The sequence below is a fragment of the Scopulibacillus cellulosilyticus genome, from assembly GCF_042665295.1.
Taxonomy (GTDB): domain Bacteria; phylum Bacillota; class Bacilli; order Bacillales; family Sporolactobacillaceae; genus Scopulibacillus_A; species Scopulibacillus_A cellulosilyticus.
In genome coordinates this window covers 1-115,343 of record NZ_JBHTCO010000019.1, presented here as the reverse complement: position 1 = coordinate 115,343, position 115,343 = coordinate 1, and the positions used below count along the sequence as shown (strand labels likewise).

Genomic DNA, 115,343 nt, shown 5'->3' with positions numbered 1-115,343 from the left:
AGACTTGTTGATATCCACGGTCAACATGAACATCAAGAACTCATGCATCCTGAAAAACATATCGGCTTACTTGACCGTTTTGGCGGAGAACAATTAGAAGAACTCAAAACACAATACCAGGAATGCTACATAGAAACGCAAAATACCTATAAGCAAATTCAGAAATTCAGCAAAAATGAACAGCAGATTGCCCAGCGCATCGACCTTTTAAAATATCAAATTAAAGAAATTACTGATGCTGACCTTAAAGAAAATGAAGAAGATATCCTTTTAGAAGAAAGAAAACAATTGGTCAATTTTGAAAAATTATATCAATCATTGCAAATCAGTTATGAGTCATTATACGGCGAAAATAAAGGACTCGATTTTTTAAGACAAGCTGTTAATCATCTTGAGGCTATTCAGGATTTAGATGCTAATATTAAATCGATTTCAAATGCCGTTTCTAACAGCTTTTATATACTTGAAGAAAACGCCTTTGCGCTAAGGGAACATTTAGAGCAGATGGAATACCAGCCTGAACGGTTAAATATGATTGAAACCAGATTAAATGAGATAAGTTTATTAAAGAAAAAATATGGCCAAACTGTTAAAGATATTCTTGAGTATTTGAATGGTATCCAAAAAGAATATCAAGATTTAGCTAATCATGATCAAACAATTGACGAGCTTGAAAATAAACTTGTTAAACAACTTGCAATTCTTAAGGATAAGGGAACAAAGTTATCGAGTAAACGGCAAAAAATTGCAAGGGATCTTTCAAAAGCGATCAATCGTGAATTAAAAGATTTACATATGGCAAAAGCTCAATTTGATGTAAGAATAAAGACGCCGGAGCTGTTAGATCATTTTAAATCTTATCAATTTCAAGGGATTGATGAGGTCGAATTTTTAATTTCAACGAATCCGGGCGAGCCCTTAAAACCATTGGCTAAAATTGCTTCAGGCGGCGAAATGTCCAGGATTATGCTGGCGATTAAATCAAATTTTAAATCATTTATCGGCCTTACTTCAATCATATTTGATGAAGTGGATACCGGTGTCAGCGGAAGAGTCGCACAAGCTATGGCTGAAAAAATTTATCAATTATCAAATGCCTCACAAGTTTTTTGCATTACCCATTTGCCGCAAGTTGCCGCAATGGCTGATCAGCATCTTTATATATCTAAAAAAGTTGCTAATAACAGGACAGCGACTAAGGTGCAATCTTTAAATGACACTGATAAAATAGCGGAAATTGGCAGAATGATTTCAGGTGTTGAAATGACAGACCTTACAAAAAAGCATGCTGAAGAACTTTTGAAGTTGGCTCAGGAAATAAAATCATAACGATGAATCGCTATCCAACTATGGATAGCATTTTATTTACAACGCGTTATAAATATCTTCGGCAGAGGCAAACTTATAAATGCAACAAAAAAATTAAAAGGTTAATCAAAAAAAGGGTGTGGGTTAGGAGCGAGGAGAGTGACTCATGAAAAAGTCGGACTGGCTAAGGCGAATAACTGGTTTAGTCCTTCTTGGCTTTATTATAAGCCTGGGATTTCTTCAGCCTGTTAAAGAGTATTTAACGATACCTGATCATATTACGTTATTTCAAAATGAATCATCTGCACTTGCTGCAAAAATACCGCAGGCGTCTCACCTTAAAATACGGAATAAGACAGTCGCCGCAGGTTCTTCAGAAAATCATCAACTTTCTTTAAAGGGGAAATTAGCAGGAAAGACGGATATGCTTGTAACAGCGGGAAAAATGCCCGTCAAAAAGGTGGATGTGAAAGTGTTGCCCGATCTTCGCTTAATACCAGGCGGTGAATCCATTGGTGTTAAACTCAACACTTTAGGAGTACTCGTTGTTGGCTATCATTTAGTTGATACAGTTAATGGCCAAAAATCTCCTGGTGAAACAGCAGGGGTCGAAGTTGGGGATGTTATTACAGAGATTAACGGTAAAAAGATCAAAAGTATGTCAGATGTGAAACAATTGGTTAGTGACGCTAAGGATAACGAACCTTTAAAATTAAATATAATAAGACATAATCAAAAGCTTACAAAAGAATTAACACCATTAAAAGATAAAAACGATCATAAAGCGCAAATTGGCTTATATATCCGCGACTCTGCAGCCGGAATTGGAACATTAACTTTTTATGACCCTAAATCTGAAAAATACGGTGCATTAGGACATGTCATTTCAGATGTTGATACTAAGCAGCCGATTGTGGTCAGTGACGGACAAATTGTTAAATCAACCGTAACAGCTATTGATCGAGGGGAAAATGGCCAGCCTGGTGAAAAAATTGCTTCTTTTCCAGCCGATGAGAAACCGATAGGCAAAATTAATAAAAATACACCATTTGGCATATACGGCAGTTTAAATCAGAAGGTTAATAACGGTATAATAAATAAGCCGATGCCTATCGCATTATCTAATGAGGTGAAGGAAGGTCCTGCAAAAATTTTAACTGTTTTAGATGGAAGCAAGGTTCAGGCATTTAATATTAAAATATTGAGTTCTGTTCCGCAAAAATTCCCGGCAACAAAAGGATTGGTCATTAAAGTCACTGACAAGCGCCTGTTAAAGGCTACAGGCGGCATTGTTCAGGGGATGAGCGGCAGTCCAATTATACAGGATGGTAAAATTATTGGCGCTGTGACACATGTTTTTGTAAATGATCCAACATCGGGATACGGTGTTCATATCGAATGGATGCTTCAAGAAGCCGGTATTAATATTTACCAAAATAACCATGAAAGGAAGGCAGTGAGCTAAGGGAAAACTATGCTCCTCCCTTCTTTACATATTATTCGACAAAATAACAACTAAATAAATGTCAAATGACTAAAATGATCGAATTGGGGAGTATTTGAGTGAAAAAGCAAGAAAGTCATAATAAATAGTATTATATTCACAAAAAAATAAAAAAGGGAAAATATTATCTGTGTCGAAATCATATGATGTAGAACTATGATTTAGAGGAGGAACCTTTGTGGAGAAAATAAAAGTATGTTTGACAGATGATAATCAGGAACTTATAAAGCTCATTCAAGAATATTTAGAGAATCAAGAGGATATTGAAGTCGTAGGCACTGCATATAATGGACAGGAATGTCTTTCACTTATAAAAGAGGTACGACCTGATGTTCTTGTGTTAGATATTATCATGCCGCATCTTGACGGATTAGGTGTTCTCGAGCAAATAAGACAGGATGCCGATCTTCCGGAACCAAATGTCATTATGTTGACAGCATTCGGGCAGGAGGATGTCACAAAGAAAGCTGTAGATTTAGGCGCGTCATATTTTATATTAAAACCGTTTGATATGGAGAATTTAGTCAATAATATTCGTCAAGTAGCAGGAAAGCAAAGGACCCCTATACCTCAAGCAAAGCGAAATTCAGTCATTAATACCGCAAACAATAAGCCGCATAATCTTGATGCAAGCATAACAAGCATCATTCATGAAATTGGCGTTCCAGCTCATATTAAGGGATACATGTACCTACGTGAAGCGATTTCCATGGTTTATAATGACATTGAACTGCTCGGTTCGATTACGAAAGTGTTGTACCCTGATATAGCGAAAAAGTATAAAACAACCTCAAGCCGTGTAGAACGTGCGATCAGGCATGCTATTGAGGTGGCTTGGAGCCGCGGCAATATTGAATCAATATCTTCCCTTTTTGGATATACCGTATCCATGTCTAAAGCCAAGCCGACTAACAGTGAATTCATTGCAATGGTTGCCGACAAGCTAAGGATTGAGCATAAGGCAGGATGAAACAACGAAAAATTTAGCACTTATAAAACCTACTAATTATTTAAATTTATACTCAATATTCATTTCAAAACCTGGAAATTTTTATTTAATGACCAATGAAATTTTATGATTCGTTGGTCTTTTTATTTTGTATTAAAATTTTGTCATATTCCTCTAATAAAAAAGCCTTTGCCAAAAGTCCAAGCAATATAGTGAAAATATTTATAATATATGGTAACTGCCATTATAAAGGGAGGATATGAGTATGCCGTCAATTTTATTAAGCGGGGTAAAAATCAATACGCTTCAATCAGGGGGCGTTATTAATTCTGGAGATAGTTTGGCTTTGGTTCCTAAAACAGCCGTAAAAACGTTTAAAGGTTCAGGAGGAAACAGTACCGGCGATTTTCATCTTAGCAATAATTATTTTAGTGAAACAAATTCAATTGATTCAGACATAAATGACACAAACATTGCAGACATTTAAATGATATGCAGCCCATCGAATAGTCAAAATTAAAAATAAGAAGGGAAGATAAATGAATGCCGTCAATCATTTTAGGTCCTATAAAGATTACTGCCCAAGAATCGGGTGCTGTTTTTAACAATGGAGACGCTTTTTATATTTCGCCAAAAACGGCTGAAAAAGTTTTGTCCGGTTCGGGATCTTTTCCAACAGGTGATTTTCATTTGATTAATAATTTTAACAGTTCGACAAATACTTTTGACCCTGATGCAAATGACACAGATTTAGCTGCCACTTAGGCAATTCATTGACACCCATATATTATGCATTTTTATATAAAAGGTTACGGAACCTTTCTTTATATGTTAAGTGTTTTACCTGGCAACAAAGCCCGATTCCCTTTAAAGAATGAGAATCGGGTTCTCTGTTTTTATTTTGACAATTTAGGGGCAAAGCGTTTTTTTACAGCAATATAAAAAGATAAAACGAGAGAAAGCCAAGAAGTTCCGATAAAAAAGCCTCCAATAATATCAGTAGGATAATGGACGCCAAGGTAAATACGCGACCATCCAATTAAAATCACCATTAATAAAGCTGGGATCATACCAAGCCAAGTTTTTGATAATTGCCCGTTTTTAATAAGAATATAGATGACAAAAAATAATATCGCGCCATAAAAAAATACCGAATAAATCATATGCCCGCTTGGAAATGACCCGTCACTGGCGGGAACTAAGTGAATGTGATTCGGGCGCGGCCGATATAGCATATATTTTAAAAGGCTGCGGCAACAACGGGCACCAATGAATCCCAATAAAAAAGTTATTGCCGTAAAGTATTGCCTAAGAAAAAATAGAACAATGCTGATAATAATAGTCATAGTGAGGCAAAAATGGTAATCTCCAAGGTGGGTGATAACTAAAGCAAAGGATGTTTTAATATCGGTAATATGTCCTCTGGATAATTTTATGATTATTTGATCAATGTATTGAACATATTTACGATGGGTTTTTACCGACCATGCTGTAAAAAAAAACAAAATGATGTTAATGACAAATAGCCCTATCCATATTCTTGGCCTGTACACCACATCCTTCATAAGAATCCCCCTCGAGAATTTATAGAATTAATGATTTTATATGTTTTATTTAATTTCATAGCTTGTTTCATTCATATGACAACTTATAGGTAATCATTACAAAATGTTGGACATTAGGCAGGGGTGAATGAAGCAGCCTTTCTAAGCTTTAAATTCATAACAATGTCAAGAAAATGATTATTTTTTAAAGGAGATAACATGCTTAATCCTTGAATTGTCTGAATAAATGTAATAATATAATAAACATACCAACTAGTTAGTATAGTCAAACAAAAATGATCTTAAGCAGCAATCATAGTTTAAATGAAAACAGGAATTGGAAGCGCTAACAAAAATGCTTTTTTAAATTATAAAGTTTGGAGGGATAAGCATGCATGTAAAGCAATTATTTAATATAAGCGGAAAAACGGCAATTGTAACCGGAGGAGGCAGAGGGCTTGGCGAACAAATTGCGACCTCGCTTGCTGAAGCAGGTGCTAATGTCGTTGTTTGTTCACGTAAACTCGAGGCATGTGAAGAAGTTTGTCATAAATTAAAAGATATTGGTGTTGACTCACTTGCTTTTAAATGTGACGTTACAAATCCGGATGATATTAATCATGTTGTCCGACAAACGTCCGGCCATTTTGGAAAGATTGATATTCTGTTTAACAATAGCGGTGCTACGTGGGGAACACCAGCTGTTGATATGCCGCTTGATAAATGGCAAAAGGTTATGAATGTCAATGCAACCGGGACGTTTCTCATGTCGCAAACGGTTGGTAAAGTAATGATCGAGCATGGCGGGGGTAAAATTGTTAACATTGCTTCAACTGCAGGTCTTAACGGGGCAATGCCGGAATCCCTTGATGCAATTGGTTATAATACGAGCAAAGGAGCGGTTGTGACTTTTACTAAGGATCTTGCAGCCAAATGGGCAAGATATAACATTAATGTGAATGCTATTGCGCCAGGCTTTTTCCCTACCAAAATGACAAAGGGTGTACTGGAAAAGGCGGGTAAGGATATCTTGAAGCATGTTCCTTTAGGGAGATTTGGCTCGGATCACGATTTGAAGGGGGCGGCTTTATTTTTAGCTTCTCCGGCATCAGATTATGTAACTGGACATATATTAGTAGTCGATGGCGGCGGGAATGCAACATAGTTTAATGGTATGAATGTACATTCATTCACTTTTTTTATTGTAATAGCATCGTCTTAAAAGTAGGGGGGGTGAATTGGATATGGCCGATTTAAATACAATCCCGGTCCGTAAAGGTGAGGAGTTAGATATTGATCGATTAGAAGCTTTCTTACGGATTCATATTAGCGGCCTGCCGGATGGTTCACTTGAAATCAAGCAATTTTCAGCAGGTTTGTCTAATTTAACTTATGCACTTTCCATAGGCAATTGGGAAGCGGTTCTAAGACGGCCTCCCCTTGGTCCTGTTGCACCGAAAGCACACGATATGAAGCGTGAAAGCAATATTTTAAAAATGGTACACCCTGTTTTTCCGCTTGCCCCTAAGCCGCTGTTATTTTATAAAGAATGGGACATTGTCGGCAGTCCGTTCTTTATTATGGAAAGGCGGCACGGATTTGTATTAGATAAGGAAATACCTGCGGGATTAAATTTAACAAAGGAAGATTTCAGGAATATATCAGAAACAATGGTTGATACACTCGTCAAATTACATAATATTGATTTGAAAGAAGCGGGATTAGACGGTCTTGGGCACCCTGAAGGCTTCATGGATCGGCAGGTTAATGGCTGGATCAAAAGATATGAACGATCAAAGACCGATCAAATCGGCGGGGTTGACCAACTGACAAAATGGCTCGCTGATAATATTCCTGCTTCACCCTCTCCAACATTCATTCATTATGATTTCAAGCTGAATAATGCATTATTTTCGAAAGAGGAGCCGGGTAAATTAACGGGCATCTTTGATTGGGAAATGTCAACCATTGGTGATCCGCTTGCTGATCTGGGTGTCGCAATGAGTTATTGGACTGAGAAAGATGATCCCGATTTATTGAAATATGGACAAGGAACGCCATCTGTTACGGTACACCCCGGTTTTTACACCAGAAAAGCATTCATTGAATCTTATGCACGAAAAAGCGGGCGTGACGTTTCAAAGATTCATTTTTATTTAACATTTGCTTATTTTAAGCTTGCGGTTATTTGCCAGCAAATTTATTTTCGATGGAAAAAAGGCCAAACAGAGGACGAACGTTTCGCCAAGCTGGGGGAAACGGTTAACAGCTTGATCCAATATGCCCGAAGCCAAATAAGATAATCCCTGGTATCGATGTTTCAGGCTGGTTGGCCAACTGAATTTTAAATGATCAAAATGGGGGATAAATGTTATGAATTTTGAATACTCGGATCGTGTGCAAACATTGCAAACGAAACTAAATAAATTTATGGAAGATATTATTTATCCAAATGAGAAGGTTTATAAACAACAACTTCATTCGGGTGCCAGTCGTTGGAAAATTCCGCCCGTTATGGAGGAGATGAAAGCAGAGGCAAAGGAACATGGCCTATGGAATTTGTTTTTGCCCGAAAGTGAATACGGTGCCGGTCTGTCAAATCTTGAGTACGCACCGCTCTGCGAAATTATGGGACGTTCGCCCATTGCTCCCGAGGTATTTAATTGCTCAGCTCCGGATACAGGGAATATGGAAGTGCTGGTACGATACGGAACAGAAGTTCAAAAAGAAAAATGGCTGAAACCATTGCTTAATGGAGAAATCCGTTCTTGCTTTAGTATGACCGAGCCTCAGATCGCTTCATCTGATGCAACTAATATTGAAGGAAGGATTGAACGTGACGGTGACTTTTATGTGATTAATGCCCGGAAATGGTGGTCTTCCGGTGCAGGTGACCCGCGGTGCAAAATTTCAATTTTTATGGGGAAAACCGATCCTTCTGCGCCCAGGCATGAACAGCAGTCAATGATCCTTGTCCCTATGGATACACCAGGAGTAAAAGTCTTACGGACATTGCCGGTGTTTGGCTATGACGATGCGCCGCATGGACATGCCGAAATTGAGTTTGAAAATGTTCGTGTTCCTGCTTCAAATATGATCTGGGAAGAAGGAAAGGGATTTGCTATTTCACAAGGGCGGTTAGGTCCGGGAAGGATTCACCATTGCATGAGATTGATTGGTGCGGCGGAACGGGCACTTGAGTTGATGTGCAAACGTGTCAAAGAACGTGTTGCGTTCGGTAAACCGCTTGCAGATCAAGGGGTTATTCGTGAACATATTGCTGAGTCAAGGATCGATATTGAACAGGCACGTCTGTTAACTTTAAAAGCGGCCTATATGATGGATACTGTCGGAAACAAAGAAGCAAAAGGTGAAATTGCAATGATCAAGGTTGTCGCACCAAACATGGCGCTTCGTGTCATTGACCGGGCCATCCAAGCTCACGGGGGCGGCGGGGTAAGTGATGATTTTCCGCTTGCATCAAGCTGGGCGAATGCAAGAACATTACGATTAGCGGATGGTCCTGACGAAGTGCACCGAAATGCTATTGCAAAACTTGAATTAAAGAAATATCAAAGTGAAGTTGTTCCAAACTAGTCATAATCGAGGGGCGGGATTTATAATGGGTAATGAACACTTATTAATAAACATTGAAAACAATATCATGTCACTAACGTTAAATCGGCCCGACAGCTTAAACGCATTCAGTCCAGAAATGGTAAACGGGCTAAAGGAAGCAATTAAGAAAGCAAAATACGATGATGAAATACGCGTAGTGACCATTTCAGGGAGCGGCCGTTCATTCTGTGCCGGCGGTGATGTCAAAGGCATGGGAGAAGCTTCACCAATGGAGACTTACGAGCATCTTGGACAACTTAACGAACTGATCATTCAAATGACAGATCTTGAAAAACCGATTGTTGCTGTCATTCATGGCTATGCGGCAGGAGTCGGGGTATGTTTGGCAATGGCGTGCGACCAAATCGTTGCGGCTGAAAACAGCAAGTTCGTGTTAAGTTTTTCTAATGTCGGTTTAATATCCGATGGCGGCGGCTTATTCTTTTTACCGCGAACATTGGGGCTGCTCAGGGCAAAAGAATTATTATTTAATGCGGAACCAATCGATGCGGCCAAAGCTGAACAGTGGGGGATGGTCAATCGGATTTATCCGGCTGATCAATTACAAGAACAGGCTTTTGCCTACGCCCAAAAGCTGGCGAAAGGTCCAAGCCGGGCTTACGGTTTTATCAAGAAAATCGCTAACCGTTCCTTAACAGCTGACTTAAAAGAAATTCTCGAGGTCGAACAGACGACACAAGGAATCGTAACATCATCTGCTGATCATAAAGAAGGAGTCGCAGCTTTCAGAGAAAAACGCCGGCCAAACTTTATACGTTAAGAAAGTATCAATTGGCAACGGCAGATGACAATTCGACGCAGTGGCCAATTTAGGTTTTAAGTATAAGCGCAACTAAGCCTCTGTCAGCGCCTTCGGCTTGCCAGTCGGCAAGTTTTCTTTACAGGAAAATAAGCTTAAATCAATTAGGAGTGAGGATATGGAATTTATAACAGAAATCAAAGTAAGATTTGGAGAAACAGATTTGCTCGGCCACGTTAACAATGTGAGCTATTTTTCTTATCTTGAACAGGCAAGGATTGAATTTTTTAAAGAACTTACACCATATTCAAAAACAAAAGATTGGTCATATATATTGGCCTCTGTTAAGTGTGATTTTCTGGCACAGGCTTATTTTGATCAACATCTTAAAGTTATCACCGAGGTTTCCCGCATAGGCAACAAAAGTTTTGATCTGTATCAGCCTATTTACGATACCGAAACGGGGAAGAAGATTGCAGAAGGAAATTCAACAATTGTTTACTTTGACTTTACAGAGCAAAAAAGCAAACAGATTCCAGATAATGTCAGGTTAAAACTAGAAAACTATGAAGTGAGTCTTAATCGATAGGATTGATAAAATCGTTGGTAAAAAAACAGATAACAAGGAGGAATTGCATAATGAAACGTTTTGAGGGAAGAGTCGCATTTATTACTGGGGCAAGCAAAGGCATTGGCAAAGGCGTTGCAACGAAATTTGCGGAAGAAGGCGCCAAGCTTTGTATGATCGATGTTGATGAACTAGCTTTGGCAAAGACCGCTTCTGAACTTAAAGAAAAAGGATTTGATGTTTTGCATCAGGTTGCAGACGTATCTAACCGGGAGCAAGTAGAAGATTTTGTTGAAGCCGCGGCAAAAGAGTATGGAAAGATCGATATTCTTGTCAATAATGCGGGGGTTATCCGTGATAACCTATTGTTTAAAATGGAGGACTCCGATTGGGATATGGTGATGAACGTCCACTTGAAAGGCTCATTCAACTGTGCAAGGGCTGTGCAAAAATATATGGTAGAAAACAAGTACGGAAGAATTATAAATACATCTTCAACGTCAGCGCTTGGAAACCGAGGTCAAGCAAATTATTCTACAGCCAAAGCCGGTCTTCAAGGCTTTACAAAAACGCTGGCCATTGAACTCGGTAAATACGGCATTACAACAAATGCTGTTGCTCCCGGGTTTATTGAAACCGATATGACAAAAGCAACAGCTGAACGAATTGGTATTCCTTTTGAAGATATGGTCAAGCACAGTGTCAGCCAAATTCCAGTCGGCCGCAGCGGAAAACCGGAGGACATTGCCAATGCTGTTCTGTTTTTTGCAATGGAAGAGTCATCTTTTGTCAACGGTCAAGTGCTGTATGTAGCAGGCGGACCGAAAGCTTAAGCTTTTCCTGAAATGAAAATGATAGATGGAGAGGTGAAGAGAATGTTTGAACAATTGATCGGTAAGCGTTCAAAAAAAGTTTCTAACGTTGTAGAAAGAGGCGCTGTCAAGAAATTTGCGGAGGCTATAGGCGATCCCCATCCGATTTATATAGACGAGTATTACGCCGGGAAAACGAGATATAAAAGAAACATTGCGCCTCCAACTTTCCCAAGAGTGTTGGAGTACGGTACGATTCCAGGTTTGGAGTTGCCAAAAGCCGGTTTAATTCACGGCGAACAGTATTATGAATATCGCCGCCCTCTCTTTGTTGGCGAAACACTGTACTGTTATTCAGAAATAGAAAGCTATTACGAAAAACAGGGCAGCAATGGGAAATTAGGTTTTTTAGTCGTTAAAAACGTTGGCGAGGATGAGCTGGAAAGCGAAGTGTTTGCGTCTAAGCAAGTCGTTGTCATTACTGAAGCCGTAAGAAAGGAGATAGTACTATGACAAATCTTGCGAAACTTCAGCCTGGCGATACATTGGCAGAAGTACAGCTTGCCCCGGTGTCAAGGCTTGACTTAATCAAATATGCCGGCGCTTCCGGTGACTTTAATCCCATTCATACGATCGACGCTGAAGCAGAAAAAGCCGGGCTTCCCGGTATTATTGCTCATGGGATGTGGACAATGGGCAACTTAAGCAAACTCTTTACACCATACCATGAGGAAGGCTTTATTCAAGAATTTACTACCCGCTTTGCCGGCATGGTATTCTTGGACGATGTCATCACGTTAAAAGCTGAACTGACTGAAAAGAGGGAAGATTGTTCATTGTTTGATGCCTTTGCCGAAAAACAAGACGGTACACGTGTTATCAAAGGCAAGGTCAAATTTTACTTATATAATGATGAAGAATATGGTTTTTCATAAAAATGCGGGGGTCTTTTATATGCTTGACGATCTAGGGATTATACCGGTTAAAATTGATCTTCCTTTTCGCCTTAATCATGTTAACTGTTTTCTTGCTGAAGGAAGCGGCGGCTGGACAGTTATTGATACCGGATTGCATAATAAAAAAACAGCAGAATTGTGGGATGAACAACTCAAAGGAAAACGAGTGACTGATATTATAATTACCCATTATCATCCTGACCACTACGGTTATGCCGGCGGCTTACAAAGGAAGACGGGAGCACAAGTTTCAATGTCGGAAATCGATGCCAGAGACGGCAGTGCCTCGTGGGAGAAAGGCTCGATTAGAAATATCCAAGAAAACTATGCTTTATGCGGTATACCGTATGAAACAGCACAACAAATGATTGGAAATACTCAAGGTTTTTATAAAAGTATCACACCTTATCCTGAAGTTAATCATTACTTGCAGGAAGGAGAAAAGATTCCTTTTGGTTTATTTGAGTATGAAGTGATTTTTACGCCGGGTCATTCTGACGGGCTCGTCACTTTTTATAATAAAGACAAAAATGTCTTGCTTTCAACGGACCATATCCTTCCGAAAATCACGCCAAACATTGCTTACTGGTTTCATGGAGACGAGAATCCGCTCGCTTCCTATTTAAATTCCTTAAAAAAAGTAAGGAAACTTAACGCAGACTTTGTCATTCCATCGCATGGTCAGCCGTTTTACGGTGCAAACGATCGAATTGATAAGATTATACAGCACCATGATGCCCGGCTTGAAAAAACGCTTGATTGTATTAAAAATGGAGCAACAATTTTTGAAGCTTGCCAAGGGTTGTTTAGAAGAGATCTCAACATACATGAAACCCGATTTGCATTAGGAGAAACATTAGCGCATTTGGAATATTTACGCTATGACAAGCAATGCCAACGGGAAATACTTAGTGGCAAATGGTGGTATTTTTTATAACTTTTTAAAGGGAAATTGCGGCTTTTCAAAACTGCAGTTGGGTCTTTCATAGAATTACTGCCTTTGATACCGATGTAAATATCCCAAACTTGCAAAAAAATCCTTGCTTTTACAGCGAGGGTTTTTTATTATATTAATATATTAGCGAACTAAAGTAATAGACTTAACTTCGATAAAACAACATATATTGAAAGGAGCATTGTCATGAATATAGAAAAACGCAGTATCGATTTTATACCGGAGGAAGAAAGACATGGCCGCGCCGGCAGCCTGTTTACAATTTGGTTCGGCGGTAATATGCAAGTCACGACGCTTGTTGCCGGGGCATTGTCAGTTGTTTCTGGTTTGAATCTTTTTTGGAGCATTATAGCTATTGTTTTAGGCAATCTGGTCGGAGCGGTTTTTATGGCTTCACACTCTGCGCAAGGACCAAAATTAGGGATTCCGCAGATGATTCAAAGCCGTGCCCAATTTGGCATAATAGGTGCGGTCATCCCGCTTATTGTCGCCATCTTTATGTATATCGGCTTTTTTGCCAGCAGTAATGTCCTTGGCGCACAGGCGATCAGCAGTTCATTTTCAATTCCGCTTTCTTTATCAATCGTTATTATGGGTATTTTAGCTTTTATTGTCGCTGTTTTTGGTTACGATTTAATCCATGCTATGGAGCGGTATTTTTCAATCTTATTTGCGATTGTGTTTCTGATAGTTACAATAATAGCCTTCAAGTTTTCTTTACCGGCAGGCAGCTGGTCTTTGTCTCAATTTAATTTTAAGGCTTTCATGTTAACTGTTACTGTTACAGCCACCTGGCAAATCGCTTATGCTCCTTATGTGGCCGATTACTCAAGGTATCTTCCAAGCAAAACATCTTTGAAAAAAACGTTCTGGTATACTTATGCGGGTACGACGATAGGAACGATATGGATGATGATTTTGGGATGTGTTTTAACGCTTGCTATCCCGAAATTCTTAGATAACTCAAGTGCAGGGCTGGCAAAACTCTTTGGTCCGAATTTTGCTTTTATTATCTATATTGTGGTCATTCTTGGGATTCTTGCTGCTTGTGTGTTTAATCTATATGGTGCTTTTATGTCGATTACGACGACTTTGGAACCTTTTATTAAATTAAAGGTAACCGCAAAGAATAGATTTTGGCTCGTGTTTGTCAGTGCAGTCATTGGTGTTGCCTTGGCTCTATGGGGATATGGCGGATTTCTTAATCACTTTGAAGACTTAATCTCCTTTTTATCGTATTTCTTGGTTCCTTGGACAGCAATCAATCTTATCGATTATTATTTTTTACGGAAAGGCGATTATGATATACAAGATATCTTTAATATTAATGGCCGGTATGGTGCCCTTAATTGGGTCACGATTATTTCTTATTTAATCGCTGTACTTATTGAAATACCTTTTATGAAAACGTCAGTTTATACCGGGCCAATAGCAACCTTTTTCGGCGGCGTAGATGTATCTTGGGTCGTCGGATTAATAATACCTGTGATTCTTTATTATTACCCTTCAAAGAAGAAAATGAGTTTATCAACATATAATGAGAGGCTTGAAAGTAATAAATCACTGTAATTATATGAGCACCCTGCTGAATGGCAGGGTGTTGTTTTGTGTTTTGAAGGTTATATTATATAGGTAAACTTCATTTATTATTTGCCCATCGTAAAATTTTAAAGTTTCCCACAAGAATCAATAGGCAAACGGGGTAACAAAGCGCGGAATACCAAAGGTGCCAGCCATTGTAATAGTAGGTTGATGTATGTAATACAGTCCATTCGTAGATTATCGAAAATATTGTCCACCAAAATATATAAATCAATTTAGTTAAGAGCGTTTGATAAAAGGGGAAAAAGTTTAGAAACAGGGTGCTTATTGCGGGATAAATCCCAAAAGTAAACAGTAATGATTTATAATCAACACCGTGACTAAAATATCCATAAAAATCGTATTTAACATCAAGAAACATATCTGCAATAAAATGAAAAAAGGCGGCAAACCAGCTGGTGGCATATATTTCACCTAACGTTATTCGTTTAGGCATTAGGATAACCGCTAAATTGAAAACAACGATGGATACAATTAAAAAAGCCAATCAGATTACTCCCCTTTCTTACCATTTGTTATCCCCTTTTACATGACTTTTATTAAACAACTCCCACCTAGCGGCGTTTGAGGAGGGGATTCTAGTTAAAGAAACCTAGAACCCCCTCCGTTCAACAAGAGGGTACAACCATACCTATTTTCCGACGTATTCATATTCCTTGCGAATGACCTACTTTTGTCTCCTGTCAATGTAAAAGTATATAAAGGCCTTCAAGAAGCAGCAACAAGTAAAAGAAGTTTTCCTAGGGTGTGCGGAAAATAGGGATAACTGGCAACTGGCCAAGTTCTAAATTATTTGGGTTTTAACTGGCCGCTGCTTATGGACAGTATGAGCATAATCTCTTTTCTAAACCTTCTAAGACTTCTTCGGGCACTTCCTTGAGCTTGATATCCCCACCTAGGAAAAGCAGCCAATTTGTCATTTCGGTCATTTCTTCGGGATTGTTAACATTGATAAAAGTCCTTAGAATGGCTGTGGTTTGGTAAGGATTCGTATAGGAAATTGAAACTTTTAAAGGATGGTATTTTTTGAACTGAGCAATCGCTTTTGGACCAAGTTCAAGGACAAGGTTGATTACTTCTTCCTGCTTACTTATTTTTTCTAAAATCTTTTTCTTACTTAATCTTTTTTTCGTCGGGTAGGGTTTGATATCGGTGAGATGATCGACAGGAAAAACTTGCTTCTTTTCTTCCTTTAAGTCAAATCCTTCAATCAGCCAAACGCTTTTTTCTTGATATAGGTGCAAGAGAAAAATTGGATAAGTCTTGATGACTTTCTCTTCTTTGATGGTAATCAATAAATAGCTATCCAAAAGAAGGATTTGAATAAGTTTTTCTAACATCGGATGGGGGAGGTCTGAAAGCTCAAGCAGGTCGGGATTATTGGGATTGGTCCCTTCAAAAAGCAAGATTTGATTTAAAAGAACAAGGTCATCTTGCTGGTTTGCTGAGATGAGGCCTAGTAATTTTTCAGCTAAAGAATGACGACTCTTTAGATAGGGGAGTTGTTGATTTCTTGTAGCCATAAAGGCAATAAAAAGGGCTTTGACCTCATTATCAGTAAAGCGAACAACAGGCAGGACAGAGTTGTTCATGACAAAATAACCCCCATCCCTTCCAACTTCAGCAACAAGCGGCATTCCCATGGCTTCAATTTCTCTGATATCTCTAATAGCTGTTGAACGAGAGATGTTAAATTCTCGCATGATTTCAGAAATTGTAAAATGGGAGCGGTTGTTGATATACCGCATGATGGTATTAATCCGTTCAACTTTTTTCATCGGAACCCCCCCTAAACAGTATCATTTTTTGACATGATTTAAAGTTATCATATACCTATCAAGTGATGAAGACAAATCATTTGAAAAATTTTAAAAAAGGAAGGTTTTGAATATGGCAAATTATACTTTAGAAGAAAAAGACAGCTTTACTGTTTTAGGGCTTGGAACTGAGCTTAAGAGCGATTACACAGACTATGCTGGCATAAACAAGGAAAAGTCAGACTTTTGGGAGTCCGTCAAAGAAGATGGAAGGCTTGACACTTTAAAAGCCATGGCAGCAAATGACTACGTCTTTGCCGTGAATGAAGCGGTGAATAACAAGATGATGCATTATGCTGGCGTCATGATAGAGGCATCAGCACCAGCACCGGAAGAAGCCAGAGTTATCCAATTTCCTAAGGGGGAATACCTCGTTGTTAAAGGTGAAGGGAGGACGGCTGATGAATTGAATAATAAGCTTTCTGGACTTGCCTTTGGTCAATTCTTGCCAGAGGTAAAGGATTATGCCTATGTTGGCGGGCCAAATGCAACGGTAGAAATAGAGCAGAAAAACGGCTTAGTTTTTGGTGAAATGTGGATCCCTGTTGTTAGGAAATAAAGAGATGAATGGAGGGATGGAAATGTCATATATCGTCGACTTTAAAAATGTGTCTGCGGTTGGTTTAGAGTCTTCACCTGTAGCAGAAGCGCTTGCTGGTTTACGAGCTAATGAAGCCCGTTACTTTATGAACAAATACAAGCATGAATTTACGGTTGTACCGGCTGGCGAAAGCCAGGAGACCCTTGATTATGTGAACGGAATTTTGAAAGAAGAACGTGATATTGAGTTTGCGGCCAAACCTTTAGAAACGTCGCGTTTTCAAGTGGAAAATATCAAAATGGCCTATGTCTTTTATGAGGATGGTCTTTCGGTCAACGTTATGTATACAGTTGATAACCCTAAGAAGCGGGCCGTTGGTTTTAAGCTTTCTGAGGGGATGGAAGTACCAAAGGAGTTAGAAGGGAAATTTAAGTTTGCTAGGCAGAAGTCCAAACTAGCTGGAACAATTAGAGGTTCGTTTTTTGTAATTAAAAGAGAATATTAGAAGTTAAAAGCACAAGTGGAGGAGTCCAGCCATTTTTTGTATTTGCTCATCCATAAACGGGCGTTATTAGAACAATCATTTTTTATCAACGGTCCAGCTATATGATTCTATAATTTAGTTAAATGATTTTCTAACTTTCTAGATAATATATTTTTCCACATCGTTATAAGAACAAAGAACCGATTCACCTTATTGAGAATTCGAAATAAAGACACAAAGCTTTGAAAAAGGGGCACAGCAGGAAAATATGCTAAACGTTGTAAATCCGCATTTTCCTGACGCTGCCCCTATATATTTTTGGCTCCTTAGTGCAAAAAAAAACAACCGGGAAAAGTTTCCCGGTATAAAAAAATCGGGACGAATCCGGATTAAATGAAAATGTTGTCCTTTTTTATTACCGTTCCCAAAACGCTGGCGGATCAATCCCAAGTAACCGTAAGTAAATAAAACCTTGGCCCCGATGATGGATTTCATTTTCCAACGCATAATGCAGACGTTCGAAATGACTCATTTCGCCGCCAAAAAAGGGATCTTTTTCTACGGTTTGCAACCGCTCCTCAGTGATTTTCGGCCACCATTTTTGCACATCATCCTTTGTTTTATGACAACCGTGTGAACTACATCGCCATTAAAATGGCGAGCTTCTCGTTTCATCGAGACAGCAACCCGTCTCTCCACGAAGGCATATCCCATGCCAAAAGAATTTTTTCAAGAAGCGGTTTCCAATTGGTCTTTTGCCCTTTGTAGAATATTTCTTGCAGCGTTAACATCCCGATGTTCGGTGTATCTGCAATTCAAGCAACGATGCGTACGCTCATTTAGAGATTTGGGAACGATCTGATGACAATTGGAACATTCTTGACTTGTATTTTGAGGATTTACTTGAATGACACGCTTACCAGCTTCCTCCGCTTTGTAAGTTGTGTATTGAATAAGTAAACGCCATGCCGCGTCCAAAATGTGTTTAGACAATTGACGGTTTTTCACCATACCTTGAATGTCTAAGGCTTCAAAGGCAATGAGATCGTATTGATCGACAAGTTGACGACTGACTTTATGTGCTCGGTCGTTTCTGCGGTTTGTCAATTGTTCATAAACCTTCGACAATTGCAGCCTGGCTTTATGCCACCGATAGGAACCTTTCTTACGACGGGAAAGTCCCTTGTTCCAATAACGGATTTTCCGTTCCGATTGTTTAAGGTAACGATGATTATCGAAAAACTTTCCGTCGGAGGTTATCGCAAGATGAGCAACACCAAGATCGACACCAACTTCTTTACCTGTTGATCGCATCTCTGCTTCGACCTCGCATGAGAAACAGGCATACCATTTATTGTTTTTACGGCGAATGGTACAAGTTTTGATTCTTCCTTTGATTTGACGGTGGCACTTGATTCGCACATCACCAATCTTAGAGAGCTTGAGAAACTTCCCATTCAAGGAGAAACCGCTTTGGGGATAAGTGAAACTATCATAACGGTTTCTCCCTTGAAACCTTGGAAAACCAGCTTTTTGATTCGTCTCTAACCGTCTGAAAAAGGCTTGGAATGCATGATTTAGTCGCTTGACAACGTCTTGCAATACTTGAGACTGAACCTGCTTGTATTCAGGGATTTCCAGCTTCAACAAAGGCAATTCCTTTTTCTGCTCATAATAATTAACAGAAACATGACGCTTTTTGTAGGCAAAAATTCGTTGTTCAAGCAAGACGTTATATAATTGGCGGCACATCGTTAATGTCCAATCCATTTTATCCGCTTGTTGTTTGCTCGGTTCCAACTTAAACTTATAAGTTTTTTTCATTATTGCCTCAACCCTTTTTTGATTGATTAGCAATATATTTTCGGATGGTTTCTTCTGAAATAGAGCCAATCGTTTCGATGTAATAACTACTATTCCAGAGCCTTCCATTCCATAGATATTGCTTGATATGAGGAAATTCCAAGATTAACTTACGAGCAGAAATGCCTTTTAACATTTTTACTATGTACGATGGTGCCACCTTTGGGTGAGCGGAAGCAAACACATGAACATGGTCAAGTTCCCCAACTTCCATCATATGAACAATAAAACCTTTTTCTTTAGCTATGTCTTGAAACAGAGCTTCAAGCTTTTTTCAATGGTTTCATTCAACACCTTACGACGATACTTTACCGACCAAACGATATGATAATTGACATTGTAAACACATGTTCTTGCATGGATGAGGTTATTTTTCTTCATACATATAGTATAACGTTTTATAGATATGAATTCTATTTTATAAGGATTAAATAAACTACATGTGGTCTGGTTTTATTTAAAGATGGCGGTGATTCATCTCTCCATATAAAATGAGGAGGATTCTCACCGCTTGTCCTAAAATCATTTTTGAGAATGGTCGCAGCGGATCGACCGGTGAAAAGGTGAATAACTATCTTCAGGGAAAGCCTCAATTGTTCGAATGGTTAATCGACGATTACCATCCAAAATTCGCGGAATTGTTCCAATGTCATGACCATTATTCTAGGGCTGCGGGAAAGATTCCTCTTTCTGGTCTCATAAGACATTGTTAGGAAATTGGGTGAAAAATTTAACGATGCTAATTTAAGTCTTCTATAAGTCTTCTTAGAAGTAAAAAAATAATCACCTGAAAATGGAGATTGGTTTCTTTATTTAACATTTGCCATCCATTATTTTTAATTAAAATCAATTTCTTTTAAAGACAATAACAAACTATTATGAATATGTAATAATGATTCGATATCTTCTTTCGAAAATTTTTCTAATACAGTTGCTATAGTTTTATATGATGATGCATTTTTAATAGATTTTTGTGATATATCTTTTCCTTTAGCAGTTACTTTTAAATTTACTTCTCTTCGATTTTCTGTTGATTGCTCTCTTTCAACTAGTCCCAAACCAACTAATCCATCTACATTAACGCTTACAGTGCTTTTAGGAATATCAAGTTGTTCCGATACAGCTTTAAGGGTGCTTTTAGAATGGAAGCAAATCCAATTTAAAATATCCATTTGTTGGACGGTCAATCCTAAACTAGAAGCATTATTTTGCGTGAATTTTAAAATTGCTTTATTAAGCGATACAAAGGATTGAACAACTTCACCTGCTTGTTTTAAATCCTGATTGCTAAATTCCATAATAGATTCCTCTTTCTTTATTGGAATGTTCAATAATGAACAGTTCAATAATAAACAGTTCAATAATAAACAATAAACATAGAAAGTTCAATAGATATCAGTGTATTCTCCATAGATTCTTAGTTAACATAATGGCTTTTATAAGGGGTAGTACCAGCGAAGTTGTTACTACCCGCTACTTCTAGTAAATCGTTTTCAAAAGGTTCTATGGTTATAATTTAAGGAATAGTCTTACTCAAAGATTAGCTACTCGGATATTCACTAATAGGCATAAAATAAAAAGAAGATTATAATTGTTTTATAAGCGGCACAATCTTATAATTGTATGAAAAAAAGGAGCGTATTATGCCGATTAATTCTTTTGAAAACTATCCGATGAGCTGGAAGCCATCGATTGATAAAACTAAAAAGCCAATTTATCAAGTACTCGCAGGGCAATTGGAACAGGATATACTAGACGGAGTTTTATTACCTGGAACAAAACTTCCTCCACAAAGAGAACTGGCTGATTATTTAGATTTAAATCTGAGTACCATTTCAAAAGCTTTTAAAACGTGTGAGTTAAAGGGCTTGTTAAGTGCATCAGTTGGAAGCGGGACATTTGTATCGTATGATGCGTTATCGAATGCGTATTTACTTGAAGATACAAAGCCGAAGCTAATTGAAATGGGAGCGACACTTCCAGATAATGCTTCATACGAGCCGCTGCTGCTCCAACTAAAAAGTATGCTGCAAGAGACAGGTTATGAAAAATGGTTTGGTTATGGTCGGGCAGGTGAAAGCCTCTGGCAAAAGGATGCAGCTATAAAGCTAATCCGAAGAGGCGGATTTGAAACAACAGTAGATCACATTTTATTTGCAAATGGGGGTCAAAATGCGATTGCTGCTGCACTGGCGAGTCTTTGTAAGCCTGGAGATCGCATTGGTGCTGACCATCATACGTACCCTGGCTTAAAAACTATTGCAGCGATGCTTAGTGTGCAAATAGTACCGATAAAATCAGAAAACTATGAAATGAGTCCAACGTCTTTTGAATATGCGTGTAAAAATGAGAATATTAAAGGCATTTACTTGATCCCGGATTATCATAATCCGACAGCAAGCTGTATGTCTGTCGAGAATCGAAAAGCGATTGCAACAATTGCCAAAAAATATAATCAGTTCATTATTGAAGATGCAACATATCATCTACACAAAGAAAAACCACTTCCAGCAATCGCATCATTTGCACCAGAACAGGTCATCTATATTGCGAGTTTATCGAAATCAATAGCACCGGGGTTACGGCTTGCCTATATAGCAGTGCCTAGTCAATTCAAGGAGCCAATTTCAAAGGCACTTTATAATTTAAATATATCAGTGTCCCCGTTATTAGCGGAACTTGCGGCACGTACTATTGTATCGAATCAATTTGAAGTCTTAACCCGGGGTCATCGGGAACAAACAATTCGCAGAAATCAGGTCGTAAATCGATATTTGGCAGACTATACGTGTCTAGGTGTTGAAACAGGCATCTTTCGTTGGCTGCTATTACCAGGAAAGATGACAGGCGCTGAATTTGAAACGTTAGCTGCACAAAAGGGTGTACAAGTGTATGCGGCTGAACGTTTTGTAGTTGGAAATAGTTGTCCAGAAAGGGCTGTAAGGCTTTCTGTCTGTGCAACGGAAACGCTTGAAGAGCTTGAGCGAGGATTGATGATCCTTAAACGTTTACTAAACGATTTTACCTGATATTATTCCCATACAATTATAATATTGTACGCCATACAATTATGATATTGTATGGCATTTTTGTGCGTGTTATGATGACTACAGAAAGTTTGTTCTGAAAAGTGCGTATTTACTGAAAATAATGGTTTTATCCGGATGCTGGAATATTTACCGGTTATTTAAACTTAATACAGTCGTACAAAATACAGAAGGTGGGATAAGATGATGTATAATTTTGACGAAATTATTGACAGAAGAAATACAAATGCAATGAGTACAGATGGTTTCCGTGACTATATATTTGGTGCCAATGATTCGATGACGTTTCCTTACAAAGATGATGATTTTATCAGAATGTGGGTTGCTGATATGGATTTTGCAACACCGAAGGTAATTATCGATGCGATCAAAGAACGTTTGGATAAAAGGATATTTGGTTATACCCAGTATAAGATGAAAATGATGAAAGCTATACAAATTCCGTCTAAGGGAAAAAAGATGAAACTAGTAGAGATTCCGGTGCCCAGGGCGTCGCACTGTTCTGAATATTTCTGTGTGAATTTTTAAATTCAACTTCATTAATAAATGTGAAAATCAATTTGTTGGCGTTCTATAGCAATCATCTCTATATAAAAATTGTTTGCCATACAACTATAATATTGTATGGTTTTTTTGTGCATGTTAAAATATTTGAAATCTAGTTGGAGGATTATAGAAATTATATTATGTTACAAAAGGAAAGCTTATTTAGAAGAGACCAATATAAAAAGGAATACCCCCTTTCAAAAGTACATTTATACAACATAGACACAGTCAGAAGGAGGATAAAATATGAACAATCCTGTAATCATTGTTGGCGCGGGTTTAAGTGGCCTTCGTGCTGCGTCTTTACTTACCGCACAGGGCGTCAAATGTAGGGTTCTAGAGGCTAGAGATAGGATTGGCGGCAGGGTTTTGAGTACTTTTGATCCAAACCGACCTGACCTAGGCAAATTTGATCTTGGTCCGACGTGGTTTTGGCCACAGTATGAGAGCCATATTGCTAATCTTGTTAAAGAACTAAAATTAGAAACCTTCGAACAATATAAGAAAGGCGAAATACTTTTAGAACGATTCCAAATCAAGCCGCCAGAGCGCTGTGTGCTGAAAGAAAATTCTGATGAAAAATGGGTCCGATTGACTGGAGGTGTGCAGTCTCTTATCGATGCTCTAGCAGAGACTATTCCCTCGGAAATAGTTGAGCTAGAAACACGAGTTAAGAAAATTCATCTGAATGAAGCTGGTGATATCACGGTTGAAGCAGAGCTTTCTGATGGAAAGATGAAAAAATTCCCTGCAGATGCTGTTGTTTTGGCATTGCCACCTCGTCTTGTGGCGCATTACATTGAATTTTCGCCTTCCCTCCCTCCAAGTCTTATTACTGATATTGTAAAAAAACCTACGTGGATGGCGGGACAGGCCAAGGCAGTTGCAGTCTATGATCGTCCCTTCTGGAGAGAATTAGGACTTTCTGGATATGTATTGAGTGCCGTTGGTCCCTTGGAAGAAATATATGATGCCTCTCCTAATAAAGGCTCTGGTGCATTATTTGGTTTCTTCGGAATGCCTCCAGAAGCACGTAAAAAAATGGGTCAAGATAAAATTTTACAATTGGTTCTTAACCAGTTAGTTAAGCTCTTTGGAAGTGAAGCTAAAAATGTAAAGGCTATTTTTTATAAAGATTGGTCCAGCGATTCTGAAACAGCTGTTGAGGAAGATTTCAGTCCTCTTAAAAATTACCAGAGCTATGGGCAACCACCAGTAGAGGGTGTATGGGAAAAGAAAATTATTTTTGCTGGTACAGAGACGAATTCACAATATAGTGGACATCTTGAAGGTGCACTTCAGTCAGCTGAACAGGCAGTTTTTGAAATCATTAATTTAATTAACATTCCTTTATGACACGATATTTTCAATCGTATTTGAAAGCGAACAGAATTAGCAGCGACTCGATTTCGTGCTGTTCTGAATATTTCTGTGTGAATTTTTAACTCCAACTTCATTAATAAATGTGATAACCAATTTGTTGGCGTTCTATAGCAATCATCCTTATTTAAAAATTGTTTGCCATACAACTATAATATTGTATGGTTTTTTTACACATGTTAAAATATTTAAAATTTAACAAACAGAGTATGGCCTAATAAAAAGTCAACTGGAAAATCGGGTCATTTTAAAGTAAAATTAGTTATTTAGTTTTCGGAATAATCATTAAATGTAATCAATTACTAAAAATAAAAAAGGAATGATTATAAATGGAAAATAAATTTGCTGAGAGAGCTCATTTAGTAAAATCTTCTGAGACACGTGAAATATTAAAAGTAACAGAAAGACCAGAAGTCATCTCTTTTGCGGGAGGCCTGCCTGCTCCAGAGTTGTTTCCTGTAGAAGCTCTTAAGAATGTATGCAATGCTGTATTGAATGAAGAAGGTGAGGCTTCTCTTCAATATAGTACGACTGAAGGATATATTCCTTTAAGAGAAGCTATTTGTCAAAGGATGAAATTTATTGGGATCAACTCTACTATTGAAAATGTTCTCATTACATCAGGGTCCCAGCAAGCAATCGACCTTACTGGAAGGTTATTTATCAATGAGGGAGATGCTATTATTTGTGAAAGCCCAACCTATCTTGCGGCAATTAACGTATTCAAGTCATACAATGCCAAATTTGTTGAAGTAGCTATGGATAATGATGGAATGGTTATGGAAGAGCTTGAGAAAAAGCTGCAAGAGCATCCCAACGCAAAATTCATCTATACTATTCCAGATTTCCAAAACCCTACAGGCCGCACATTAAAGCTCGAAAGACGGAAGAGAATGATTGAGCTCGCCAATCAATATGATGTACTGATTGTAGAGGATAATCCCTATGGCGCTATTAGATTTTCCGGAGAGGCACTCCCGCCTGTGAAACATTTTGACACAGAGAGCAGGGTCATTTATATAAGTACCTTCTCTAAGATTTTTTCTCCCGGTCTTCGACTTGGATGGATTTGTGCAGGTGAATCTTTTATTAATAAGTATGTTTCTTTAAAGCAAACCGCAGACTTGCATACTGACAGCTTTGCTCAAAGAATTACAGCTAAGTATTTGGAACTTTACAATATCGAAGAGCACATTAATAAAATCAAAGCTGTTTACAAAGAAAGATGCACAGTTATGTTATCTAGTATCAAAGAATTTTTTCCCAAAAGTTTAAACTATAGTGTGCCAGAAGGCGGATTATTTATTTGGATTGAGCTACCTGAATCTGTTGATTCGGGGGAATTATTCACCAAATGTTTGGAAAGTAATGTTGCGTTTGTTCCAGGTACCCCATTCTTTCCGAATGGAACAAAGAAAAATACATGTCGTTTAAATTACTCAAATATGTCTAAGGATAAAATCATTGAAGGTATGAAGCGTATGGGAGAAGTTTTACATCGTGAATTGGAAAAAGAAACAGCGCTTTTATGATTCAGAGCCGACAGTCTGACCGAGGAAGACATCCAAAGAAACAAGGTCTTGGGCACCAATTTTATATGTTTTAAACATTTTCTTAAGTTGATGGCTATAGGGCCTCGCAAACATTTTGTCGAAATACCCACGCTAATACAATTTTTCATGAAAAACGTGATTTTTCAAAGCTAAGGAATAGCAATCTAAAGCCAATTGATTAAGGTTTTTCAAGGATATAAAGGAAGCAACGATTTCTTCCGTAAGAGATGAAAGGAGACATTAAATTGGGGCATCGGGAGAAAATTTATTTTGGTTGGTATATCGTTATAACTGCTTCGATCATTACCCTTCTCACCAACGGGTTGCGATTGGGAATCGGCCCCTTGGAAAAGCCGATTATTTCGGACTTATCCATGTCACGGATAGAGTTTTCATCGATCATCGCGATTAGCATGATCGTTTACGGGTTTGGGATGCCTATTGCGGGAATGTTGTTAAAAAGATTCAGTATCCGTTCTATCTTATTAGCCGGAATGGTGTTGGCTTGCGGCGCGATCTTATGGACTGTTGTTTCAAATAATACGGTTTCTTTTTTGTTTTCGTTTGGAATCCTATTGTCTCTGGGGCTTTCGTTCATGAGCCCAGTTGCATTGACACCGATTATCAGTCATTGGTTTATCCGCAAAAGAGGTCAAGCCCTTTTTTATATGACAACAGGAGCCATGGCGGGCATAGCGGTTGTTACCCCGCTGGAAACGGCCCTTATTCATGCGGTTGGTTGGAAATATACCTTGCTGTTTTTTGGCGCTCTTTTCATTTTCCTGGTGATTCCGGCAGTCCTGTTTATCATTCGTGAAGCACCGGAGGAGATCAAAACCGCAACAGGCAACCGAAACATAAACCTATCGAAAAAGGGATCACAGATTCAACCGAAAATCACATTGAAAAATGCATTGAAAACGAAAGCCTACTGGCAGATTGTGATTGGGCTGTTTGCCTGCGGATTCAGTATGAATCTCCTCGGATCCCATGGAGTGCCAATGCTGACGGATCATCATTTCTCGGCGACCACCGCCTCCTTTAGCGTGGGGCTGATCGGTTTTACAGCGATCTTCAGCACATTGGCCATGGGTACCATCGCGGATCGCTTTCCGCGAAAAAACATTTTATGTCTAATCTATGTCGTCCGCGGGTTGGGATTTCTCGGTTTGGTGTTTGCGGCCACTTCCTTGCAACTGTATATCGTCGCCATTATTGGTGGACTGGTATGGGCCGGTTCGACCGCGACGGCTTCCGCTATCCTTAGTGATTTGTACGGCGTGCAACTGGTCGGAATCTTGTATGGATGGGCGTATTTCGGCCATCAAATCGGCGGTGCTGTCGGCACTTTTTTGGGCGGATGGGGTTACGAGACGTTCGGAACCCATGTTGTTTCATTCGGTGCGACTGCCATCTTACTAATGTTTGCGGGGCTCGTTTCTTTTCGATTGCCTTCAAGACTGTCTATGCCAAACCTTCCGATGAATAACAAAGAGGTACAAACAAAAGGATAATTATCCTTTTTACACAACTAATAAAGATTGAAGTTTGGTCAAATATTCACATTATGTTTCTCACGGATAGTCATCACCCTCCTAGGAAAGCTTGAGAAAGTGGTCTTCTCGGTTAAATGATAAAGTAAACCAAAAAAGTTTTTTCAAATTAAGTCTGATAAGCATAACTTTCCTTTATAAGTCCTGTCACTATATTTTTTAGTATTTAAATCATAGGTTCGTTTAAAAAATATCAAACTAAAAATAGAGTATAATGGTTATTGATGTATTGACAGAGGATGTGAACAAACTATGCCGGCAATTTTAATAGCTGACCGAGATCAGACAGAGCGAACCGGGATTCGCTGGTTCATACAATCCAGCCGTTTGAATTTTGAAACTGTCGCGGAAGCCGTTCATTTAGATGAAATGATTGAATATATCAATAACCATAAACCTGAAGTCGTTTGTTTGGAGTTAGAAATGGTTCCTTCATATAGAATGACCGAAATAACAATACTTTTACGTCAATACGTACAAACCGTTATTTGTTTAACCGCTGAGGCCGTTTTTGAGCGGGCTGTCCAAGCGATTGAATTTCACAGTATTTCTTTATTAATTAAGCCATTATCGCACGAACAATTAAAAAAGAGTTTGTTTCAAGCATCGCAAAGTTCCCTGGACAAGCACCGTCAAAACGAAGCTCTGGAATCGGCTTCGACGCAAATTTCCTATCCAGCCTTATTTAAGGCGCAGCCTTTAGAGCAAAATGAGTACAGCATGGTTATATTGCGTCCTGAGAAGAAAGAACATATGCCAATTTTGTCCCATTGGCTGGAGCAATATAATATCCCGTATCCTGTTCAATATTTTCCTTTAAGCAAAGATGTTGTATGTGTATTGCAAATTCCAAAGCAAAACGAATGCATCATTTTGCAGCAGGAGGGTCAAAGGATTTTGCAAAGGTGGGCAAGCGAATATTCTAACCGCCGATTGAATATTGCGATTCATCCTGCTTCAATTTCAGCAACAAGTTTAAATGAAATGTATTTAAAAACAATTAACATGTTTAAATTAAGCTTTTTCAAAGGCATGCAGCAGCTGTTTTGGGTGGACAATGATGCAAGCTTTTATTCTATTGATCCTTTTCTGACTCCGGAAGAGCAAAGGGAATGGATGACTTTGCTGGAAGAAGGGAACAAACAGGGGATAAAAAATTGGCTCTACGAAAATTTCACAAGCTTTGAAACGCCTTATCCCGAACCTGAACTGCTTCGTGTTCGTTTTACGAGTATCCTTGCGCAGCTGCGCCGTTTTATGAAGACCTATTATTTAGACCAGAACCATGAAACAGAGGCATACTATCATAATATTTTCGATACTGTTTTGTTTGATCCAGTCTTATTCAAGATCGTTCAGGAAGTTATTTTGTTTGTATTTATTTTAATTGATGGTGCAGAACGACAAAAAGAGAAGGCGGCCACAGACGTTATTGAACGGGGACTGCGATTTATGGAACAAAATTACCATATGCATCATTTAGGTTTAAAGGATATTGCTGAACATGTCGGGATGAGTCCGAGTTATTACAGCCATTTAATCACACAGTCAAAAGGGAGATCGTTTCGCAGTATTTTGACAGATATACGGCTTAGAAAGGCCAGGAAACTGCTGGTTGAGACAACGATGACAATACAAGAAATTACAGATCAAATCGGTTTTACGGACGCAAATTATTTTAGCCGTATTTTTAAAAAAGCAACAGGTTTGTCTCCAAGAGCATACCGCCAACAAGAAAAAAGTAAGAAATCTAAAGAAAAGTAAGGTTAAATTTTAAGGCTGTCGGAAAGAGTCAGTGTGTACTATTTAGATAAATAACAAGATAACTTATAAATAGTGAATAAAATAAATTAGAAGAATAAATAACCATTTTAGATATTGAATGTGAATAACTTATGTTGCATTATTTGCGTAATTGGGTTAGCAGCAGTATATTTAACCATTTTATAAGAGCTGACAACATCAATGTCCATTATACTGCGGTCATTGAAGTTGTCGGCTCTTTTATCACATAACCATGACATGATAAACAACTAAATTCTGGCCCATAGCGTATAAGAAGACTAAACCCCCTCCTTATTGAATTCGTTTCAAAAAAAAGGAATTATTTATTTATCAAAATACTATTGACGGTTTTCTAAATATTATTTAATATGAAATTGAAAATCATTATCAAATACAGAAGCCTTTAGTTACTTTTTCTTCTGGAGGGATATTAATGGCCCGTAGTTTTTTAAATATTAAATCCGTATTAATAGCTGTGGCTATTTTTTTAGTTGCTGGTATATTTGTTTGGCAAGGTATTTCATCTAATGGAGTACCGGAACCGAACAATCACAATATGAGTTCAGTATCTTCTATCGTCAACGCTGGAATACTTGTTTTTCGTGAAGGTTTGGAAGCTATTTTAGTTTTATCTGCAATGACTGCCGGCCTGATTCGAACTAAGAATTTTTATTGGAAACCTATTTTTACAGGTTCGGGAATTGGCTTTTTGGCTACTATCATTAGTTGGTTTATAATTGTAGCCATTATTTCATCAATAAAGGCACCAGAATATGACATTCAAGCTGGAACAGGACTTTTAGCTATTGTTGTTCTTCTTATTGTTATGAACTGGTTCTTCCATAAGATTTATTGGACTGGTTGGATTGGTCATCATAATAAAAAGAAAAAGGAATTAATGAAAAACGATAATAGCAGTTCAGCAACATACATAGGGTTAGCTCTGCTTGGTTTTTCAGCTATTTATCGTGAGGGGTTTGAAGTCGATCTTTTCCTTCAGGACTTACGATTAAAGGCCGGATCAGAGGTAGTCCTTGAAGGGACAGTAATTGGTTTGTTTTTAACTGCAATTGTTGCTGTCCTTACATTTATCGCTCAAAAGAAACTACCATATAAGAAAATGCTTGTTTTCACAGGTGTCTTATTAGGGATTGTTTTAATCGTTATGGTAGGTGAGAGTGCTCAAGAGTTGCAACAGGCCGGGTGGATTCCAACAACAAAAATAAATATTCCTATACCTGGATGGATGGGGATGTGGTTCGCGGTATTTCCGACAGTTGAAGGACTTGCAGCACAGGCTTTGGCTGCCATACTTGTCCTAGGATCATATGTAGGGGCTGAATATGTACGTCGATGGAAACCTCATAAAGAAATTGCTGCTAAGAATGCTAAATAAAAAAATTGACACGAAATAAAACACGCTTTTCTTTTCAATAAAGAAGTAAGCGTGTTTTTTATTCCGTTTTTTAATACATCATGCGTAGACATGTTAGTTTCTTCCTTCTCTATTTTGTTAATATTGTTAAACATACTGCAAGATAGAAAGAATTTCATAAAAATTGAAATTGGATTAAGCATAACATAACTAATGACAGCTCGATTTAAAATATGTAGAAACGGTGTACAATGTATTTATCCTTTTTGCTTTTTGTTAATTAAGCATATTATATTTTAAATCATTTATTTATCCAGCTACTTGACTTTTTAAGTTTTCTAATCCAAAACGATTAATAAATTTATAGAAAGGTTCTCTCTTTTTACCATGTTCAGCGTAGAGATCAATAATTTTTTCCACAACCTCGTAAAGTTGTTCAGGAATTAGCTGCTCCATAAATAAAGTTCCTGTTTCGGCATCCAACCCTTTAGCTTTTCCGCCAATATATAAGTTATATCCGTTTCTTACTTTCATTACGCCGATATCATTGACCATAGGTTCACCGCATCCAATCGGGCATCCAGTATAGGCAGGGCGAAGCGTAAAGGGAACTGGTTTTCCTGCTATTCGTTTATTTAGTTCAATAGCAACTGGCATACCTTCTTTTTCTGATCCCTTACAAAAGTTACAGGTTCTTAGATTTTTTACGAAATTTCCTACTGGATAGCAAAACAAGCCTACTTCCTTAAATTTTTCTTTGACTAAGTCTGCTTTCTTTTCGGGTACTTCGATGTAAAGTTGTTGGAAAGTTGTCAGTTCCAGTTCATCACCATCGTTCATGTACTCAGCAATGACGGATAACTGTTTAGCATTTAATTTTGAACCAAATGATATACCGCCATTAACAGCTAATTTCACCATTTCTTCTTTTTGATTCATTCATTTTCACACCCTTGACACCTTTTCATTTGTTTAGAAGGTTCCCTAAATTAAAAATATGCCGTGATAATTTAAAGTTAAATAGATGGAGAGGAAGCCAATTTGGCCTCCTTTATTTTCTATGCTTTTAATTTAATTCGTTGCAAGCGCAGTGCATTTAAGACAACAGATACGGAGCTAAAGGCCATTGCCGCTCCGGCCAGCCAAGGAGCTAATAAGCCGATCGCTGCAATTGGAACGCCTACACTGTTGTAAGCGAATGCCCAGAACAGGTTTTGTTTAATGTTTCGTATTGTTTTCTTACTCATCATAATCGCATCCGCAATACTGTTCAGATCCCCCCGGATCAATGTGATATCCGCAGCTTCCATTGCAACGTCTGTTCCTGTCCCAATTGCCATACCAATATCCGCTGTTGCAAGTGCCGGGGCGTCATTTATTCCATCACCAACCATCGCTACTTTGTACCCTTTGTTTTGCAGTTTTTTAACTTCTTCAGCTTTTCCTTCAGGCAGAACTTCTGCAATGGTATGTTTGATGCCGACTTGTTTGGCGATAGCTTCTGCGGTCTGTTTATTATCCCCGGTAATCATGACTACTTCTAATCCCATGTCATGCAGACGGGAAATCGCTTCTTTTGAGGTATCTTTAACCGTATCGGCCACAGCAACAATTCCGGCAAACTGATGATCAACTGCAACAAGCATGGCTGTTTTACCGGTTTTTTCAAACGAAACCATATCGTCAAAGCAATCCTTAGGGACATCAATCTTTTCTTTTTTCATCAGACGACGGGTCCCAATGTGCAACAATCGACCTTCAACTTTTGCTTGAATGCCATGGCCAGGAATAGCTTCAAAGGATTCAGCGTTCTTTAGTTCAATGCCTAAATCTTGAATCCCTTCTACAATAGCCTGGGCCAATGGGTGCTCAGACTGTTTTTCGGCAGATCCGACAAGTTTTAGAAGATCAGCTTCGTTCCAATTCGTTGAAACGTCTGTCAGTTTTGGTGTGCCGTTTGTCACGGTCCCGGTTTTATCTAAAATGATGGTATCAATCAGGTGTGTTTGTTCAAGATGTTCGCCGCCTTTAAACAAGATACCAAATTCGGCTGAACGTCCTGATCCTGCCATAATTGAAGTTGGCGTAGCCAATCCAAGTGCACAAGGACATGCAATGACAAGTACGGCAATGAATTTTTCAAGTGCTGCTGCAAAATCCCCCGGTGCAACGAGCGTATACCAAATAACAAAAGACAGAAGCGCTAATCCAACAACAATTGGTACAAATACACCGGAAATGCGGTCAGCCAGTCGTTGAATCGGTGCTTTTGATCCTTGCGCTTCTTCAACCACTTTAATAATTTGGGACAGTGCCGTATCTTTACCAACCTTCGTAGCTTTTACCTTTAAAAAACCATTTTTATTAATCGTCGCTCCGATGACATTGTCACCGATGGTTTTATCAACCGGAATACTTTCACCTGTTAACATTGATTCATCCAGAGCCGATTGGCCCTCGACAATTACGCCGTCTACTGGAACTTTTTCACCCGGTTTCACATAAACAATATCGCCCTCAAGAACTTCTGCCACCGGAATGACCATTTCTCGGCCATCACGAACAACTGTTGCATTTTTAGCCTGAAGACCCATCAATTTTTTGATGGCTTCAGATGATCTTCCTTTGGCTTTTACTTCAAACAGTTTGCCAAGTAAAATAAGCGTAATTAGAACAGCACTAGTCTCAAAGTAAAGCACAGGATGCCCGTGTCCGCCAATAGATTTGATGCTTAAATACAAACTGTAGAAGTAGGCGGCTGATGTACCCATAGCAACCAGGACATCCATGTTAGCACTTTTATTTCTAAGCGCTTTATAAGCTCCTGCATAAAACTGTCTACCAATGATGAATTGGATTGGTGTGGCTAATGCAAATTGGAACCACGGATTCATGAACAGTTTCGGCAGCCATATGAATGACAAAAATTCAAAGTGACTAACCATCGACCATAACAGTGGTAACGCTAGTATGACAGAAGCAATAAATTTGATCGTTTGTTTTTTAATTTCCTTTTGACGAATGTCGGACGCACTTGAACCTTGATCCGATTTTTTCTTTAATTGATACCCTAGCTTGTTAATTGCTTCTTTCATATCGGGAATCGAAATCTCTTTCGGATCGTATTCAACGGCAGCCGATTCCAGTGCAAAGTTCACATTGGCCTGGGAAACACCCTCCAGTCGATTCAGCTTTTTCTCAATCCTGTTGGCGCAAGCTGCACAAGTCATGCCGATCACGTTAAATTCTGTTTTATCTCTAACGACTTTATATCCAAGCGATTGGATTTTTTCTTCGAAATTCTTTACATCTGTTACGCTCGGGTCGTATAAAACCTTTGATTTTTCGAGGGCAAAGTTGACATTGGCGTCGTCTACACCTTCGATTTTTTTCAAACCTTTCTCAATCCTGTTGGCACAGGCTGCACAGGTCATCCCTTGAATTTGCAGGTTTACTTCTTTTTGTGTACTCATTATGATTTCTCTCCTCTCAATATACCATATAGGGGTATATAATTTAGTGAAAAGGAGATCGTGCTAAAGATAGCACGACCTTCGTTTTTAGGCTACATCATAGCCTTGATCTTCAATGGTATCCGTAATTTCTCTTAAGCTTACCGTTTCCGGATCAAATGTAACATCTACTTCACCTTTATCTAAATGAACTTCAACCGATTTAACGCCATTGAGTTTTCCTACACTTCCCTCAATGGCATTAACACAATGTCCGCAAGACATGCCTTGTACTTTTAATGTTTTATCACTCATTTGAATGACCTCCTTATTAATCCATTTGATATTACTCTACCCGGAATGAATAACTGATTCGATTTATTTCTTTTCAATATTTGTTTTTCAAAAACGCATTTTATCAACAAAATCTCAACTATCCTTCCGGTTCGGCTTCATTATACCATACCCCCATAGGGTAATGTCAACTTAAAATTTTTTGGATATCAAAATAACAGTCATGGTTTTTACTATGATAAACGGTTAAGGAAAAGGGAAGAGGGGCTTTTTATAACCTAATCACATTGCGTGCTTAACGCCCTTTTTGACAAGATACCAGTTAACAGGGTAACTCGTGCAAAAGCCAATCATCATAGCAATTTGCATCATAAACCAAAAAACTACAGAGGTAGGCTCAGGCATTGACGTAAAAAGGACGTAATTAGTGATTGCCATCCAGCCAAACATTCCGATTTCGAAAGCAATGAGTGAAAGAGTATCAGCTTTTACTGCATCTTTTAAAGCTTCACCCGGGTGGTCGTGTTTTTCAAATCCCATTCCATAATATTGAAAGAGAAGTCCAAAGATATACGCCAATATAAATTCAATGACATAATCAGCAAGCATCATACTGCCAGCGATCGTCCATCCTAATGCAAACACAATTGGTGCACCTATTAAATCCCCAATTGAGCAGCCGCTGCTGCAATGTGTAGTAGACACAAAAACGCTTTGCCAAAAAGGCTTATTTCCATGATGATGGTGCATATGGCTATGGTCGTGTTGCATATGTTCATGATGATGTTCCATATGGTGGCTGCCATGGTCCATGTTCATATCCATTTCCATTTCCATGCTGGCTTCCATATTCATGTCTCCCATATCCATTTGCATAGGATCCTTATTTCGTCCAAGCTTGTAATAAGCGCAAAATCCGACGATAGGGAAATATAGGCCAGTCAGCGGCCAAACAATATTCATGATTGGCATCATTTTTTGTGGGTACCGAATGATATCAACCGTAATAATGATGCCTTGTAAAATCCCGATGATAATACTTAAATAAGAAATTACTACAATCCAAGTCATATTATCACTCCTTTTTATTTATATTATACCCCTGTAAGGTATGTGATACCCGATTTCGTTTTGTATAAAACATTTTCTAATCCTATTTTTTCAACGACCATTAATTTTTATAAAAAAAAGTATTGGGATCTCCCAACACTCACTTGTTATTTAGAATATTGTTTGATGATTTCAAGGAGCTCTTCAATCATACCCTCGCCATCACCATTTTTTATAGAATGGGCTACACATTTTTTCGTATGCCGCTCCATCACAGTATAACCCACTTTTTTTATGGCTGCCTGAATCGCTGAAAGCTGAATCAGAATATCCATGCAATACCGGTCATTTTCAACCATATTTTGAATGCCCCGAACTTGTCCTTCTATTCTTTTTAACCGGTTAATAATCTGTTCCTTCTCCTTATTGCTTCTTGGCTCAACGGGTTTTTTATCCGTATTTTTCTCTTCCATTAACATAACCCCTTTAATTAAAAAATTTATAAGTAAAACTAATTTAGGGTATATTGCTCTTTATGAAATATAAGCATTATTAGCGTACCAAATATATTGACTTTTTTCACCTTTCCTAAAAGGTATTTTAATACTTACCAATATCTTATTTAAGAAAGATAAAAGATTCCACATAAAACTTGGAATTAAAAAACAGTTTGTATATACTACCCAGGGATAGTATAATGGATAAAAGCTTACATAAATCTTACCAACATTTAAAAATAAAATTTAAACCAAAAGGAGGAATAAAGATTGAACAATTTATTTCCTCATATTTATGATAAGCTAATGGCTCCCCTTGAAAAAGGTAAATTGAAATCTATTAGAAAAGATTTACTTGAACATGCAAGGGGAAAAGTTTTAGAAATTGGCGCGGGTACCGGTGTTAATTTTCCTTTATACAGGCACGCTGAAAAAGTGATCGCCTTGGAACCGAATCCAAAGATGATAAAACTGGCTGCATCAAACATGCAGAATGCTAAAGTGCCTATCGAAACGTGTCAACAAAAAGCGGAAATGTTGCCTTTTCAAGACTGTGCATTTGATACTGTCACTGCAACACTTGTGTTTTGTACAATACCCCCGGAGAAGGCTTTTCAAGAAATTTATAGGGTATTAAAACCCGGCGGCCGGTTATTAATGCTTGAACATATTAGAATGCAGCAGCCAATGCTTGCAAGACTTCAAGACTTTTTAACACCTGCATGGAAGAAAGTTTGTGATGGCTGTTGCTTGAACCGACAGACTCTTAATCTATTAAAGGGACAAAATTTGTTCCATTTATTATTAACAAAATACTATTTTAAAGGATTATTTGCAGTAACCATTGCGGAAAAGAGGGGATTATAAGAAAAATGGAATTTGAAGTATATGTATAAAGATTTATTCACTATTTTGGCTGCACTGTTCAGACCCATGCGGTAATATCCATAATGACAATAATTCTCGGATTCGGTGTTGCTTTACATCAAAAATACGGTTGAAAGGATGGTATGAAATGAAAAAGATTTTAACCATTGGCATTTTATTATTAACTGCATTATTCTTGGTCGCTTGTGGTAATAAGGAAGATATGAAAGACATGGATCACTCGAAAATGAGTAAAGAAGCCATGAAAAACATGGATCACTCGAAAATGAGTAAAGATGATATCAAAAATATGGGACACGACAATATCGTACCATTAAATTCTTCAAAAGGGAAAAATGAAATAACCTTCCCGGAAATATTAAAACCGGCTTCTGTTAATGGAAATAATGTCAGTTATACGATAACCGCACAACAAGGTAAGACGGAATTTTATCCGGGCCATAAGTCAAATACTTTCGGTTACAATGGTAATTTATTGGGTCCTGTTGTGAAATTAAAAAATGGTCAACATGTGACAATTAATTTAGTCAATCATTTAAATGAAGATACAACTTTCCATTTTCATGGGTTAGAGATCCCAGGAGATGTTGACGGCGGTCCTGAGCAAGTGCTAAAACCAGGCGAAGAAAAAACCATTTCATTTAAAGTCAATCAAGAAGCAGCTACGTTATGGTTCCATCCTCATCCATCGCCTCATACAGCGGAACAAGTCTATAAGGGTTTGGCAGGGTTAATTTATATTGAAGACAATAATAATAATGCCAAAAAACTGCCGCATGAATATGGTGTGAACGATTTTCCTTTAATTATCCAAGATAAATCCTTTGATTCTAATAAACAATTAGATTATAAGAAAGTAAAGAATGATGATGGTACAACAGGTCATACAGTTTTAGTTAATGGGAAAGTCGATCCAAAGTTTACTTTTAAAAAAGAATTGGTTCGATTACGAATCTTAGATGCTTCGAATGCGAGGGTCTATAAATTAAAATTTGATAACGGGATGAAGTTCGAACATATTGCATCAGATGGCGGGTATTTAAATAAACCGGATAAAGTTTCAGAGATTCAAACAGCGCCGTCTGAAAGAAATGAAATACTTGTTGACTTTTCAAAAGTTAAAGGGAATAAAGTCAATCTTATTAATGAAGATGGAAAAGTGATATTGCCGATTCATTTAATTAATAGTAATAAGGGAACTAAGAAATCTGATGACAAAATAAGTAATCTAAGTTTAAATAATATCCATGTTTCTCCAAAAGAAAAAGAAATGAAGATAACAAAAAAAGTTGTATTAGCTGGCATGGGTAAAGATGTAACGATTAATGGCAAGAAATTTGATAAAAATAGAATAGATTTTAATCAAAAAGTAAATAAAACCGAAATTTGGGAAATTGAAAATAAAAAAGATGCTATGGGAGGAATGGAACATACTTTTCATATTCACGGCACGCAATTTAAAGTGATTTCTGTAGACGGCAAAACGCCTCTGGAAGAGATGCAAGGCTATAAAGATACAATCTCATTAGAACCCGGACAAAAAGTAAAAATTGCTGTTAAATTTAATCACAAGGGTATTTATATGTATCATTGCCATACCCTGGAGCATGAAGATAATGGAATGATGGGTCAAATCAAAGTTTCATAGTTAAATAGAGGGTGCCCGAAAGTCCAGCTTTTGAAGGCACCCCTTATTTTAGATCTCCTCTGTTAGATTGTTAGATGAAATACATTTATGAATTCTTATAGTAAAAAATGTTAGGATGTGCTTTTTCTTTGGGTTATCTTATGATGGTTATAGTTAACAGACCACCCCATAATTTTGGTTTGTATATAATCATATGCCCCATAGAGCAATTTCTCCTTACCTTTAACTAATAAAAACAGCTTGTTTATTCGTATGCCTTCTGATGACTTATTATTATAGGGTGTTGTTCGATATAAAAGGGAGAATCAGCTTTTATGTTCTTGTAAGATGGTTTATGCTAGTACAAAACTATTAAAATCTTAAACTAAGTGAAATAGAACCATAAATGCAGAAGTGATTTTTCACGGGAAATATACGCAAAGCCATTTTTTACTAGATTATTGTTTTTTATTTAAGACTTTTGAAACGATTGAACACGGCAGTTATGAAATGCTGTAATGAACCATTTTCCTCCTTCTTTGACAACGACATTCGTATTGATTGACAATCGATCACCGGGATCTTGGCTTTCTGGCAATGATACTTCACCCTTACCATGAATAATGGCCACATCGGGTGTGATATAACGGGGGCTAAAATCATGCATTCCGTCGTATGACATTTTACTACCATTTAAAGGACCATTAAAAAGCCATTGATGAACTTTAGCTATCTCTTTCCGACCTTTTAAATGCGTCCCGTTAAAGGTCACATAATCTGCATCGTTTGTAAAGCATTGGCCATAAGCTTCCCCATCGGCGTTATTCCAGGCTTCTGCTAAATTTTTAAAAAGGGCTTTCAAAGCAACCGTATCTTTTTCTTTAACCATCTTATCAATTCCTTTCTGAACAATATTTTGATATGTGATCGCATTTACATCTTTGTAAAAAGTATATTTATTAAGTAAATGCATATTATTGTTTACTTATACCGGCTATTTTTGTATCTAGATCGCTTAAGCGTTGTAAATCCGACCCCAGACTGAAGTTATTTTTAAGCGATTGTTGTAGTCAAAAGTACTCTTCTTACAAAGTTTGGCTTTGATTGCTAGGTATAAAATCTTGATCATTTATAGGATCGTCAACGATATCATTATCTATTATATTGCTTATGTTATTTGTAATACAGTTTATACCTACAATTAACCCGTTACCAAAATTATTTTTACCGTGGTTTGACCACCCTGATTGATTATTTTCCCCTACAGAAACAGCGCCATCACGAGTCTGTGCATTTACATTGATTGTCCCAAAACCTATATTAATAGTCATTTTAGATTACCTCTGTTTTTGAGTTAAATAGCCCCTGTCCTTTATCCACATCTTACATAAGGTTAACTTCATAATTTATAATAAAGGAGGGGAGAAAATGAGTGATGCAAAAACCAACGGTGGATTTGGATTTGCTCTGATCGTAGTATTGTTTATCCTGCTAATTATCGTAGGAGCAGTTAGCTATACTAGAAATGGAAATATAGATGGAGATCCTATATTCTTTCCGTTCTTTTTTCCATTTTTCCCATTTTTCTTTTGGTAATAATTTTGAAGGAAAACAGGAAAACAACCATTGTTATCTTGAACTAAACCTTTAAAGCTCTGCTATTTATTAGCAGAGCTTTAAACAGTAAAAGGAGAATGAATTTTAGAGCAGCAACCCTAAAAAGCAATAATGTTCTATAGAAAATGAACAACCGATAAATGATAAAGGTGTGAAATCATCTCATAACCTTCTTTTCTAAAGGCTTTTTATGTTTTTGAGAATTGCTCATCTTAGCGGATTTGCCTTGGGAAGCTAAAAATTTATGGCTACACTATTTTTTTTACCAAACCCAAGCAGCACCAACAATAATTAACAAAATAAATAAAACAACGATTAACGCAAATCCTGCGCCCATTCCGTATCCACCATAGCCGTAACCACCCATAGTACTACCCCCTTTTTTTGAAGATATAGTATATAACTATGAAATTTTACTAAACACCGATATGGACATTCTTCTAGTGTCGAACCCAAAATATACAATATAGAAACAAACGAAACGCCATGCACAAATAGCACAGCGCAAAGCAATAGTAGAACTGTCCCTTAGAGTGCTTGTAAGGAGAAAGCCTTATCGACCACCATTGATCCGAAAATAGTGAGTCATATTTATGTTGTGTAGTTAAAAAGAGGACGGCTTCTCTTAGTGGTTACTGGTGTTATAGGTTTAACTAAGGGTGCTTTGGAACTGCTGCATTCATGGGACAGGGAAGCAATGAATCTTTGCCACAATCACAAAAAAGCCCACTCCTAACCAACCATTAAAACGCTTTAAAAATAAACTTATTTGAATTCGCATACCACGTTTACCACTAGGTCGTAATAGCTGGAAAATATATGGAAGAGGGAGCGTTCAACATAGGCAAATACCTCCTCTAATTCAACATATACTTGTAGAAGGAAGGGGTTATTTTTAATTTCACAGTTAGTAATTTAAACAAGCAACAAGAAAAAAGTAAGAAATCTAAAGAAAAGTAAGGTTTTGAACCTTGCCTTTTTATTTTTGTGATTTTTTCATTTGTTTTTGTATTCATATTCAAATATAAATCATCTATTTATTTAGAATTTAAACAACTACAATATAGTTAAGATCAAAACAAGATGATCTTAAGGAATCAGTAAGGAAAGGGGTTAAACACATATACAGTAAAAAATAAAATACCAAATTTGAAACCGCTCACATTTACGATTGTCAAGAAGGAGGGGAATTCATGCAAATTGAGAAGCGCACCATCGACTATATTCCCGATTCCGAGCGGCACGGCAGCGTCCGTAACCTGTTTTCCATTTGGTTCTCGGCAAATGCCCAAATTACAACTGTTGTAACCGGAGCATTGGCCATTACACTAGGCTTAAATATATGGTATGCCATTTTAGCCATTGTTTTAGGGAATGCCATTGGCGGTTTCTTTATGGCATCACATTCCGCGCAAGGGCCGAAATTAGGAATACCGCAAATGATTCAAAGCCGGGCGCAGTTTGGTGTTATTGGAGCGATCCTTCCGCTTGTTTTAGTAGTTGTCATGTATCTTGGCTTTTTTTCAACAAGTACCGTTCTTGGAGCGCAGGCGCTTTCCGCTGCATTTCATATGCCGCAAACCATATGTATCGTTATTGTGAACGTATTAGCGGTCATTCTTGTTACCTGCGGCTATGACTTTATTCATAAGTTTGAAAAAGTTGTCGGATGGCTGTTCTTTATATTATTTATCTATCTATCGATTCGATTATTTCAGCAGCCGATGCCGGAACATCTCAATTCTCAGGGATTTTCATTAGGACCATTCCTGCTCGTTATGTCCGTTATGGTGACATGGCAAATGACATTTGCGCCTTATACGGCTGACTATTCCAGGTATTTACCGAAGGATACCTCAAAGAATCAGGCTTTTTGGTACACCTACCTAGGTTCAGTCATCGGCGCGAGTTGGATGATGATATTGGGAGCGCTGGCGACCATTATAGCACCTAAACAATCTGGAGAAATGGTTGCATACTTTGGACATCTGACAGGTCATGGGCTGTCTGCCGTCACCTTTGTCATTATCGTTCTTGGTGTTTTGGCGATTAATACTTTGAATCTATATGGCGGTTATATGTCAGTCATCACGACCGTAGACGCCTTTGCGAAATTAAAGGTTACTAAAAGAGCCCGTTTTACATTTATTATGATCGTAGCCATCGTTGGAACGATGATTAGTATTTGGGGGCAAGGCAATTTTTTGAATAACTATTCGACCTTTTTAACCTTCTTATTGTATTTTATGGTTCCTTGGACAGCAATTAATCTCATAGACTTTTATATGCTGCGGAAAGGAAATTATAATATTGAAGCTATTTTCGACCTGAATGGGGAGTATGGAAAATTTAATTGGATTGCGATAGGCTCTTACGTTTTAGGTATCGTTTTACAATTCCCTTTTATGAATACTGAAATTTATGAAGGAATAGTTGCCAAATGGTTAAATGGGGCTGATATTGCCTGGTTTATAGGATTGTTTATACCTGCAGTTTTATATTATGTCCTTATGAAAAATCGTTTAGTTTATAAAAAGGGTAATAAAAAGACCCATTCAGCTTAATATAATTCAAAATTCAAATAAAAAGTGAAATGTTTAGGAGGAAAAATATTATGTCAAATGTAAAAGAAGTTATTCGTGCACCTCATGGTACAAAACTTAATACTAAAGGTTGGGTTCAAGAAGCCGTTTTACGGATGCTTATGAACAACCTCGATCCGGAAGTTGCTGAAAGACCAGAAGATCTTGTCGTTTACGGCGGCATAGGTAAAGCAGCGAGAAACTGGGAATCTTATCATAAAATCGTTGAAACATTAAAAAACCTTGAAAATGATGAAACAATGTTAGTTCAATCTGGAAAACCTGTCGCCGTATTTAAGTCTCATCCAAATGCACCGCGCGTTTTAATTGCTAATTCAAACCTGGTACCGGCTTGGGCTAATTGGGAAAACTTCCGTGAACTTGATAAAAAAGGATTAATCATGTACGGTCAAATGACAGCTGGAAGCTGGATTTACATCGGAAGCCAAGGCATTCTTCAAGGAACCTATGAAACATTTGCTGAAGCAGCAAGACAGCATTTTAACGGCAGCTTAAAAGGTACGTTGACAGTAACGGCTGGTCTTGGCGGCATGGGCGGCGCACAGCCGTTGGCAGTAACATTGAACGACGGTGTTGTCATTGCGATTGAGTGTGACCGCTCACGAATCGAACGCCGGATTGAAACGAGATATTGTGATAAGTTAGCAGAGTCGCTTGATGAAGCGCTTAGCATGGCAAAACAAGCGATGGCAAAAGGCGAACCTCTATCTATCGGGTTGCTTGGCAATGCTGCTGAAATTTTACCTGAACTTGTACGCCGCGGTGAAATTCCTGATCTTGTCACTGACCAAACATCAGCACATGATCCGCTTAACGGTTATTTGCCGGAAGGTTTAACAGTTGAAGAAGGCAAGAAGTTGCGTGAATCTAATCCAGACGAATATATAAAACAAGCTAGAGCAAGCATTGTTAAGCACGTTCAAGCAATGGTAGATTTACAAAAAGCGGGTGCGGTTACATTTGACTATGGGAATAACATCCGCCAGGAAGCTTACAACGAAGGCGTTAAAGACGCATTTGCTTTCCCTGGTTTTGTACCGGCATTTATTCGTCCGCAGTTTTGCGAAGGTAAAGGACCGTTCCGTTGGGCGGCGCTCTCAGGTAATCCTGAAGACATTTATAAAACGGATGAAGTGATTTTAAGAGAGTTTGCAGATAACAAACATCTTTGCAAATGGATTAAAATGGCTCGTGAAAAAGTAGCCTTCCAAGGACTTCCTTCCCGGATTTGCTGGCTTGGCTACGGTGAAAGAGCAAAATTCGGACGCATTATTAATGAAATGGTTGCTTCCGGCGAACTTTCTGCACCAATTGTTATCGGCCGTGACCACCTTGATTGCGGTTCAGTTGCTTCACCAAACCGTGAAACAGAAGCGATGAAAGACGGCAGTGATGCGATTGCCGACTGGCCGCTCTTAAATGCCATGATTAACGCAGTGAACGGTGCAAGCTGGGTATCGCTTCATCATGGCGGCGGTGTTGGCATGGGCTATTCGATGCATGCCGGTATGGTTATCGTAGCTGACGGTACAAAAGAAGCGGGAGAAAGACTGGAACGTGTATTAACATCTGACCCTGGCATGGGCGTTGTCCGCCATGCAGATGCAGGATACGATCTTGCTATCAAAACAGCGAAAGAAAAAGGCGTACACATTCCATTTCTAAAATAAAATATTTCGGCGCAGTAAATTTGCTGCGCCGAAAATACTGTATTGTGAAATACGACAGAGGAGTGAGAGAGAATGGCACAAGCGGATCTTTTATTTTATAACATAGGGCAATTATTAACGATGGACAACGGCAGTGACGGGCCTGTTAAAGGCAACGATATGCAAAAGCTTCCTGTCATTGAAAATGCCGCTGTTGCAGTTAAAGACGGCAAAGTTTTAAAGGTCGGAAAACAAGAAGAATTAGCTGATATAGATGCTGATGAAAAAATTGACTGCGGTGGGAAATTAGTGTCTCCAGGCCTTGTAGAGCCCCATACTCATCTAGTGTTTGGCGGGTCCCGCGAACATGAAATGGCGCTTAAGCAGCAAGGTGTCCCATATCTTGAAATTTTGGAAAAAGGCGGCGGCATTCTTTCGACTGTCAGGGCAACCCGTGAGACGCCATTTAAAGACTTAGTCGAAAAAGCCATGTTTCATCTTGACCGGATGATGTCTTACGGCATTACAACAATGGAAGCTAAAAGCGGATATGGGCTTGATTATGATACAGAAATGAAACAAATGCAGGTTGTTAAGCATGTCAAAAATCTAACATCAATGGACATTGTCTCAACATTTTTGGGGGCACATGCTATTCCGGAAGAACTTAAAGACAATCCTGAAAGATTTTTAGACGAAATGATAGATATGCTTCCCGAAATAAAAGAGAAAGAGCTGGCTGAGTTTGTCGATATCTTTTGTGAGACGGGTGTCTTTTCCGTTGAACAATCGCGTGCATATTTAGAGAAAGCGAAAGAAGCCGGCTTTCAAGTGAAAATCCATGCCGATGAAATTGATCCGCTGGGCGGAGCAGAATTGGCTGCTGATGTCGGAGCGATTACAGGTGACCATCTTGTCGGTGCATCTGATAAAGGGATTAGACGTTTAGCTGAAGAAGGTGTTATAGCTGTGCTGCTTCCGGGAACATCATTCTATTTATGTAAGGGAAAACACGCACGCGCCAGAAAAATGATTGAATCAGGTGTTGCTGTTGCCTTGTCAACTGACTTTAACCCAGGCAGCTCAGTAACGGAAAATCTGCAAATGATCATGAGCTTAGCAGCGCTAAACTTAAAAATGACGCCAGAAGAAATTTGGAATGCAGTTACTGTCAATTCCGCATATGCGATCAATCGCGGGGATTCAGCAGGGAAAATTGCTGCGGGAAGAAAAGCGGACATTGTCATTTGGGATGCGCCAAACTATCTCTATATCCCTTACCATTACGGCGTTAATCACGTTCAAAAGGTATTTAAAGCCGGAGAAAAAGTGTATGAGAGAGCTGAAATTAAAGGCAAACATCATACATCAATATCAATTGGAGAATAGCTTTTTAAAGCAGCATGTTATTTATGCTGCTTTTTCCTATCATATCGTAATAAAGTGAAACTTCCCTCAGTGGGGGGTTGGTTCATCCCCGCTGAGAGTTAGTTGAACTTATCGGGGTGTTAGGGTCCGTTATCTCCCGCCTAAACTTCAGCGCTTAAGCTCAAGTTTTGAGGCGGGAGTCTTACGGACGGTTACACCGGGACAAATGAAACTTGGATTGACAGAATAAATGTAATATAATAATAACTAAATACCAACTGGTTAGTACATCGAAGAATTAGAGGTAAATGAGAGATGAAAATGAAAGATAAGATTACAGAAAAAAGTATCGAATTATTTGGTGAAAAGGGTTTTAACGAAACATCAATCCAGGATATTGTCGACAGCCTCGGCGTTACAAAGGGGACGTTTTACTATTATTTCGAGTCTAAGCAGCAGTTGTTAATGGACATTCATTTAACTTTTATCAATTATTTATTATCCCGGCAAGAAGAAATTTTGTCCGATCAAAGTAAAAGCTGCAAAACAAAAGTTTTCGATATTGTTAGAATGTTAATAAAAAATATTGAAAAGCACGGTTGGGATGCACTCATCTTTTTTAGAGAAATCCGTCATTTAAATGAAGAGCAAATGGATAAGATTGTAAAAAAACGATCGCTGTTTCAACATCATTTAGAAGATCTCATTAAATCGGGGATTAGTCAAAGAGAATTTAGAAGTGACCTTCCGGCAGATATTGTGACACTTGGCATACTGGGTATGTGTAATTGGAGTTATTTTTGGTTCGATCCTGAAGGACGTGTTCCCGATGAAAAGGTTGCTATGATTTACGTAGAAATGATCTTAAACGGTATCACTGTTCAAAAGGAAAACGGGCCAAAATAAAATGAGTTGTTGACTGCTTTGTACTAAAAAGGGGAGAGTATTTTGATGCAAGCTAAAAAGCCGATTGACTTAGGGTACGGTATACATTTGATAGATGGATTTGACTTGGGTCTTCCGTTTCGGACAGGTACTTATATTTTTGATGAAGAAGAGCTTACGTTGATTGAAACGGGTCCCGGCCCATCGGTACCCTATATCAAACAAGGATTAAAAGATTTAGATTTTTCACTTGAACAAGTAAAATATATTATTTTAACCCACATCCATTTGGATCATGCCGGGGGAGCGGGTCTGCTTTTAAAAGAATGTCCAAATGCAAAGGTTGTTGTTCACCCAAGAGGAGCCCGGCATCTTACGGATCCAGGCAAGTTAATTGCCGGAGCGAGAGCTGTATACGGTGAGAAGTTTGATGAGTTATTTGGCTCGATTGTTCCAATTCCCGAGGAACGTTTGCTTATTAAAGGCGAGGGTGACACGCTTGTTATCAGCAGTCACCGTACGCTGGAATTTATTGATACACCCGGACACGCGAAGCATCATTTTAGCATTTTTGATCCGGTTTCTAACGGCATGTTTACTGGTGATACGGCGGGAATTCATTACAAGTGGCTTGAGGAGGATGGCGTTGACTTTTTCTTGCCGACAACATCTCCTAACCATTTTGATCCTGAGGCGATGGTTAATTCGATCAGCAGGTTCCGTAAATACGAGTTAGACAGGCTGTACTTTGGTCATTTCGGTATGACTGAGAAGATTGATGAAGTTTTTCGCCAAGTGACCGAATGGATTCCTATATTTGTAAAAGAGGGAGAAAAAGCTTTGGAATCAGGTAAAGATATTCGTGACTTGGCTAATAGTCTTCGGAATCGTGTCAGCCAACATTTAAAGCAATTTAAAATATCGGATAACCACAAAGTATTTAAAGTGATAGAGCTTGATTTGCAAGTTTCTGCAATGGGAGTTATAGACTATCTTCAGAAAAAACAGTCTTTAAAAAAATAAAAGCGTAAGACGTTATTTAGAAGGCACTATAATTTTCAGGATATGGTTGTTTTATGAGCCAATGCTCAGCTTTTTTCAACTAATGTTGAATGCGCTTGCAACCTAGAGATAACAATAGTGGATCATACTTTCAAGATATATTCCAAAATGAAGCGGCATATTGCCGCGAAAGGGGAAAAATTGAAAATGATGAACACACAGTTAACGTTAGTGCAAATGATTGAACGTGCTGAAAAATACTTTCCTAAAAAAGAAATTGTCTCTAGAACTTCGCCTTCAACGATACACAGATTAACTTATAAAGAGGTTGGAAAAAGGACGAGGGCTTTATCAAATGCCCTGGAAAAGTTAGGTATTAAGCATGGGGATCGCGTTGGTACATTAGCCTGGAACCATCATCGTCACTTGGAAGCTTACTTTGCGGTCCCTTGCATGGGCGCCGTGTTACATACGATTAATATGCGTTTATCAGATGATCATTTAATCTATATTATTAATCATGCTGAAGATCAAATTCTTTTAATCGATGAGGATATTGTACCGATTATCGAAAAAATTAAGGATCAATTATTATCTGTTAAAGCATTTATCATTATGACAGATAGAGATACGCTTCCAGAAACGGTGCTTGATCCGGTTTATTCTTATGAACAATTACTGGCAAAAAGTGATCCGAACTATCAGTTTTCGAAGAATATTAATGAAAATGAGCCGGCCGGAATGTGCTATACTTCTGCAACAACCGGAAAGCCAAAAGGTGTCATTTATACTCATCGCGGCATCGTTCTGCATAGCTTTGCCCTTGGCCTTGCCGATACGAAGGGGTTGTCTGAATCTGACGTTAACATGCCGATGGTTCCAATGTTCCATGTTAACGCATGGGGAATACCATTCGCTTCTACATGGTTTGGCTCAAAACAAGTTCTCCCCGGGCCGAATTTTACACCTCAATTGATCTGTGAGTTCATTGAGTCGGAAAAGGTTACAACGACAGCCGGTGTACCGACGATATGGCTGGGCGTTTTGAAAGAATTGGAAACAAAAAATTATGATATGAGCAGCTTGCGGCTAATGGTATGCGGCGGTGCAGCAGCTCCTAAAGGATTAATTAAAAAATATAGAGAAACATTCGGCATTCCTTTTGTTCATGCCTATGGCTTAACAGAGACGACCCCGCTTTTAACCGTGTCAAATCTAAAAAGTGATCAATTAGATTTGTCTGAAGAAGAAAAACTGGAGATCCGCTCAAAGCAAGGGATGGTGGTGCCGGGCCTGGAGGTTAAGATTATTAATCAACAGGGGGAGGTTGCTCATGACGGCAAAGAAATGGGTGAACTTCTTGTGCGAGGACCATGGATTGCAGATTCTCATTATAAAGACGATCGAAGCAAGGAATCTTTTCGCGACGGCTGGTTTTACACCGGCGATATCGCGACGGTCGATGAAGACGGATATATTAAACTCGTTGATCGTACTAAGGATCTTGTTAAGAGCGGCGGTGAATGGATTTCCTCTGTCGACTTGGAAAATGCGCTAATGGCCCATGAAGCAGTATTGGAAGCCGCTGTTGTTGCGGTTCCTCATCCGAAATGGCAAGAACGCCCTATAGCATGTGTAGTTTTAAAGGACAGCTATCGGGATACGGTGACAAAGGATGATCTAATAAGTTATTTAAAACCGCAATTTGCTAAGTGGTGGCTCCCAGATGATATCATTTTCCTAAGTGAAATACCGAAAACTTCCGTTGGGAAATTTTTAAAAAGACAGCTCCGTGAACAGCTGAAAGATCATCTCGCCGGGGTCTGAACAGTCTGTGACAGTAAAAGGACACACTGATCATGAGTGTGTCCTTTCTTGCGCCATTGTATAATCATCTTCTGCTGAATGTTTTTTAAAAGACGGTATGCCTTCTACGTTGTATGTCTTTTGAATTGGAACGGCAAGATCCACTTGATGTTTTTCCAGAATGGCTAATATCTCGGTATTCACTTGTTCATTGACTTCAAGCCATTCATCATAAGTTGTCGTTTTAGTAAAGAAATAGAGTTGAATATCAAGACTTGAAGGTGAAAATTGATAAAAATGGACGAGTATTGTTTCCTGGTCAATATCATTTCTGGACTTTAACATTTCCCTGATACTCGCCGCACAATTGACCATTTTGTCTTTAGGTGTATGAATATCTAATTGCAAGTTAAATAAAATCCTTCTTTTTCCCATTCTGGACCAGTTTGTAATGGCTTCGTTCACAAGCGTTGAATTAGGAACGGTAACGACAGCCTGGGTAAACGTTCGAATTTTAGTTGACCGGAAGCTTATATCTTCAACCGTGCCTTCAACGCTGGGCGTTTGAATCCAGTCGTCAATTGTAAATGGAGATTCAGTAATAATAACCAGGCCGCCAAATAGATTACTAACCGTATCTTTGGCAGCTAAGGCAACAGCCAATCCGCCAAGGCCAAGCCCTGCAACAATACCATCAATGTTATAGCCCCATTCATTGGCTAATGCTGCTATTGTTAAGGCAATAACGATAAATTTAATGATCTTTGTCAAAAAAGGAATAATAATTTTATTGAATTGCAGATTTAGCCGCGTACTGACATGGTTAAATAAAATTTTGGTCGCGTTTGAAAATCTAAATAGTCCGCCGCCGATAAGAATAATAATAATAGAACGATAGATTTTTGTAATAAAATGAATCGCATTGGCTGAAAGCGGCAAATAGTGGAGCCCGAGATAAAGCCCCGTTGCGATCAAAAATAAACTGACCGGCTGCTTAAAAGATTTGATAATGTATTCATCAATGCGTTTTGATGTTTTTGTTACAATTCGTGTAATTAATTCAAGAATATATTTTGTGAAAATCTTACTGATAAGAAAAAAGACTAAGAATATCAGAAAGGCAATACCGATATCTTTGTAAGGAATGTGTTCAAATAAATTAATCATATGTTCTTCCATTTACCGCTCACTCCGAAAATTAATCATGGTAATTATCATATCATGAAATATTAATAATCACGAATGAATAATAATAACAATTTGTGTCTTTTGAACCAATAGTTCATTCTGCTCAGTGATATTTATAACTTAAAATCTTATTCGGCAACACTGAAATATTCGCTGTATACCGGCATAAATTGCGGGTAGAAGGAGCCGGTGAAATAATGTCAATTCAATAAAAATTTTAAAAAAGTTATTTTTAGTCCTTTACTTTTATCTGTTACACTGCTACAATGAGTTTCAAATATTCTAATAGTTGTGATGAAGACAGATGTTAGATGGATTCTTAAGAGAGTCAGTGGTTGGTGTAAACTGGCGTTTCCCCTAACATTGAGCACTTCTGAACTGATAGGCTGAAATTTTAGTAGGTTTATCCGGTCTCCCGTTATCCGACAAGGTTATTAACCTTATGAGGTTACAGCTATGCAGCTGTAATAAAAAGAGGGTGGCACCGCGTTTTAACGCCCCTCACTACAAATCGTAGTGGGGGGCGTTTTTATATATATAGAAAAAGGTAGGAGGAGAGAGGAAACATGTACAAAACCATTCTAAGAAATCCGGGGCCAACTCCGGTACCCAAGCAAGTCCTGCAAGCGATGAATTACGATATGATCAGCCACAGGGGCGGGGAATTTAAAGAATTATTTGCCGATACAACTAACCGGATCAAGCCCTTCTTTGGAACAGAACAAGATGTATTTATCGTGACAGGCAGCGGAACCTCTGCATTAGAAACCGCAGTTGTTAACACAATCTCACCTGGTGATGAAGTTGTCGTTGTGACAGTCGGTGATTTTGGCAATCGGTTTGCAGCCATATGCGAAGCCTATGGTGCCGTTGTTCACAGACTTGAAATTGAGTGGGGGAAAGCGTGCACTGAAGAAGAATTATCCGAATTTCTCAAACAGTTCAACCATATTAAAGCAGTGGTTGCAACATATAATGAAACATCTACAGGGGTTTTAAATCCTGTTGCGCAGCTGGCTAATGTTGTTCATACACACAGTGATGCATTATTCATTGTTGACGGAGTCAGCTGTATAGGCGGGGTTAAAGCGAAAATGGATGAATGGGGCATAGATATTCTTGTCACAGGTTCACAAAAGGCCTTAATGCTGCCGCCGGGCTTAGCTTTTGTCAGTGTCAGCGACAGGGCGTGGAAAGTCATTGAAGATAATAAAGCGCCGGCTTATTATCTTGATCTATTAACCTATCGAAAGTCATACGAGAAACATATGACACCTAATACACCGGCTGTTTCTCTTATTTATGGACTTCAGGCAGTTTGCGGGATGATAGAGGAAGAAGGATTTGATGAAACTGTCAAAAGACATGAAATCATGAAAAAGATGACCCGGGAAGCTATCAGCGCACTGGATCTGCCTCTGTTAACAAATGATGAGGATGCATCCCCGACAGTGACAGCAATTAGTGAACCTGCTGATTTGGAAATAGAAAAACTTCGCGGTCACCTTAAAAAGAAATATCATATTGATTTCGCGGGCGGCCAAGGAAAATTGAAAGGTAAAATTATGAGATTTGGTCATATGGGCTATTGTTTCCCTGGTGATGTACTGGAAGCTGTTTCAATAATTGAACGCGGTTTGAAAGATTTTAACCATCATTTTGAATATGGTGCAGGTGTTAAAGCTGCACAGGAGGTGTATTTGGATTATGTATAATATTTTAATTAGTGATCCGTTAAATCAAGAGGGCATCGAACCCCTATTAAAGGCAAAAGACGTAAAGGTTGATATAGAAACAGGGCTTAAGCCTGAAAAACTTCAACAAGTCATTTCAGATTACCATGCTTTACTGGTCAGAAGCCAAACGCAAGTGTCGGCCGATATTATTAACGCCGGCAATAATTTAAAAGTCATCGGCCGTGCCGGCGTTGGCGTGGATAACATTGATCTAAAAGCAGCGACGCAAAAAGGGATTATGGTACTTAATGCGCCGGAAGGCAATACGATTTCCGCGGCTGAGCATACATTTGCGATGATGATGGCCGTTGCCCGCAATATTCCTCAAGCCTATAAATCTCTGGTCGGCGGTGAATGGAACCGGAAGGCCTTCCAAGGCGCCGAGCTTAATCGTAAAGTTATCGGTATTATAGGTCTTGGAAGGATCGGGGCAGAAGTTGCCAAACGGGCGAAAGTCTTCAACATGAAAGTTATTGCCTATGATCCATTCTTAACGAAGGAAAGGGCGGCAAAACTGGGTATTGAAAAAGGAGAGCTTGATGAGGTCATTGCAGCAGCTGACTTTATCACGGTTCATACGCCGTTGACCCAAGAGACAAAACATTTACTCAACAGCGAAAAATTAAATAAAATGAAAGACGGCGTACGGATTATTAACTGTGCCAGAGGCGGAATTATTAATGAGGATGATTTGTATGACGCAATAAAAGATGGAAAAGTAGCCGGGGCAGCCATTGATGTTTTTGAAAATGAACCGGCGGTTGGACATCCATTATTAACATTGCCGCAAGTGATTGCGACACCGCATCTCGGGGCGTCAACAGCAGAGGCGCAAAAAAATGTCGCTGTAGATGTCAGCGAAGGAATATTAAAAGTATTGCATGATCAACCATTTAGAAATATCGTTAACTATCCGCCGATCCCAAGCGATATGATGAAAAAGTTAACCCCTTACTTCGGGCTTTGTGAAAAAATGGGTGAGATGGCGATACAATTAGTTAAAGAAAAACCTGATGAAATAACCATTTCTTATTCAGGCGAATTAATGGATTTAGAAACAACACCGTTAACCCGCGGCATTCTAAAAGGGGTTCTGTCTTATTATTTAAGCACGAAGGTGAATTTCATCAATGCGGCGTTTATGGCAAAGCAGCATGATATTGCTTACACGGTAGAAAAGAAACCTTATCACCAAAGTTTCACAAGTTTAATTACATTGCACGTTAAAACAGGCAATCATGAAAGGGTCATTGCGGGTACCTTAATTGAGGGTTACGGTCCGCGGATCATCAGAGTCGGCGATTATAATATTGATATTTCTCCAGAAGGGCATTTGTTATTTGTTCATCATCACGATCGCCCAGGTTTGATTGGCCGGGTTGGATCTATTCTAGGTGAGCATGATGTTAATATTGCAACTATGCAAGTTGGCAGAAAAAGCGCCGGCGGCCAAGCGATTATGATGCTGTCGGTTGACAAAAAAATAGAAAAAGATGTTATCTCCCATTTAGAGAAAATTGACGACATTATCAGCGTACAAGAGATTGATCTGTAATTAATACAAAGAGCCAAGCGGTCGATGAAGGCGCGCTTGGCTCTTTATATATTGTTATCCGGTCCTATTTCATCCGGTTTTTTTCACTAAATTGACGCATATCGTTATAAACAAACATTAGCAAATGATTTAATTCCGGTTTAATATGCCAAAAAGGCGCGTCGCCGAGCCTGGCTGCGACTGACGATTGTTTTTTGGCTAAATATTGGAGACTTTCCAAAGAATAATCTTCGTGATATGTTTGACGTTGCCGCCTTATTTGAAGAGTCTGGTGTTCATTACTATTAAATAGGCCCGGAACACTTTCCTTTGGTTTGCTGACTCCTGAAATTTCCTTATCGTATTCTGAAATCCAGCGAATAACGGCTGCGACAATATGTTTACATGGATAACCCTTGTCGGGACACGAGCATTGAAAAGATATATCTTCAGGAAAAGGGATGTCTAAGTCTTCGAATCGATTGTCAGAAGACCAATCGGCTTCAATTTTATAAATTGTTCCATTAGAGCCTACAACTTCTGCGGAGAAGCCTTCATCTGGATAATCGTCTAATCCGATCACAGCGCCTTCCCTATATAAGGCCTTACCCCGGCGGAGGCGTCCTGAATCAGCTTCATGATAAAATTCATCTAGCCAGCTGTCTAACAAGGGATCTTTAATTGAAATTCGGCGGCTCACGATGACAGCACCTCTTTTCGCAGACGGATTAAGTCATATATTTCGTTATCATTAAGTTCAGTCACCCAGCTCTCACCTTGGCTGAGGATTTGTTTGCTTAATGATTTTTTTTGTTCTATAAGTTCATCAATACGTTCTTCAATTGTACCTTCACAGACCATTTTGTGGACATTGACGTTTTGCCTTTGTCCGATCCGATAGACACGGTCTGTTGCCTGTTCTTCAACAGCCGGGTTCCACCAGCGGTCAAAATGGACAACATGCCGTGCTTCAGTCAAGTTTAAACCCAGTCCGCCTGCTTTTAATGAAAGGATAAAAATGCAGCTTGTGTCCGTTTCCCGGAAATGGCGTATTAACTTTTCACGGGCTTCCGCTGTTAAACCGCCATGAAGAAAATAAACCGGGCAGTTTGGAAAGTGTTTTTCGAGTGTTTGGATTAACAGTTTTCCCATTTTTACATACTGGGTAAAAATGAGCAATTTCTCTTTTTCTTCAACCAGCGGGCCGATAAGTTCAAATAAGCGGTTAAGTTTACCTGAAGATTGTGTATCCCCTTTATCCGTTAAAAGGTTTGGGTGATCGCAAATTTGCTTCAGCTTCGTTAAGGTAGACAGGATCAATCCTTTACGTTTCATGCCTTCTGTACTGCTGACATTTTGCATGAGTTCATTAACAACCGATTGGTATAAGGAAGCCTGCACTTTGCTTAAATGGCAATATTCTTTGATCTCCAGTTTTTCAGGTAAATCTTTAATAATTCGTTTGTCGGTTTTTTCCCGGCGTAAGATAAATGGCGAAATCATCTTTTGCAGCGTTCTGGTTTTAGAGGCATTATTTTCTTTTACGATCGGACGGACAAATTGCTCACGAAACCTTTTCAGCGAACCGAGATAGCCCGGGTTAAGAAATTCCATGATAGACCATAATTCGTCAAGCCGGTTTTCGATAGGAGTACCAGTAAGAGCGATCCGATGGCGTGCTTTTAACGCTCTGACAGCCCGGCTTTTTTTGGCATGCGGATTTTTTATCGTTTGTGCTTCATCAATGATGACACTTGACCATTCGAATTTTGAGAAAAACTCAATGTCTTTCAATAATAAGGAATAGCTCGTTAAGATACAATCAAATTCATCGAGCTGCTTTTCCAGACTTTCAGTACTCATACGGTCCGGACCATGGTAAGTATAGAGGCGCAAGCGGGGCGCGAATTGTTTAAATTCATGCCGCCAGTTTGCGAGTAAGGAGGTTGGACAGATAATGAGTACCTGGTCGTCAACACGGCTGTCTAACCGCTTTGTAATATAAGTGATCGTTTGAATCGTTTTTCCAAGCCCCATATCATCGGCCAAACAACAACCGGCCCGTTTTTCCGCTAAGGTTGTCAGCCATGTATAGCCTTTTTTCTGATAAGGACGAAGCTGACCGGAAAAATGCTCAGGAACCTCAATATTATGTGCCGGCTTCTTTAATAAACCTTTTAGATAGTTATCAAGTTTTTGATCGATATTTAAATTAAAAGGCTTTTTTTGTTTTCCTTTATATAAAGCCTTCAACTGAAGTGTATCACCGACACTGGCGTTTTTCCCAGTCACTGTTTCAGCTTCCTGCATGGCTTCATAAGCTTCTACCATTTTGTCAAGCGGCAGTTCAATCCATTGTCCGCCTCTCTGTACAAAGGCCTTTTGCTGATCCACCATTTTTTTGAATTCATCCGCTGAAAGGTTCATATCACCGACAGCAATACGCCAATCGTAATGGGTAAGGCTTGAAAGATCAAAGAAAGAAGATCCTACACTGATATCTAAATCCATATCGACTTGGTCATTTGCCTTTTTAATTTTCAGCCATGAAGGAAAAAGCAAATGAATATTTTGTTCAATAAGCTCATCTTGCTTTCGATATAGTTTAAGTACAGTATCAAGATTCAAATCGTAGGCGCCGTCGATAAGCAATTGCTGAAAATTCAACTCTGGAATATGCTGATTTAACGCAAATTCTATTTGGTCGAGAAGCTGCTTATTTGCAGGATGATTATAAGCAGCTTCTTCCCAAACAAAAAGGCGTTCTTCGTTATTTTGAATGCCCTTGACATCCAGATGAATCGTCCATATAGTGTCAGCTTCAAAAGGTTCTTCATTATTATCAGGCTCAATATAAACGTTAACTGACTGAACATTAATAAAAGAACCCCAATGACTTTGATAAAAAATTGAAAGAGCATTTAATGGTTCTTCAATATTGGATATGCCAGCTTCGGACACCCAATTGAGAATTTCCTTTTTAAGATGCCGTACCTGGTTTATATTTTCTTGGTTTCGTGCTGTAAGGAAAAAGGCGGGTGTCTCTATCGTTAAAAAATTAAACCAATCAACTGTATGATTTTTATTTATTAAATCTTTTTCCGACCATTCATTCACCACTTGACCAAATACAGGGTTTGATGTTTGCCGTATCAAAGCGTCCAGCCACATATTAATCAACAAATAGAGCCATTGTTTTGTTGTCACATTTTCTAATTCTTCAGGTGCCAAGGAGATGGGCGGAATATGACTGAGCCATTTTTTAAAAAGCCCCGCCTCTTCGAGCAAACCATTGTCGCCAAACCAATGTGCGGATGCATAATATTCACCGTCTTTTTCATAATCGAATAAAGCAGGATAAAAATGGCCGTTTTCTAAAAGTATGTTAATGCCGCTGGCAACTTCTTTAAAATAGTAAAAACTCTCCGCGTAATCAAAATAACGGTTGTATCCTAAAATAAACTTAGGGTGCTTAAATAAGTATAAAAGCTCGTTATATCCAAATAACAGTCCTGTTACTGTTACAATATCATCATCTAATTGAAATTCAGTTTCATACGGGGTAATCAGGTTGTCGCCGATAACGTCAACCCATTCTTTTGATTTATTTAATAAAGTGTATAAATATTCATTTTCCCTGTTAGGACGGCCTTGAGAGTCACCAATCCATACAAAAAACTTGCATTCATCCCTAATAGTTGGAATAAAGGATATATGCAATTGTCTGCTCATAGCACATCCCTCAATCGTGAAGTATCGTAAAGCTCATTATATAACTATAACAGCGTTGAAAAGGTGAATCAATTTTCGAATTAAACGATTTAATAATTTCACTGCAAACTTTTGGTTAATATTAATGCTTTTTGATAATATTTAACTTGAGGCAACTAGTTTGAGTCGATAACTAAAATGATTATTGAAGGAGCCTAAAAAATGTCAGTAAATCGAAAATTAATCGGATATGTTGGAACGTACACCAAAGGGGACAGTGAAGGGATTTATTCGTTTGTTCTCGATACAGAATCGGCAAAACTTGGCGAGGTAAAGGCAGTTGCTGAGCTGGACAATCCGACATACGTCACAGTGAGTCAGGATAATCAATATCTATATTCTGTTATAAAAGATGGCGAAAAAGGCGGTGCTGCGGCATATGCTATTCGCGGTGAAAATGGTGAACTCGAATTGTTAAATAAACAATTATCAGAAGGTGCCTCGCCTTGTCATGTCAGTGTTGACAGCAATAATCATTATGTTGTGACAGCGAATTATCATAAAGGAACAGTTGAGGCATACGCAACAAAAGAGGACGGCAGCCTAAACCCTGTATCATCAACAGTCCAGCACCACGGTTCAGGTCCGAACAAAGAAAGACAAGAGAAACCGCACGTGCACTATGCCGGATTTACGCCGGATGAAAAATATGTAGCCGTCGTCGATTTAGGCATTGATAAATTGATGACATACTCTGTCAATAATGGTGAGTTGGCCGAAGTAAGCAGCCTGTCAGTCAAACCGGGAAGCGGCCCGAGACATCTTGCCTTCCATCCAAATGGAAAATACGCCTATTTGATGACTGAGATTAGCTCAGAAGTGATTGTTTTATCCTACAAAAGCGAGGATGGCAGCTTTACAGAGCTGCAAACGATCCCGACAATTCCTGAAGATTTTCACGAGAATAATCAAGGCAGCGCAATACATATTTCTTCAGACGGCCGCTTTGTATATGCAGCGAACCGCGGGCATGACAGTATTGCTTTATTCAGTGTCAATCAAGATTCAGGAAAACTTACTTTTGTTGGACGTACATCAACAGAGGGCAATTGGCCGCGTGATTTTGTACTTGACCCAACAGAGAAGTTCCTCGTTGCATCTAATCAAAATTCGAGCAACCTTGTGTTATTTCAAAGGGACGAGGCAACAGGTAAACTGACACTTGTGCAGTCTGATGTAGCTGTTCCCGATCCTGTTTGTGTGAAGTTTTTGCACGTTTAATTAATACAACTTAACACAATAAATAAAAGAAACCCTATTGGTTAATTTCCAATAGGGTTTTGAACATTTTTTCTGCTGTTAAAAATATTTTAAGGTTATCCATAATGACCCGGCTCGGTTAAAGATTATAAGAGCCTTTGGCTGTTTCTGTCAGACCTTTTTTCTTACGTAACAACAAAACGAAATATGCTGCATAATAGGCAAACATAATCAAGATTAATCCGGCGGTCCAAGGGTTGCTCATTTGAGTCATATTTTGTAAACTATTTGATTGTTGAAAAGCATTTTGCCCTCCGGCATGTGTCATACTATACATCATGTAAAATCTATAGATAAGGCGTCCGAAGAAAAGGGCGGTGACAATGCCTCCGATCCATGGGTTATTACGGTAATACCAGTGTTCGCCGCGTTTTTCAAATGTAGTTGTAGTTATGCCGTAGTAAGCAAGAATAAGTCCGATAGCGATGCCAACAATGTCTGAAATTAAGGCAATAGGATGAATAAGGCTTTCAAATAAGAAAATCGCGCCGATAATAGTAAAAATTACCGTTCTTACAATCATTCTGGATGATTCGAATTTTTGCCAGCCAATATTTCGGCGGACCCGCTTGAAGATACCGAGACAAATCACCGCTACGATCACAATAATATAATAATGCTGATTCATCTTTTTCACCCCTTTCAATATCTTCTTAATAAAGGTTTGTATCTTAAGTGTATTATAACACTTAATACACTTATTGCAAATCCTATTTACACCTATTTGCCAATAAATTAAATGATTGTTAAAATACTTTTTCATAAATAACCGTTTCTTGATTATTTAAAATGCATCAGATTAAAAATAGGATGGGGAAAAATGAATATACTCATTGTCGATGATGAAAAGGATATGTTGAAGATTCTTAAGGCCTATTTTGAACGTGAAGGCTACGATACTTTTCTAGCTGAAGATGGAGAAGAAGCCTTGGATATTTTTTACAGTAATAAAATTGATCTAGCCATTTTGGACTGGATGATGCCTCATTTGAATGGTATCAGTGTTTGTAAAGAAATAAAGAAAAACAGTCAAGCAAAAGTAATCATGTTAACAGCCAAAAGCGAAAACGAAGACGAACTAATGGCTTTAAATACCGGTGCCGACGATTATGTGAAAAAGCCGTTTCATCCGGATATATTACTGACAAGAGCGAAAAAGCTGCTAAAAGAAGATGCAATCGTCAAATTCGGAGATATAAAAATTGACTTCAAAGGTAAAAAAATTTATAAAAATGACCATGATATTCAAGCAACAAAAACCGAGTTTGAACTGATGAGATGTTTCCTTAAAAATCAAGGGCACATATTATCCCGAAAAGATTTACTTGATATTGTATGGGGGTTGGATTATATAGGTGAAGAAAGAACAGTGGATACACATATCAGAAGGTTAAGAGAAAAAGTTGGGACAGGCTTGATAAAAACGCATAGAGGTTTAGGCTACAGCTTGGAGAAAATCATTGATGAATAAGCTTGGAAAAAAACTTTCTCTCAGTATATCTATTGCTATTATATGTATTATTACGTTCTCTATCTTACTTAATAAATACTTTTTGCCAAAGTATTATTTGCATGAGATGAAAGGCAACCTTGAGTCTGTCACAGAAACAATTGGGAGTATAAATAAAAAGGATTTTATTAATGCAGTACCTGAGCTTGAGAAAAAATATAATGTCACGATTGTTTACGAACAAACAAATGAAGATATTAATAGCTTTAATGATTCATTACGAGATAATTTGGATAGAAAGCAAGTCACCCTGAATAAGTTCTGGGTAACGCCAGATACATTAAGAAAAGTTGAAAACGGAAAGAAAGTCAATAAGCTTTACGATCAAGGGAAATTAAAATCAAGTTTCTTAAGCAGTTTTATGAATAAAGGCAACCTATTTGTTTTGGTCGGCTTATCCATTGCTCATTTTAATGATGCAGCAAAAGTTATTAATATGCTTTATATTTACGTGCTTGGCATAGCAGTTGTCATCATTCTTTTGTTAGTCTGGCTGTTGACTAAAAAAATGACCGATCCTTTAAAGGAGCTTAAAGAGGTATCTGAAGAAATTGCGGAGTTAAAATTTAAAAAGGCNTTAAAATTTAAAAAGGCCCATGTTCAAACCAATGATGAAATTGAAGAGCTTGCTTACAGCATTAATATTATGAGTGATAAATTAAAAAAGGCTCATGAGGATTTGCTTAAAAAAAATGAGAACCTGAAAACATTTATGGCGGATATTAATCATGAATTAAAAACACCTTTGTCTGTCATTCAAATTTATGCACAAGGATTAAAAGATGGATTGGATGACGGGACTTATACAGATACGATTTTAAAACAAACAAAAAATATTTCGTCATTAATTGAAGATTTGCTGAATTATTCAAGAATTGAAAGGGCCGTTTTTACGAAAGAGAAGTTTAATTTATTTCAACTTTTTCAAGAATGCCTGAGTAAATATGATTTAGAATGCCGGACAAAGAATATCAATGTGTCGGTTTCAAATAAAGTCAAAGGCGAGATGCGGGTAGACGCAGATAAGAAAAAAATCGAAATGGTTTTCAACAATTTGATCAGCAATGCGATCAAGTACACACAAAATCAAAAGATTGATATAGCATTTGCAGAATCTGGCGGCCAAGTATTATTTACGATTCAAAATGGCGCAAATATTGATGATAAAAAGATAGAAAAGGTTTGGGAACCATTTTACGTCATTGAATCCTCACGTAATAAAAATGTTTCTGGAACAGGGCTGGGCTTAGCCATTGTGAAATCGATTCTCGAACGCCACCAGCTTGATTTCGGTGTGCTTCATCAAGAAGGTTATATACAATTTTATATTTATTTTAAAAGGATCCCTTAAATAAAATTGGGATTCTTTTTTTTATACAGCGGCTCGTGTCAAACTAATGTAACAAAGCGGGGTTATTCTACTATTGTCAAAGGTTAATGAAAAAACAGATATAAAAAAGGTTCTATATTGGAGGAAAGACAATGTTTAATAATCATACAATTCTAGTTACTGGCGGAACAGGTTCTTGGGGACAAGAAACAGTCAAACAACTGCTATTTCAAAACCCGAAAGAAATTCGTATTTTTTCCCGGAATGAAACATTACAGGTTGAAATGGAACAGCAGTTTGGAAATCATCATCAATTAAAGTTTATTATCGGGGACATCCGTAATCAGGAGGAATTGATCGAGGCATGTAAAGGGGTAGATATTGTCTATCATTTAGCTGCTTTAAAGCATGTACCGATTTGCGAGAATCACCCTAGTGAAGCTTTTAAAACAAACGTGCACGGCACCCAGAATGTGATTGAAGCAGCTATTAAAAACAATGTAAGAAAAGTTGTTTATCTATCTACAGATAAAGCAGCCGACCCATCAAATATTTACGGCATGACTAAGGCCATAGGTGAAAAGCTGATGATTTATGCTAATACAAAAAGCGTCATGACAAAGTTTATTTGTGTAAGAAGCGGAAATGTTCTTGGGACAAGCGGCAGTGTCGTTCAAGTGTTTAAAAACCAAATAAACAATTCGCGGCAAATAGGCATTACTGATCGACGGATGACACGCTTTTTCTTAACAATGGAGCAAGCTGTTAAGTTCTTGTTTAAAGCAACAAAAATAGGCAAGGGCGGGGAAATATTCGTCATGAAGATGCCGTCTATCAAAATTGATGACTTAGCACAAGTATTGATTGATGAATCAGGTTACAAAAATATAAAAATAAAAGAAGTCGGTATCCGTCCGGGTGAAAAGCTGAATGAAAATCTATTTTCGGAATCAGAAAGCACAAGAACAAAGTATTTTAACCATCATTACTTTGTGATATTGCCGACTATTCGCATAGAGGGGCTTAAAGATTATAGCGCTTATGAAAATGTAAATCTTCACGGCTACAGTTCTGAAATGGCGCCGATGACAAAGAAAGAAATCAAGGAAATGTTAAGGTCAGGAGATTTGTTGTAAGACAGGCCCTTCTCAGACTCTTTAATACTATCAGCGATTTACTTGGAGGCAGAAAAAGATATGGATAAAAGAATTGTATTTACCGGAGGAGGGTCCGCCGGCCACGTCATGGCTAATCTGGTATTAATTCCTAAACTTATTCAACAAGGTTGGCAAGTTCAATATATTGGTTCAAGTCATGGCATCGAAAAGCAGCTTATTTCCGGTTTGGATGATGTAGCCTATTACAGTGTATCAACCGGCAAACTCAGGCGGTATTTTGATTGGGATAATGTTAAAGACCTGTTCAAAGTTGTAAAGGGTATAGCCCAGTCATATAAACTAATGAGAAAACTTAAACCTGATGTTGTGTTTTCAGGCGGAGGGTTTGTGGAAGTTCCTGTAGTGATAGGAGCGGCATTGAATAGAATTCCGATTATTATAAGAGAAACGGATGTCACGCTGGGTCTTGCCAACAAACTTTCACTGCCTTTTGCTAAGAAAATATGCACGACTTTCCCCGAAACCGAAAAAGAAATCGGATCAAAAAAATCAATTTACATTGGTTCTATTGTAAGGGAAAGTTTAAAAGATGGAGATCCTGCACGGGGATTAGCCTTGTGTCAATTTACAAAAGAAAAGCCGGTGCTTCTCATTATGGGCGGAAGTCAAGGCGCCGAGAGGATTAATGAAATTGTAAGAACGTGCTTGAATAAATTATTAAAAGACTTTTTTATCGTACACATTTGCGGAAAAGGTAAAGTAGATTCCTCAATTCAGTTAAAAGGATATCAGCAATTTGAATATGTGAATGAAGAATTGGCTGATTTAATGGCGATGGCGGATATGGTTGTCTCAAGAGCCGGTTCTAATTCGATATTTGAATGTCTTGCCTTGCAAAAACCGATGCTGCTTATCCCATTATCTAATGGCGCAAGCCGCGGCGATCAAATTTTAAATGCCCAGTCATTTATGAATTCAGGGTATGCTGAAATTCTTTTTCAAGAAGATCTTAACCGGGATACATTCATCAATGCTGCTTACCATTTGTTTAAATACCGGGAAAAGTATATTAACAATATGGCATCTTATGAAGATGAAAAAGGAACACAAATGGCGATGAATTTAATTGAGGAGATGGTGATTTAAGCTCACAAATTTGAATCCCTATATTATATAACCCCCTGAGCGCAGGGGGTTCAATTTATTTTATTTTTTAAATGGGGATTCAAAGTATCATAGAAGTAATTTGCATCCGTGCCGGTGCCATTATAACATTTGACCTGTAATTTGCTGCTATTTTGCTATAATAGATTCAATTATAAATCCAAACCGAATAACAAATTCAAAATAAAAAGAGGCTGGACATGAGAATTGGAAAAAAGGTTTAAGCCTGCAGACAATGATTACTTTGTTTGTTATTTCAGTGGTGATTTTATCATTGGTTGCGACAGGCATTTTGATTGGCAAAAAAGTAGCTGATAATACCAAGGAACGATTGTCAGATAAGGCAATGATCATTGCACGAATGGTTGCAAACACACCTTTAATTATTGAGGGGTTGGAAAATAAAACTAAGGCACAGGACATTCAGCCGTTTGTCAGCAGAATCCGCCATAAGACTAATGTCCGCTACATCGTTGTCATGGACATGAATGGGATTCGAAAGTCCCATCCTAATAAAGAAAAAATCGGAAAGCATTTCGTCGGCGGTGATGAAAAGCCGGCATTACACGGCAAGGAATATATATCGGTTGCTGCGGGAACCCTTGGCACCTCACTGCGGGCTTTTGAACCGATCCGCGATCCTTCTGGAAAACAAGTTGGTGTTGTTGCGGTTGGTATTATGTCAAATATTGAACAGGAAGCGGTTCTTAAAAGCATTCAGATCATTTATATCGGTACCGGATTGGGCATTCTATTCGGTGCCATAGGCGCTGTAGTATTGGCAAGGAAAATTAAAAAAGTGCTATTTGGTTTAGAACCGGCTCAAATAGCAAGTTTATGGCAGGAAAGAAACGCCATGCTTGAATCTGTTCACGAAGGTATCATTGCCGTTAATAAAGAAAATAAGATTATTTTGGCAAATCCAGAGGCCGCCCGCATTTTTCAAAAAGCCGGGATTTACGAGCCTTTGATCGGAGTAGATGTGGAAACTTTCCTCCCTGATTCGAGAATGCAAAGGGTCGTTCAAAATAAAAGAGCGGAATATGATCAGGAAATAGAATTAAATGGGGTAACCCTTTTTGCCAACCGTGTGCCTATTATTGTAGAAAATCAGGTTGTTGGTGCCATCGCCACCTTTCGTGATAAGACAGAATTAAAGCAGCTTGCCGAGCAAGTAACCGGTGTAAAACTATATGCGGAGGCACTGCGGGCAAAGACACATGAATTCATGAACAAACTGCATGTTATATTAGGTATGATCCACATTGGCGAATATAAGAAAGTCGCTTCGTATATACAGCAAATATCTCATCACTACCAAATGGAAATTGGGTCTGTCTCGCGGCTCGTCGATGATCCGGTTCTGGCAGGATTTTTGCTCAGCAAACTCAGCTTTGCCCGGGAGCAGGGGGTCCATCTAACCATCTCCGGTGATCAAACGCTGCACCTCTCAGATGACCCGGAAACGGTCAATGAATTAATTACGATATTGGGCAACTTGATTGATAATGCCATCGAAGCGGTTAATGAAAGCCGCCATAAAGACATTGAGGTATTATTGGATGTTGAACCCGCTATGTTTTCTTTTTCCGTTAAGGACAGCGGCGGCGGGATTTCTGATGAGTTGCTTGATAAAGTGTTTGATAAAGGCTTTTCAACAAAGGGAGATGATCGCGGCTATGGCCTTTTTCTTGTGAATAAGGCTGTAGAAGCACTAAATGGCGAACTAACGGTAAAGACAGATTGTAAAGGAACTGTCTTTACGGTTAACATTCCATACAAAAGACAGGATGAAAAAAATAATGATACGGGTTTTAATTGTTGAAGATGATCCGATGGTTGCAGAAATCAATAAAAGTTATTTAAAGTCCATTAAAGGTTTTACTTGTGCAGGAGTTGCCGCTAATGTATCAGACGGATTGGCTCTTTTGGAGGAAAATCCAGTCGATCTGGTTCTTCTGGATATTTTTATGCCGAGGACAAATGGACTCGAGTTTCTTGCTGATATTAGAAAAAAGAGAAAAGGGATTGACGTTATTATCATTTCCGCTGCAAGTGACATTGAACATATTAAAGCTTCCCTGCGGCTTGGGGCAGTTGATTATCTTATAAAACCTTTCGAGTTCCAACGCTTTAATTCAGCTTTGCTTAAGTATCAAAAAGAACAGGAATTTTTAAAAGCTCAAGCAATGGTCAATCAGGATGAGCTAGATAGGCTATTGCTCAAAAAGGATATTCGTACTGCAGCACCGCCTCCTGAACTGCCGAAAGGACTGACTTTACCTACATTACGGCTGACAATTGAGCAGATTCACAAAATGGAGAAAGACGGATTCTCTACAGAAGAGCTTGCTAATAAGGTCGGAATATCCCGAATCTCAATGAGAAAATATTTACAGTTTTTAACTGACATAGAATTTGTATTTATTAAAATGGCTTATGGAAATGTTGGCCGCCCAGTATATAAATATCATTTAAATAAAGGAAATGAAGACAAGGTAAAGCCCTATATGAAGGCGGATGATGATTCTTAGTCACATCCGCCTTGCTTACTTTAGTAACAAAATAGATTCTTTATTTACATTTTCTTTATTAAATATTCAAAAAACATTAACATAATAAACACAACATATGACACCGCTTACAGTTGATTTGGAGTTATGAAAAAAGGAGTGAAAAAATTGAAAAGGATCTTTACAAACTTAACATTTCAAGTTTTGACCGCTGTAGTCATCGGTATTCTTCTTGGGATTATTTTTCCCAATGCAGCCAAAGACATGAAGCCGCTTGGCGATATTTTCATTAATATGGTTAAAATGATTATCGCACCTCTGATTTTCTTTACGATTGTTCTGGGTATTGCCGGGATGGGCGATATGAAGAAGGTTGGCCGTGTCGGCGGGAAGGCGCTTTTATATTTTGAAATCGTTTCCACCGTTGCCTTGGCTCTAGGGCTTATTATTGCTAATATCTTTAAACCCGGCAGCGGCGTTACTCTTGATCCGACCCAAGGGCAAGAGCAGATTGCTGAATACACAAAACAAGGCGCGGAAATGGGCTTCTTTGACTTTCTTATCAATATTGTTCCATCAAACGTTTTCGATGCTTTTGCAAAAGGTGACATTCTCCAAGTTGTCTTTTTTGCAGTTTTGTTTGGTTTTGCTTTGGCCTCTCTTGGGAAGACCGGCAAACCGGTTCTTGATTTATTTGATCGGATCACAAAGGTTTTTTATAAGATTGTGAATATGATCATGAGAGTCGCTCCAATCGGAGCCTTCGGAGCCATTGCTTTTACGATTGGCAACTATGGTCTATCTTCCCTGCTTCCGCTTGGGAAATTGATGCTTTGTGTTTATGTAACAATGATAATATTCGTTTTTGTCATTCTTAATATCATCTGTAAAATCTTTGGATTCAGCCTTTGGAAATACCTTAAGCATATTAAAGAAGAATTGCTAATTGTCTTGGGGACTTCTTCATCGGAATCTGTTTTGCCAAGGATGATGACGAAGATGGAGGAGTTCGGATGTTCTAAATCCGTCACGTCCCTAGTGATTCCAACCGGGTATTCGTTTAACTTAGATGGCACATCGGTCTATTTATCGATGGCTGTAGTCTTTCTTGCTCAGGTAAGCGGCGTTCATTTGACCCTGACACAAGAGATTACCATTCTAGCAATATTGATGCTGACATCAAAAGGTGCCGCAACCGTGACCGGCGGAGGGTTTATCGTTCTTGCTTCAACATTAAGCGCCATGCACGTCATTCCGATGGCGGGCTTGGCATTGCTTCTTGGGGTTGACCGCTTTATGTCCGAAGCTCGAGCTATCATTAACATGATCGGTAACGGGATCGCAACAATCGTCGTTGCGAAAAGCGAAAAGGAATTCGGCATTGAAGCCGATAAACCGGCAGAATTAGGGAAAAGTTCATCTACTACGGCAAGTTAGAACCCCGAAGATCATGTAGTGGAGAACTATTCTGCATTCAGCTACATTGATTGCCTTGGCGGAAATCTTTATTACCATAATAGCTGTGATGCGGGTTTAGTTTATCATATATCGGCTCGTTTCATTTAATCGGGAAAGCCCCCTAAGATTGATATGGGGGCTTTTTAGTATGATAATCGTCCCTACTATCTTATGTGTTATTTTTCTCATTACCTATTAGGTGCAAACAAAAGTCTAAATCAGCCTGGAGATGATTTTTCATTAGAATTTCAGCCTCTTTACCATCTCTTGACTTTATAGCTTCGTAAATTTTTTCGTGTTCATCAATTAATGATGGGCGGTTATAATTAACAACTGTCCGTCGGAAAAGGTAAATAATAGATTGCATCCGGTCAATAATATCAATCATCACAGGATTATGACTTGCTTGGACAATAACTTCATGAAAACGCTCATTGGCCTTCATGATTTCTTCTACTTCTCCTTTTTTACCTATTTCAACACATTTATGTAGTGAATCTAGTTCTTCCTCTTTAAGATAGGAGGCTGCACATAAAGCTGAATAGCCTTCCAAAAGAATACGTACTTGAAACAAATTTCGTAAGTCAGTCTCTGTAGGTTTTACAACCCTTTTATTGGCAATAAGCCCCTCGAGTTCCAATTTTCGAATGGATTCTCTTATGGGTGTTCTGCTCACGCCTAATTCTTTGGCTACTTTTTCTTCAACAATCTTGGTTCCGCTGGGAAGTTCACCATTTAAAATCTTGTCACGGATAATTTCATAAGACTGATGGTAAGCAGGACGGGAATCATCACTTCCAAACACAACGTTCACCTCGGTATCCTTTAATAAACTAAATTTATATTACCAAACTTCTTTATAAAAACATAGAAGAGACAAGTGATGAATCATATTAGCTAAAATATTGTATACAAAAATTATAAAAATGTATACAAAATAATAAAAATAGTATACAATATCGATATAACCTATTATGTAAGCGCTATTCAAAATAGATTGAATGGGTGCTGATTAATTTTACTTAGTAACTATAGTTAAAAAATCAAATAGTATTATTCATCGAAAAAAGTCAGGGAGGAAAAATAATGAAACGAAAAATAGGCTTTATAGGGTTAGGTATAATGGGAAAACCGATGTCGTTAAACCTTATCATGGCTGGTCATCAAGTAACTGTTTTTGATATTAACCAACAGGTTGTAAAGAGTTTAGAAGAAGCTGGAGCGGTCTCTGCAAAATCTCCAAAAGAAGTCGCGGAAAAAAATGACGTGATTATTACAATGTTGCCTGCTTCTAAGCATGTTAAAGAAGTTGTTTTAGGTGAAAACGGGATATTAGAGGGAGCAAAAGAAGGGACGCTGATCATAGATATGAGTTCTATCACTCCGACAGTTTCCAAAGAACTTGCAAACATAGCATCGAAAAAAGGTGTAGAAATGCTTGATGCACCCGTCAGCGGCGGCGAACCAAAAGCAATCGATGGGACCCTGGCTATTATGGTTGGCGGTAAAGAAGATGTTTTTGAAAGCGCTAAATCCATTTTAAATGATATGGGAAAAGATGTTACATTAGTTGGCGGTAATGGGTGCGGCGTAACAGCAAAATTGGCGAACCAGATTATTGTAAACCTTAATATTGCCGCTATGTCTGAAGCACTTGTATTAGCCGCAAAGGCGGGCATTGACATTGAAAAAATGTATCAAGCGATTAGGGGAGGGCTTGCAGGAAGTGCGGTTCTTGATGCTAAAGTCCCCATGATTCTAGATCGGAATTTTACAGCGGGCGGTGCCATTGCTATCAATCTTAAGGATATTACGAATGTAATGGAAACAGCTCATGAAATTGGGGTCCCGCTTCCGCTTTCCAGCCAGCTGTTAGAAATATTCCATGCCTTAAAGGTTGATGGAAAAGAAAAAGATGATCATGGAAGTATTGTAAAGTATTACGAAAAACTTGCTAATGTCGAAGTAAAGAAGGGTTAAATGATGAATGAAAGCAGAAGATTATCCGTAGACATACTTGATACCTTTCCCGGAGTAGAGCATCGTATGGTGAATGAATTATTAGAGAAAGCGCTAAAAGATTTAAATAAGAAGATTATCGTTCTTGATGATGATCCTACAGGTGTACAAACCGTTCATGATATATCTGTTTTCACTGATTGGTCTATAGAAAGTATTGAACAAGGATTTAATGAAAAACAATCCATGTTTTTTATCTTAACTAATTCAAGGGGTTTTACAGCAGAAGAAACGGAAAATGCACATCGGGAGATCGCATACAATATTTTAACGGTTGCCGCTAAATTAAATCGTGAATTTATAATTATCAGCCGAGGAGATTCTACCCTAAGGGGCCATTATCCGCTGGAAACAAATGTATTAAAAGAGACGATTGAAGCATCCTCTGAAATTAAGTTTGACGGGGAAGTTTTGCTTCCGTTTTTTAAAGAGGGCGGCCGTTTAACTATTAATAATATCCATTATGTTCAGCATGATCTGGAACTTATTCCTGCAGGTGATACTGAGTTTGCGAAAGATCGAACATTTGGTTACACAAAATCGCATTTGGGTGAATGGATAGAGGAAAAAACAAATGGTGCATATCAGGCTGAAGATACATTATATATTTCTCTTAATCTATTGCGATCACTTGATATAGAGGAAATAACAAACCAACTTCTTAACGTTAATGATTTTAATAAAGTGGTCGTTAATGCCATAGATGAAGCTGATGTGAAAATCTTCACGGTTGCTTTGGTACAAGCTGTTAAAGGGGGAAAGAATTTTCTGTTTAGAAGCGCCGCTGCTCTTCCAAAAGTCATAGGCGGGGTAAGCGACAAAGGCTTACTGACAAGAGATGAATTGGTTAAAGAAGAAACAGAAAACGGCGGATTGATCATTATTGGATCCCATGTTAAAAAAACCACAGAGCAGCTGAAAGAATTAAAGGAATTAAATGATATTGAATTTATTGAGTTTAACACCCATTTAGTTTTACAACCAGATCAATTCAAGGCTGAATGTCATCGTGTGGTTGAAACAACCGAATCACTTATTCGATCTGGAAAAACGGTTGCTGTTTATACAAGGAGAGAACGGCTTGACCTTGGACAAAACAAAAAAGAAGAGGAATTGAAACTTTCCGTGAAAATTTCTGACGCAGTTACGAGCATCGTGAAAGGACTGCAAATCAGACCAAAATTTCTTGTAGCAAAAGGCGGGATTACGTCAAGTGATGTTGGAACAAAAGGTCTAAAGGTAAAAAGGGCAACAGTAGCTGGACAAATTAGACCTGGAATCCCTGTTTGGATTACAGACGAAGAAAGTAAATATCCGGGGATGGCTTATGTGATCTTTCCGGGAAACGTTGGGACTAAAAGTGATTTAAAAGCGGTTGTTGAAATTTTAAGCGGAAAATAAAGAAAACTAAATCAATAGGAGTGCCATTTGAAAGTTAATTGGCATTCCGTACCTTTTAAATAGAAATGAGGGAAAATAATGCCTATCGTTTATATTTGTATAGGAGTCGCTCTACTACTTCTGCTTATGATTGTCTTTAAGTTAAACGCTTTCATATCTTTGGTGATTGTTAGTTTAATAGTAGGCATTATGGAAGGGATGACGCCTGCCGCTGCAATGACTTCAATTACAAATGGGTTGGGCGGAACATTAGGCAGTCTCGCTTTAGTCATCGGGTTTGGCGGAATGCTCGGCAAATTGATGTCCGATTCTGGAGGGGCTCAACGAATCGCTACAACACTTATTAAAGCTTTCGGGAAAAAAAGAGTTCAGCTTGCGGCAGTACTTACAGCCTTCATCGTCGGAATTGCTCTATTCTTTGAAACAGGCGTCGTTGTATTGATTCCGTTAGTATTTACCATTGCAGCTGTAGCAGAGGTGCCTATTCTTTACATCGGTATGCCTGTGATTGCTGCTCTGATTACGATGCATGGTTTTGTTCCGCCGCACCCGGGACCAACAGCTGTAGCAAATATATATCATGCTAATTTAGGAAAGACATTATTATTTGGGATTATCATTGCTATTCCAGCCGTGATTATTGGCGGGCCATTGTATACAAAGTTGTTTAAAAAAGAAAGCTTAGAAGTTGATATTCCAAAGGGACTCTTTAATCCGAAACAGTTTAAAGAAGAAGAAATGCCTGGGTTTGGTATCAGTATTTTTACAGCGCTTGTTCCGGTTATTCTTATTGCCATTCAAGCCTTTGCAGAAATATTTATGCCTAAATCACCTATCCTGCCAGCAGCGCAATTTATTGGTAATCCTGGTGTCGCTCTATTAATTGCCGTCATTATTGCTATCTTTACCTTTGGTCTTAATCGTGGCAGGAAAATGCCGGATGTAATGAAATCTGTTACTGATTCAGTCAGTGCTATCGGGATGATTTTATTAATTATAGGCGGCGGGGGTGCATTCAAACAAGTATTGGTTGACAGCCATGTTGATAAATATATCGCTCACCTCATGGAAGGATCAACTATTTCCCCGCTAATCCTGGCTTGGTTAATAGCGGCTATTTTAAGGGTAGTGTTAGGTTCTGCTACTGTAGCGGGATTGACTGCCGCCGGTATTGCGGCACCGCTCATTGGGGCGACCCATGTTAGTCCGGAACTGATGGTTTTAGCCACCGGTGCAGGAAGCATGACCTTCTCCCACGTAAATGACGCAGGATTTTGGATTTACAAGGAATTTTTTAACCTTTCAATAGGGAAAACCTTCAAAACATGGTCCGTAATGGTTACGATTATTTCATTAGTAGGACTAGCTGGTGTATTAATTATCAACATGTTTTTGCAATAAAGAGGTTTGTAACATTATTTAATATAAAATGTAAAACTACTGGGTTCAAGGTCTTTGACTTGGAACCCTTTTTTAATCCCATATAAATTAGCAAATTATCTTTGCAATCTTGCTCTTATATTCATAATTACTTACATATGTCATTCTTTCAGGGTATACTGACACCGAGGTGATTCAGAATGGATGCAAAGCAGCAAGCAGAAGTGAACATTCAGATAGAAAAGCCTAAAGTCCAAGATATAACTACAGACAGCATGATGACAGAAGAAAGATGGCAAGCAATCATAAACAACGATTGTGCTTATGATAACCAATTTTTTTACGGGGTTAAGACCACGGGTATTTTTTGCCGCCCATCCTGTAAATCTAAAATCCCCAATATAGAAAATGTTCGAATCTTTTTAGATGTTCAACAAGCATTAGCGGAACAATTCCGTCCATGCAAACGGTGTAAACCGGGAGAACATCGGCTCCCTGATGAAGATTGGGTAGCGCAAATGACAGAATACATCGAAAAGCATTATAGTAAAACGTTAACGCTGGAAACATTAGCTGATATATGCCATGGCAGTCCTTATCACATGCAGCGTACGTTCAAACGGATTAAGGGTATAACTCCAATAGAATATATACAAGAAACAAGGATCTCTAAAGCCAAACAGATTCTTGCCAGTTCAGATAAAACGGTTAAGGAGATTGGCTTTTTAACAGGTATTCCAAATACAGCACATTTTGCTACTCTGTTTAAAAAGAAAACGGGTTATACGCCTACCGAGTATCGCAAACTCAATCGGAAGAAAAAATAGAGGATAGGGGGTTTTTTAAGCTTTGGAATCAATCATTAATAACAAAGTCATTTACTGGAGTATATTCATTCATAATCAATGGAAAATGCATCTCGCGGCAACATCAGAAGGACTGTGTTATGTTGGTTCAAACAATAAAGGATTTAAAGAGTTATTAATTTGGGCTAAATCCAAACTGCCGGATTATGTCATGAAACAAGATGACGAAAAATGTCGGCCTTATGCGGATGAACTTGCAGAATATTTTAATCGGAAGCGTATGGCATTCAACTTTCCTGTTGATTGCCATGGTACCGAGTTTCAATTATCAGTTTGGAAGGCATTACGCAATATTCCATATGGGGATACCTTTTCTTATTCGGACATTGCGGACATCATCCAAAAACCTAATTCGGTACGTGCCGTTGGAGCGGCTATTGGCGCCAACCCTATCTTAATTGCGATTCCTTGTCATAGGGTTATCGGTAAAAACAGAAAATTAACCGGTTATCGGGGCGGTTTAGAAATGAAAAAGCAGCTGCTGATATTGGAAAAAGAAAGCTTAAACATAGAAAAAATAACAGAGAAATAAGGGGAGCTTTGATGTGAAAAAAGAACTTTTTTACAAATACCCAAAAACATTGCTGAATAAAGGAACAGGCTTTCTTTCCGGTTATAGCCATTCCCTTAACCCTTATGCAGGTTGTGCATTTGGCTGTTCATATTGTTATGTTCGCCAGATGCCTGTTGCAACATTCCGTAAAGAAGAATGGGGAACATGGATAGATATCAAGAAGGGGGCGGCAGATCTGCTCCATAAAGAGCTTAATAAAGCCAAAAGTAAAGGGAAGGTGACAATTTTTATGTCATCAAGTACCGATCCCTATCAGCCTGTTGAATATAGAGAAAAAGTAACAAGATCTTTACTCGAAGTCATGGTGGAAAATCAGCCGGACTTTTTATTTGTACAGACCAGGAGCCCCCTTGTCAGCAGAGATGTCGATTTATTCCTTCGTTTAAAGGACAGAGTGCGGGTCAGCATGACGATAGAAACAGATAGAGAGGATATCCACAAACATTTTACCCCTCATGCGCCGCCGGTTAATGCCCGGTTCAAGGCATTGAAAGAATTGGCAGATGCAGGTGTACCGGTTCAGGCAACAATAGCCCCGGTACTGCCGAGCAGCGAATCATTTCCAGAAAAGTTAGTTAACCTTGTTGATCGCGTTTGTGTGGACGATTACTTTATGGGAGACGGCAGCGGCGGAAAACGGACGAAACGTTTAGGTATTTTAGCTAAGTACAAGGAACTCGGTTTGGAAGAATGGTATCATCCATCAGCATATCTTATCGTTTATGACAGACTTAAAAAAGTATTTAAAGATGATCAAGTTTATTTAAGTCAGGACGGTTTTTTACCTTAATATTGATTAATTAAACTATTCCTTAAATAATAGATTGTGGCAGGAAGGAAATAAATTGAATTGATCATTGAACAGCAGAAGAGTACAAATTATGGCCAAGTAGGCTTAATAATTTATTCTTAACATACAGGGCATCTTTTCCTTCAATAATTGTCAATAGCTTATCGTCGTGTAAAGTTAACAAAAATGAAATCAATCTCGGCAAGCTGTTAACTTTGCATGTTCTTCCGCCTTTCCCGTAAAGGTAAATATCGCATTCAGCTGTTTGATTAAGTTTATAAAAATGTAAGACAGTTGGGAGTGTCAAACAATTGGGCCGGATGTTAAAGGACATGATATTTTTCACTATGATCCCTCCATGCATTTAATGTTTATATATTTTAACATAATAAAGCGGAAATTGAAAGCGCTTTCGATAATTTTGATGCAATACTTTTTAAACATACTTTTCTGTCAAACTAATGTAACAAACCATCTATATAGTAAGGGCAAGGAGGATTAGCGATATGAGAAAAAGATACCTTATGTTGGCTCTTATACTGGCCGTTATTACGACGTATTTCGCTGCTAATTCAAATCATACAAGTGACAAGAAAAATATTTATGAGATATTAAAAACTTTAATCTACAAGTAAAAAATAAGTTTGGTGATAAGTAATAAGGTAAAAGGGGAATTATAGTGAAAAAGGTAATCATAGCTTTTAGTATATTGATAGGATGTATTCTGATTGGATCGGGAACTTATGTCTATGCTTTGTATCATTCAATAAAGGAAACGGCAAGCCAAATGTATAAACCGGTTGGTGCAAATGGAAACTCAAGTGCTGAAAATGGCGGTGATTCCAGGCCGATGTCCATTTTATTATTAGGCGTTGACGAGAGGCCCAATGATCCAGGAAGATCGGATACAATGATTGTGATGACAATAAACCCCAAGACTAAAAAAATGCAAATGATAAGTATTCCGAGGGATACCCGAACTGAAATCGTCGGAAAAGGAACGGTTGATAAAATCAACAGTGCTTATGCTTACGGAGGACCAAAAATGGCTATGGACACGGTTGATCATTTTTTAAATATTCATCTCGATCACTACATTAAAATTAATATGCAAGGATTAAAAGATTTAGTTGACAGTGTCGGCGGTATAACCGTTCATAATGATATCAGCTGGCATGATGAAGGGATTTATAAAAAAGGATATTTTTATCATAAAGGAACGTTGCATTTAAATGGCGCGCAAGCACTTGGGTATGCGAGAATGCGCCACTTGGATCCTAGAGGGGATTTTGGCCGTAATAAACGGCAGCGTGAAGTTATTATGGCTGTAATCAATAAAGCCTCGAAGGCGCCTTTTACGAAATACAACGACATTCTTAAAGCACTCGGGAACAATGTTCAAACAGATTTAACATTTGATCAGATGAAGGATATTGCTCTGCATGACCAGAAAGCAAGGGAAAATTGTGTTTCTTATGAAATGAAAGGCGACAATGGCTATATTAACGGTATCTATTATTTGCTTGTAAGCCACTCAGAGCGCCAAAAGGTAACACAAATGATCGAATCCGGGCTTCAGATAAATTAAAAATATGATTTTATACAGCTGTTGAGACATTCGACAGCTGTACTTTTGTACAGTTATTTTCCTTCTTTTAATTAAGTGGTCAATTGTCACATTCATGTAACAAATCACATTTATAGTTTAAGTGAATAAGAGAGGGAGGTTGAAAATGAAGAAAAAGATTTATTTGTCAGCACTTGGTTTGATTGTTGTTATTGCTTCTGTTTGTTCGTTTTATTTTGCGAAAAATAATGACAACAAAGCGATATCCAAGGAGTCTAAGGAATCTTCAAATTTTAAGTACAGCGATTTCAGTTTTGATGTTAACCCGGCAACATTCGAGATTTTTGTAAAAAAAGACGGGGTTAAAGAGGCGGCTTCCGAGCCTCTGCCAAAAATGAAAGTGTCACATCTTAAGAAATCAAATGATCTTATATCTTGGCGTTATCCGGATGAGAATATTAATGTCACGATAAAGAAGAAAGATCATTATTTAGATGTTGATATTAAATCAACAGGGGCCAAACAATTTGAGTGGCCGAGGGTGAGTGCGGACAGCTACATGCTGCCATTATGGGAAGGCAAGTATATTCCTGGTGACGATAAAAATTGGAAAAAGTTTTTGGATAATCAAGATTTTGTGTTCTCTCAAGACTTTTCAATGAGGTTTTTTGCGTTAAATAAACCGAAATATTCGATTGTATATATAGCCAACAATATGTTTAATGACAACATTCACTTTAATACCGGCTCAAATATTACATTTAATTTTACCCATGAGTTCCCATCGATCAATAAAAATAAAGATTATGGATTTAGGATATATGTGTCTAAAAATGATCCTGTGGATATTGCGCAAATATATAAAAACTACATCAAAGAAAAAGGACAATTTAAGACTTTAGAAGAAAAAGCAAAAGAAAATCCTAATATTAAGAAATTATTCGGTGCACCGTATTTTTACCTTTGGGACAACAACGTTCTGACAAAAGATAATATTCATTGGAGAAGCTTAAAGGAGCAACTGAACGGTAAGTTCTTTGATTGGGTTGAACAATTATTAGATAAATATACCGACGATGGATCAAATGAACTGAAAACTTGTATCCAGCAGATCAAACATCAAAATTATATCGATGATTATCAGAAGAATGTGATTGTTAATTCGCTTAATAAAGTACTTAAGTTAAAGCAATTTTACAACAAAAAGGTATTTACCGACGTCGATCCTCATTCTAATAAATTGATTAAAAAAGGCATTGATCATCTCAGTGAAGAAGAGTTATATGATTTAAATAAAGGGTTGCTTAAAGATGAGCTAAAAGGCTCCACAGATAAAATCAGTCAATGGGGTCAAAAAGAATCAACAGATATTCTTGATGATATGTATCATTCAGGAATTAAAAAGGCTTGGATTGGCTTGCCAAACTGGGCAAATGGATTAATGAATCCGCAAATGGTCAAGGAAGCCAATCAGTCAGGTTATTTAATTGCACCTTATGATTCATATCATTCCATTCAAAAGAACGCAAGCCCAGATTGGAACACAGCATCTTTTGACGACCCAACATTATATGAAAATGCGACGATTACGGGTAAAAACGGCAAAAAGATTGCTGGATTCTTAGGAAAAGGAAGAAAACTGAATCCAACGCTATCCTTGCCAAGTGTTAAAAATCGTGTCAACGGTATTTTGCATGATGGCATACCATTTAATTCTTGGTTTGTCGATTGTGATGCTACTGGGGAATTTTATGACGATTATTCACCGAAACATATCACGACACAAGAACAAGATATGATGGCCAGACTCAATCGAATGAATTATATCGCCAAACAAAAAGGCATGGTTGTCGGATCAGAGGGCGGCAATGACTATGCAAGCCAAGTAATTGCTTTTGCACACGGCATAGAAACCCCGGTGATTAATTGGGGAGACCCGGATATGAGAAAAAACAAAACAAGTCCTTACTATGTCGGCGGATATTATTCAAAAGACGGCACAACGCCAGACAGGTACGGCAAACAAGTGCCAATAAAACCGTTATACAAGCATATTTACATTGATCCAAAATATTCTTTACCTCTATATAAATTAGTTTATAACGATTCTGTTATTACAACGAACCATTGGGAATGGGGGAACTTAAAAATAAAAGATGAGGTTGGAAACAGAATGCTGCTGGGCCTATTATACGATGTTCCTCCTTTATACCACATTGATAAAACAAGATGGGAGCAAAATAAAGATCTCATTCTTTCGTATTATAACGCAGCCTCTGACTTTGAGAAGAAGGCAGTAACAAAGCCGATGACAAGTTTTAAAATCCTTACAAAGAACCGTTTAGTACAATCATCGACATTTGGAAAAGACATGAAAGTCGTCGTTAACTTTTCAAATAAAGATTTTCATCAAAACGGACAAGTGATAAAAGCTAAGTCAGCCGTCCTTTATGATGGACATTCAAAAAAGGTGTTTGATGCATCAAAATATTAATAGTGTTTAAGTAAAATGGCGATTCCTTTTTGTTAAGGGATCGCCTTTTAAGTTTTTCCTGTAAGAACCATTACATTTTTTTAGTTCGTTTGGCTAACTCTTTTCTCCTTTTTTCCCGATACGAATAATTCCTTTTTTTGTCTCGATAATATATCCATCCGCCAATAAAGGTAATGCCAACTAATGCAAAGATTAGCCCGGATACAAATTGCAGCCATATCCATGGAAAGGGTGCGTTCAAATAATCAAACAATGTATCGCGCATAAGTTTGATGCCGATCGCTGCAACAGCACCTGGGATAACAATAATAAGAAGTGCAATAAAACGGGACATAAGAACACTTCCTCTATCAGCCTTTTCACTATATTTTAACTAATTTGAATAAAGGTGTCCATCTATAATTTACTGTTTTTATTAGGTAGAATAGATATGAAAAACTTTGCAGAGGTTGGTGAGTGAAAAATGAAGTCGGTGCTCATCATTGGAGGTATGAAGCAAGGCGTTGATATTTTAAAGACGCTGTCAGCCTCTAAAGCGTTTAAGATTGTCGCCGTTATTGATAAGGAAGAGAAGTCACCAGTTGTTCAATATGCAAAGAGAAAAAAGATGGACTGCGGAACGTCTTGGAAACCATTCATAAATGACAAATTAGATATAATCCTTGATGCATCAGGAGATCAATCAAACTTTGAAGACATTATGCGTATGAAATCCGCTCATACGGTTGTCATTCCTTATGACGTTGTTAATCTTGTTTCACAGCTTATATCGCAAAAAGAAAATTTAATTAAGCAACTGAAAAAACGCACTTACCAACAGCAATTAATTTTAGAGCTGACACACGATGCAATGATAGCGATTAACAGCGATGAAGAAATTACTCTCTTTAATCCAAGCGCTGAAAAAATCACAGATCTTAAGAGCCGGCAAGTATTAGGTAAAAAAATCAATCAAGTCATGCCATCCACAAGACTGACAAGGGTGATGGAGACGGGTCAGCCGGAAATTAACCAAGAGCAACAGCTGGAAAACGGAAAAAAAATCATTACAACAAGACTGCCTATTCATGATTCAAAAGGACATGTTCTTGGAGCATTTGCGGTTTTTAAAGATATAACAGTGATTGAGGATATGGCGGAAGAGGTTACTAATCTTAAGAGTATTCAAACAATGTTGACCGCGATTATCCAGTCTTCTGAAGAAGCGATTTCTGTTGTTGATGAACATGGCAGGGGCTTAATTGTTAATCCGGCTTATATGAAGCTGACAGGACTGAGTGAAAAAGATGTTATTGGTAAGCCGGCAACGACTGACATTTCCGAAGGGGAAAGCATGCACATGCAAGTGCTCAGGACCCGGAAGCCTGTCCGCGGTGTCCGCATGCGGGTTGGCCCGTCCAAAAGAGACGTGATTGTTAACGTTGCCCCTGTTATCGTTAATGGCAAACTGAAAGGCAGTGTCGGCGTTATTCAAGATATGTCAGAAATCACATCGCTAACCAATGAACTTCACCGTGCCAGACAAATTATTAGAACGCTTGAAGCAAAGTATTCATTTGAAGATATTATCGGTCACTCTGAAGAAATGCGTTTGGTTATTGAACAAGCCAAGCTGGCTGCATCTACACCAATCACGATATTGCTTCGCGGTGAGTCGGGAACGGGTAAAGAATTGTTTGCCCATGCCATACATAATGCCAGCGATAGAAAGTACAATAAGTTTATTCGTGTTAATTGTGCTGCGATATCGGAATCTTTATTAGAAAGTGAAATGTTCGGCTATGAAGAAGGCGCCTTTTCCGGTGCCAAGCGCGGCGGTAAACGGGGGTACTTTGAAGAAGCAAATGGCGGCAGTATTTTTCTTGACGAAATCGGCGAATTGTCAACACATATGCAAGCCAAGCTTCTTCGAGTCCTTCAGGAAAAGGAAATCGTTCGAGTCGGCGGTACGAAGCCTGTTACTGTTAATGTCCGGGTCATTACAGCTACAAATGTTAATCTGGAAAAACGCATTGCAGAAGGATCATTTAGAGAGGACCTTTATTACAGGCTGAATCGAATGCCCATCTTTATCCCCCCATTAAGGCAAAGAAGAGAAGATATTGCTGACCTTTCAGCCCATTTAATTAATAAGATTAATCAAGACTATGGAAGAAATATTGAAGGTATTTCATCTGAGGCTATTGATGTTCTTATGGAATATCATTGGCCTGGCAATGTCAGGGAACTGGAAAATGTTCTGGGCCGGGCAATTATACACATGAATTTTCATGAAAAGCAAATTTTGGCAAGGGACATCCCACCTTTAAATAAACCGGAAGTTAAAACAGATCATCAAATTCCAAATTTAAAGATTAACGGTACACTTAGCGAGCAATTAAATGATTACGAAAAAGAAATTATTAAAAAAGCTTTAAAAGAAAATCATATGAATAAGACAAAAACTGCTCAAGATTTAGGAATATCGGTGAGGAACCTTTATTATAAAATAGATAAGTATGAAATTGAAAAAGATGGCATGCAATAAATTTCACACATGAAAATTATTGCATGATGGCACCCTCTTAAATAAAACGTTTTCAAAATAAACGAGTTGGCACGAAGATTGCATATGAAAAAAGTGGTCGGAGAAAGTGAAAGGGGATGGCCAATGTCACTAGAACAACTAAAAAATGACATTATAAAAGGTGAAGACAAGGTTATTGCTGTTGCTCAAGCCGATGACATAGCGGTACTGCAAGCTGTAACCACTGCAGTCAATGAACAACTCGGACGTTTTATATTATTCGGACCAAAAAGCCATATTGAAGCAACGCTAAAAGAAATTTCTGAACCAAATATCTATGAAAAAGTTGACATCGTTCATACAGAATCTGAACAGGAAGCGGCTGCTGAAGCTGTTCGCGCTGTCTCCGGCAATAAAGCGGATGTTTTAATGAAGGGATTGCTTCCGACTGCTGTATTATTAAAAGCCGTTCTTAATAAAGAGTATGGCATTCGCAGCGGCAAAACACTTTCTCATGTTGCTGCTTTTGAAGTCCCCGGTTATAAACAGCTTATTTTTGTGACAGACCCGGGGATGAACATCACGCCTGATCTTGAGCAAAAAGCAGATATTATTAATAATGCCGTTCAAGTAGCTCGTTCAGTTGGGTGTGATCAACCAAAAGTAGCATTGCTTGCTGCGGTCGAAACCGTCAATCCAAAAATGCCGGCAACAGTTGATGCAGCTGTTTTGACACAAATGAACAGACGGGGACAAATTACAAATTGCATCGTTGATGGTCCTCTGGCGTTAGATAATGCTGTTTCGTTAGAAGCGGCTGCTCATAAAAAATTAACAAGCCCGGTTGCCGGTCAGGCAGATATTCTTGTCGTTCCTAATATAGAAGCAGGCAACATGCTATATAAATCTCTCGTTTATTTTTCCGGGGCCAAAGTAGGAGCGATTGTAACTGGGGCAAAAGCGCCAATCATTTTAACTTCCCGTTCCGATACACCGGAAAATAAATTAACTTCTATTTTACTTGCTGTTAGAGCTTCATTCTAATATAGATGTTTAAAATGGCGGACAATGGTTCCGAAACTTTTGAACAGCATTTTAAAAAACATGACGATTATCACAGGGAGGCAATTTCACATGGAAATTTTAAGCTATATGGAGAAATACGATTACGAGCAAATGGTCGTTTGTCAAGATAAACAATCTGGTTTGAAAGCAATTATCGTTATTCACGATACAACGCTAGGACCTGCACTTGGCGGATTAAGAATGTGGAATTATGATTCAGAAGATGCTGCTATTGAAGACGCGCTTCGTCTTGGCCGCGGAATGACTTATAAAAATGCTGCAGCAGGACTGAATCTTGGCGGCGGTAAAACAGTCATCATTGGCGATCCGCGCAAAGACAAAAACGAAGCAATGTTCCGTGCTTTAGGCCGCTTTATTCAAGGACTAAACGGCCGTTATATAACTGCGGAGGATGTAGGTACTACAGTTGAGGACATGGATATCATTCACGAAGAAACTGATTTTGTCACTGGTATTTCACCTGCATTCGGTTCATCGGGCAATCCTTCTCCTGTAACTGCTTACGGTGTCTATAAAGGCATGAAAGCAACTGCCAAGCATGCGTTTGGATCTGATTCCCTTGAAGGAAAAACGATTGCTGTTCAAGGCGTCGGCAATGTTGCTTACAGCTTATGTGAACATCTTCACGAAGAGGGTGCAAACTTAATTGTTACTGATATAAATAAAGAAGCAGTTCAAAGAGCTGTTGAAGCGTTCGGTGCTAAGGCTGTTGATCCGGATGACATTATTGGTGTTGACTGTGACATTTTTGCACCTTGTGCCTTAGGCGCTGTCATAAATGACCAAACCCTTCCGAAACTTAAAGCGAAAATGGTTGCAGGTTCTGCGAATAACCAGCTTCTCGATGACAAACATGGCGATATCCTTTTTGAACGCGGCATTGTTTATGCACCGGACTATGTGATTAATGCCGGCGGTGTTATTAATGTTGCTGATGAATTGTTAGGCTATAACCACGAACGGGCAATGAAGAAGGTTGAAGGTCTCTACGATAGTCTTTTGAGTATCTATGAAATTTCAAAACGTGATAACATTCCTACTTATAAAGCTGCGGATCGTTTAGCTGAAGAACGCATTGAATCAATGAAAAACACTCGCAGCACATTCCTGCAAAACGGTAAACATGCTTTAAGCCGCCGCTAAGACACGAATTCATCATGGAGGGGTTAACGTTGCAACAAAGCGAGTATCGTATCTTGGCTATTAACCCAGGATCTACCTCAACAAAAATCGCTGTATACAGTGATGAACAACCAATTTTTGAAAAAACAATCCGCTATGATGCGAGCGAACTAACAGATTATGAGACAATTATTGATCAATATCAAATGCGGAAAACATCTATATTAGAAACGCTGGATGAAGAGGGATTAAATCTCTCTCATCTTAGTGCAGTTGTTGGCCGCGGCGGTTTATTACGACCGATAGAAGGCGGAACTTATGCGGTTAATGAGAAGATGCTTGAAGATCTCCGTGCCGGTTACAGCGGTGAGCATGCATCTAACCTTGGCGGAATCCTCGCTTATGAGATCGGTCAACAGCTGAACATTCCTTCTTTTATTGTCGACCCTGTTGTTGTTGATGAAATGGAACCAATTGCCCGAATCTCCGGCTTTCCTGAAATTGAAAGAAAAAGTATTTTCCATGCTTTAAACCAAAAAGCGGTTGCCCGTCGGGTGTCAAAACAATTGGGTAAAGACTATAAAGAGCTTGATCTTATTGTTACTCATATGGGCGGCGGTGTTACTGTCGGAGTCCATAAGCACGGACGGGTCATTGATGTTAATAATGGACTTCATGGCGAAGGGCCTTTTTCACCTGAAAGAGCCGGAACAATTCCCGTCGGAGACCTCATTTCTATGTGCTATTCAGGCGAATACTATGTCGATGAAATAATGAAGAAAGCGGTTGGGCAAGGCGGACTTGTCGGTTACTTAAATACAAATGATGCGGTAAAAGTTGAAGAAATGATTGAAAATGGCGATGAATATGCGGCGTTAGTGTATGATGCCATGGCCTATCAAATCGCAAAAGAAATAGGAGCCGCAAGCACTGTATTTAAGGGGAAAATGGACGCGATTGTTTTAACAGGGGGGCTTGCGTACGGAAAAGATTTTGTTAAAGCAATTACTAAAAGAATAGACTGGATCGCTGACGTTATTGTTGTTCCCGGAGAAGACGAATTACAGGCCCTTGTTGAAGGGACGCTGCGTGTACTTCGTGAAGAAGAACAAGCCAAAGTCTATCCGGCAAGCCCTAAGCCGGCTCAAACAATAAAGCTATAAATAGTCTTCATAAATAATCACTGGACTAATTGGCAACTTTTAAAGGAGTGTTATATCCGCATGGCAGAAAATTATGATTTAGTTATACTTGGCGGCGGCACAGGCGGTTATGTTGCCGCTATCCGGGCCAGCCAGCTTGGACTCAAAACAGCCGTCGTTGAAGCTCGTGAACTTGGCGGAACATGCTTGCACCGGGGCTGTATTCCAAGTAAAGCACTGCTAAGAAGTGCTGAAGTATTTGCCACCGCAAAAGAAGGCGAAAAATACGGCGTGATGACGTCAGATGTGAGCTTAGACTATGAAAAAGTTCATGAAAGAAAGAAAGCCGTCATTGACCAGCTTCACAACGGCGTTAAATACTTAATGAAAAAAGGGAAAATTGATGTTTACGAAGGCTACGGCCGAATTTTGGGTCCTTCAATATTTTCACCGATGCCTGGAACGATTTCAGTAGAAATGAATAATGGTGATGAAAACCAAATGCTTGTACCGCAAAATGTCATCATTTCTACAGGCTCCCGTCCGCGTACACTTCCAGGTCTGGAAATTGACGGTGAACAAGTCATCTCTTCTGATGAAGCTGTCTTATTAACTGAGCTGCCATCATCAATAATTATTGTCGGCGGCGGCGTTATTGGCGTAGAATGGGCTTCGATGTTCTCGGATTTTGGCGTTGAAGTTACTGTTTTAGAATATGCTGATCGTCTTGTTCCAACAGAAGATAAAGATATTTCCAAAGAAATGCAAAGCCAGTTGAAGAAAAAGGGCGTTAAGATAGAGACAAGTGCTAAAGTGTTGCCTGAAACGCTTGAAAAAGGCAAACATGTCACAATTAAAGCTGAAATAAACGGGAAAGAAGAAACATATCAAGCTGATAAAATTCTTGTATCCGTTGGGCGTCAAGCCAATACAGAGGATATTGGCCTGCAGAACACAAGCATTAAAGTAGAAAAAGGCGCCATTCAAACTAACGAGTTTTATCAAACGGCTGAATCCCATATCTATGCCATCGGTGATTGTATCGGGGGTATCCAGTTGGCACACGTTGCTTCTCACGAAGGGATAACAGCAGTTGAACATATCGCCGGTCTTAATCCCGCGCCGATCGATTATACACAAGTGGCCCGTTGTATTTATACTCGTCCGGAGGCATCCGCTGTTGGCTTAACAGAAGAAGAAGCAAAACAGCAAGGCTATGATGTTAAAATCGGCAAATTCTCCTTTAACGCTATAGGCAAAGCGTTAGTCTACGGTGAAGCAGACGGATTTGTAAAAATGATTGCTGATAAAAACACAGACGATATCCTCGGCGTCCATATGTTTGGCCCTCATGTTACTGACTTAATCTCTGAAGCTGCTCTTGCACGGGTACTTGACGCAACACCGTGGGAAATCGGTGAAACTATTCATCCTCACCCAACATTATCTGAAATTATAGGTGAAGCGGCTTTAGCTGTTGATGGCAAAGCCATTCATTCATAGGGAGGTTAGAAGTATGACGAATAACCGTCACGAAAAATTAGGATTATCGGACGAAACCGTTTTGGAAATGTACGAAACGATGCTTCTGGCAAGAAAAATAGATGAACGGATGTGGCTGCTTAACCGCGCCGGTAAAATTCCGTTTGTTATTTCATGTCAAGGGCAAGAAGCTGCTCAAGTAGGCGCCGCTTTTGCACTCGATCGCGAAAAAGATGTCATTGCTCCGTACTATCGCGATTTAGGCTTGGTCATTGCCTTTGGAATGACAGCGAAAGACCTTATGTTATCCGGTTTTGCAAAAGCAGAAGATCCTAACTCGGGCGGCAGACAAATGCCCGGACACTTTGGCCAAAAGAAAAACCGTATTATGACCCAATCATCTCCAGTGACGACTCAAGTCGCTCATGCGGTCGGTGCTGCATTAGCAGGCAGAATGAAGGGCGAAAATATTGTTACCTTATCAACATTTGGTGAGGGTTCTTCAAACCAAGGAGATTTCCATGAATCAGCCAACTTTGCCGGCGTTCATAAACTGCCAGTTATTTTTATGTGTGAAAATAACAAGTATGCGATTTCCGTCCCAGTTAAGAAACAATTGGCCTGTGAAAATGTTTCTGACCGGGCCGCCGGTTACGGCATGTTCGGTAAAACGGTTGACGGCAATGACCCGCTGGCCGTTTATGAAGTCGTTAAAGAAGCGGCTGAACGGGGAAGAAGAGGTGAGGGGCCGTCACTGATTGAAACGGTATCTTACCGTCTGACACCGCACTCAAGTGATGATGACGATCGTACATACAGGACACGGGAAGAAGTTGAAGAGGCTAAGAAAAAGGATGGCTTATTCACCTTCCGCGATTATTTAAAAGAAATTGGCCTTTTAACTGAAGAAAAAGAAAAAGAATTTAATGATAAAATCGCGAATATTGTTGATGAAGCCACTGATTATGCGGAAAATGCAGAGTACGCTGCCCCAGAATCCGCACTGAAATATGTCTACGAGGAATAGGAGGGATCATATGGCTGTTATTTCATATATTGATGCGGTTACACAAGCGTTAAAAGAAGAAATGGCAAGAGATGAGAATGTCTTTGTGTTAGGCGAAGACGTTGGTGTTCGCGGCGGTGTTTTCCGGGCGACAGCCGGGCTTATAGAAGAATTTGGAGAGAACCGTGTGATGGACACACCGCTGACGGAATCGGCGATTGCAGGTGTTGGAATAGGTGCCGCCATGTATGGCATGCGTCCTGTTGCTGAAATTCAATTTGCAGACTTTATTCTGCCGGCTGTTAACCAAATCATATCTGAAGCTGCGAAAATTCGCTATCGTTCAAATAATGATTGGCATGTGCCATTAACGATTCGCGCACCTTATGGCGGCGGGGTTCACGGCGCGCTTTATCACTCTCAATCTATTGAAGCCATTTTTAGTAATGTACCGGGATTGAAAGTCGTTATGCCTTCTACGCCTTATGATGTCAAAGGCTTGCTTAAAGCATCCATTCGGGATAACGATCCAGTGCTTTTCTTGGAACATAAGCGTGCTTACCGGTTAATTAAAGGCGAGGTACCGGAAGAAGATTATACATTACCTATTGGTAAAGCTGACGTTAAGCGTGAAGGCGACGATGTAACGGTTATCACGTACGGATTGGCCGTCCATTTTGCCCTTCAAGCAGCGGAGAAATTAGAAAATGAAGGGATTTCTACTCATATTTTAGATTTAAGAACGGTTTATCCATTAGATAAAGAAGCGATTATAGAAGCCGCCAAGAAAACAGGTAAAGTCCTGCTTGTCACAGAGGATAATAAAGAAGGCAGTGTCATCAGCGAAGTCTCGGCAATCATTGCAGAAGAATGTTTGTTTGATTTAGATGCGCCGATTCAGCGCCTTGCCGGACCAGATATCCCTGCGATGCCATATGCACCGCCTATGGAGAAATTTTTCATGATCAATCCTGAAAAAGTTGAAAAAGCGATTAGAGAACTCGCTGAATTTTAAAGGTTAGCAGATAGGAGGTTATTGATTTGGCAACAGAAAAAATTACAATGCCGCAGCTTGGCGAAAGTGTTACAGAAGGTACAATAAGCAAGTGGCTTGTTGAACCCGGTAATGAAATTAAGAAATATGATCCGATTGTAGAAGTAACAACTGACAAAGTAAATGCAGAGGTTCCTTCATCATTTACAGGTATCATAAAAGAAATTGTTGCATCAGAAGGTGAAACACTCGAAGTCGGCGACCTTATGTGCTATATCGAAACTGAAGCAGCAGGAAATGATACCGCTGAAAATACAAACGAAGCCGCTAAAGCTGAGAGTGAAAATATTCAGGAAGAATCCGTTGAAAAAGATTCAAGTATGAAGAAACGATATTCTCCGGCGGTATTAAGACTGGCTCAGGAAAATAATATTGATTTAGAACGTGTTGAAGGTACCGGTAAAGGCGGGCGCATCACGAGAAAAGATATTCTTAAACTCATTGAATCCGGCAACGTACCGAGACCTGAAGAAAAGAAAAAAGAAGAAGCGCCTAAGCCGGAAAAACAACAACCTGCGCCGTCAGCTAAGAAAGAAACAACGCAGCCTGTATCAGTCCCTGTCGCTGAAGGGGATATTGAAATTCCGGTAAATGGTGTCCGCAGAGCGATTGCCAACAACATGGTGCGCAGCAAGCACGAAGCTCCCCATGCTTGGACGATGGTTGAAGTTGATGTAACAAACCTTGTTAACTACAGAAATAAAGTGAAGAATGATTTTAAAAATAAAGAAGGTTACAGCTTAACTTTCTTGCCATTCTTTATTAAAGCCGTCGTTGAAGGTTTAAAAGAATTCCCTCGTCTTAATTCAATGTGGGCAGGCGATAAAATTATTGAGAAAAAAGATATTAATATTTCTATCGCAGTTGCCACTGATGAAGCACTTTACGTTCCTGTCATTAAGGGCGCGGATGAAAAAAGCATAAAGGGCTTGGCTAAAGGTGTCAATGAACTTGCAGCAAAAGTACGCGGCAATCGTCTGACTAATGATGATATGCAAGGCGGTACTTTTACAGTGAATAACACAGGGTCATTTGGTTCAGTTCTGTCTCAGCCGATTATTAATTATCCGCAAGCGGCTATCCTTTCTGTTGAATCAATTGTAAAGCGCCCGGTTGTCATGGATAATGGCATGATCGCCGTAAGGGATATGGTTAACTTATGCTTGTCTCTTGACCACCGTGTGCTTGATGGATTAGTAGCAGGCCGTTTCTTAGCCCGTGTAAAAGAAATCCTTGAGAATATATCTGAAGATAATACATCAATATATTAATAAAAATAAAGGCGAACCATTTATGGTTTGCCTTAAAAAATAATAGGGGTAAAAGGTGCTTAAGATGTGGGTTACATAGATGTATACCCTGAGATTAATAAGTTAAACATTTATTTATGATCTTTTCCCCCCGGATTGATTGTCTTATAATGAAGTTACAGATTTACATATCTCAAAATTGGATGTGGAGGGCTGTCCTTGAACAACCATGAAATAGATTACAAAATTTATGGCGATGATATGCAATTTGTTGAAATTGAACTGGATCCGGATGAAACGGCTATCGCTGAAGCCGGCGCTCTCATGATGATGGATGACGGCATTGAACTGGAGACGATTTTTGGCGACGGCAGCCAAAGAGGTTTTATGGGGAAATTGTTTGGGGCAGGAAAGCGGCTTGTGACGGGTGAAAGTCTTTTTATGACCGCTTTTACTAATCGTGTTGCCGGTAAAAAGCACGTCTCATTTGCTGCCCCGTATCCGGGAAAGATTATTCCAATGGATTTGTCGCTCCTTGGCGGAAAAATTATTTGTCAAAAAGATGCTTTCTTATGCGCAGCAAAAGGGGTATCTGTTGGTGTTGAATTTCAACGGAAATTAGGTACCGGTTTTTTCGGCGGCGAAGGTTTTATCATGGAGAAACTCGAAGGGGACGGCTTAACGTTTGTTCATGCCGGCGGAACGATGAAAGAAGTAAATTTAGAAGCGGGACAAATGATTCGTATCGATACGGGCTGTTTAGTTGCCATGACCCCGGATGTTTCATATGAAATAGAGTTTGTGAAAGGGGTTAAAACTGCCTTATTCGGCGGTGAGGGCCTGTTTTTTGCAACGCTTCGCGGCCCGGGATCTGTTTGGGTGCAATCTTTGCCGTTCAGCCGGCTCGCCAGCCGTGTCTTTAGTGCAATGCCGGGAGTGCCGGGGGGAAGCAGAGATGAAGGCAGCGTTTTAGGCGGATTGTTTGATTTCATCGATGGCAAGTAAAAGTATTATTGCACAAACTGGAGAGTTGAATCTTATTTATTTGTTTTTTTAGGTTATTTCAAGTTACAATTAACCTAGGCTGACAAGCAATTTTTGAGGAGTGAGTAAAATGAGCATGGATTTTAATATTTTCATGAATGACGTTGTGAACACAGCTCGCCGTGAAATTACTGAAGCAGGTTATAAGGAGTTAAAAACCACCGATGAAGTGGATGAAGCCTTAAAAAAACAAGGGACTACTTTTGTCATGATTAATTCCGTATGCGGATGTGCCGGAGGCGTTGCCCGTCCTGCGGCGGCATATGCTGCAAACTGTTATCATAAACCGGACCAGTTCGTTACTGTCTTTGCCGGACAAGACAAAGAAGCAACGGAACGCGCCCGAGAATATTTTACAGGTTATCCGCCATCGTCACCTTCCTTTGCCTTATTAAAAGACGGCGAAATTGTTCAAATGATTGAACGTCACGAAATTGAAGGTTACGAGCCGATGGAAGTCGCTAATAAAATAGAAAAACTTTTTGATGAGCATTGTTCATAAGCTAATGTTTAAAAAACTGTTTACACAACTGTAAACAGTTTTTTAATGCCCAATTTTAGAACAAATCATTACTTATTTAATATGAAATATTAAAGGGGATAATAAAAATATTTACTTTACATAGTTAAACTATTGACATCACCTTACTATTTAGGTTAGGATAGTATCAGTGATTTAAAAAAGGGGGATTTATTATAACAAGGGAATCCATTTATTCATCTGTTAATCCTTTTATCGCGGCAATAAGGCTCGTACGTATGGATATACGTAAGCAAATTAACGTCGAAGTGACAGGATCTCAATCCCACCTGCTGCAAATATTAGAACATTACGGTCCATTGAAAATGTCCGAAGTCGCTGATCACTTGCAGATTTCTTTAGGAGGAGCGACGTCTCTTGTTGATCGTTTACACAAAATAAATCTTGTAGAACGATTGAGATCGGACGAAGATCGCCGTGTCGTAAAAGTAGCTCTTACTGATAAAGGATTAAAATACCTTCTTGATCTTAGAGAAGCTACAAATGATGTGCTCAAACATTATTACAAGAAGCTTACCCCTGAAGAATTAATTGAATTTGAAAGGCTTTGCCGAAAATTATTTGAATAACCTTTCAGGTGACAATAGAAAGGAGATGAAACCGTGAGCTGATTAGCGCATCGGTTCTTCTTTTTGTACGTAAGGAAAGGATAAATTGACAGCAATGTTGTCAACTCGACGCAGAAGTCAATTTTAAGTACTTAGTATAACGGCAACTAGGCTGCTGCCGGCGCCTAAAGCTTGGTATCAGCCAAGTTTTGTTTATTTGTAAGTTGATATGTCTATTTGCTAGTTTAATAATTTTAAATATCAAAGGAGGTTTTCGGGGTGCAACAAACAGAAACATCTCATACTACAACACCCCAACCGTCGGAACACACTGATAGTCATAAAATCAGTTTCAAACAACCGATGGCTGTGTGGGCCGTATGTTTCGCCTGTGTTATTTCATTCATGGGTCTTGGATTAGTTGACCCGATCTTAACGTCTATTGCGAAAAGTCTGCATGCAACAGCAAGCCAGACTGAATTGCTATTCACCAGCTACATGTTAGTTACAGGCATTATGATGTTAATCACTGGTGCGGTCTCAAGCCGTATCGGAGCAAAGTGGACGTTGCTTATTGCACTTATATTGATCATTGTGTTCTCAGCTTTAGCTGGTATGTCCAATACTGTTGGTGCTATTGTTGGGTTCCGTGCAGGCTGGGGACTTGGTAATGCCCTGTTCATTGCGACTGCTCTATCTACAATCGTTGGGGTATCAACAGGGGGGACAGCCGGAGCTGTTGTTCTTTATGAGGCAGCGCTCGGATTAGGTATGTCGGTTGGACCGCTTGTCGGAGGTCTCTTAGGCGGCATCAGCTGGCGCGGACCATTCTTTGGCGTCGCTGTTCTTATGCTTATTGGATTTATCTTTTTATCGATTTTTCTTCCTAAACTGCCTAAGCCGGAAAAAACGACTTCTGTAGCGGATCCGATTAAGGCACTGCGTCACGGCGGTTTGTTAACAATGGGCTTTACAGCCTTCTTGTATAATTACGGCTTCTTTACACTGTTAGGTTATACGCCATTCGTCTTGCACATGGGCATCCATGCGCTCGGATGGGTGTTCTTTGGCTGGGGTGTATTTATGGCAATTACCTCAGTATTTATCGCACCAATAATGCAAAGGCGCTTTAATGTGCGCCGAACGATGAGCTGGATGCTCTTGCTGTTATTGCTGGTTATGCTGGCGATGGGTCTTATTTTACAAACTCATTCGTCTGTTATAAATATACTCGGCATCCATATGCAAGCCCGTACAGCTCTTGCGACGCTCGTTATTATTGCAGGTGCATTCCTTGGTATTAATGGTACTTTGGTTACAACTCTTGTTATGGAAGTTTCGCCTGTTGAACGTTCAACTGCATCAGCTGCATACAGCTTTTTACGTTTTATCGGCGGGGCTATTGCACCTTTTCTTGCCGGTAAACTTGCTGAGTGGTTTGAACCAAGTATTTCTTTCTATGTTGCTGCGGTTGCATTTCTTCTTTCAATTTGTGTGGCTTTTGCAGGTAAGAAATTTTTGGATAATCCTCATTCTGCACAGCAAGCAGCTGCTCAAGCACAACCTAAGCCTGCTGCTCAAGCACAGCCTAAACCTGAGCCAGCTTTTGTCTCTCAGCAAAGCATATCTGAGCAATTTGGTGAAGTTGACCATATGGATCAAACAGCAGTTACCGCTTTTCAGGAGGAAAGGTATTTTCCAAGTGCGGTAAATCAACATACGGTAAACACTCGTACGGTTAATCAACAAAAAAGCGCAGATGCAGATTTCCGCAAAGCAATTAAGGAATTCCAAATGCCGGCTCATCCTTCTAATAGTGATGAAGAATATTTAAATGATTCAGATTACCGGAAGGCGCTTAAGATGTTTCGTGAAAATATCAAAGCTGGGAATGCTAACGAACAAATAAATGAACAAATAAACAATGATAAAGAATTTCGAGATGCTATAAGAAAAATTCAACAAAACGCTCAGCACTCCGAGGTTCAGTCTTTTGGCGGAGATAAAGAATTTCGGGAAGCTATGCGTACAATTAACCGTAAAATGAAGGAGGTAAAACGATGAATATTTACATCGTTTATGATAGTGAAGATGGCCACACTGAACGGCTGGCTAAATCAATTGCTAAAGGGGCACGTAATGTTGAAGGAGCGAAAGTTTTCTTAAGTCACGTAAACCAAGCAAATGTGAGAGATCTGACAGAAATGGATGCTATTATCTGGGGTTGCCCTGGACACTTTGGCACCATCAGCTCAGGTTTAAAGGAATGGATCGACAAGCTTGGCTACTTATGGGCTAAAGGCGAACTCATCGGCAAAGTAGGTGCTGTTTTCTGTACAACAGCTACTATCCATGGCGGCATTGAAGCTACGATGCTTAACTTAATTACGCCAATGCTTCACCAAGGAATGATGGTCGTCGGATTACCAGCGAATATTCCTGAAAATGCATTATACGGCAGTTATTATGGCGTAGGTGTAACATCTCCGATAGAAGATGCCAATGATGTATTGGGAAATTCACTTTTTGAAAAAGGTCTCGCATTGGGTGAAGCTCTTGGAGAACATGTTGCCAATATCACAAATACATTAGTAAAAGGCAGAGAAAGTACACCTCAATTATCAAGATAACCACAGATTAAAAGTCAGTAAAAAAGCATCACACATATTAAATATGGGTGGTGCTTTTTTCATATTGACTATGGAATATATAAACATCCTCTAATAAGTAGGAGGAGTGACAATCCAAATTAATTCTAATGCTTCTGTACCAATGTTTTTCCATCCATGAGGAATTCGGCTTGAAAAAGTGATCGTATCCCCTTCGTCTAATGTATATTTATTTTCGCCAACAGTAATCTCCATTTGCCCCTTCAGCACGATAATACATTCTTCAGCGATATCATGTGAATAGAGCTCTCCACTGCCCCCGTTTGGCTCGACTTTACTATAAGTGACTTCTAATTTCCCGCCTGACCCTGTAAGTAATTGATCAACCGCTTTCTCGTCAGGATAGGCTAATTTGCGCCGGTTCGATTTTCGTATAATAACAGGGTTTAGTTCATTGAGTGAACTATCTTCAGTATCTTGATCAAATAGTTCAGATAGACGAACATCTAATATATTTGTGATTTTTTGCAAAGAAGCGATAGAAGCTTTTGTCAATCCTCGTTCGAATTGGCTGATAAAGCTTGAAGTGAAACCAGTCTTTTTAGCAATATAATTAATAGTTATGCCTTTCGATTCCCTAATTTTCCTTATTTGCTCTCCAATTTTTTTTTGGTTTTTATCCATAATAATTAAAATTCCCCCTTGACTAAATTGTCAGAAATAATTATAATTCACTTATACTTAATTAACAAATACTTAATTAACTCTAACTTAATATGCTTTAAGTATATCAGAAAAATCACTTTATGAAGAGGGGTTGAGATTCTATGAAGTTTGGTATTTTTGCAAATCTTGCCGGGCCTGGACGGCATAATGAATTTGATAAAGTTTTGGAAGAGGCAAGAGAGCAAGCTGTATATTGCGATGAAAATGGCTTTGATTCAATTTGGTATACAGAACATCATTTTGGACACGAAGGAAATGAATTAATTCCAAACCCGATCCTAATCGGCGCCGATATTGCTGCCCGAACTAAAAATATTAGAATTGGTCAAGCGGCAAACGTGATTACGTTTTGGCACCCGTTGCGTTTAGCTGAAGATATAGCCATGCTTGATCAGTTAAGCGGAGGGAGAGTCGATATTGGTCTGGCTCGCGGTTTATATGGACGGGAAGCTGCTAATTTAAATACGCTGGCTGATCCTAAGAATCAGGAACAAAACCGTGCCATTTTTGAAGAAACATTTGAGATATTAAAGAAAGCGCTGTCAAACCGTTTCTTCTCGCATAAGGGAGAATTTTATCAGTTCCCGCCGGAAGGATTAAAGTGGAGCCACCCAATGAGCCCGGCGTCATCAGATTTCATGGATATGGAAAAAGGGGAAATTAATAAAATTGCTCTTATGCCAAGGCCATATCAGCAGCCATATCCTCCTTTTTGGCAAGTCATTGATTCACCTCGTTCTATTAAGAGGGCTGCTGAACAAGGTATAAAAGGTATCTTTTGGATGCCTACAATTAAAGAACTTAAGAAGCGTTTTGAACTATACAGAGAGACTGCTTCCAAAACACAAGGCAAGCAAGTCGAACTGGGTGATGGCATTGCTTTAGTTAGAGATATTTACGTTGCTGATTCAATGGAACAGGCAAGAGAAGATGCAGCAGAAGCCGTTTTAAATAATTACCGGTGGATTTGCCACTGGAGAGGGCTTGGAAATTTAATGGATCCAGGCGAAGAAGTTGCTCCCGGACAAGAATTAACATATGACTTCTTACACCCGCGGAATCTATTGTTTGGTACTCCAGAATATGTTGCTGAGAAGATACAAGAGTTAAAAGAAGAACTTAATTTACAAAACTTGTTGCTTTGGATAAATCATAATGGATTATCACATGAAAAGATTATGCGCAGTTTGAAGCTTTTTACAGAAGAAGTTATGCCAAAATTTGAAGATAAATCTATTCAATTAAATTGGAGGTAATGAGAATGTTAGAAGTTAGAAAAGTATTTACAGTTATGGAGAAAACATTTATTGAAGGCGGAAAAAAAGTTGACAATCCAGTTAAGATGGTAGCAGCGATAGCAGTTATTAAAAATCCATGGGCAGGAAGAGGTTTTGTAGAGAATTTAAAGCCGGAAATCGATGCTTATGCCCCGGAATTAGGAACTTTATTAGTTGAAGAACTGCTGAATGTTGTCGGTTCACCAGACGACGTAGAAGCATTTGGGAAAGCCGCTGTCGTTGGTGTTGATGGCGAAATCGAACATGCTTCTGCCTATATACACACATTAAAGTTTGGAAATAAATATCGTGATGCCGTTAAAGGAACCAGTATTTTAAGCTTTACAAATAAGCGGGGGGGCGCAGGTACTTCTATTACTATTCCAATGGTACATAAAACAGATGAATCCCAGCGATCTCATTATATTACCTTTGAAACTAACATCCCTGATGCACCGCGTGCTGATGAAATAGTCGTCGCGATTGGAGCATCAACAGGCGGACGCCCGCACCCGCGGACAGGTAACCGCCATCAAGATATGAAAGAAATGGGGCTTGTGTGATATGCCTATGGCAACATGTCACAAGCAAATCATTCAATATGAAGAAAAAGGTCATGGTGAACCCGTCATTCTTATACACGGAGTCGGCATGGACCACACAATGTGGACAAAACAAGTGGATGCTTTATCGAAATATTATAGGGTGATTGTTTATGATATGTTGGGACATGGAGGTTCTGATAAACCTCCCGCTCCATATAACCTCTCCCAATTTGTTAATCAATTAGTTGCACTAATGAATGTTTTACAAGTTGAAAGCGCCCACATTGTTGGTTTTTCGATGGGCGGTATGGTAGCGCAAGCAATGGCAATTATGCATCCGGAAAAGGTGCGGACGCTTACGGTTATGAGTGCAGTTGCCAACCGATCTGAACAACAGCAAAAGAGTGTATTATCCCGTGTAACCGCGGTTAAGGAAAGCGGGGCTTCGGGAACAGTCGAACCAGCTATATCAAGATGGTTTAATAAAGAATTTATTGATCAAAACAAGAAGACGATTAATTTGATTCGAGAACGTCTTAATAACAATGACCCATCCGCCTATCTGGCAGCATATACACTTTTTGCTGCTGCTGACCAGGAACTTTGGCCAATGCTTAGTCAAATCAGTCATCCAACATTAATCTTGACGGGAGAAAATGATATAGGGTCCACTCCCGAAATGGCAAAGGCAATGCATAGCGCAATACCCCATTCAAAAATTGTCATTGTACCTGAGGGTAAACATATGTTACCTATCGAAATGGCGGATATTGTCAATGATACGATTCACTCTTTTATAAGCAGCATAAGGAGGCTTGCGAAATGTCAGAATTGAAAAAATACCGAATGTACATTAATGGTGAATGGGTGGAATCAGTAAGCGGAGAATACTTCCCAAGCTATAATCCGGCAACCGGTGAACCATGGTGCCAGGTAGCGAAAGGGACGGCTGAAGATGTCGACAGAGCTGTTCGAGCGGCAAACAAAGCCTTTTCAAATCCTGAATGGTCCAATATGACATATACCGAAAGAGGGCGTTTAGTAAGAAAATTAGGAGAGTTGATTGCTGATCGGGTCGATGAACTTGCGGAATTTGAAACGTTGGATAATGGAAAATTGATACGGGAAATGCGTGGACAATTAAGTTATCAGCCGGAATTTTACTACTATTATGCCGGGTTAGCAGACAAAATTCACGGTGAAGTGCTGCCGATTGATAAACGGGATATGTTTGTATTCTCTTCGAGAGAACCGTTGGGTGTTGTTGCGGCGATAACACCATGGAACTCACCGCTATATTTGACAACATTAAAATTAGCGCCAGCCCTTGTTGCAGGAAATACAATTGTCATTAAACCATCTGAACACACATCCGCATCCTTATTAGAGCTCATGAAGCTTGTTGAAGAAGCCGGTTTTCCTCAGGGCGTCGTTAATGTTGTCACAGGATTTGGGGAACCTGTCGGCAATGCTTTAACTTCTCATCCGCTTGTTAACCGGATTGCCTTCACAGGGGGGGCAGAGTCGGCTCGCCATGTCGTTCGCAACTCTGCAGAAAACTTTGCTAAAGTTTCATTAGAACTCGGCGGCAAGTCACCAAATATTGTTTTTGATGATGCAGATCCTGACAATGCGGCAATGGGGATTATTGCAGGGATCTTTGGCGCTTCCGGTCAGAGCTGTGTCGCAGGATCACGGGCGTTTTTACATATCGATATTTACGATAAAGTCATGGAACGGCTGGTTGACCGTGTCTCGAAAATTCAAATTGGTGACCCTCTTCTTGATGAAACCGAAATGGGACCGTTAGCGACAAAAGCACAATTAGAGCGTGTCGAAGAATATGTTGCCGTCGGTCACGAGGAAGGCGGAAAAATTGTTTACGGCGGAAAAAAACCAGAACAATGTAAAAAAGGCTGGTATTTTGAACCAACTATTTTTGAACATACCAATAATAAATCACGAATAACAAGGGAAGAAATTTTTGGCCCAGTGTTAAGCGTCATCCCATTTAAAGACGAAAAAGAAGTCATTGAGCTTGCTAATAGTACAGATTATGGATTAGCAGCCGGCATATGGGTGAAGGATGTTGCCAAAGCACACCGTATTGCCAAAGCTGTTCGTGCAGGTATTGTTTGGGTAAATACTTATCGGAGCATTTCACCAATTGCGCCGATCGGCGGTTCTAAATTAAGCGGTTTCGGTCGGGAAGGCGGCTACGAATCGATTTACGAATATACCCAATCAAAAACTGTTTGGATTAATACATCTGCAGAACCAATGCCTGATCCGTTTATTATGAGATAAACTTTACAAAATAGGAGGCTCTTATAATGAAGCTTTTAGGTATTTCAGGAACGATTACTGGTTCGAAAACGGAAATTGCCGTTCAAAAGGTTTTAAATAATGCCCGGGAATTTTATCCTGATTTAGACATCGAATTTCTAAATCTTAAACATTATCATTTACAGTTTTGTGATGGACGCGACCCGGCAACCTATACAGGAGATACAAAAAAAGTTATTGACACCATTTGCCAAGCAGACTTTTACGTCATTGGTACACCGATATTTCAAGGATCTTTTACCGGTGCACTGAAAAATCTCTTTGATTTACTTCCGGTGACCGCCTTAAGAAATAAAGTGGTAGGTTTTGTAGCAACAGGTGGAACTTTTCAACATTATTTAGTTATTGAAAATCAATTAAAACCTATTATGGGATATTTCAGGTCTTATGTTGCACCAGGTTATGTCTATGTGAATGATAACCACTTTAATGAGAAAAAAGAGATTATTGATCAAGATGTTATAACAAGAATGGCTCATTTGGCTGAAGAAGTCGTATTTATGCAGAAGGCTTTAAAAATGCCTTTGCAGCATGTTCAATTTGCAGGATGATGTCATAAAGAGATGAAAAGATTGTTAATCTATTGAATGACAAATTTAGGAGGCAGGATGCTGCAGGTTTCTCATTTCTCTTAAGTCATTTAAAGTTCTGTCTCCTTAAATATCTTAATATTTTAAAGGAATTGAAAGGGGGAGCCGATTTGAAAACTTCAATTTTAATTATTAATTATCTGCAAGAACATCCGGGATCGAGTTACAAAAGGATCTTACGGTATTGCGAGACTTGTATCCACCCAAGCCAAATTGATAATGGACAATTCAAATCCCATGTTGCATCGCGTTTAAGAAGACTTCGAAAGAAAGGTATGGCCATTAATAAAGGGAATTCATGGTATTTAAATGGTAAAAAGCAAAATTTTGAAAGCGCTTAATGTGAATATTGGTTGAATAATAGGGTGAGGATTCAAAGTCTTTAAAGGTTTTGTTCCTGAAAATTTACTCAATGGAGGTAGCCCTTTGAAAATTGAAACAAGAAGTATTGATTTCATTCCTGTTGAAGAACGTCATGGGAAAGCAAGACACCTATTTCCGGTTTGGTTTGGAGCTAACATGCATTTGACAACCCTTGTCACAGGTGCTGTTATATTTACATTAATGCACAGTTTGTTTTGGACTATTGCGGCAATCATTATTGGCAATGCCATTGGCGCATTGTTTGTTGCTTCTCATTCCGCCCAAGGTCCTCAATTAGGCATACCGCAAATGATCCAAAGCCGGGCCCAATTCGGGGTAATTGGGGCGATCATTCCTTTAATTAGCGCAATGTTCATTTACTTTGGGTATTTAATCAGCAGCGGCTTGCTAGGCGCCCAAGCCTTAGCCAGCGCTTTCAAAATTCCTTTAACGCCGGCAATAATAATTCTAAGTGCGGCTACATTTCTTGTTGTTCTCTTTGGATACGATCTGATTCACAAATTGCAAAAGTATTTCTCTTGGATCTTTTTAATAGTATTTTTTATTGTAACCATTATTGCCTTTCGCTTGCCGGTCCCGGAAGGCAGCTGGTCACCAGGCGGCTTCGATCCCATCCTTTTTATGCTCGGTGTCAGCATGAATGCGGCATGGCAGCTATCGTTTGCTCCTTATGTTGCGGATTATTCAAGATATTTACCGGTTGATACATCTGCATCGGGGACCTTTTGGTACACATTCCTTGGAACGGTTCTCGGATCGGTTTGGATGGAAGTTATCGGGGCTTCTCTGGCATTGGCGATTCCTCATTATCTTGATAACCCAAGCAGTCATTTAGCGCATATCGTATTCGGCGGTTCTGTCGTGTTTCCTATGTTTATTGTCATTGTTCTTGGACAATTATCTATTAATATATTTAACTTATATGGTGCGTTTATGTCTACAATCACAGTCTTGGAACCTTTTACAAAATTTAGAGTGACACCATTGGTTCGGGGCCTGTTCATTTTAACCATTACCTTTTTAGGAGCAGTATTAACAATTTGGGGACAAAACAGCTTCATGGCGATATTCTCAAATTTTATATTGTTTTTAGGATACTGCTTAATCCCATGGACGGCAATTAATCTCATTGATTATTATTTGTTGCGTAAAGGTCACTACAGTATTAAAGATATTTTTGACCTTAACGGTAAATATGGAAAAGTCAATTGGGTCACCATCAGTGCATATATTATATCTATAGTTTTACAAATTCCTTTTATGAAAACTTCTTTTTATACAGGACCAATCGCGAGAATCCTTCATGGTGCTGATATTGCTTGGGCAATTGGTTTAATTCTGCCGTTTATTTTGTATTATTTTCCGATGAAACGCAAGATCAAATCATCTGACAGCAGTAAAATTATCATTAATAATGAAGAGGTGGAACAATCGTGATTAATATGATTTATTCAGAAGGCCCAATGGGGTGGAGAGGTCTTATAAAAATTGATACGATGAATTCAGTCATTAATGAATCATTTCCATAGCCTATAAATGTTTAGGAGGAGCAAAATGGATCAACGTCAATTTAGAGATATATCGGGAAGCTTTGCAACGGGTGTAACTGTTATTACAACCAAAAGCGAATGTGGTCATCCAATCGGTATGACAGCCAATTCATTTACATCTTTATCATTGAATCCGCCGTTAATATTGTTTAATATAGCGAAAAGTTCAAGTCTATATGATGCATTTATGAAATCAAATATTTTTGCGGTTAATATTTTATCGGCAGAACAAGAAAACTTGTCCAGGCAATTTTCAAAGAAAAATATTGATCGCTTTGAAGGGATTGGATATGAAGAGGATGTTACCGGATCTCCAATTTTAAAGGACGTTCTTGGGTATTTTGATTGTGTTGTTAAATCACGTTATGACGGCGGCGATCACACAATTATTATTGGAGAGACAAAAAATGGAGCGGTTAAGGACGGAGATCCTCTGATTTTTTATAGGGGAAAGTATGCAAGGCTGGAAAGTAGCAGAATGATTATAGGAAAATAGCTGACTGACCATTGTAAAGAGAGAAATGCCCTTTTTGAAAGAAAGTATGGTATAGTTCTAATAACTGAAAAAGGGATCAATCATAGATAGATGATTAATCCCTTTTTAAAATTAACTTATACTGGATTGTGATTTCGTATAATCCCATTTTTGGAAATTAAAAATGTTGGCGTTCATGACAATTTCCGATATATAGTTCATCACAATTTTTGTGGCTTCTTGAAACTCATAACTTTTTCGATTATTTAAGATATTTGTAAATATCCCCTCCCATATTAAAATGGTTAATTCGTTAATCGAATCAATATTTTCCTCTTTAATGTATCCTTCTTTTAATGCAACTTCTAGTAGAGAGCGCCCTCTTTTTGACATATTTCGTTCAAACAAGATCAGTTTTAAATCTTCGGGAATGTTAATCAAATCATTTGGATAGATTTGATAGTAGTGTTTGAGCAGTTTTTCCGGATGGTCTCCTAAGTCCATAATAAATACAGCATGAAAAATTTGCGGTTGTTTAAAGGAGTAATTGCAAAAACATTCCCAAGCCAATAAATACTTTTCAATTGGATCTTTCCCTTTTTGAATATAAAGAGCTACCTCATCAGTGTAGCTTTTCATAAATCTCATCGAAGCGAAAAAGATTAAATGAGAGATTTCAGAAAAATAGTTATAAATTGTTGCGCTATTATAGCCGGCCTTATCCGCAACTTTCCTTATGGTTACATTTTCCACACCTTCTTGTTCTATAATTTCTGCTGTTGCGTCTACGAAGTATTTCCACATGCGGCTTAATTGAATTTCCCTTTTTTTCAAACTAATTCCCCCTCAATTGAAAAAAATATCAAATCCTTGGTTACTTTTGATAAATGCTATAAAAATGGTAATTTCAAAGTAAAATACGTCAAGCTTATTTACCAAGTTGCTTTTTAAAAAATTTGGGTTGTATAGAATATTTCCAAATGATATACTATTCATGGTTATTTTCTAATCATGATTAGAAAATAACCATGAATTTATTGTAACTTTTATTGATAGCGGTTACAACTTATTTAAATCAAGAAATTTAAAAATTTGTCGAACAGTCAATTTACTAAGAGGAGGAGATAAAATGTCTGCCGAATACAAAGAAAAAGAAATTATCATGCAGTTTCCTTATAATTATCAAACTATTGAAAACAATTGGATATTTTTAGAAGATAGAACCAGGCTTTCCAGCCGTATTTGGCTGCCTGAGGTTGAAGAAGGTCAAAAAGTACCGGCTATTCTAGAGTACATTCCGTATCGCAAAACGGATGGTACAAGAGCAAGAGATGAGCCGATGCACGGTTACTTTGCCGGTCACGGCTACGCCGTTGTCAGAGTCGATATGAGAGGATCCGGGGAGTCGGATGGTTTATTAAAAGATGAATACTTAAAGCAGGAACAAGATGATGCACTGGAAGTTATTGATTGGATTGCGAACCAAAGCTGGTGCAATGGAAATATTGGTATGATGGGGAAATCGTGGGGAGGCTTTAATTCTCTCCAGGTTGCGGCGAGAAGACCAAAAGCTTTAAAAGCTATTATTACGGTCGGCTTTACCGATGACCGTTATACCAATGATATTCACTATAAAGGCGGCTGTCTATTAAACGACAATTTCTGGTGGGGGTCTATTATGTTAGCGTATCAATTACGTCCCCTTGATCCTCATATTGTCGGGAATAGCTGGCGTGAAAAATGGTTGGAAAGATTGGAAAATATGCCATTGTGGATGGCGAAATGGATGGAGCATCCAACAAGAGATGTGTATTGGAAGCATGGTTCCGTTTGTGAAAATTACCAAGACATTGAAGTACCCGTTCTAGCGATTGATGGCTGGGAAGATGCATATACGAATACCGTATTAAGTTTAATGAAAGGGCTATCAGTACCTAGAAAAGGGATTATTGGACCATGGGCTCATGTTTATCCTCATGATGGCGTTCCGGGACCTGCAATAGGCTTTTTGCAAGAAGCGGTTAAATGGTGGGATCATTGGCTGAAAGGAAAAGAGAATGATGTAATGGATGGGCCTATGGTTAATGTATGGCTTGAAGATAGCATGCCGCCTTCTTCGATTAAACCTATAAGTAAAGGGCGTTGGGTCGGACTTGAATCATGGCCAACAAACGAAGTTGTGACGAAGACGTATCAAATGACCCATGGGAAATTGCTGGATGAACGAGATAAAAAAGAAGAACAAGTACTATTGAAAACGCCATTAAATCATGGCCTTTTAGCAGGTGAATGGATGGGTGCCGGAGTACTTGGAGAAAGTCCGTCAGATCAACGCTTGGATGATGGGATGGCGATGGTATTTGAAGGAGATCTTTTAGAAAACTCATTGGAAATTGTTGGTTACCCGAGGTTTGAAGTAGAATTGACCAGCGACAAACCGAAGGCAATGCTTTTTGCTCAACTCTCAGATGTAGCACCGGATGGAGCGGTTACTCGCGTATCATATGGCGTTATGAATTTAACACATTTAAATGGTCATGATCGAATTGACTTGTTAAACCCAGGTGAAAAGGTTAAAGCATTTGTTGATTTAGACTGTTGCGGACATAAGTTTAAGACGGGACACCGCGTACGTTTATCATTAGCGACAACGTTTTGGCCAATGTTTTGGCCGATGCCGGAAGAGGCAACGCTTACGTTGAATCTAGCAACGGCTAAACTTTCGTTGCCAATCTTTAAGGGGAGTCAGACAGCAGGGCCTAATATGAATCCGCAAAGTGCGCCTTTAACACCGACCACTTTTATTAAAGAAGGAATAGTCGATCGTTCCCTTTCTTATGATATTTTAACCGATACGTGGACTTGTATAACAAATGGTGTAGGCGGTGTATTTGGCGAAGGCGTCTATCGCTTTGATGACATCGATGTGACGGTTGAACACAATCTGAAACGAGAGTTGATATTAAGTAACGCAGATCCGCTTTCAGCTAAATATACCATTTATCAAAAAATGAAAATTGGCCGTGAAGGTTGGTGGATTGACGCGGATATTACCATTACACAAACGTCTAATAAGGAAAGCTTTATGATTGTTGGAGAAATGGATATTAAAGAAAACGATCAACCAACATTTAGCAAAAAATGGGATCAAAAGATTGAACGTTTGGGATTGTAAAGAGCGACTGAATGGGGAGAAAAAAGTGGAATCTAAATTAAAGAGGAATATTCCAACACTTTTCATTTTAGCCGTTACGGAAGAATTAGTTTGAAAAACAAGTGGTTTAAATGGTTAAAGTAAAACAGCGGCCTAAAGAATAAAAGTCGCTGTTTTATTTATGTGTTACTTTTTAATTATCAATTATTTTCAAGGTAAGCAAGTATTACTTTTTAAAACGCTTATGAATATTGTTATGTTTATAGGTGCCGCCCTCGCCGAATTCAACTAAATCTAAAGAAAGGGCGAGATAGCGTTTTTCGAACAGTTCGGCAAAGTGTGATTTAATCACATCGAAGAGTGCTTCACATGTCTCTTTTTTATCGGCTTCGGAACGTCCCGAGCCGATTTTAAAAGTGACGTGAACGAAAGCATCATCTTCAGAGCCGTCGGCAATATAGTAATCATGGAGTTCAATGGCTCTTGAACGAATGCCGCCAGTCGGGAAAATGCGGCTCCGTGATATAAGAACGCCGTTAAGCTTTTTTAATAGTTCCGGGATATTGGCTTCTTCCTTGATGTTATCCGTATATTCTACAATAATATGCGGCATGATTTTAGCTCCTTTCTATTAACTTGCGGTTTGCAAATAATATGATGTCAAATGAGAGGCATACCATGCGAAACTGGTAATTTAATTTTCAGAACCGGCAATTGAAAATGCTTCATCGCCGACAATGGTATTTACAAGCCGGCCAATACCTTCTATTTCCGTGACTACTTCGTCGCCGACAGCAGTATCAACTGACCCTTTAGGGGTACCGGTAAGGATGACATCACCTTCATTTAATGTCATAAATCCGCTAAGATATTCAATCAGATCGGGAATGCTGAAAATCATATCACTTGTCGTTCCTTCTTGTGTTATTTTGCCATTAACGTAGGTGCGAAGGGTTAGATTCATTGGATCTTGAACATCTTCAGCATCAACAAGCCATGGACCGATTGGTGTACAGGTGTCACGGTTTTTTACCCTTAAGTTAGGACGATAGTAGTTTTCCAAATAGTCCCGAAGCGCATAATCATTTGCAACAGTATAGCCTTTGACATAGTCATAAGCCTCTTCCCGTTTTACGTTGCGTGCTTTTCTTCCGATAATAACAGCCAACTCACATTCATAGTGCATGTAAGTCACATCCGATGGACGGCGTGTTTGCCCATTATGACCGATGAATGTGTTCGGACCTTTCAAAAAGACTAACGGTTCTGTTGGCGCTTTAAATGCCAATTCATTGGCGTGATCAGCATAATTTAATCCAAGGGCAAAAACCGTACGAGGTTGTATTGGAGGAAGCCAAACAACATCATTTTCAGAGACAATTCGGCCATCGTTAAGTTTTAATTGGCCATTTACTTCAGAGGCATCATGAATAGCGCCGCCGTATGCAACTCGTGCTCGTTTCATCGTACGACCTCCTTAACCAGCTCGTTTTCGTTTACAACATGATTTTCTAATATACCTACTTCATCAATTTCAATCCTAACGACATCACCTTTTTTAGCAAGCGGCGCATTTTCTGGAACACCAACAAGAAGAACGTCGCCGGCATTCAATGTCATAAAATCTGTCACATCACAAATTAACCGGCGGACAGACCGGATAAGATTTTTCGTATTGTTTTGTTGTTTTAATTCACCATTGATAAAAACCCTTATATTTAATTCATCCGGATTTGTGACAGCTTCACGCTCGATAACCCAAGGACCTACTGGACAAAAGCCGTCACGGGCCTTTTGCATTACAGCTGGTCGGTAAACGCTTTCATGAGGAATGCTGACATCATTAACGATCGTGTAACCGGCGACGTAAGACATGGCTTGTTCCTCGCTTACGCGTGTCGCTGTTTGCCCAATGACAATACCGAGCGCTGGACCTATTTCAACCTCTGAAAAATCTGTAGGTAATGGAATCGGCATACCATAGCTAATGATAGTATTTACTGGCTTTATATACATAATAGGTGCTTTGGGCGGTGCTTGATAAGGCTTTTCATTAACAGATTCACCCAGAGCAGCGAGTGCACCTTTGTAATTCAATGCAGTCCCGTAGATTGTACCTGAAACAGGAACATCCCATGGCAAATCTTTTAAACTATTATACATATCATTTAAAACGGCAGTACCGTCAGCCGGATTGACATAAACCTCGGTTGTCTGTCTTGAACCGCGAAACTTAGTTGTTGCTTTCTTCATATAATCACCCCACGATTAATAGATACAAAAAATTGATACATCATAATAAGAAAAGTGAGTTATTCGAGGATTCAACCTTATTCATGTGTAGCCTGCAGTTGTACAATGAAGCAATTTCGTTAATTTTCAGAAGGGTTGTAATATATCATATACGATAGCATATATTATTTTAATTTTCAATGCACAACCCTTAAGTACATTTATTTATATTAAACTGTTTAACAGACGTTAATAGAGATTATTTCATTATATTCCGGGATGAACTATTAATAAATAGGGAGTAGTCAGTATGCCATTTGACATAATATATGATATTTAAAGAGCGGAATATTAGCAAAATAAGTCATTTTAATAAAACCATCCCTTAAAAAGAATCGAGGGATGGTTTTATTATTATACAGAAATTGTCATTTGATCTCGTTTGTTTTCAGAAGGGTAAGCCATGACTTCACCGTCCACTTTTAGACCGACAATATCGCCAATTTTATAGTTGGATAGGCCGCTTACCCTGGCGGAGACTTCAAGATCTTCTTGAGGATTATCGTCAAGAATGCGCAAAGTAAGCAATGCGTCATGACCAAGATATTTCACTGCGGTTACCTGTGCACGGATGCCTTCCTCCGGTTGCTGGATGATAAATTGTTCTGGGCGGATCATGATAGTTGCTTGGTTAACTGAAGCCATACAGCATGCCTGAATAGGTAATTGACCAAGTATACAATTGGCACAGGCATTATGCACATTTGCTGTAAGTTGAGTTGTTTCACCGACAAATGTAGCAATGTCAAGATCGACAGGGGACTTATATAATGTAACAGGATCGGCAGTTTGAATCATTTGCCCGCTTTTCATGACTGATACCACATCAGCCATTGAAAGAGCTTCCTCCTGATCATGGGTGACGATAACAGCTGTTGTACCGGATTCCTTTAGTGCTGTACGGACATCTTCACGCAGAGTTGTTCGCAGTCCGGCATCCAATGCACTGAACGGTTCATCTAAAAGGATCAGTGAAGGTGAAGGTGCCAGTGCACGAGCAAGGGCGACACGTTGTTGCTGCCCGCCGGAAAGTTCGTGCGGCATACGGCGGCCAAGATTAGCCATTCCCGTTAATTCCAGCATCTCTTCAACACGGCCTAAACGGCGCAGCTTACGCGGTAATCCAAAAGCAACATTGTCAGCAACTGTCAGATGGGGGAACAGTGCACCTTCCTGCGGGACATAACCGATTCTTCTTTTTTCCGGCGGAAGACTGCGGCTGTTGTCACAGACAGTTATTTCTCCCACTTCAATGCAGCCGCGGTCAGGCTCTTCAAATCCGGCAATCGTTCTGAGTAAGGTCGTTTTACCGCATCCGGAAGGCCCAAGAACAGCCGCAATTTGACCGGATGGCACATGTAAATTAACATCACGCAATACGTTAACTTTTCCAAAAGACTTATTGAGTGACGTTATCCGCAAATCTTTCATTATAAAATCCCCCCAACAAACGGTTTCATACTAAAGTTTCTTATTTCATCATTTATTTTTATGCCGAGTAAGTAAATAAGCGGGTATACCTGAAACAAGAACTAACAGTGCCGCAAACGGAGCTGCCGCTGCATATTCAGTATTAGATGTATGTGTCCATATCTCGGTAGCCAGTGTATCAACCCCTGTCGGCCGAAGCAATAAAGTTGCAGTCAGTTCTTTCATTCCTTCAAGAAAAACCAGCGTCGCTCCCGACCCAATTCCAGGTAAAATAAGCGGCAGAGTAACCGAGAAAAATACCCGCAGCGGACGTTTTCCAAGCGATCGGGCGGTTTCTTCCAACCGCGGCGGCGCCTGTTCAACAGCAGCTTTAATGGATGTTAAGGCAAGCGGCAGGAACAATAATGCATACCCAATTAACAGAAGAAATGTTGTTTGATACAAAGAATAAGCATAATTAACAGAAAAGAATACAAGGGCAAGTGCAATCACAAGTCCTGGTACCGCACGCAGCATATATGGGAGCCTATCGGCTAACGTTGCCAGGCTGCCGCGATAACGAACAGCAAGTACTGCAACCGGAATCGCAAAAATAGTTGTCAATAGGGCACCGCCGAAGGCCAATCCGAGTGAAGAAAAAATGGTCGTCAAAAACTCATGGATTGGAAAAGCCCTTGAGCTTCCGACAATTAACCAATAGACGAGCATGATCATTGGCACGCCGATTGCCAAGAAGGAAAGTATAAAAAAAATAGCGATGACTAATGGCATTGATTTACCGAGCGGTACATGTTTTTGTATTCTAGCTGCGCCTTTTCCTATTCTAGCATAACGCGCCCGACCGCGTATAATGACCTCAAAAAAGAGTAATATGAGACAAAGGACGAGCAATACCGCTGCAAGCATGGCTGCCGAAGCATTGCTAAACGCCAGCTGATACTCATCATAAATAGCGGTTGTAAAGGTTTCAAATCTTAATAATGATAAAGCGCCGAATTCCGCAAGCATGTGTAAAGCAATCAGCAAGGCGCCGCCAAATAAAGCAGGGCGTGTTTGCGGCAGTGTGACCCGCCAAAAAGTACGCCACTGGCCGTAACCTAATGAGCGTGCTGTTTCTTCCAGTGCCGGATCCATGCCTCGTAATGAAGCCGCTACTGGAAGATGCACAAGCGGGTAACTTGATAGAGTTAATATTAAAGCCGCACCTCCAAATCCTTGGAGTTTAGGGCTCAAAGAGACCCAGCTGTAACTGCTGACAAAAGCAGGAACTGCGAAAGGCAATGTAAGAATGACATTCCATATCCTTCGGCCTGGTAAGTTGCTTCGTTCAACACACCAGGCTGTTACTAAACCGATAATTATTGAAGCCGCTGTAACTGTAACAGTCAAAAGAACAGTGTTGCCAAGGAGCTCATAGACCCTTGGACGAAAAATTAATTCAACCGCGGTATGCCATCCTGCTTGCTTTGCTCTTAACACAATATAAGCTAAGGGCATTAAGACCAATAAGATGACGATAATTGTCGGCACAAACATCCATAGCGGAGGAAAGTGAAATTTCCTCCGCTGATGGCGCTTACCGCTTGAAACTGCCCCAGACATTAACTCAATCCGACCTCCTGCTCAAGTTTTAATGCCTTTTGACCGTCACCTAAATCGGAAGGTGAGATATGAGGCGGTTCGAGTTCATTAAACGGTTTAAGATTATATTTAGATGTGACACCCGGGTGCAGTGGGTACTCTTCACTGTCTTTAGCAAGAACCTCTTGCCCCTCTTTACTTGTTATAAATTTAAGAAATTCATCTGCTTCTTTTTTATGTTTACTTGATTTAAGTTCCCCGACGCCGGAAATCGTGACTAATCCGCCTGGATCCTGGTTGCCGAAATAATATAGCTTAGAATGCATTTTATCTTTGCCTAATTCGTTAGCTTCGCGGAACCAATAATAGTTGTTGATAAGAGCTGTTGCCACTTGGCCGCGGCGAACCGCATCTAATGCAGCGCCATTATTGTTGTACTTCTTACCGTATTTCTTAAGTCCTTCCAGCCATTTTTTAGCTGCAGCGTCACCCTTAGTTTTTGCAATAGCGACGATTTGTTCTTGGAAGGCACCGCTGGTTGGAACATAGCCGACTTTACCTTTCCACTCCGGTTTAGCAAAGTCAAGAACAGACTTAGGCAATTCTTTTTCAGAAATCATATTAGTATTGTAGACGGCAACACGCGTCCGCGCTGTAACGCCAATCCAATCGCCGTTCTTATCACTGTACTGTTTAGGTACCTGCTTAAGGGTATTTGAATTAACCTTAGCGAGCATCCCTTTTTCTGCAAGCATTGAAAGAGGCGGGGATTCCTCAGAATAAAAGACATCCGCAGGCGAATTTTTGCCTTCTTCTGTAATTTGGTTGGCCAGCTCACTGCTTCCGCCATTACGGACTTTCACTTTGATGCCGGTCTTTTTCTCAAAAGCCTTCACCAATTTATCTGTCGTTTGTTCGTGTTGGCCGTTATATAGTGTTAAAGTTTTTGAATCTGATTGAGAAGACTCCGATTTACTAGCTTTTGACGAATCATTTGCATTGCCGCATGCGCTCATTACACCTAGCGATAAAACGGTTGCCCCAACCATGAGTCCATACCGTAGTTTTTTAGTTGATCCCATTAGTCATCCTCCTTATGTAGTTGAATGTTAATTATATGCGTTTAGATTGGTAATGATAATCATTATCAACCAGGGCAGTTTCATTATTTCATTATATATTTATCTTGTCAATCATAAATTTGAATATGGCATTTAACTTTTAAAGAAGTTAAGGGAATAGAATAGGAGAAAGGGCTTAAAGAGAAACAGCCGCTGATAGATCTAATTCTTTAAATAGATGAGCTTTTTTAAGAGGACTATGGAAATAATTTACCGAATTAATACCTTATGTTTCTAATAATGGGATTTATGAGGGGGTATAAAACTTATATGCAGGCAGTTTTACATATTTTAATGTTTTGCTAATGAATTCTTCAGCCCGAATTTTCCAGGCATAATCAGCTTTAGTCTATTAAAAAATTATCTTTTTATTATAAATCTGTTTAATTGCAGGGGAGGATATAATGAGGACACTATCAAACTTTTTTACGGCTTTAGTGCAAAGATTTTTACCCAATCCATTTGTATTTGCATTGCTTCTGACACTCATTTTATTTGTTTCTGGAATTGTATTTACTCATCATAGCCCGATTGACATGGTTAATTTTTGGGGAAGCGGATTTTGGAACCTGCTAGCCTTTGCCATGCAAATGAGTCTAGTCATTGTCACGGGTCATGCCCTTGCCAGCTCACCGCTTGTGAAAAAATGGCTGCGGATTATTGCTGGTCTTGCGAAAACACCTGGGCAAGGTGTTATTCTCGTAACCTTAGGAGCATCTATTGCTTGCTTTATTAACTGGGGATTTGGACTTATTGTTGGAGCATTATTTGCAAAAGAAGTGGCAAAACGGGTTCCTGGTACGGATTATCGATTTCTTATTGCCTGTGCGTATATTGGGTTTCTTACATGGCATGGCGGTCTTTCTGGATCGATTCCTTTAGAAGCCGCTACCCCGGGTAATCCGATGGAGAAAACAGTTGGAGGATTAATACCGCTGTCAAAAACGATTTTTGCAAATTATAATATTTTTATTACGGTTGCCTTGCTGATAGTCTTGCCGATCATGACACGGTTAATGATGCCTAGAGGGAAAGATATAGTAGGTATTGATCCGAAACTTCTAGATGAAGATGAAACAAAGGAAACATCTAAAACTGCCGAATCGTCAGGTGAAAAAACATTTGCTGTCCGAATGGAGAACAGCCGTATACTTTGTATTATCATTTCACTTCTTGGCTATTCTTATTTGATCTATTACTTTATAACCAAAGGATTTAATATTGATATAAATACAGTGAACCTGCTCTTTTTCACAACAGGATTACTTCTACACGGTACACCAATATCATATATGAATGCTGTATCAAATGGTGTCAAAGGGACGGCAGGTATTCTCATTCAATTCCCTTTTTATGCGGGAATTCAAGGAATGATGGAACTTTCGGGATTAGGCGGTATGTTAACAAACGCATTTATCTCTATCTCAACGCATGCGACGTTTCCATTTTTTGCTTTTCTTAGTTCCGGAGTTGTAAATTTCTTTGTACCTTCCGGGGGCGGACACTGGGTAGTTCAAGGCCCATTCATCATGCCAGCTGCCAAACAGCTTGGGGTTGACCCGGGTGTTGCCGCTATGTCAATTGCTTACGGGGAAGCTTGGATGAATATGGCTCAACCATTTTGGGCTTTACCGGCACTGGCCATCGCTGGACTAGGGGTCAGGGATATTATGGGATATTGTGTAACCACTTTGATTGTTTCGGGTATTATTTTTGCTATTGGGATATCTTTTTTCTAAGTTATATTTCACTAATAAGCTATGATGGTTACCGTAAAATGGAATTACATGGGTTAATTAGTTTATAATTATTATAAAAAGATATTTACTTTTATAACATAACTATTATAATAATACATGTAACCATATAAATTTCATTTATGAGGTGATTGCATAATGACCGATCCAAACAGTAAAAAATACTTAACGACGAATACCGGTTCTCCGGTTGCCGATAACCAAAACTCAATAACAGCCGGATCAAGAGGCCCGGTTTTAATACAAGATGTTCATTTGGTAGAAAAACTGGCACACTTTAATCGCGAACGTGTTCCTGAGCGGGTTGTACACGCGAAAGGCGGAGGAGCGCACGGATATTTTGAGGTAACTAACGATGTAACAAAGTGGACGAAAGCCAAGTTTCTATCAAAAGTTGGAAAACGCACGCCGATGCTTGCCCGTTTTTCAACAGTGGCAGGTGAGAAAGGATCAGCAGATACAGAACGGGACCCGCGGGGATTTGCACTGAAGTTTTATACTGAGGATGGCAACTACGATCTTGTCGGTAATAATACACCTGTATTCTTTATCCGCGATGCCATTAAATTCCCGGATTTTATCCATACACAAAAGCGAAATCCGGCAACGAACTGCAAGGATCCAAATGCGGTGTGGGACTTTTTCTCTTTGTCTCCTGAGTCATTACACCAGATAACTACGCTATTCTCAGATCGCGGTACGCCAAAATCTTGGCGACATATGCACGGCTTTGGGAGCCATACGTTTAAATGGACGAATGAAGACGGTGAATCCGTTTGGATAAAGTATCATTTCAAAACAGAACAAGGTATAGAAAATTTAACTGCTGAAGAAGCGGTAAAATTAGCCGGCGAAGATCCTGATCATGCAACACGAGACTTGTATAACGCTATTGAAAAAGGCGATTACCCAGCATGGACACTGTATGTGCAAATCATGCCTCTTGAAGATGCAGAACATTATAAATTTGATCCGTTTGATGTAACAAAAGTCTGGTCGCATAAAGACTATCCGCTTATTGAAGTTGGCCGGATGGTATTAAACAAAAATCCTGAAAACTACTTTGCGGAAATTGAGCAAGCTGCTTTCTCTCCGGCGACTATTGTCCCTGGGATTGATTTTTCACCTGATAAAATGTTGCAAGGCAGATTATTTGCATATAATGATGCACACCGCTACAGAATTGGTACAAACTACCAAATGCTGCCTGTCAATCGTCCGGTAAATGAGGTGAATAACTACCAGCGCGATGGAGCGATGCGCTTCGACGATAATGGCGGAGGTTCTGGAAACTATGAACCTAACAGTTTCAATGGACCGCAAGAGGTCTCAGACGCTGCCCAGGCACCGCTGCCGGTTTCCGGTATTGCGGAAAGTGTGCCTTATGATAAGAACGACCACTATACCCAGCCAGGTGACTTATATCGTTTGATGAGTGAAGAAGAACGAGGACGCTTAGTTGACAACATTGTTAATGCCATGCGTCCGGTTAAGAAAGAAATCCAATTACGGCAAATTGAACATTTCCGTAAAGCGGATCCTGAATATGGCCAACGCGTAGCTGAAGGCCTGGGTATTTCTATTAATACCGGTAAGTAAGTATAAAAGAAAAAATTTAATTCTCTCAATCTATTCCGAAGGCAGGCAGCTTTTATAGCAGCCTGCCTTTTTTATTGTTTAGGAAACTATAAAATGTCGACTTGTGGATAATTGTTCGGTAAAATGTTCGTAGATTTACCTTGGGGTGGGAACATGGGGAAACATAAAAGTGGTGTTATTAAACAAATTCTAAA

General features: G+C 39.1%; 104 protein-coding genes, 2 pseudogenes and 1 other annotated feature (1 of these 107 running past the window's edge). Of the genes and pseudogenes, 76 read left to right on the top strand and 30 right to left on the bottom strand.

Annotated elements, in window-relative coordinates; all coding sequences use genetic code 11:
* From recN to ACFQRG_RS14805, 5 genes are all read left to right on the top strand, one after another.
* On the top strand, positions 1–1,329 hold the 3' portion of the coding sequence (gene recN / locus ACFQRG_RS14825; protein ID WP_380967355.1) for a DNA repair protein RecN. The gene continues 369 nt to the left of window position 1, outside the view; the window shows 1,329 of its 1,698 coding nt (coding positions 370–1,698); its start codon lies beyond the left edge, outside the window; the stop codon is at positions 1,327–1,329.
* A 145-nt stretch (positions 1,330–1,474) separates the two neighbouring features.
* Positions 1,475–2,773, top strand: coding sequence for a SpoIVB peptidase (spoIVB, locus tag ACFQRG_RS14820; protein WP_380967353.1), 1,299 nt, complete (start codon positions 1,475–1,477; stop codon positions 2,771–2,773).
* A gap of 217 nt (positions 2,774–2,990) precedes the next feature.
* Positions 2,991–3,782, top strand: coding sequence for a sporulation transcription factor Spo0A (gene spo0A / locus ACFQRG_RS14815; RefSeq protein WP_380967352.1), 792 nt, complete (start codon positions 2,991–2,993; stop codon positions 3,780–3,782).
* A 244-nt stretch (positions 3,783–4,026) separates the two neighbouring features.
* Positions 4,027–4,248, top strand: a complete 222-nt coding sequence (locus tag ACFQRG_RS14810) for a spore germination protein (protein ID WP_380967350.1) — start codon at positions 4,027–4,029, stop codon at positions 4,246–4,248.
* A gap of 56 nt (positions 4,249–4,304) precedes the next feature.
* Positions 4,305–4,526, top strand: a complete 222-nt coding sequence (locus ACFQRG_RS14805) for a spore germination protein (protein ID WP_380967348.1) — start codon at positions 4,305–4,307, stop codon at positions 4,524–4,526.
* A gap of 131 nt (positions 4,527–4,657) precedes the next feature.
* On the opposite strand, the gene ACFQRG_RS14800 is transcribed toward ACFQRG_RS14805, so the two are convergent.
* Positions 4,658–5,326: a phosphatase PAP2 family protein gene (locus ACFQRG_RS14800; protein WP_380967346.1), complete on the bottom strand. Its 669-nt coding sequence runs from the start codon at positions 5,324–5,326 to the stop codon at positions 4,658–4,660.
* Positions 5,327–5,696: 370 nt separating this feature from the next.
* Here ACFQRG_RS14800 and ACFQRG_RS14795 point away from each other — a divergent pair, with 370 nt between their 5' ends.
* From ACFQRG_RS14795 to ACFQRG_RS14750, 10 genes are all read left to right on the top strand, one after another.
* Positions 5,697–6,470, top strand: coding sequence for an SDR family oxidoreductase (locus ACFQRG_RS14795; protein ID WP_380967345.1), 774 nt, complete (start codon positions 5,697–5,699; stop codon positions 6,468–6,470).
* Positions 6,471–6,549: 79 nt separating this feature from the next.
* Entirely contained in the window at positions 6,550–7,608 is a 1,059-nt protein-coding gene (locus ACFQRG_RS14790) for a phosphotransferase family protein (RefSeq protein WP_380967343.1), read from the top strand.
* A 70-nt stretch (positions 7,609–7,678) separates the two neighbouring features.
* Positions 7,679–8,902: an acyl-CoA dehydrogenase gene (locus ACFQRG_RS14785; RefSeq protein WP_380967341.1), complete on the top strand. Its 1,224-nt coding sequence runs from the start codon at positions 7,679–7,681 to the stop codon at positions 8,900–8,902.
* Between the two features lie 25 nt (positions 8,903–8,927).
* Positions 8,928–9,704, top strand: coding sequence for an enoyl-CoA hydratase/isomerase family protein (locus tag ACFQRG_RS14780; RefSeq protein ID WP_380967339.1), 777 nt, complete (start codon positions 8,928–8,930; stop codon positions 9,702–9,704).
* A 157-nt stretch (positions 9,705–9,861) separates the two neighbouring features.
* Positions 9,862–10,272 carry an acyl-CoA thioesterase gene (locus ACFQRG_RS14775; RefSeq protein WP_380967336.1) on the top strand — a complete coding sequence of 137 codons (411 nt, stop codon included), beginning with the start codon at positions 9,862–9,864 and terminating at the stop codon, positions 10,270–10,272.
* A 47-nt stretch (positions 10,273–10,319) separates the two neighbouring features.
* The gene (locus tag ACFQRG_RS14770) at positions 10,320–11,084 is read left to right on the top strand and encodes an SDR family NAD(P)-dependent oxidoreductase (protein ID WP_380967483.1); all 765 of its coding nucleotides are present in this window, start codon (positions 10,320–10,322) and stop codon (positions 11,082–11,084) included.
* Between the two features lie 42 nt (positions 11,085–11,126).
* Positions 11,127–11,576, top strand: a complete 450-nt coding sequence (locus ACFQRG_RS14765; RefSeq protein ID WP_380967334.1) for a MaoC family dehydratase N-terminal domain-containing protein — start codon at positions 11,127–11,129, stop codon at positions 11,574–11,576.
* Complete coding sequence (locus tag ACFQRG_RS14760) at positions 11,573–11,998, top strand: MaoC/PaaZ C-terminal domain-containing protein (protein ID WP_380967332.1); 426 nt, start codon at positions 11,573–11,575, stop codon at positions 11,996–11,998. Before ACFQRG_RS14765 ends, ACFQRG_RS14760 begins: the two co-directional genes overlap by 4 nt.
* A 19-nt stretch (positions 11,999–12,017) precedes the next feature.
* Entirely contained in the window at positions 12,018–12,956 is a 939-nt protein-coding gene (locus ACFQRG_RS14755; RefSeq protein ID WP_380967330.1) for an MBL fold metallo-hydrolase, read from the top strand.
* 204 nt (positions 12,957–13,160) lie between these two features.
* Positions 13,161–14,543, top strand: a complete 1,383-nt coding sequence (locus ACFQRG_RS14750; RefSeq protein ID WP_380967328.1) for a purine-cytosine permease family protein — start codon at positions 13,161–13,163, stop codon at positions 14,541–14,543.
* Positions 14,544–14,613: 70 nt separating this feature from the next.
* Here ACFQRG_RS14750 and ACFQRG_RS14745 read toward each other — a convergent pair whose 3' ends face one another.
* Both ACFQRG_RS14745 and ACFQRG_RS14740 read right to left on the bottom strand, forming a co-directional pair.
* Entirely contained in the window at positions 14,614–15,063 is a 450-nt protein-coding gene (locus tag ACFQRG_RS14745; RefSeq protein WP_380967326.1) for a CBO0543 family protein, read from the bottom strand.
* A 328-nt stretch (positions 15,064–15,391) separates the two neighbouring features.
* Positions 15,392–16,354 (bottom strand): helix-turn-helix transcriptional regulator, encoded by a 963-nt coding sequence (locus tag ACFQRG_RS14740; protein WP_380967324.1) that lies wholly within the window; start codon positions 16,352–16,354, stop codon positions 15,392–15,394.
* 112 nt (positions 16,355–16,466) lie between these two features.
* Here ACFQRG_RS14740 and ACFQRG_RS14735 point away from each other — a divergent pair, with 112 nt between their 5' ends.
* Together ACFQRG_RS14735 and ACFQRG_RS14730 are read left to right on the top strand one after the other, a co-directional pair.
* Complete coding sequence (locus tag ACFQRG_RS14735) at positions 16,467–16,952, top strand: GyrI-like domain-containing protein (protein ID WP_380967322.1); 486 nt, start codon at positions 16,467–16,469, stop codon at positions 16,950–16,952.
* A 22-nt stretch (positions 16,953–16,974) separates the two neighbouring features.
* A complete protein-coding gene (locus ACFQRG_RS14730; RefSeq protein ID WP_380967320.1) occupies positions 16,975–17,439 on the top strand; it encodes a phage tail protein in 465 nt (154 codons plus the stop codon).
* Between the two features lie 394 nt (positions 17,440–17,833).
* On the opposite strand, the gene ACFQRG_RS14725 is transcribed toward ACFQRG_RS14730, so the two are convergent.
* From ACFQRG_RS14725 to ACFQRG_RS14710, 4 genes and pseudogenes are all read right to left on the bottom strand, one after another.
* Positions 17,834–18,025 carry a DinB family protein gene (locus ACFQRG_RS14725; RefSeq protein ID WP_380967319.1) on the bottom strand — a complete coding sequence of 64 codons (192 nt, stop codon included), beginning with the start codon at positions 18,023–18,025 and terminating at the stop codon, positions 17,834–17,836.
* 122 nt (positions 18,026–18,147) lie between these two features.
* Positions 18,148–19,242 carry an RNA-guided endonuclease InsQ/TnpB family protein gene (locus ACFQRG_RS14720; protein WP_380967317.1) on the bottom strand — a complete coding sequence of 365 codons (1,095 nt, stop codon included), beginning with the start codon at positions 19,240–19,242 and terminating at the stop codon, positions 18,148–18,150.
* A gap of 7 nt (positions 19,243–19,249) precedes the next feature.
* A pseudogene (tnpA, locus tag ACFQRG_RS14715) lies at positions 19,250–19,662 on the bottom strand (IS200/IS605 family transposase).
* 455 nt (positions 19,663–20,117) lie between these two features.
* Entirely contained in the window at positions 20,118–20,579 is a 462-nt protein-coding gene (locus ACFQRG_RS14710; protein WP_380967315.1) for a MarR family winged helix-turn-helix transcriptional regulator, read from the bottom strand.
* 345 nt (positions 20,580–20,924) lie between these two features.
* Between ACFQRG_RS14710 and ACFQRG_RS14705 the strand changes: the two genes are divergently transcribed.
* From ACFQRG_RS14705 to ACFQRG_RS14675, 7 genes are all read left to right on the top strand, one after another.
* Positions 20,925–22,310: an aminotransferase-like domain-containing protein gene (locus ACFQRG_RS14705; RefSeq protein ID WP_380967314.1), complete on the top strand. Its 1,386-nt coding sequence runs from the start codon at positions 20,925–20,927 to the stop codon at positions 22,308–22,310.
* A gap of 201 nt (positions 22,311–22,511) precedes the next feature.
* Positions 22,512–22,856, top strand: coding sequence for a hypothetical protein (locus ACFQRG_RS14700; protein ID WP_380967312.1), 345 nt, complete (start codon positions 22,512–22,514; stop codon positions 22,854–22,856).
* Positions 22,857–23,120: 264 nt separating this feature from the next.
* Positions 23,121–24,230: a flavin monoamine oxidase family protein gene (locus ACFQRG_RS14695; protein WP_380967310.1), complete on the top strand. Its 1,110-nt coding sequence runs from the start codon at positions 23,121–23,123 to the stop codon at positions 24,228–24,230.
* 353 nt (positions 24,231–24,583) lie between these two features.
* On the top strand, positions 24,584–25,786 hold the full coding sequence (locus ACFQRG_RS14690; protein WP_380967308.1) for an aminotransferase-like domain-containing protein: 1,203 nt from the start codon (positions 24,584–24,586) through the stop codon (positions 25,784–25,786).
* 266 nt (positions 25,787–26,052) lie between these two features.
* On the top strand, positions 26,053–27,321 hold the full coding sequence (locus ACFQRG_RS14685) for an MFS transporter (protein ID WP_380967306.1): 1,269 nt from the start codon (positions 26,053–26,055) through the stop codon (positions 27,319–27,321).
* 291 nt (positions 27,322–27,612) lie between these two features.
* Positions 27,613–29,124 (top strand): helix-turn-helix domain-containing protein, encoded by a 1,512-nt coding sequence (locus ACFQRG_RS14680; protein ID WP_380967304.1) that lies wholly within the window; start codon positions 27,613–27,615, stop codon positions 29,122–29,124.
* Positions 29,125–29,578: 454 nt separating this feature from the next.
* Positions 29,579–30,541 (top strand): FTR1 family iron permease, encoded by a 963-nt coding sequence (locus ACFQRG_RS14675; RefSeq protein ID WP_380967301.1) that lies wholly within the window; start codon positions 29,579–29,581, stop codon positions 30,539–30,541.
* 288 nt (positions 30,542–30,829) lie between these two features.
* On the opposite strand, the gene ACFQRG_RS14670 is transcribed toward ACFQRG_RS14675, so the two are convergent.
* From ACFQRG_RS14670 to ACFQRG_RS14650, 5 genes are all read right to left on the bottom strand, one after another.
* Complete coding sequence (locus ACFQRG_RS14670; protein WP_380967299.1) at positions 30,830–31,459, bottom strand: nitrite reductase; 630 nt, start codon at positions 31,457–31,459, stop codon at positions 30,830–30,832.
* Positions 31,460–31,578: 119 nt separating this feature from the next.
* Entirely contained in the window at positions 31,579–33,993 is a 2,415-nt protein-coding gene (locus ACFQRG_RS14665; RefSeq protein WP_380967297.1) for a heavy metal translocating P-type ATPase, read from the bottom strand.
* Positions 33,994–34,080: 87 nt separating this feature from the next.
* Complete coding sequence (copZ, locus tag ACFQRG_RS14660) at positions 34,081–34,287, bottom strand: copper chaperone CopZ (protein WP_380967295.1); 207 nt, start codon at positions 34,285–34,287, stop codon at positions 34,081–34,083.
* Between the two features lie 261 nt (positions 34,288–34,548).
* Complete coding sequence (locus ACFQRG_RS14655; protein ID WP_380967294.1) at positions 34,549–35,337, bottom strand: DUF4396 domain-containing protein; 789 nt, start codon at positions 35,335–35,337, stop codon at positions 34,549–34,551.
* 146 nt (positions 35,338–35,483) lie between these two features.
* Positions 35,484–35,789, bottom strand: coding sequence for a metal-sensing transcriptional repressor (locus ACFQRG_RS14650; protein ID WP_380967293.1), 306 nt, complete (start codon positions 35,787–35,789; stop codon positions 35,484–35,486).
* A 294-nt stretch (positions 35,790–36,083) separates the two neighbouring features.
* On the opposite strand from ACFQRG_RS14650, the gene ACFQRG_RS14645 reads away from it, so the two are divergent.
* Together ACFQRG_RS14645 and ACFQRG_RS14640 are read left to right on the top strand one after the other, a co-directional pair.
* Positions 36,084–36,680 carry a class I SAM-dependent methyltransferase gene (locus ACFQRG_RS14645; protein WP_380967292.1) on the top strand — a complete coding sequence of 199 codons (597 nt, stop codon included), beginning with the start codon at positions 36,084–36,086 and terminating at the stop codon, positions 36,678–36,680.
* 223 nt (positions 36,681–36,903) lie between these two features.
* The gene (locus ACFQRG_RS14640; RefSeq protein ID WP_380967481.1) at positions 36,904–38,349 is read left to right on the top strand and encodes a multicopper oxidase family protein; all 1,446 of its coding nucleotides are present in this window, start codon (positions 36,904–36,906) and stop codon (positions 38,347–38,349) included.
* 451 nt (positions 38,350–38,800) lie between these two features.
* Here the strand turns inward: ACFQRG_RS14640 and ACFQRG_RS14635 are convergent, their stop codons facing one another.
* Together ACFQRG_RS14635 and ACFQRG_RS14630 are read right to left on the bottom strand one after the other, a co-directional pair.
* A complete protein-coding gene (locus ACFQRG_RS14635; protein WP_380967291.1) occupies positions 38,801–39,217 on the bottom strand; it encodes an SgcJ/EcaC family oxidoreductase in 417 nt (138 codons plus the stop codon).
* Between the two features lie 196 nt (positions 39,218–39,413).
* Positions 39,414–39,659, bottom strand: coding sequence for a hypothetical protein (locus ACFQRG_RS14630; protein WP_380967289.1), 246 nt, complete (start codon positions 39,657–39,659; stop codon positions 39,414–39,416).
* Between the two features lie 97 nt (positions 39,660–39,756).
* On the opposite strand from ACFQRG_RS14630, the gene ACFQRG_RS14625 reads away from it, so the two are divergent.
* Positions 39,757–39,924: a YjcZ family sporulation protein gene (locus ACFQRG_RS14625; RefSeq protein ID WP_380967287.1), complete on the top strand. Its 168-nt coding sequence runs from the start codon at positions 39,757–39,759 to the stop codon at positions 39,922–39,924.
* A gap of 283 nt (positions 39,925–40,207) precedes the next feature.
* Here ACFQRG_RS14625 and ACFQRG_RS14620 read toward each other — a convergent pair whose 3' ends face one another.
* Positions 40,208–40,312, bottom strand: a complete 105-nt coding sequence (locus ACFQRG_RS14620) for a YjcZ family sporulation protein (protein WP_380967285.1) — start codon at positions 40,310–40,312, stop codon at positions 40,208–40,210.
* Between the two features lie 826 nt (positions 40,313–41,138).
* Here ACFQRG_RS14620 and ACFQRG_RS14615 point away from each other — a divergent pair.
* From ACFQRG_RS14615 to ACFQRG_RS14590, 6 genes are all read left to right on the top strand, one after another.
* Entirely contained in the window at positions 41,139–42,509 is a 1,371-nt protein-coding gene (locus ACFQRG_RS14615) for a purine-cytosine permease family protein (RefSeq protein WP_380967283.1), read from the top strand.
* 50 nt (positions 42,510–42,559) lie between these two features.
* Complete coding sequence (hutU, locus tag ACFQRG_RS14610) at positions 42,560–44,218, top strand: urocanate hydratase (RefSeq protein WP_380967281.1); 1,659 nt, start codon at positions 42,560–42,562, stop codon at positions 44,216–44,218.
* Positions 44,219–44,290: 72 nt separating this feature from the next.
* A complete protein-coding gene (gene hutI / locus ACFQRG_RS14605) occupies positions 44,291–45,586 on the top strand; it encodes an imidazolonepropionase (RefSeq protein WP_380967280.1) in 1,296 nt (431 codons plus the stop codon).
* A gap of 300 nt (positions 45,587–45,886) precedes the next feature.
* Positions 45,887–46,471 (top strand): TetR/AcrR family transcriptional regulator, encoded by a 585-nt coding sequence (locus ACFQRG_RS14600; RefSeq protein WP_380967278.1) that lies wholly within the window; start codon positions 45,887–45,889, stop codon positions 46,469–46,471.
* Between the two features lie 45 nt (positions 46,472–46,516).
* A complete protein-coding gene (locus ACFQRG_RS14595) occupies positions 46,517–47,473 on the top strand; it encodes an MBL fold metallo-hydrolase (protein ID WP_380967276.1) in 957 nt (318 codons plus the stop codon).
* A gap of 186 nt (positions 47,474–47,659) precedes the next feature.
* Positions 47,660–49,279: a long-chain fatty acid--CoA ligase gene (locus ACFQRG_RS14590; protein ID WP_380967274.1), complete on the top strand. Its 1,620-nt coding sequence runs from the start codon at positions 47,660–47,662 to the stop codon at positions 49,277–49,279.
* Positions 49,280–49,309: 30 nt separating this feature from the next.
* Here the strand turns inward: ACFQRG_RS14590 and ACFQRG_RS14585 are convergent, their stop codons facing one another.
* On the bottom strand, positions 49,310–50,437 hold the full coding sequence (locus tag ACFQRG_RS14585; protein ID WP_380967272.1) for a mechanosensitive ion channel family protein: 1,128 nt from the start codon (positions 50,435–50,437) through the stop codon (positions 49,310–49,312).
* Between the two features lie 291 nt (positions 50,438–50,728).
* Positions 50,729–50,951 (top strand) — a binding site (T-box leader).
* Between the two features lie 61 nt (positions 50,952–51,012).
* Here ACFQRG_RS14585 and ACFQRG_RS14580 point away from each other — a divergent pair.
* Positions 51,013–52,161 (top strand): pyridoxal-phosphate-dependent aminotransferase family protein, encoded by a 1,149-nt coding sequence (locus ACFQRG_RS14580; RefSeq protein ID WP_380967271.1) that lies wholly within the window; start codon positions 51,013–51,015, stop codon positions 52,159–52,161.
* The gene (serA, locus tag ACFQRG_RS14575; RefSeq protein ID WP_380967269.1) at positions 52,154–53,737 is read left to right on the top strand and encodes a phosphoglycerate dehydrogenase; all 1,584 of its coding nucleotides are present in this window, start codon (positions 52,154–52,156) and stop codon (positions 53,735–53,737) included. Before ACFQRG_RS14580 ends, serA begins: the two co-directional genes overlap by 8 nt.
* Positions 53,738–53,801: 64 nt before the next feature.
* On the opposite strand, the gene ACFQRG_RS14570 is transcribed toward serA, so the two are convergent.
* The gene (locus tag ACFQRG_RS14570) at positions 53,802–54,416 is read right to left on the bottom strand and encodes an SWIM zinc finger family protein (protein ID WP_380967267.1); all 615 of its coding nucleotides are present in this window, start codon (positions 54,414–54,416) and stop codon (positions 53,802–53,804) included.
* The gene (locus ACFQRG_RS14565; protein ID WP_380967265.1) at positions 54,413–57,448 is read right to left on the bottom strand and encodes a DEAD/DEAH box helicase; all 3,036 of its coding nucleotides are present in this window, start codon (positions 57,446–57,448) and stop codon (positions 54,413–54,415) included. The genes ACFQRG_RS14570 and ACFQRG_RS14565 overlap by 4 nt, the downstream gene beginning before the upstream one ends.
* Positions 57,449–57,649: 201 nt before the next feature.
* Here ACFQRG_RS14565 and ACFQRG_RS14560 point away from each other — a divergent pair, with 201 nt between their 5' ends.
* Positions 57,650–58,708, top strand: coding sequence for a lactonase family protein (locus tag ACFQRG_RS14560; protein WP_380967263.1), 1,059 nt, complete (start codon positions 57,650–57,652; stop codon positions 58,706–58,708).
* A 118-nt stretch (positions 58,709–58,826) separates the two neighbouring features.
* Here the strand turns inward: ACFQRG_RS14560 and ACFQRG_RS14555 are convergent, their stop codons facing one another.
* Complete coding sequence (locus ACFQRG_RS14555) at positions 58,827–59,375, bottom strand: CcdC protein domain-containing protein (RefSeq protein ID WP_380967261.1); 549 nt, start codon at positions 59,373–59,375, stop codon at positions 58,827–58,829.
* Positions 59,376–59,567: 192 nt separating this feature from the next.
* On the opposite strand from ACFQRG_RS14555, the gene ACFQRG_RS14550 reads away from it, so the two are divergent.
* The 7 genes and pseudogenes from ACFQRG_RS14550 to ACFQRG_RS14520 all read left to right on the top strand — a co-directional run bounded on the left by ACFQRG_RS14550 (position 59,568) and on the right by ACFQRG_RS14520 (position 67,819).
* Complete coding sequence (locus ACFQRG_RS14550; protein ID WP_380967259.1) at positions 59,568–60,218, top strand: response regulator transcription factor; 651 nt, start codon at positions 59,568–59,570, stop codon at positions 60,216–60,218.
* The gene (locus ACFQRG_RS14545) at positions 60,211–61,608 is read left to right on the top strand and encodes a HAMP domain-containing sensor histidine kinase (protein WP_380967257.1); all 1,398 of its coding nucleotides are present in this window, start codon (positions 60,211–60,213) and stop codon (positions 61,606–61,608) included. Before ACFQRG_RS14550 ends, ACFQRG_RS14545 begins: the two co-directional genes overlap by 8 nt.
* 131 nt (positions 61,609–61,739) lie before the next feature.
* Positions 61,740–62,723, top strand: coding sequence for a polysaccharide biosynthesis protein (locus ACFQRG_RS14540; protein WP_380967254.1), 984 nt, complete (start codon positions 61,740–61,742; stop codon positions 62,721–62,723).
* A 60-nt stretch (positions 62,724–62,783) separates the two neighbouring features.
* Positions 62,784–63,851 carry an undecaprenyldiphospho-muramoylpentapeptide beta-N-acetylglucosaminyltransferase gene (locus ACFQRG_RS14535; protein ID WP_380967252.1) on the top strand — a complete coding sequence of 356 codons (1,068 nt, stop codon included), beginning with the start codon at positions 62,784–62,786 and terminating at the stop codon, positions 63,849–63,851.
* A 241-nt stretch (positions 63,852–64,092) separates the two neighbouring features.
* Positions 64,093–65,694 (top strand): annotated as a pseudogene (gene dcuS, locus ACFQRG_RS14530) (DcuS/MalK family sensor histidine kinase); the annotation flags it as partial.
* The gene (locus tag ACFQRG_RS14525; RefSeq protein ID WP_380967250.1) at positions 65,672–66,403 is read left to right on the top strand and encodes a response regulator; all 732 of its coding nucleotides are present in this window, start codon (positions 65,672–65,674) and stop codon (positions 66,401–66,403) included. The pseudogene dcuS and the gene ACFQRG_RS14525, both read left to right, overlap by 23 nt.
* Before the next feature lie 126 nt (positions 66,404–66,529).
* A complete protein-coding gene (locus ACFQRG_RS14520) occupies positions 66,530–67,819 on the top strand; it encodes a dicarboxylate/amino acid:cation symporter (RefSeq protein WP_380967248.1) in 1,290 nt (429 codons plus the stop codon).
* Positions 67,820–68,009: 190 nt separating this feature from the next.
* Here the strand turns inward: ACFQRG_RS14520 and ACFQRG_RS14515 are convergent, their stop codons facing one another.
* Positions 68,010–68,645: a GntR family transcriptional regulator gene (locus ACFQRG_RS14515; protein WP_380967479.1), complete on the bottom strand. Its 636-nt coding sequence runs from the start codon at positions 68,643–68,645 to the stop codon at positions 68,010–68,012.
* 254 nt (positions 68,646–68,899) lie between these two features.
* On the opposite strand from ACFQRG_RS14515, the gene garR reads away from it, so the two are divergent.
* The 6 genes from garR (at position 68,900) to ACFQRG_RS14485 (ending at position 74,870) form a co-directional block, all read left to right on the top strand.
* On the top strand, positions 68,900–69,820 hold the full coding sequence (garR, locus tag ACFQRG_RS14510) for a 2-hydroxy-3-oxopropionate reductase (RefSeq protein ID WP_380967477.1): 921 nt from the start codon (positions 68,900–68,902) through the stop codon (positions 69,818–69,820).
* 3 nt (positions 69,821–69,823) lie between these two features.
* The gene (locus ACFQRG_RS14505) at positions 69,824–71,260 is read left to right on the top strand and encodes a four-carbon acid sugar kinase family protein (RefSeq protein WP_380967475.1); all 1,437 of its coding nucleotides are present in this window, start codon (positions 69,824–69,826) and stop codon (positions 71,258–71,260) included.
* Positions 71,261–71,338: 78 nt separating this feature from the next.
* Positions 71,339–72,661: a gluconate:H+ symporter gene (locus ACFQRG_RS14500; RefSeq protein ID WP_380967247.1), complete on the top strand. Its 1,323-nt coding sequence runs from the start codon at positions 71,339–71,341 to the stop codon at positions 72,659–72,661.
* A gap of 254 nt (positions 72,662–72,915) precedes the next feature.
* Positions 72,916–73,467 carry a bifunctional transcriptional activator/DNA repair enzyme AdaA gene (locus tag ACFQRG_RS14495; RefSeq protein WP_380967473.1) on the top strand — a complete coding sequence of 184 codons (552 nt, stop codon included), beginning with the start codon at positions 72,916–72,918 and terminating at the stop codon, positions 73,465–73,467.
* A 31-nt stretch (positions 73,468–73,498) separates the two neighbouring features.
* A complete protein-coding gene (locus tag ACFQRG_RS14490; protein WP_380967471.1) occupies positions 73,499–74,038 on the top strand; it encodes a methylated-DNA--[protein]-cysteine S-methyltransferase in 540 nt (179 codons plus the stop codon).
* Positions 74,039–74,051: 13 nt separating this feature from the next.
* A complete protein-coding gene (locus ACFQRG_RS14485) occupies positions 74,052–74,870 on the top strand; it encodes an SPL family radical SAM protein (protein WP_380967245.1) in 819 nt (272 codons plus the stop codon).
* A 64-nt stretch (positions 74,871–74,934) separates the two neighbouring features.
* On the opposite strand, the gene ACFQRG_RS14480 is transcribed toward ACFQRG_RS14485, so the two are convergent.
* Complete coding sequence (locus ACFQRG_RS14480) at positions 74,935–75,216, bottom strand: hypothetical protein (protein WP_380967243.1); 282 nt, start codon at positions 75,214–75,216, stop codon at positions 74,935–74,937.
* Between the two features lie 160 nt (positions 75,217–75,376).
* On the opposite strand from ACFQRG_RS14480, the gene ACFQRG_RS14475 reads away from it, so the two are divergent.
* From ACFQRG_RS14475 to ACFQRG_RS14465, 3 genes are all read left to right on the top strand, one after another.
* Positions 75,377–75,505, top strand: coding sequence for a hypothetical protein (locus ACFQRG_RS14475; protein WP_380967241.1), 129 nt, complete (start codon positions 75,377–75,379; stop codon positions 75,503–75,505).
* 41 nt (positions 75,506–75,546) lie between these two features.
* Positions 75,547–76,458 (top strand): LCP family glycopolymer transferase, encoded by a 912-nt coding sequence (locus tag ACFQRG_RS14470; RefSeq protein WP_380967468.1) that lies wholly within the window; start codon positions 75,547–75,549, stop codon positions 76,456–76,458.
* A gap of 145 nt (positions 76,459–76,603) precedes the next feature.
* The gene (locus tag ACFQRG_RS14465; protein ID WP_380967239.1) at positions 76,604–78,931 is read left to right on the top strand and encodes a glycoside hydrolase; all 2,328 of its coding nucleotides are present in this window, start codon (positions 76,604–76,606) and stop codon (positions 78,929–78,931) included.
* Between the two features lie 70 nt (positions 78,932–79,001).
* Here the strand turns inward: ACFQRG_RS14465 and ACFQRG_RS14460 are convergent, their stop codons facing one another.
* Positions 79,002–79,265 (bottom strand): DUF2627 domain-containing protein, encoded by a 264-nt coding sequence (locus ACFQRG_RS14460; protein ID WP_380967237.1) that lies wholly within the window; start codon positions 79,263–79,265, stop codon positions 79,002–79,004.
* 129 nt (positions 79,266–79,394) lie between these two features.
* On the opposite strand from ACFQRG_RS14460, the gene ACFQRG_RS14455 reads away from it, so the two are divergent.
* The 13 genes from ACFQRG_RS14455 (at position 79,395) to ACFQRG_RS14395 (ending at position 94,342) form a co-directional block, all read left to right on the top strand.
* A complete protein-coding gene (locus tag ACFQRG_RS14455; protein ID WP_380967235.1) occupies positions 79,395–81,458 on the top strand; it encodes a sigma 54-interacting transcriptional regulator in 2,064 nt (687 codons plus the stop codon).
* Between the two features lie 123 nt (positions 81,459–81,581).
* Complete coding sequence (gene yqiS / locus ACFQRG_RS14450; protein WP_380967233.1) at positions 81,582–82,481, top strand: phosphate butyryltransferase; 900 nt, start codon at positions 81,582–81,584, stop codon at positions 82,479–82,481.
* Positions 82,482–82,571: 90 nt separating this feature from the next.
* A complete protein-coding gene (gene bcd / locus ACFQRG_RS14445; RefSeq protein WP_380967231.1) occupies positions 82,572–83,666 on the top strand; it encodes a branched-chain amino acid dehydrogenase in 1,095 nt (364 codons plus the stop codon).
* Positions 83,667–83,680: 14 nt separating this feature from the next.
* The gene (gene buk, locus ACFQRG_RS14440) at positions 83,681–84,808 is read left to right on the top strand and encodes a butyrate kinase (protein ID WP_380967229.1); all 1,128 of its coding nucleotides are present in this window, start codon (positions 83,681–83,683) and stop codon (positions 84,806–84,808) included.
* Between the two features lie 60 nt (positions 84,809–84,868).
* Positions 84,869–86,290: a dihydrolipoyl dehydrogenase gene (gene lpdA, locus ACFQRG_RS14435; protein ID WP_380967227.1), complete on the top strand. Its 1,422-nt coding sequence runs from the start codon at positions 84,869–84,871 to the stop codon at positions 86,288–86,290.
* A gap of 13 nt (positions 86,291–86,303) precedes the next feature.
* Complete coding sequence (locus tag ACFQRG_RS14430; protein WP_380967226.1) at positions 86,304–87,296, top strand: thiamine pyrophosphate-dependent dehydrogenase E1 component subunit alpha; 993 nt, start codon at positions 86,304–86,306, stop codon at positions 87,294–87,296.
* A gap of 10 nt (positions 87,297–87,306) precedes the next feature.
* The gene (locus tag ACFQRG_RS14425) at positions 87,307–88,290 is read left to right on the top strand and encodes an alpha-ketoacid dehydrogenase subunit beta (protein ID WP_380967224.1); all 984 of its coding nucleotides are present in this window, start codon (positions 87,307–87,309) and stop codon (positions 88,288–88,290) included.
* 26 nt (positions 88,291–88,316) lie between these two features.
* Positions 88,317–89,600 (top strand): dihydrolipoamide acetyltransferase family protein, encoded by a 1,284-nt coding sequence (locus ACFQRG_RS14420; RefSeq protein ID WP_380967222.1) that lies wholly within the window; start codon positions 88,317–88,319, stop codon positions 89,598–89,600.
* Positions 89,601–89,798: 198 nt separating this feature from the next.
* Positions 89,799–90,584: a TIGR00266 family protein gene (locus tag ACFQRG_RS14415; protein WP_380967220.1), complete on the top strand. Its 786-nt coding sequence runs from the start codon at positions 89,799–89,801 to the stop codon at positions 90,582–90,584.
* 109 nt (positions 90,585–90,693) lie between these two features.
* On the top strand, positions 90,694–91,125 hold the full coding sequence (locus ACFQRG_RS14410; RefSeq protein ID WP_380967218.1) for a BrxA/BrxB family bacilliredoxin: 432 nt from the start codon (positions 90,694–90,696) through the stop codon (positions 91,123–91,125).
* A 257-nt stretch (positions 91,126–91,382) separates the two neighbouring features.
* Entirely contained in the window at positions 91,383–91,733 is a 351-nt protein-coding gene (locus tag ACFQRG_RS14405; protein ID WP_380967216.1) for a MarR family winged helix-turn-helix transcriptional regulator, read from the top strand.
* A 342-nt stretch (positions 91,734–92,075) separates the two neighbouring features.
* The gene (locus tag ACFQRG_RS14400) at positions 92,076–93,776 is read left to right on the top strand and encodes an MFS transporter (protein WP_380967466.1); all 1,701 of its coding nucleotides are present in this window, start codon (positions 92,076–92,078) and stop codon (positions 93,774–93,776) included.
* Positions 93,773–94,342 (top strand): NAD(P)H-dependent oxidoreductase, encoded by a 570-nt coding sequence (locus ACFQRG_RS14395; RefSeq protein WP_380967214.1) that lies wholly within the window; start codon positions 93,773–93,775, stop codon positions 94,340–94,342. Before ACFQRG_RS14400 ends, ACFQRG_RS14395 begins: the two co-directional genes overlap by 4 nt.
* 90 nt (positions 94,343–94,432) lie before the next feature.
* On the opposite strand, the gene ACFQRG_RS14390 is transcribed toward ACFQRG_RS14395, so the two are convergent.
* Entirely contained in the window at positions 94,433–95,005 is a 573-nt protein-coding gene (locus ACFQRG_RS14390; RefSeq protein ID WP_380967212.1) for a helix-turn-helix domain-containing protein, read from the bottom strand.
* Positions 95,006–95,148: 143 nt separating this feature from the next.
* On the opposite strand from ACFQRG_RS14390, the gene ACFQRG_RS14385 reads away from it, so the two are divergent.
* From ACFQRG_RS14385 to ACFQRG_RS14350, 8 genes are all read left to right on the top strand, one after another.
* Positions 95,149–96,303, top strand: coding sequence for an LLM class flavin-dependent oxidoreductase (locus ACFQRG_RS14385; protein ID WP_380967210.1), 1,155 nt, complete (start codon positions 95,149–95,151; stop codon positions 96,301–96,303).
* Positions 96,304–96,308: 5 nt separating this feature from the next.
* The gene (locus ACFQRG_RS14380) at positions 96,309–96,887 is read left to right on the top strand and encodes an amino acid synthesis family protein (RefSeq protein WP_380967208.1); all 579 of its coding nucleotides are present in this window, start codon (positions 96,309–96,311) and stop codon (positions 96,885–96,887) included.
* A 1-nt stretch (position 96,888) separates the two neighbouring features.
* Positions 96,889–97,704 (top strand): alpha/beta fold hydrolase, encoded by an 816-nt coding sequence (locus ACFQRG_RS14375; RefSeq protein WP_380967206.1) that lies wholly within the window; start codon positions 96,889–96,891, stop codon positions 97,702–97,704.
* Entirely contained in the window at positions 97,692–99,176 is a 1,485-nt protein-coding gene (locus tag ACFQRG_RS14370) for an aldehyde dehydrogenase (protein WP_380967204.1), read from the top strand. The genes ACFQRG_RS14375 and ACFQRG_RS14370 overlap by 13 nt, the downstream gene beginning before the upstream one ends.
* A 26-nt stretch (positions 99,177–99,202) precedes the next feature.
* Positions 99,203–99,766 carry an NADPH-dependent FMN reductase gene (locus ACFQRG_RS14365; protein ID WP_380967202.1) on the top strand — a complete coding sequence of 188 codons (564 nt, stop codon included), beginning with the start codon at positions 99,203–99,205 and terminating at the stop codon, positions 99,764–99,766.
* Positions 99,767–99,915: 149 nt separating this feature from the next.
* Positions 99,916–100,146: a hypothetical protein gene (locus ACFQRG_RS14360; RefSeq protein ID WP_380967199.1), complete on the top strand. Its 231-nt coding sequence runs from the start codon at positions 99,916–99,918 to the stop codon at positions 100,144–100,146.
* An 85-nt stretch (positions 100,147–100,231) separates the two neighbouring features.
* Positions 100,232–101,626 carry a purine-cytosine permease family protein gene (locus ACFQRG_RS14355; protein WP_380967197.1) on the top strand — a complete coding sequence of 465 codons (1,395 nt, stop codon included), beginning with the start codon at positions 100,232–100,234 and terminating at the stop codon, positions 101,624–101,626.
* 117 nt (positions 101,627–101,743) lie between these two features.
* Positions 101,744–102,235: a flavin reductase family protein gene (locus ACFQRG_RS14350; protein WP_380967195.1), complete on the top strand. Its 492-nt coding sequence runs from the start codon at positions 101,744–101,746 to the stop codon at positions 102,233–102,235.
* 111 nt (positions 102,236–102,346) lie between these two features.
* Here the strand turns inward: ACFQRG_RS14350 and ACFQRG_RS14345 are convergent, their stop codons facing one another.
* Positions 102,347–103,048 carry a TetR/AcrR family transcriptional regulator gene (locus tag ACFQRG_RS14345; protein WP_380967193.1) on the bottom strand — a complete coding sequence of 234 codons (702 nt, stop codon included), beginning with the start codon at positions 103,046–103,048 and terminating at the stop codon, positions 102,347–102,349.
* Positions 103,049–103,343: 295 nt separating this feature from the next.
* Here ACFQRG_RS14345 and ACFQRG_RS14340 point away from each other — a divergent pair, with 295 nt between their 5' ends.
* The gene (locus ACFQRG_RS14340) at positions 103,344–105,389 is read left to right on the top strand and encodes a CocE/NonD family hydrolase (RefSeq protein ID WP_380967191.1); all 2,046 of its coding nucleotides are present in this window, start codon (positions 103,344–103,346) and stop codon (positions 105,387–105,389) included.
* A gap of 205 nt (positions 105,390–105,594) precedes the next feature.
* On the opposite strand, the gene ACFQRG_RS14335 is transcribed toward ACFQRG_RS14340, so the two are convergent.
* The 6 genes from ACFQRG_RS14335 to ACFQRG_RS14310 form a co-directional block, all read right to left on the bottom strand.
* A complete protein-coding gene (locus tag ACFQRG_RS14335) occupies positions 105,595–105,981 on the bottom strand; it encodes a 5-carboxymethyl-2-hydroxymuconate Delta-isomerase (protein WP_380967189.1) in 387 nt (128 codons plus the stop codon).
* Positions 105,982–106,062: 81 nt separating this feature from the next.
* Positions 106,063–106,833: a fumarylacetoacetate hydrolase family protein gene (locus ACFQRG_RS14330; RefSeq protein ID WP_380967186.1), complete on the bottom strand. Its 771-nt coding sequence runs from the start codon at positions 106,831–106,833 to the stop codon at positions 106,063–106,065.
* A complete protein-coding gene (locus ACFQRG_RS14325; protein WP_380967184.1) occupies positions 106,830–107,621 on the bottom strand; it encodes a fumarylacetoacetate hydrolase family protein in 792 nt (263 codons plus the stop codon). The genes ACFQRG_RS14330 and ACFQRG_RS14325 overlap by 4 nt, the downstream gene beginning before the upstream one ends.
* Positions 107,622–108,014: 393 nt before the next feature.
* Positions 108,015–109,091: an ABC transporter ATP-binding protein gene (locus tag ACFQRG_RS14320; RefSeq protein ID WP_380967182.1), complete on the bottom strand. Its 1,077-nt coding sequence runs from the start codon at positions 109,089–109,091 to the stop codon at positions 108,015–108,017.
* Positions 109,092–109,139: 48 nt separating this feature from the next.
* Positions 109,140–110,693: an ABC transporter permease gene (locus ACFQRG_RS14315; protein WP_380967180.1), complete on the bottom strand. Its 1,554-nt coding sequence runs from the start codon at positions 110,691–110,693 to the stop codon at positions 109,140–109,142.
* Entirely contained in the window at positions 110,693–111,754 is a 1,062-nt protein-coding gene (locus ACFQRG_RS14310; RefSeq protein ID WP_380967177.1) for an iron ABC transporter substrate-binding protein, read from the bottom strand. Before ACFQRG_RS14310 ends, ACFQRG_RS14315 begins: the two co-directional genes overlap by 1 nt.
* A 443-nt stretch (positions 111,755–112,197) precedes the next feature.
* Between ACFQRG_RS14310 and ACFQRG_RS14305 the strand changes: the two genes are divergently transcribed.
* Both ACFQRG_RS14305 and ACFQRG_RS14300 read left to right on the top strand, forming a co-directional pair.
* Positions 112,198–113,532 (top strand): TIGR00366 family protein, encoded by a 1,335-nt coding sequence (locus tag ACFQRG_RS14305; protein ID WP_380967175.1) that lies wholly within the window; start codon positions 112,198–112,200, stop codon positions 113,530–113,532.
* Positions 113,533–113,688: 156 nt separating this feature from the next.
* A complete protein-coding gene (locus ACFQRG_RS14300) occupies positions 113,689–115,149 on the top strand; it encodes a catalase (RefSeq protein WP_380967173.1) in 1,461 nt (486 codons plus the stop codon).
* Positions 115,150–115,343 lie beyond the last annotated feature (194 nt).

Excerpts from the sequence above, each read along its gene's own strand:
- ACFQRG_RS14665 (WP_380967297.1), bottom strand. The coding sequence starts at position 33,993 with ATGAGTACACAAAAAGAAGTAAACCTGCAAATTCAAGGGATGACCTGT.
- ACFQRG_RS14305 (WP_380967175.1), top strand. The coding sequence starts at position 112,198 with ATGAGGACACTATCAAACTTTTTTACGGCTTTAGTGCAAAGATTTTTA.
- lpdA (WP_380967227.1), top strand. The coding sequence starts at position 84,869 with ATGGCAGAAAATTATGATTTAGTTATACTTGGCGGCGGCACAGGCGGT.
- ACFQRG_RS14760 (WP_380967332.1), top strand. The coding sequence starts at position 11,573 with ATGACAAATCTTGCGAAACTTCAGCCTGGCGATACATTGGCAGAAGTA.
- ACFQRG_RS14555 (WP_380967261.1), bottom strand. The coding sequence starts at position 59,375 with ATGAATCAGCATTATTATATTATTGTGATCGTAGCGGTGATTTGTCTC.
- ACFQRG_RS14585 (WP_380967272.1), bottom strand. The coding sequence starts at position 50,437 with ATGGAAGAACATATGATTAATTTATTTGAACACATTCCTTACAAAGAT.
- ACFQRG_RS14720 (WP_380967317.1), bottom strand. The coding sequence starts at position 19,242 with ATGAAAAAAACTTATAAGTTTAAGTTGGAACCGAGCAAACAACAAGCG.
- ACFQRG_RS14735 (WP_380967322.1), top strand. The coding sequence starts at position 16,467 with ATGGCAAATTATACTTTAGAAGAAAAAGACAGCTTTACTGTTTTAGGG.
- ACFQRG_RS14595 (WP_380967276.1), top strand. The coding sequence starts at position 46,517 with ATGCAAGCTAAAAAGCCGATTGACTTAGGGTACGGTATACATTTGATA.
- ACFQRG_RS14375 (WP_380967206.1), top strand. The coding sequence starts at position 96,889 with ATGCCTATGGCAACATGTCACAAGCAAATCATTCAATATGAAGAAAAA.
- ACFQRG_RS14775 (WP_380967336.1), top strand. The coding sequence starts at position 9,862 with ATGGAATTTATAACAGAAATCAAAGTAAGATTTGGAGAAACAGATTTG.
- ACFQRG_RS14465 (WP_380967239.1), top strand. The coding sequence starts at position 76,604 with ATGAAGAAAAAGATTTATTTGTCAGCACTTGGTTTGATTGTTGTTATT.
- ACFQRG_RS14780 (WP_380967339.1), top strand. The coding sequence starts at position 8,928 with ATGGGTAATGAACACTTATTAATAAACATTGAAAACAATATCATGTCA.
- ACFQRG_RS14640 (WP_380967481.1), top strand. The coding sequence starts at position 36,904 with ATGAAAGACATGGATCACTCGAAAATGAGTAAAGAAGCCATGAAAAAC.
- bcd (WP_380967231.1), top strand. The coding sequence starts at position 82,572 with ATGGAAATTTTAAGCTATATGGAGAAATACGATTACGAGCAAATGGTC.
- ACFQRG_RS14300 (WP_380967173.1), top strand. The coding sequence starts at position 113,689 with ATGACCGATCCAAACAGTAAAAAATACTTAACGACGAATACCGGTTCT.
- ACFQRG_RS14705 (WP_380967314.1), top strand. The coding sequence starts at position 20,925 with ATGCCGATTAATTCTTTTGAAAACTATCCGATGAGCTGGAAGCCATCG.
- ACFQRG_RS14495 (WP_380967473.1), top strand. The coding sequence starts at position 72,916 with ATGATGACAGAAGAAAGATGGCAAGCAATCATAAACAACGATTGTGCT.
- ACFQRG_RS14525 (WP_380967250.1), top strand. The coding sequence starts at position 65,672 with ATGATACGGGTTTTAATTGTTGAAGATGATCCGATGGTTGCAGAAATC.
- ACFQRG_RS14700 (WP_380967312.1), top strand. The coding sequence starts at position 22,512 with ATGATGTATAATTTTGACGAAATTATTGACAGAAGAAATACAAATGCA.
- ACFQRG_RS14785 (WP_380967341.1), top strand. The coding sequence starts at position 7,679 with ATGAATTTTGAATACTCGGATCGTGTGCAAACATTGCAAACGAAACTA.
- ACFQRG_RS14710 (WP_380967315.1), bottom strand. The coding sequence starts at position 20,579 with ATGGAATTTAGCAATCAGGATTTAAAACAAGCAGGTGAAGTTGTTCAA.
- ACFQRG_RS14755 (WP_380967330.1), top strand. The coding sequence starts at position 12,018 with ATGCTTGACGATCTAGGGATTATACCGGTTAAAATTGATCTTCCTTTT.
- ACFQRG_RS14750 (WP_380967328.1), top strand. The coding sequence starts at position 13,161 with ATGAATATAGAAAAACGCAGTATCGATTTTATACCGGAGGAAGAAAGA.
- hutI (WP_380967280.1), top strand. The coding sequence starts at position 44,291 with ATGGCACAAGCGGATCTTTTATTTTATAACATAGGGCAATTATTAACG.
- ACFQRG_RS14765 (WP_380967334.1), top strand. The coding sequence starts at position 11,127 with ATGTTTGAACAATTGATCGGTAAGCGTTCAAAAAAAGTTTCTAACGTT.
- ACFQRG_RS14380 (WP_380967208.1), top strand. The coding sequence starts at position 96,309 with ATGTTAGAAGTTAGAAAAGTATTTACAGTTATGGAGAAAACATTTATT.
- ACFQRG_RS14505 (WP_380967475.1), top strand. The coding sequence starts at position 69,824 with ATGAATGAAAGCAGAAGATTATCCGTAGACATACTTGATACCTTTCCC.
- serA (WP_380967269.1), top strand. The coding sequence starts at position 52,154 with ATGTATAATATTTTAATTAGTGATCCGTTAAATCAAGAGGGCATCGAA.
- ACFQRG_RS14680 (WP_380967304.1), top strand. The coding sequence starts at position 27,613 with ATGCCGGCAATTTTAATAGCTGACCGAGATCAGACAGAGCGAACCGGG.
- ACFQRG_RS14695 (WP_380967310.1), top strand. The coding sequence starts at position 23,121 with ATGAACAATCCTGTAATCATTGTTGGCGCGGGTTTAAGTGGCCTTCGT.
- ACFQRG_RS14340 (WP_380967191.1), top strand. The coding sequence starts at position 103,344 with ATGTCTGCCGAATACAAAGAAAAAGAAATTATCATGCAGTTTCCTTAT.
- ACFQRG_RS14350 (WP_380967195.1), top strand. The coding sequence starts at position 101,744 with ATGGATCAACGTCAATTTAGAGATATATCGGGAAGCTTTGCAACGGGT.
- ACFQRG_RS14550 (WP_380967259.1), top strand. The coding sequence starts at position 59,568 with ATGAATATACTCATTGTCGATGATGAAAAGGATATGTTGAAGATTCTT.
- ACFQRG_RS14410 (WP_380967218.1), top strand. The coding sequence starts at position 90,694 with ATGAGCATGGATTTTAATATTTTCATGAATGACGTTGTGAACACAGCT.
- ACFQRG_RS14670 (WP_380967299.1), bottom strand. The coding sequence starts at position 31,459 with ATGAATCAAAAAGAAGAAATGGTGAAATTAGCTGTTAATGGCGGTATA.
- ACFQRG_RS14580 (WP_380967271.1), top strand. The coding sequence starts at position 51,013 with ATGTACAAAACCATTCTAAGAAATCCGGGGCCAACTCCGGTACCCAAG.
- ACFQRG_RS14630 (WP_380967289.1), bottom strand. The coding sequence starts at position 39,659 with ATGACTATTAATATAGGTTTTGGGACAATCAATGTAAATGCACAGACT.
- ACFQRG_RS14330 (WP_380967186.1), bottom strand. The coding sequence starts at position 106,833 with ATGAAACGAGCACGAGTTGCATACGGCGGCGCTATTCATGATGCCTCT.
- ACFQRG_RS14500 (WP_380967247.1), top strand. The coding sequence starts at position 71,339 with ATGCCTATCGTTTATATTTGTATAGGAGTCGCTCTACTACTTCTGCTT.
- ACFQRG_RS14425 (WP_380967224.1), top strand. The coding sequence starts at position 87,307 with ATGGCTGTTATTTCATATATTGATGCGGTTACACAAGCGTTAAAAGAA.
- ACFQRG_RS14675 (WP_380967301.1), top strand. The coding sequence starts at position 29,579 with ATGGCCCGTAGTTTTTTAAATATTAAATCCGTATTAATAGCTGTGGCT.
- ACFQRG_RS14365 (WP_380967202.1), top strand. The coding sequence starts at position 99,203 with ATGAAGCTTTTAGGTATTTCAGGAACGATTACTGGTTCGAAAACGGAA.
- ACFQRG_RS14655 (WP_380967294.1), bottom strand. The coding sequence starts at position 35,337 with ATGACTTGGATTGTAGTAATTTCTTATTTAAGTATTATCATCGGGATT.
- ACFQRG_RS14565 (WP_380967265.1), bottom strand. The coding sequence starts at position 57,448 with ATGAGCAGACAATTGCATATATCCTTTATTCCAACTATTAGGGATGAA.
- ACFQRG_RS14625 (WP_380967287.1), top strand. The coding sequence starts at position 39,757 with ATGAGTGATGCAAAAACCAACGGTGGATTTGGATTTGCTCTGATCGTA.
- ACFQRG_RS14455 (WP_380967235.1), top strand. The coding sequence starts at position 79,395 with ATGAAGTCGGTGCTCATCATTGGAGGTATGAAGCAAGGCGTTGATATT.
- ACFQRG_RS14400 (WP_380967466.1), top strand. The coding sequence starts at position 92,076 with ATGGCTGTGTGGGCCGTATGTTTCGCCTGTGTTATTTCATTCATGGGT.
- ACFQRG_RS14615 (WP_380967283.1), top strand. The coding sequence starts at position 41,139 with ATGCAAATTGAGAAGCGCACCATCGACTATATTCCCGATTCCGAGCGG.
- ACFQRG_RS14790 (WP_380967343.1), top strand. The coding sequence starts at position 6,550 with ATGGCCGATTTAAATACAATCCCGGTCCGTAAAGGTGAGGAGTTAGAT.
- buk (WP_380967229.1), top strand. The coding sequence starts at position 83,681 with ATGGAGGGGTTAACGTTGCAACAAAGCGAGTATCGTATCTTGGCTATT.
- ACFQRG_RS14650 (WP_380967293.1), bottom strand. The coding sequence starts at position 35,789 with ATGGAAGAGAAAAATACGGATAAAAAACCCGTTGAGCCAAGAAGCAAT.
- ACFQRG_RS14800 (WP_380967346.1), bottom strand. The coding sequence starts at position 5,326 with ATGAAGGATGTGGTGTACAGGCCAAGAATATGGATAGGGCTATTTGTC.
- ACFQRG_RS14590 (WP_380967274.1), top strand. The coding sequence starts at position 47,660 with ATGATGAACACACAGTTAACGTTAGTGCAAATGATTGAACGTGCTGAA.
- ACFQRG_RS14320 (WP_380967182.1), bottom strand. The coding sequence starts at position 109,091 with ATGAAAGATTTGCGGATAACGTCACTCAATAAGTCTTTTGGAAAAGTT.
- ACFQRG_RS14620 (WP_380967285.1), bottom strand. The coding sequence starts at position 40,312 with ATGGGTGGTTACGGCTATGGTGGATACGGAATGGGCGCAGGATTTGCG.
- ACFQRG_RS14385 (WP_380967210.1), top strand. The coding sequence starts at position 95,149 with ATGAAGTTTGGTATTTTTGCAAATCTTGCCGGGCCTGGACGGCATAAT.
- ACFQRG_RS14810 (WP_380967350.1), top strand. The coding sequence starts at position 4,027 with ATGCCGTCAATTTTATTAAGCGGGGTAAAAATCAATACGCTTCAATCA.
- ACFQRG_RS14335 (WP_380967189.1), bottom strand. The coding sequence starts at position 105,981 with ATGCCGCATATTATTGTAGAATATACGGATAACATCAAGGAAGAAGCC.
- ACFQRG_RS14740 (WP_380967324.1), bottom strand. The coding sequence starts at position 16,354 with ATGAAAAAAGTTGAACGGATTAATACCATCATGCGGTATATCAACAAC.
- ACFQRG_RS14795 (WP_380967345.1), top strand. The coding sequence starts at position 5,697 with ATGCATGTAAAGCAATTATTTAATATAAGCGGAAAAACGGCAATTGTA.
- ACFQRG_RS14310 (WP_380967177.1), bottom strand. The coding sequence starts at position 111,754 with ATGGGATCAACTAAAAAACTACGGTATGGACTCATGGTTGGGGCAACC.
- ACFQRG_RS14730 (WP_380967320.1), top strand. The coding sequence starts at position 16,975 with ATGTCATATATCGTCGACTTTAAAAATGTGTCTGCGGTTGGTTTAGAG.
- ACFQRG_RS14805 (WP_380967348.1), top strand. The coding sequence starts at position 4,305 with ATGCCGTCAATCATTTTAGGTCCTATAAAGATTACTGCCCAAGAATCG.
- ACFQRG_RS14315 (WP_380967180.1), bottom strand. The coding sequence starts at position 110,693 with ATGTCTGGGGCAGTTTCAAGCGGTAAGCGCCATCAGCGGAGGAAATTT.
- ACFQRG_RS14635 (WP_380967291.1), bottom strand. The coding sequence starts at position 39,217 with ATGGTTAAAGAAAAAGATACGGTTGCTTTGAAAGCCCTTTTTAAAAAT.
- ACFQRG_RS14405 (WP_380967216.1), top strand. The coding sequence starts at position 91,383 with ATGGATATACGTAAGCAAATTAACGTCGAAGTGACAGGATCTCAATCC.
- ACFQRG_RS14430 (WP_380967226.1), top strand. The coding sequence starts at position 86,304 with ATGACGAATAACCGTCACGAAAAATTAGGATTATCGGACGAAACCGTT.
- hutU (WP_380967281.1), top strand. The coding sequence starts at position 42,560 with ATGTCAAATGTAAAAGAAGTTATTCGTGCACCTCATGGTACAAAACTT.
- copZ (WP_380967295.1), bottom strand. The coding sequence starts at position 34,287 with ATGAGTGATAAAACATTAAAAGTACAAGGCATGTCTTGCGGACATTGT.
- ACFQRG_RS14520 (WP_380967248.1), top strand. The coding sequence starts at position 66,530 with ATGAAAAAAGGAGTGAAAAAATTGAAAAGGATCTTTACAAACTTAACA.
- yqiS (WP_380967233.1), top strand. The coding sequence starts at position 81,582 with ATGTCACTAGAACAACTAAAAAATGACATTATAAAAGGTGAAGACAAG.
- ACFQRG_RS14690 (WP_380967308.1), top strand. The coding sequence starts at position 24,584 with ATGGAAAATAAATTTGCTGAGAGAGCTCATTTAGTAAAATCTTCTGAG.
- ACFQRG_RS14600 (WP_380967278.1), top strand. The coding sequence starts at position 45,887 with ATGAAAGATAAGATTACAGAAAAAAGTATCGAATTATTTGGTGAAAAG.
- ACFQRG_RS14390 (WP_380967212.1), bottom strand. The coding sequence starts at position 95,005 with ATGGATAAAAACCAAAAAAAAATTGGAGAGCAAATAAGGAAAATTAGG.
- ACFQRG_RS14370 (WP_380967204.1), top strand. The coding sequence starts at position 97,692 with ATGTCAGAATTGAAAAAATACCGAATGTACATTAATGGTGAATGGGTG.
- ACFQRG_RS14325 (WP_380967184.1), bottom strand. The coding sequence starts at position 107,621 with ATGAAGAAAGCAACAACTAAGTTTCGCGGTTCAAGACAGACAACCGAG.
- ACFQRG_RS14395 (WP_380967214.1), top strand. The coding sequence starts at position 93,773 with ATGAATATTTACATCGTTTATGATAGTGAAGATGGCCACACTGAACGG.
- spoIVB (WP_380967353.1), top strand. The coding sequence starts at position 1,475 with ATGAAAAAGTCGGACTGGCTAAGGCGAATAACTGGTTTAGTCCTTCTT.
- ACFQRG_RS14475 (WP_380967241.1), top strand. The coding sequence starts at position 75,377 with ATGAGAAAAAGATACCTTATGTTGGCTCTTATACTGGCCGTTATTACG.
- ACFQRG_RS14560 (WP_380967263.1), top strand. The coding sequence starts at position 57,650 with ATGTCAGTAAATCGAAAATTAATCGGATATGTTGGAACGTACACCAAA.
- ACFQRG_RS14540 (WP_380967254.1), top strand. The coding sequence starts at position 61,740 with ATGTTTAATAATCATACAATTCTAGTTACTGGCGGAACAGGTTCTTGG.
- ACFQRG_RS14460 (WP_380967237.1), bottom strand. The coding sequence starts at position 79,265 with ATGTCCCGTTTTATTGCACTTCTTATTATTGTTATCCCAGGTGCTGTT.
- ACFQRG_RS14535 (WP_380967252.1), top strand. The coding sequence starts at position 62,784 with ATGGATAAAAGAATTGTATTTACCGGAGGAGGGTCCGCCGGCCACGTC.